Below are 115,343 nucleotides of genomic sequence, written 5' to 3' on the forward strand. Positions count from 1 at the left end.
ATGCGCCAAGAAATTGCACCAATGGCAACGCCAAGACCAACGCTCAATTGATTGGCTGTTGAAAACAGCGTATTTGCATTGGCCATGTCACTGGTTGGGGTATCGGCAAAGGCCACCGTATTTAAGGCGGTAAATTGAATTGATCTGGTGACACCGCCAGCAAATAGAATAAAAGCGCTGATGATAAATGGCGTATGTTGATCGATAAAAATACAAAGAAAAAGCGACAGCGCATTTAAAAGACCATTTACAATCAAAACAGGGCGAAAGCCAAAGCGCTTTAAAATTGGCGTGGTAAGTGGTTTAATAATGAGATTGCCAGCAAAAACAATCATCAACATCATGCCCGCATAAAAGGAGTCATAGCCAAAGCCAATTTGAAACATCAGTGGCACCAAAAATGGTACGGCGCTTACCCCAATGCGAAACAGTGATCCGCCATAAATAGCAACGGCAAAAGTTTTATTTTTTAAGGTGGCAAGATTTATCATTGGGTTTTTAGTGCGCTTCATATGATAAATTGCCATAAAAAGCATTATGCAACCAAATAAGACAATGCCACCAATAAATGATAGGTTGGCGTCTTCATATCCGACAAATTCCGTACCATAAAGTAAGCAAAATAAAGCTGTGCCAGAGTATAAAAAGCCAAGCCAATCAAAACGCGGAATATGGCTGGTTTTGCCAGCAGGAATAAGCCATAAAGCCATAACAAAAGCTATTAAGCCAAGGGGAATATTTATATAAAAAATCCAACGCCAATCGACATGTTCGGCAATGAAACCGCCAATAGGCGGCCCTAATACTGGGGCCACCAATGCTGGCCATGTTAATATGGCAATGGTTTGAATAAGCTTTTCTTTAGGTGTAAAGCGCAAAACAACAAAGCGTCCAACCGGAACCATCATCGCGCCGCCGATACCTTGTAATATGCGGAATATAACAAATTGCGGCAAATTTTGTGCAAAACCACATAAAAGCGAAGCAAAGGTAAAAAGTGCAATGGCAAAAGCAAAAATGCGTCTTGCACCAAAACGCTCGGCAATCCAGCCACTTGCCGGAATAAAAATACCCAAGGTTAGCATATAGGCGCTAACACCAATATTAAGATTAATCGATCTTGTGCCAAAACTAATGGCCATATCAGGTATGGTTGGTGTGATGATGGTCGCATCAAGGTTTTCCATAAAAAATGTTCCCGCCACCAATAAGGCAATGGCGGTAAGGCGAGCAGCACTTGGAGACTCGTTATTTTGTACAGACATTTGCTACACCTAAATCTAATACGTTTCGAAGATCAGATTAAATCTTTAGCGGTTTATTGAATTATTATGAACCCAATAAAAACGTATATTAAAAAAATGCAAGGATAAACCTGCCTTTTGCCTGTTTTTCCTTTGCATAACCGCAAATAGTGCGACACGTTTCAAATTGGATGCAAATATATCGCCGCAATGGTTGTCATGTCTTGCGCATTGGTATTTAGAGCGCATTTCGATCTGATTGAATCAGATCGGCGCTCTAATGCATTGTTTACACCCCGTTTTTTGTCCGAAAACCGCTTCACACTTTTCGGAAAACGCTCTAAAAGGTGAAGTAAAGCTGCAAAAAAACAATACGCGCCTTTTCTATAAATTTATAATTTAATATATTGTTTTTACGACATTTTTTTAGATTTATTTTAATTATTAATAGGCTTATAATTGGCAGAAAATTCAATTTTTAAAACTTGACAATTAAAGAATAGTATTTAGCATGATGACAAAATTCAAATGTCGTTTATAGCTTTTATCTTATTTTTGATCTGTAAATTTCATTTGAAGACAATTAGCGCTGAAGAGTAAAATTCTCGCGATTATAATAGAATGCCTACATAACTTACTGTTTTTTCCTATAATCTTATTATCAGTCTGGGCGCTTATTGCGCGCCCGATTAAAACCCACTTGGAGGATTGAATGTCGGTTTCTGAAAATAAAACACTTGCACAGGTTTTGGAAGTAGTTCGTAAGCGCAATGCTGGTGAGCCAGAATTTCATCAAGCGGTTGATGAGGTTTTAGGCAGCTTGGAACGCGTGGTAGCCAAACATCCAGAATATGCCGATAATGCATTGATTGAGCGCATTTGCGAGCCAGAGCGCCAAATTATTTTCCGAGTGCCGTGGATTGATGATGCCGGTGATGTACAAATTAATCGCGGTTTTCGCGTGCAATTTAACTCCGCTCTTGGGCCCTATAAGGGCGGTTTGCGTTTCCATCCATCAGTCAATGTTGGTATTATCAAGTTTTTAGGCTTTGAACAAACATTTAAAAATGCTTTGACGGGTTTGCCGATTGGTGGTGGCAAGGGTGGATCAGACTTTAATCCGCGTGGCCGTAGCGACCGTGAAATTATGCGCTTTTGCCAATCTTTCATGACCGAATTACACCGCCATATTGGCGAATATGTTGATGTGCCGGCCGGCGATATTGGTGTTGGCGGCCGCGAAATTGGCTATATGTTTGGCCAATATAAGCGCCTTACCAATCGCTATGAAGCAGGTGTCATCACCGGTAAGGGGCTTATTTATGGTGGGTCGCAAGCACGCACAGAAGCAACCGGCTATGGTGCGGTGTATTTTGTTGAACGTATGCTTGCTACCAAGGGCATGAGTTTTGAAGGCCGCAAGGCCGTTGTTTCAGGCTCTGGCAATGTTGCTATTTATACTATGGAAAAGTTGATTGAGCTTGGCGGTAAGGTTGTGGCTTGCTCTGATTCCAATGGTTATATTTATGACGAAGAAGGCATTGATCTTGATATTGTTAAGGAAATTAAGGAAAAGCGCCGCGCCCGCATTTCGCTTTATCCTGAATTAAAGGGCGGCAATGCGCGTTATGTCGAGGGTGGCAATATTTGGGACGTAACCTGTGAAATTGCTATGCCATCAGCTACCCAAAATGAGCTTAATGGCGAAAGCGCCCGCACTTTGGTTAAAAATGGCGTTATTGCCGTTGGTGAAGGTGCTAATATGCCGTCAACTGCCGAGGCGGTGCATATTTTCCTTGAGGCAGGCACTTTATTTGCACCTGGTAAAGCTTGTAATGCCGGCGGTGTTGCAACCTCTGCCCTTGAAATGCAGCAAAACGCTTCACGTGATAGCTGGACTTTTGAGGAAACTGAAAGTCGTTTAGCTGAAATTATGCATAATATTCATGATCTATGCGCATCAACCGCTGAAGAATATGGCGTTGCCGGTGACTATGTTGCCGGTGCCAATATTGCCGGCTTTGTGCGGGTTGCTGAAGCGATGAAAGCAATGGGCGTTATTTGATAACAGCTTTGAAATTTAGCCGGTTGCTAATTTGTTAAATGATCTATCGGCTGATATTTAAGTGATACTATTTTTGAATGTGAAACGAGAGCACTTACACTTGATATCGGGGTGCAAATGCTTTCATTTTGTTAAGTGCTTTCATTTTGTGTTTTATACATCAGTTATGAACACTTTTTCTTTTATCCCAAAAATAAACCCGCTTAATTGCTTAAGCGGGTTTTATTTTTATTTATCCTTAGGGTCAACACCCGGATCATCAACATTTAGCCGGTTGAAGCTTGGATGGCTTTTATCTTCAAATTTCTTGTCATCCATTGGCTCGGCATCAATGATTATTGCTGCAGGTGGCGCGGTATCAACTTTCGGCTTTTCTTCCGCCATTGGTTTTCCAGCATTGGTTGTACTTGTCTTGCCTGTACTCGGCTTAGCCGTTTTAACCACTATTGTTTCAGGTTTACTCTTTTCAGCTTTGTTGGCAGGCGGCTGAGCTTGGTCGGCACTAGCAATATCAGCAACGTCTTTGCTTATGTCGTCTTTATCGGCGTTCAACTTGGTTTCCGTCTTTGGCTCGCTTGTTTGTGCCACCGCTTCAAGTTGCAAAATAGTGCTATCATTTGATAGGTCTAGATCAAGTGCATTTTGATGGGTATTTTTGGTTGGTTGCGTCCAAACACAAGTGCCGATTTGACCGCTTATCGGTGAAATGGCAACCCATTGCGGCACCATCATGCCATCAACAATCCATACTGGATCAGGCTCTGCATGCAGGGCCATTTGCAACCATTCACGCATTTTACCTTCATTGCCGCTTTGCGCGGCTTCAATGTCCGCAAGCAAGAGATAAGTGCTTTCTGTTGGTGCTTCTTTGGCAATGATTAAAGCATTTTTACGGGCCAATTCAAACTCGCCGGCTTCTAAAGCCGTGCGTGCCACAATCATTAACGAGGCATGATTTTTTGGGTTGAAACGGGCAAGATTTTGCGCCCGCTTAAAGCGATCCAAGGCACTTGCACCCAAGTAAGCATTAACATAAGTCAAGGCAAGATCTGGGTGGGGCGTTGATGACCATAATTTTTCAATCATCTTGCTGCCTTTGCGCACTTCATCTAGTTTAAACAAAATGGTCGTGGCAATATTAACCGCTGGCACAAAATTCGGCTCAAGTTTAACTGCCTTTAAGGCATTGCGCTTGGCTTCATCAGGATAGGTTTCAAAGCCTTCTTGGGCTTGACCTGCCATCATCACAACCCGCATATGTTGCAAGTCTTGATCATTGGCGGCTGTTTTATTTTTCTTGGCGGCTTTTTCATAAGTGTTAAATAGGCTAAGCGCTTCTTTCCAGTCCCCTTCAAGGCTCAATTGCTCAACGGTAGCGCGGTTTGCCCATTTTAGCGAGGCATTTAACTGGGCAGCTTCTGCCGCATATTGGTGGGCTGCATCAAAGGCTTTGCTTTTAAGTGCTTCAGCATAAAGACCTTTAAGGCCAAGCAAGCGCATATTGGGATTTTCGCGCATTTTGGCGTAAACTTCAATTGCGCCCTTATTGTCGCCTTCAAGTTGTTTGGTTTGTGCATCAAGCAAAAGAATAAGCGGCTCTTTATTCTCGTCAATTAGCTTATTGCCTTGCTTTAGCATTTTGCGTGCATTGGCAACATCACCAGACATAACCGCAATTAAGCCTTGTGAAAGGGCTTGGTAGCCACGGTCACGCTTGCGGTTTTTTAAATGGCGTTTAAAGGCAAAAGGCGCGGTTATGATTGTTTTGATAATCCACCAAATGAACAATAAAATAATAAGCGCGGCAATTAATGCGCATGTTGCATGAAATATGCTCATTACAATGCGTTGGCCAGCAATGATCATCACCACATCACCGTGATAATTGGCAAACCATGCAAGACCTGCGCCGGCCGCTACCAGAACTAAAAAATAGACTAAAGCGCGGATCATGGTTGTGTCTCCCCATGGTTCGGGGCAGTTTCATGCGGCGTAGCCGCAGGTATTGGCTGCGCAGGTGCTTGCGGTGTGATTTTTGCATTAGGATTAATGGTTAAACTGACCAATTGTGCAAGCAGTTGATCAATATCATTGCGCACTTTTAACTTGCTGATAAAATTTGCTGAAACATCCTTGGCTGACTGTGGCAGTTTTTGCCATTCACTTAAAGCGCGATTATAATCAGCTTCCTTAATTGCAACTTCCATCCTTGCGGCAATAGCACCGGCATTATCGCCCTCAACATTGCCAACAGGGCGAATAGCGACAAATCCTTTGGCATAGCTCCACGCTTTTTGACCCAAATTTGCGTCACTGCCAACTTGGTTTTCAGTGGCAGCAATGGCATCGGCAACGCTGCTAAACTCTTCGCTTAACGCGGCATTGCTAGCAATGCCGGTGGTGGAATATTTTTTCAATTCATCAAGGGCAATACCCTCAGGCGCAAGGCTTTCAAAGGTTGCCAATTCACTGACATAAGAACCACCGCGATCCACCGCAGATTTTAGCGCATTGGCGGCAATAAGGGTGGTCATGCTTTTGGCGCGCTCTGCCAAGGGATCAGGAATTTTCTTAACTTCAACGGCAAGGCTATCGAGGGTTGCGTTGCTTTTGGCAATATTCGCGGTATTTTGGCTAACTGCGCTTTCAAGCTGCTTTGCCTTATCAAGGTCACGTTGAATGCCGTTAAACCGTTGTTCAGTCGCATTTTTGAAGCTTGCAAGGCTTTCATCCAGCGCATTTAATTTGCCTTCAAGCGAGCGGATTTGCGGGTCATCAGCACTGATGGTTGCTTGTGTATTTTGGGCTAAATTTTCTTTTAATGATGCGATTTCAGCTTTTAGACCATCAAATTGCGCTGCAAATGCGCTTGTGCTTTGACGAATGTCACTTAAGGATTGCTGCGCTTGATCAGCAGTAGCGCGCGCATCATCTGCAGTTTTTGTTGCCTTTTCAATAAGGTTTTTATCAACAGCGCTGATAGCATTGCTAAGTTGTTGTTGGCCTTGTTCCTGCAGTTTGGAAAGTTCAGCTTTTAATGCTGACAATTCTTTTTGCACGCTATCAGAAAGCGCGGTTGCAACATTATTGCCAGTTGACACCGCTTGACCATGATTGGAAAGCGGTGGAATAACACCGCTAAATTGTAATGCACCGGCCAATGCAATTGCGATAACACCGCCCGCAACGCCGGCTAAAAGCCCACTACCGGTTTTTTTGCCGCTATCTGGTGTTGAAGTCATATTGGATGTAGAATTTTGTTTTGAAGTCATATCATCTTTATCAGTTGAATTATCTTTGCCACCAATTGCCGCAATTTTTTCATTTGCAGGGGCAGCTTTATTGCCACTATCTTGCACAGGTTGTTTTTGCGGTGCATCTTGTGTGGGATTATTTTGCGCTTTTGGCGCTGCCAATTGTGCCATGGCGACTGGCTCGGCATCTGGTACATTTTGTAAGCCTTTGGGCAAAGGCTCATGATCTATTGCGGCGGGTTTACGGGTTGTGCCTGAATGACGTTTTTTATCTGCTCTGGCCATAATTCCTCACATTTTCGCGGCTATAGACTGCTATTGGTTCATGTAACACAAATTAAAATATATCGTAGTCATTTTAAAATATATCTAACTTATTGCGTTATTTTCACACAAGATCAAGAAAATTACATCAAGTCACATGCTTTCACCAAGCTTTTACCAAACTATGGTTGATTAAACATTCTTAATTTTTGTACCATAACATTTATTCGAGCAAAATGAAAAAAGAGTTTAAATCCTTTGAGCATTTTTTGATTAAAGCGCATTTTGATTTGATTGGATCAGATATGCGCTCTAATCCATTGTTTACACGCCGTTTTTTGCCCGAAAACCGCTTCACACTTTTTGGAAAAACTCTCTATTGGCTTAAAATTATAGCGGCTTTTATAAAAGCGTTAATAGGTTTTCCTCGGTTGGCTCACTGGCAATAATTGCTTGTGGTTGATATTTTTGTGGCAGGCTTTGTGCAATGCGCTTTGATAAGCATAAAAATTTTGTTGCATGATTAAAATGACTATCAATGACTTCAAGGCCATTTAATCCAAGGGTTGAATAAAGCAAAACCGCATCAAATTGCATTGATTTTGCGATTTTTTCTTTATTTGGTGTCATTGCAAAGGCTTCATAGGTTAAAATCGTGGTAACAAGCCGGCCTTGCGCGGTTAAGCCATCTTCCAAAACAGGGCGGCGTTGTTTGCCGGCAAGATATAAAAAATGCTGATAATTGCTAGATTTTAGCAATGAAACAAGCTGATCTGCATCTTGGGCAATAGCAGTTATATGGCGAAAACCAGCATTTTGTGCAGCTTTTGCCGTTTTGCTGCCAACGCAAAAAAGGGGTAGTTCTTTTAAAATTTCAAGTTTTGGATCATTTTGATGGCTTGGAGCTAAAAATGCCGCTGCGCTTGATGCGCATAGGCCATCAAATTGTGATAAATCATCGGGCAGTATAAAATTACAAGGCTCAAGCCGAGATAAAGGCGCAATAATCGTGTTAAAGCCTTTTGCTAAAATATATTCTTGCGTTTTTTGGCTGTTTTCGATGGGGCGCGTTACTAGAATAGTCTTGCTAGCCTTATCACCACCTTGCACCATATTTTGCTATCCCATTCCTACCAGCTACTAAAAAACTTTTCGCCAGCATTTTTTTTAAGTTCCATTGCGGCTTCCTCGCCAATTAATCTGCCATCTTGGGGACTGCCGGCAATTTTAACTTCAAAAAACTCTTTGCCATCGGGCGTTGCCACCATGCCATGAAAGTGCAAAACGCCATCTTTAACCCGAGCAAGGCCACCAAGTGGTGTGCGGCATGAACCATCAAGACTTTTTAAGAATTGCCGTTCTGTCGCAAGTTCTAAATGGGTGGTTTCATCACGTAGCGGCGCAACAAGTTGATCGGTTTTTATGTCACCCTTGCGGCTTTCAATAACAATGGCACCTTGGCCGGGCGCAGGCACAAAATAACGCTCATCAACAATTTCATTAATCACATGGGAAAGCCCCAAACGGTTAAGGCCAGCAACCGCTAAAAAGGTAGCGTCGGCAACGCCATCTTGTAATTTTTTAAGCCGTGTTTGCACATTGCCGCGAAACATCACCACTTCAAGATCTGGGCGCAAGCGACGAATCATTGCTTGGCGGCGCAGCGAAGATGAGCCAACAATTGCGCCTTGCGCTAGATCCATAAAATTTTTAACCTTATGGCTGATAAAGGCATCGCGCGGATCTTCACGCTTTAAATAGGCGGAAAGATAAAGACCATCAGGCAAAATGGTTGGCATGTCCTTGGTGGAATGCACCGCAAGGTCAATCTCTTTATTGGTTAGGGCGGTTTCAATTTCCTCAGTAAAAAGCCCTTTGCCACCAATTTCCGATAAAGCGCGGTTTTGCACGCGGTCGCCCTTGGTGGACATGGGCACTATTTCAATTGCTTGTTGGTTAAGATTATGGGCAAGCACTAAACGATCGCGCACCTCATGGGCTTGAGCCAGTGCTAATTCGCTTGCTCTTGTGCCTATTTTTAGAAGAGGTGTTTGCATCTTATTTTATCCGTGGTATAGCATATTTTAGCAGAACTAATAATTAGTTTTACATAAAAATGCATAAAATTAAACAGTTAGCGCATTTTATCAAGCGGTCAAATATTGATAAATTAAATATTTAGCAAATATTTTTGATCGCTCATTGGCTATTTTAAACTTATTGCATAAATAACAAGAAATCTGTAGCCATTTTTTTATTTTTGAAAGGTTAATCCTTAAATGCGAGTGCTTGGTATTGAAACCAGTTGTGATGAAACTGCTGCTGCGGTTGTTTTAAGAAATGAAGATGGCAGTGGTGAAATTCTTTCAAACATCGTTTTCAGCCAGATTGAGGAACATGCCCCCTATGGTGGTGTGGTGCCTGAAATAGCAGCGCGCGCCCATGTGGAGGTTTTGGATGGTTTAGTCAAAAAGGCGCTTGATGAAGCAGGCCTTCGTTTTGATGATATTGACGCGGTGGCAGCAACATCTGGGCCGGGTTTGATTGGTGGTTTGATTGTGGGGTTAATGACTGCAAAAGCCATTGCCCTAGCCGCCAATAAACCATTTATCGCGGTTAACCACCTTGAGGGGCATGCCTTGACCGCACGTCTTACCAATAATTTAAGCTTTCCTTACTTATTGCTGCTTGTTTCTGGTGGCCATACCCAAATGATTTTGGTCAAGGGCCTTGGCGATTATGAGCGCCTTGGCACCACGATTGATGATGCACTTGGCGAAGCTTTTGATAAAACCGCAAAATTATTGGGTCTTGATTACCCCGGTGGGCCTGCCGTTGAAAAGGCCGCTTTTAGCGGTGATAGCGCGCGTTTAAGCCTGCCGCGGCCGTTAAAAGGTGAAAAGCGGCTTGATTTTTCTTTTTCCGGCTTAAAAACGGCGGTGCGAAAAGCGGCAACGCAAATGGCACCGTTAAGTGATAAGGATGTTGCTGATATTTGCGCAGCATTCCAGCTTGCTGTTACCGATACTTTAGCAGACCGTGTTGGCCGCGCTCTTGATCGTTTTTTGGAAACTTATCCAGAGTTAGAGAAGCCAAAATTGGTGGTTGCCGGCGGTGTTGCAGCCAATAAGGCTATCCGCACCATGCTAGAAAAAACTTGCGCTGCCAAGGGCTTTGAATTTATTGCGCCGCCAATTAGTCTTTGCACCGATAATGCTGCAATGATAGCATGGGCAGGGGCAGAGCGTGCCGCAGAAAAGCTGTTTGATCCGTTAGAGACTGCACCGCGCTCACGTTGGCCGCTTGACCAAAAGGCCGAGCCATTGATTGGTGCTGGTAGGCGCGGTGCAAAGGCATAAGGTGCAAAAGCATAAGGGGCATGAATATGGATGTTAAATCGCAAGCAAAAAGTGATTTAAGCAATAAGGCGGCGCATAAAAAAATTACTGTTTTGGGTGGTGGTGCATGGGGCACAGCCTTGGCCACTATGGCGGCAAATCAAGGCCATGATGTGCGCCTTTATGCGCGCTCAACAGCAATGGTTGATGATATTAATCTTAACCAACAAAATAGTGAATATTTGCCCGATATAAAATTACCAAAGACAATTATCGCCACAACCGATGTTAAAGCAGCAGTTGCCCATGGCGAAATTATATTAGGGGTTATACCAGCGCAAGCCTTTGGTGCATTTTTAAGCGATATTGCGAGCGATATTAAAGAAAATATACCCGTGGTGCTTTGCGCCAAGGGCATCGAGCGGGCAACAGGGCGCTTCATGTCCGATGTTGCAAGTGATATTTTGGGCAAAAATCATCCAATTGCTGCCTTATCTGGCCCAAGTTTTGCCGCCGATGTTGCCAAAGGCCTACCAACCGCTGTTACTATTGCCGCCACCAATGCTGATCTTGCTAAAAATTTAGTGCATGTTTTTTCTGGTGCGCGTTTTCGTTGTTACGCATCGCATGATTTAATTGGTGTTGAAATTGGTGGTGCGTTAAAAAATGTGCTCGCTTTGGGGGCAGGGGTTACCACTGGGCGTGGTCTTGGCGCAAGTGCGCAAGCTGCGTTGGTAACGCGCGGCTTTGCCGAAATGCGGCGCATTGCAACAAAATTAGGCGGCAAGGCTGAAACCATGATGGGTCTATCGGTACTTGGCGATTTAATGCTGACCGCATCAAGCCCACAATCGCGCAATTATTCTTATGGGCTTGCGATGGGGCAGGGATTAAGCCTTGATCATTTACCTTTAGCCGAAGGGGTTGCCACCGCGCCAATTGCTGCTAAGCTATGCAAGGACAATGATATTGACGCGCCAATTATTGATGCAATAGCTGCCTTAATTGATAAGCGTATTAGTATTGATGAAGCAATGGATGGTTTAATTTCACGGCCACTTAAATTTGAGGATTAATAAAATGCTTTTTGCAATTATTGCGAATGATAAGCCTGACCATGTTGAAAAGCGTCAAGAGGTTCGCCCAAAACATCTTGAATATCTGACAAGCCTTGGTGACGCACTAAAATTTGCAGGCCCCTTTTTAGATCATGAAGGCAATGGCGTTGGTAGCCTTGTGGTTGTTGAAGCTGCTGATATAGCTGAGGCTGAAAAAATCATGAAAAATGATCCTTATGCATTAGCCAATCTTTTTGCGGATGCACAGGTTCGTCCTTGGCGCTGGGCAATTAACAATCCTGAAAATAGTTAAGGCAGACCCCTAAACCTATTTTGTTAAAATAAGCCGGCAATTATTGGCAACAAAGACTGCCGGCTTTTATTTTCCACTATTTATTTTTCTAAAGGCAGGCATATGGCATATTGGCTTTTTAAATCAGAACCATTCAAATGGTCATGGGAGATGCAAAAGGCAAAAGGCGAAGAAGGCGAGCAATGGGACGGCGTGCGCAATTATCTTGCCCGCAATAATATGCGCGCCATGCAACTTGGCGATAAGGCGTTTTTCTACCATTCTAATGAAGGGTTAGAAGTTGTTGGTATTGTTGAAATATGCGCGCTTGCCCATCATGATACAACAAGCGATGATCCGCGTTGGGAATGTGTTGATATTAAAGCTGTTTGCGATATGCCAAAGCCGGTGACGCTAAAAGCGGTTAAGGCTAATCCCAAGCTTGAAAATATGGCACTGGTTACGTCTATGCGCCTATCGGTACAACCGGTGCGTGAGGATGAGTGGCTTGAGGTTTGCCGCATGGGCGGTCTTGAACCTGCCCCACAATAGGTTGATGTTTAAATGAGTGCACCGCGCGTTCCAATGATAGCATCAAAAATGCCCGCGTCAAAGATATCTCCAATAAAAATGCAAAGAATGCGCGGTAAAGCTTCGCTTGTCATTGGAAAAAGCTGCATAGATGCTGCAAGGAACGCGAATGGTGAGCAAAGTGAGCTCAAAAATCTTTATCAAAGTGGCAATGCAAAATTGCGATTTCCAGAACGGGATGGCCCCTTTTTTGAAGCGGTAATGATCAATTCAGCCGGTGGTTCAACCGGCGGTGACCTACTTGAATGGCAGGTGCATCTTGAAGCACAGACAAAAGCCATAATAACCACGCAAGCGTGTGAAAAAATCTATGCCGCTTTAGATGGTGAGACAGCAGATATTCATGTAGATTTACAGCTTGATAATGGGTCGCAATTATGGTGGCTTCCGCAAGAAACTATTTTATTTAATCAATCTGCCCTTAACCGAAAAATTAGTGTTAAAATGACAGATCATTGTCAGCTATTAATGGTTGAAAGTGTTATTTTTGGTCGTCAATTAATGGGTGAAGTCGTTGCAAGCGGTTCATTGCATGATCAATGGCAAATTTATGCAAATGATCGGCTTATTCATATGGAGGCCTTGCATCTTGATGGCAATATTGCACAAAAACTAGCATTCCCTGTTTTTATGAACGACAATTTAGCCATGGCAAATCTCGTTTTTATCGATGATGATTTAAAGATGCCATCAGGTGAGAATGAAGAACGTTTTAATGCTTTGAAAAATATTATTGAGCCTTTGGGTGGGATTTCTTGCTGGAATGGCAAGCTTCTTGCAAGGTTAATAGATAAGAATAGCTATTTCTTGCGCAAGCGTCTTATAAAAGTAATTAATCTGCTTACAAATGAGGCAGGTGTTCCTAAAGTTTGGGCAATTTGATTTAACTGCTAAATCAAATTTTCCAAATGATTTTTTAAATCGCTTTTTTAAAATACTTGCTCTTTAGCTATAATGGATTACCATTGCGGTCATTGGTTGATTTAAAGGTGCTTTATGAATTTAACACCACGAGAAAAAGATAAGTTATTAGTGGCGATGGCAGCGATTGTTGCGCGTAAACGATTAGAGCGTGGGGTTAAGCTTAATCACCCTGAAGCTATTGCACTTATTACCGATTTTATTGTTGAAGGGGCAAGAGATGGCCGTAGCGTTGCTGACTTGATGGAGGCAGGCGCCCATATCTTAACTCGCGACCAAGTCATGGATGGCATTGCCGAAATGATCTATGATATTCAGGTTGAAGCAACTTTTCCCGATGGTACAAAATTGGTAACGGTGCATCATCCTATTCGTTAGATGCCGCTTATTTCATTCTTGTCATTCCATTTATCAAAACTTATTTTCTTGGTTAGGATAAGCTCATTATGGTTTCATTTAAACAAAAATCTATTATTTTAACTACTATGTTAAGCGCAACATTATTGCAATCGCAATTGGCCTTTGCCCATATCACCAGCGCTCCCCATGATCATAATTCTTTTTTTAGTGGATTTTTGCATCCTTTAAGTGGGCTTGATCATATACTTGTCATGGTAGCAGTTGGTTTATGGGCTGCGCAGCTTGGTGGTAAAGCTTTATGGGCCGTTCCATCTGCTTTTGTTCTAGCAATGGCGCTAGGTTATGGTTTGGCTTTATCGCATGTTGATCTACCGTTTGTGGAGCCTGCTATTTTAGCGTCCACCGTTGCTATTGGTCTTTTAGCCGCTATTGCATTACGCGTTCCAACCGCTATTGCTGTTGTCATTGTTGGTGCATTTGCTGTTTTCCATGGCGCGGCCCATGGCGCTGAAATTGGCACTGCTACCGCTGCCGCCTATGGGCTTGGCTTTGCCCTTGCAACGGCCTTATTGCATATGGCAGGTTTAGCTATTGGTCTTGGTGCAGGGCTATTTTTTGGTGAATATAGTTCAAAAACTGCTACGCGTATTGGTGGTGCATTAACCGCACTTGCCGGCTTATACTTAAGCTTCATGGCGTAAACCAATCAAATCATGCATGCTAAGGAGATATGAATAATGGATACTCCAATGACTGGCAAAGGTAAAAATCCAAGTAAGAATCCAAGTAAGAACCCAAGTAAATTCATTGTTGGTGAAACCATCGTTGCCGATGGCGATATTGAAATGAATAAGGGGAAGGATTTTATTGTCCTTAAAGTGGGCAATAGTGGTGACCGTCCCATTCAGGTTGGGTCGCATTATCATTTTTATGAAGTCAATGCCGCTTTGATTTTTGACCGCGATGCCGCAAGGGGTATGCGCCTTGATATAGCTCCTGGTACTGCTATTCGTTTTGAGCCGGGACAAGAGCGAGATGTGCATTTAATTCCTTTTGGGGGTAATCGCAAAATATTTGGCTTTCGTGGTCAAGTCATGGGGGATTTATAATGGCTCACACATTAAGCCGTAAAGCCTATGCACAAATGTTCGGCCCCACCACCGGCGACCGCGTCCGCTTAGCTGATACGGAATTATTTATTGAAGTAGAGCGCGATTTAACCACTTATGGTGAAGAGGTTAAGTTTGGCGGCGGCAAGGTTATCCGTGATGGCATGGGGCAAAGCCAATTATCCAACGCCCAAGGCGCAATGGATAGTGTCATTACCAATGCGTTGATTATCGATTATAGCGGAATTTATAAGGCCGATATTGGCTTGAAAAATGGCCTTATCGCTGCAATTGGCAAAGCTGGTAATCCCGATGTGCAGGATAATGTGACAATTATCATTGGCCCTGGGACAGAAATTATAGCAGGTGAGGGACGCATCATTACCGCTGGCGGTGTTGACACCCATATCCATTATATTTGCCCCCAGCAAATTGAAGAAGCCCTATGTTCAGGCGTTACCACGATGTTTGGTGGAGGTACAGGGCCCGCCCATGGTACCCTTGCCACCACCTGTACACCGGGGCCTTGGCATATGGCGCGCATGATAGAAGCGGTTGATAATTTGCCCATGAATATTGGCTTTGCTGGCAAGGGTAATGCATCGCGCCCTAATGCTTTGATTGAAATGGTCGAAGCAGGTGCTTGCTCGTTAAAGCTGCACGAAGATTGGGGATCTACCCCTGCCGCAATTGATAATTGCCTAAGCGTTGCTGATGATTATGATGTACAGGTGATGATCCACACCGATACGTTAAATGAATCGGGTTTTGTGGAAGATACAGTCAATGCCTTTAAGGGGCGCACCATTCACGCTTTTCACACTGAGGGGGCGGGCGGCGGTCATGCGCCTGATATTATTAAGGTCTGCGGCTTTAATAATGTTATTCCTGCGTCCACCAATCCAACGCGCCCTTATACGGAAAATACCATTGCTGAGCATCTTGATATGCTCATGGTATGTCATCATTTATCCCCTAAAATTCCAGAGGATATTGCTTTTGCAGAAAGTCGTATTCGCAAAGAAACCATTGCTGCTGAAGATATTTTGCATGATATAGGTGCTTTTTCAGTTATTTCATCGGATAGTCAGGCAATGGGGCGCGTCGGCGAAGTAATTATCCGCACATGGCAAACTGCTGATAAAATGAAAAAACAGCGTGGTAGCTTGGGTGATGATAAATTAAATAGCGATAATTTTAGGGTGCGCCGTTACATTGCTAAATATACGATCAATCCAGCGCTCGCCCAAGGCGTTGGGCATATTCTTGGTTCAATAGAAATTGGCAAGCGTGCTGATCTTGTTTTATGGTCGCCGGCTTTCTTTGGTGTCAAGCCTGATATGGTGTTGCTTGGTGGCATGATTGCAATGGCGCAAATGGGCGATCCTAATGGCTCTATCCCGACGCCGCAGCCAGTCCATTATCGGCCAATGTTTGGCTCGCTTGGCAAGGCAGTTAGCCGCACAAGCCTTACATTCACCAGCCAAGCTGCAATTGACCATGGTTTGCAGCAAAGGCTCAACCTTGAAAAGAAGCTGACGCCTGTTTTAAACACCCGTACAGTGTCCAAAGCATCGATGAAGCTTAACGATCATCTACCCCATATTGAGGTTAATCCTGAAACTTATGAGGTGCGTGCTGATGGTGAATTGCTTATTTGTGAGCCAGCGGATTTTCTTCCCATGGCACAACGCTATTTTCTATTTTAAAGGTGTTTTATGGCTTATAAAACCTATCGCTCGACCAAGATTGCCCAACAAGGTGATGTGGATAGTCTCAATATCTCTGGCGAATTAAACCTTGACCATGAGGAGCGGCATTTACGCCGTAAGCTCTTGCATTTTGATAATGGCGATATGATTATGGTTGATTTAAAGGAAAGCGTGCAGCTTCATGATGGCAGTCTTTTGCAGGCGGAAAGTGGTGAATTTTTCCGTATTTGCGCTAAGAGTGAACCACTTTATGAAGCACGGGCAAAAAATCCGCTACATTTGTTGCAATTGGCTTGGCATCTTGGCAACCGCCATTTATCCGTCGAGATATTTAAAGATCGCATCACTTTGCTGCGCGATCATGTTATTCGCGCTATGTTGGAGGGGCTTGGAGCAACGGTGCGTGAAATTGAAGCGCCGTTTCAACCATTGCATGGTGCCTATCATGAGCATAGTGGCGGGCATGGAAGTAGACATCATCATTAATAATCCATATGATTAAACATCAATGACTATGCATATTGTTGATAGCCCATCTTATTTACGTCTTTTAACTTTATTGTCGCCAACCTTTCCAATTGGCGGCTTTGCCTATAGTCATGGGCTTGAGCAAGCGGTGCATGATGGCTATGTTAGCGATAGTCTTACACTTGTTCATTGGCTAAAAAACCTGTTAGAATTTGGCTCAATATATAATGATGCCGTTCTTTTGCATGTCACTTATGGCTTGGTAAAGAGTAATCAACCGCTTGAACCTGTTATTGACATTGCTTTTGCACTTTCTACCTGCCGAGAGCGGCAGCTGGAAACCGAGTTACAAGGCAAGGCTTTTTTAGATCATGCCCAATATCTTGGCTTTACCAATCCGCAAGGTGTAAAATCTGCGGCGTATCCCATTGCTGTTGCTATTGTTGCGGCCTTTTTTGATATTCCCGTTAACTCTACCATGGCTGCTTTTTTGCATGGCTTTATTTCAAATTTAGTGCAAGTTTCTATACGTCTTGGTGTCATTGGACAAATTGACGGTGTTAAAACCATGCAGCAATTACAAAACACAATTGCCTCTATCTGTGATAATTGCCAAGATTTAAAGCTTGAGCAACTTGGCTCAGGCACTATTCTTGCTGATATTTGCGCAATGCGACATGAAAATCTAGTATCAAGGATCTTTCGCTCATGACTTCTGCTTTTTCTGAAAATGGCCCTTTGCGTATTGGTATTGGTGGGCCAGTTGGTTCAGGCAAAACCACTTTAACCGAAATGCTATGTAAGGCCTTACGCGATCGTTATTCGATTGGTGTTGTCACCAATGATATTTACACCAAGGAAGATGCGCTGATTTTAAACCGCTTGCAAGCTTTGCCAGAAGATCGCATCATTGGTGTTGAAACGGGCGGATGTCCCCATACCGCTATTCGTGAAGATGCCAGCATTAATTTGCAAGCCATTGCCGATTTACGCGAGCGCCATAGCGATCTTGATATGGTGTTTATTGAATCGGGCGGTGATAATCTTGCCGCAACCTTCTCACCTGATCTTGCTGATTTAACCCTTTATGTTATTTCTGTCTGTCAGGGGGAAAAAATTCCGCGTAAAGGTGGGCCGGCTATCACGCGCTCGGATTTGTTGATCGTTAATAAGAAAGATCTAGCCCCTTATGTTGGTGCTGATCTTGATGTCATGCAGGAAGATACCAAACAACAGCGCGGCATGAAGCCATTTGTCTTTACCGACATGCTGCGCCGTGATGGGCTTGATGAGGTCATTGCTTTTATTGAAAAAGCCGGTGGATTTATCCGCAGCTTCGGCTGATGTCTTTAAATTGAAGCCACCTAAATCAGCAGTGCATCATGCAGTTGTGCCTGTTACAAAATGCTCTATCAACCCATCTTGTTTAATTTTCGTTAATAGGCTCTTTTTCATGCTTATACCAACAAACTTTCTCATTTATCTAGTACAGCCCCTTAACTTTTTTAAAAATTAATCTTCTTGATGGATAGAACGGGTTAATAGGGCTGCGGCTGCCGCCCTATTTTCGACCCCTAATTTGGAAAAAATAGATTCCAAATGCTTATTAACTGTGCGTGGTGATAGTCCCAATATGTCGGCAATATCCTTATTGGATTTTCCATGGCCTAGCCACTCGCAAATCTCGGTTTCTCGCGCAGTTAATTCAAAGCGTTGTTGCAGGCGTTTTGCTGCACTTTCATCAACACTATTAAGGCGAAAAAGATATTCATCATTACCGCTTTGTGCCATATAGGTAAGTTTTAAATGTTGATCCTCATGGGCAATATCAAGCGAGCTACCAAGGGGTGATTTATTTTGCAAAAACGGTACTAATTGGTTTTGTTGCCAGTTTTGGGATAAAGTGTCTTTTTCCATATTTACTAATAATTGCGAAGCTTGCGGCGTTGACCAAAGTATTTTGCCAAGCATATTGCAAGCAAAAAGAAAACGACCGCTAAAATCAAGCGCAGTGCGGGCAGATTGGGTAGCACGGGCATTTTTAAGATGCACATGAAGGCGCGCCAACATTTCATCAATTTTTATCGGCTTGGTAATATAGTCAACTGCACCTGCCTCAAGCCCTTTAATCATGTTGTCACTATCATCAAGTCCGGTCATAAAAATAATCGGCACATGGGCAAGGGATGGATCAGATTTCAATTTCAGCGTGGTGGCAAAACCATCCATATGGGGCATAATCGCATCCATAAAAATAAGATCTGGGGTTACACGCTTAACAATTTCTAACGCATCTTTGCCATTTAGTGCGGCAAGCACCATGGCTTTACTTGGCGCAAGCGCGTCTTGCATCAGGTTTTGCATTTCTGCACTATCATCAATAACAAGGATAATAACACGTTCCAAGGTTTTATTATTCATGATCGATTTGTTCCAATAGCTGATGATAGGTGTGAAAATTATAGTTTGATGCGGCTTTGTGCAAAGCTTGTAACCATTGTTGCGTGGCTATATCATCATAGGTTGCAAGCATCTGGTCAACATGGTTGATGATGCCTGTTTGATACCCAATTGCCGCCAATTGCTTTAACTGGTCTATATCTTCATTAGCAATATGTACCTTTTGTCTCTCTCTTTTTACTTCCTTTACATCATCATAAAGCCAGTTAATGGGTAAAAATTTAACGATGAGATCGGTTAAATCTTGATGAATAAATGGTTTTGCAAGCTTTGCATTATGCGGCCTATCTTCACCATCTAAGCGAGCAATCTCGCCAATATTGGCTGATAGCATGATGATTGGGCTTTTATAACCTTGCTGCCTTATTAATTTTGCAAGTTCCCAACCAGAAAGATGCGGCATTTCAATATCAAGAATAAAAAGATCAATCGTAATATTTATTAAAATGTCTTTGGCTAGATTGCCATTTTCCGCCAAATATATTTGAAAGCCAAGTGGCTCAAGCAAATCACGGATAAGATCACGTTGCGTTTCATCATCATCCACCAGCAAAATGCTTTGCCGCTTGCCACTATAGCCGGTTATTTTAAGCGCGTTATGTGGCTTTGTTACTTGATTGGCTTGGATAGATGAAAGCATGAGGGTCACACAAAATTCGCTACCCTTGCCATAGTCACTGTTAACGCTAATATCGCCGCCCATCATATTGGTGAGAAGACGGGTTATGGTAAGTCCAAGACCAAGGCCTTTTATGTGGGCAGTATTGTCCTCAATACGCTCAAAAGGTTCAAAAATGCGCTCTAAGTATTCTTGTCTAATACCTTGGCCACTATCTTCTACATGAAAGTGGGCAATGCCGTTGCGCCAAAAAATGTTAAATTTTATATAGCCCTTATCGGTATATTTAACCCCATTGGATAAAAGATTGATTAATACTTGCCGCAATCTTTTTTCATCACCTTTGACAAAGGCGGGTAAATGATCGGGCTTGTTATAAATAAAATCCAATCCCTTTTCTTCAGCTTGTAATTTAAAAATATCAACAATCTGGTCAAGAAATTGCTCAAAATCTATTTGCCCTATTTGCAATTGCATGCGCCCAGTTTCAATGCGCGAAATGTCGAGCAAACCATCAATCAGGCTGGAAAGATGCTCACCGCTACGGCGAATAATATGAATAGGCTTTTGGTCGATATCAGCCTTTTGTTCAAGCAATTGTGCATAGCCTAAAATTGCATTAAGCGGCGTACGCAATTCATGCGACATACCAATAATATAGCGACTTTTGGCGTGATTGGCATTTTCAGCCTTGTCTTTGGCTTTTTGTAATTCAAAATTGGTATTTTGTAATTCCAATAAGGTGTCACGCTGCTTGCGCTGTAAACGCCAAATAATTGTAGTGCTAATTGCAATGATTGCCGCAATCACCATTAGGCTGATTGCTATTAAAATAGTAAATTGCATGTCATTGCCAGTTAGCATTCCAACTCCCCCACATAAAGCTATGTTATAGGATGAAAGACACCTACGTCAATTGACGTATGGGCAGGAGTTTATTTTTATGGTCACATCATCTTTAGAAAATCTCTTAAAATTTTCATAGAATAAGGGCGTTTGCCGCTCGATAATTAGGGAACCTCAAGATGATCAAATTACAAAAGACCCTCGCTTTGTTTGGCTTAATACATGCGGCGATTTTTATGACGCCATTGGCGGCCTATGCACAAGAAGAGGAGGTTATCAAGGTTGGCGTGCTTCATTCGCTTTCTGGCACTATGGCAATTTCTGAAACCACCTTAAAAGATACCGTTTTGATGCTCATTGACGAGCAGAATAAAAAAGGCGGTTTGCTGGGAAAAAAATTGGTCGCCGTAGTGCAAGATCCCGCATCTGATTGGCCGCTTTATGCTGAAAAAGCTCGCCAACTTATCACCCAAGATAAGGTTGATGTAATATTTGGTGGCTGGACTTCATCATCGCGCAAGGCGGTTTTGCCAGTAGTTAAGGAATTAAATGGCTTGTTTTTCTATCCTGTCCAATATGAGGGGGAAGAATCTGAGCGCAATATTTTTTATACTGGCGCGGCTCCCAACCAGCAAGCAATACCAGCCGTTGATTATTTAATGAATGAAGAAGGCGTTGAACGTTGGGTTTTAGCAGGAACGGATTATGTTTATCCGCAAACCACCAATAAAATCCTTAAAGCCTATTTGAATAGCAAAGGTGTTAAGGATGAAGATATTTTAGTTAATTATACGCCCTTTGGTCATTCTGATTGGCAAACCATTGTTACCAACATCAAAAATTTCGGCAGCACAGGTAAAAAGACGGCGGTGATCAGCACGATTAATGGCGATGCTAATGTTCCCTTTTATAAGGAACTTGCTAATCAAGGCGTAAAGGCTGAAGATATTCCGGTTATTGCCTTTTCTGTCGGTGAGGAGGAATTAGCTGGACTTGATACTTCCCCACTTGTTGGCCATCTTGCCGCATGGAATTATTTCCAATCAGTTGATACGCCGATAAATTCTGAATTTATTGATACTTGGCATGGTTTCATCAAGGATGATAAGCGCGTTACCAATGACCCGATGGAAGCGCATTATATCGGCTTTAACATGTGGGTTAAGGCTGTAGAGGCGGCTGGTACCACCAAACCCGATGCAGTGATTGATGCCATGATTGGAGTATCTGTCCCCAATCTTTCTGGTAGCTTTGCCACTATGATGCCCAACCACCATATAATGAAACCCGTTTTAATTGGCGAAATTCAAGAAGATGGTCAATTTGCCATTGTCCATGCAAGTAATGGGCTCATTCTTGGTGATGAATGGTCAGATTATCTCGAAGGCTCAAAAGATCTTATTTCTGATTGGCGTAAACCGATGAATTGCGGCAATTTCAATGTAAAAACCGGTAAATGCGGCGGCTCTGCCCAATAGATCAATCAAGAAATTTTTGAGTATTTTATAGCTTTTTGAAAATGCAATAAATGCTCGCCTTTCATCAAGTCCTTTATCATTAACCATAGGATAGGGCTTGATGCTTTTTAAGGACAAGCAAAATGTTTAGTCTATTTCGCTCTTTATTGGGAGTTTTGCGGCTGTGTCTTGGCTTTTTAGCAGTTTTTCTAATGCCTATTTTTATCACAAATGGCTTTGCGCAAAATAGTGATGCACAAGTTGCAATGGATCTACGTCGCCTTGTCAATGCCTTAGGCGAAGGTTCGTTTAATGAAAAATCAAAAGCGATTAGTGATCTTGCAAGTCTAAATGATCCACAAATTGATCTTGTTCTAAATGCTATGAATGAGGGACGTTTGGCGGTGCAAAATAGCAATAAATCGGTTGTTATTCTGGATAGTCGCGATGGTAAAATACATGCAATAGATGCTTTAACCAATGCTGACTTTGGTGTGCAGGCAACAGCATCCTACAAAAAAATAGCGCTAAATAATCGTTTGCGCCGTGATCTTGGCGCTGCCATCGGCCAACGCACCTTGATGAGTGATGTGCTGTCAAAGCGCCAAGAGGCAGCGGCAAATATGCTGCGAAATCGCGATATCGCCAATTTACCTCTATTGGATAAAGCCATTGCTCAAGAAACGGACTTACAGGCTTTAACCCTAATGCAGCAGGCAAGAGCAGCAACAATAATCAATACCGATATAGCAATTGAGCAAAAAATTGCCGCGATTGAGGTGATTGAAAGCCTGCCTGCACGTGATGCCATTGCATTTTTAACGCCGCTTGCAACAGACCAAAATTTGGTGGGGAAAAAAGCCCGCACAGCATTATCGGCGATGGAGCAAAAGTTACAATTTCAAGCTGCAGGTCAAAATGTCATTTATGGTTTATCACTTGGCTCGGTTTTGCTCTTGGCGGCGATTGGCCTTGCCATTACCTTTGGCGTAATGGGCGTTATTAATATGGCGCATGGCGAAATGGTGATGATTGGCGCTTATTCCACTTATCTTGTTCAAAGCTTGATTAAACAGCATATGACAGTGCTTAATGAGTGGTCTATTCTGATCGCCTTGCCAATTGCCTTTTTAATCACTGGCGCAATTGGTGTTTTATTGGAGCGCAGTGTTATTCGCTGGCTCTATGGTCGCACGCTTGAAACCTTGCTGGCAACTTGGGGTGTTTCTCTTATCTTGCAGCAGGCTATACGCTCGATGTTTGGTGCGTCTAACCGAGAGGTTGCAAGCCCGTCATGGTTGTCGGGCAATTATGAAATTTGGGGCATGAGCATTACCGCATCAAGGCTTTGGATTATTGCTTTTGCTTTAATCGTCTTTTTTAGCCTGCTTTTATTAATGAAACGCTCGTTTTTTGGTTTGCAAATGCGTGCTGTTACCCAAAACCGCGCTATGGCTAATGTCATGGGTATCCGTACCCCGTGGGTCGATGCTTTAACCTTTGGTCTTGGTTCGGGCATTGCTGGGCTTGCCGGCGTTGCTTTAACCCAGATTGATAATGTTAGCCCCAATCTTGGCCAAGGCTATATTATTGATAGTTTCATGGTGGTGGTGTTTGGCGGTGTGGGTAATTTATGGGGCACATTGGTAAGTGCTTTTACTCTTGGTATTGCCAATAAATTGCTTGAGCCATGGGTGGGTGCAGTGCTTGGTAAAATCCTGCTGCTCGTCTTTATTATCTTATTCATTCAAAAACGTCCGCGTGGTCTCTTTGCACAAAAAGGAAGGGCGGTTGAGGCATGATATCGTCATTATTTCACAAAACAAAAGGTAATTTCGCGCAGATAGCGGTAAGCTTTATAATGATATTTACCCTATTGGTGATTGCTGGTAACCTCTTAATACCAGCAACATCTTCCCTTCATATTCCAACTTATTTCATGTCATCACTATTTGGCAAATATTTTTGCTATGCACTATTGGCCGTTGCCCTTAATATGGTGTGGGGTTATTGCGGCATATTATCGCTCGGTCATGCGGCATTTTTTGCACTAGGTGGCTATGTTATGGGCATGTATCTAACCCGCCAAATCGGCCCGCGCGGCGTTTATGGCGATCCGGTCTTGCCCGACTTTATGGTGTTTTTAAACTGGAAAGAATTGCCATGGTTCTGGTTCGGCCTCGATAATTTTTGGTTCTGTGCCTTGTTAATCATGCTAGTGCCGGGTGTTTTAGCCTATGTATTTGGTTGGCTTGCCTTTCGCAGTCGTGTGAGTGGTGTTTATTTTTCAATTATTACCCAAGCACTTACCTATGCTTTAATGCTCGCGTTTTTTCGCAATGATATGGGCTTTGGCGGCAATAATGGCCTTAATGACTTTAAGGATATTTTAGGCTTTTCTATTCAGGCCGATAGCACCCGCGCCGCTTTATTTTTTGCAAGCGCCGTATTTTTAAGCCTTGGTATTCTTTCTTCAGCCTATCTGATTAAATCACGCGCTGGTAAAGTTTTAATTGCGCTGCGTGATGGTGAAAGCCGCACGCGTTTTTTAGGCTATAGGGTGGAAAACTATAAGCTCGCAGTGTGGACATTCTCCGCTATTTTAGCTGGTATTGCTGGCGCACTTTATGTGCCACAAATTGGCATTATTAACCCGTCAGAATTTGCCCCTGCTAATTCAATTGAAGTGGTGATCTGGGTGGCAGTTGGTGGACGCGGCACCTTGCTAGGGCCAGTGATTGGTGCCATCTTGGTCAATTTTGGCAAAACATGGTTTACATCCGTGCTTCCTGAATTTTGGCTGTTTGCCCTTGGCGCTTTGTTTGTTGTGGTTACGTTGTTTCTACCAAAAGGGCTTATCGGACTTATAGATAAGTTTAAAGCCCACTTTGGAGGCGATTCATTAAAGCCAGAAGATGACGCTAATAGTTTGGATATTGTTGAGGCAAAGGTGGGCAAATAATGAAACAGGATATCAACCATGCGACAACCAATGCCCTGCTTTATCTTGATGGCGTGCATCGAAGTTTTGACGGCTTTAAAGCAATTAACGGTCTTTCCTTGATTATCGAAGCGGGGGAAATGCGAGCCATTATTGGCCCCAACGGCGCTGGAAAAACCACGATGATGGATATTATCACGGGCAAAACCAAACCCGATCGCGGCGAGGTGTTTTTCCAATATGGCAATATTGATCTCACCCAATATGATGAGGCAGCCATTGCCATGATGGGGATTGGCCGCAAATTCCAAAAACCAACGGTGTTTGAACATCATACCATCGCGGATAATCTCGAGCTTGCCTTGCATAATGATCGGCGTGTTTTTAAAACCTTGTTTGGCTCACTTAATCATAGCCAAAGGCGGCGTATTGATGAAATTTTGGGTATCATTCGCCTTGGCGATAGACGCCATTTGCTTGCTGGCTCTTTAAGTCATGGTCAAAAGCAATGGTTGGAAATTGGTATGCTTTTGGCGCAAGACCCAAAACTATTGTTAATTGATGAGCCTGCTGCTGGCATGACCGATGATGAAACAATGGAAACCGCAAGCCTGTTAAAATCCATCGCTGGCGCCCATTCGGTCGTGGTAGTTGAACATGATATGGTTTTTGTGCGTGAGCTTGGTGTCAAAGTTACCTGCCTTCACGAAGGGGCAGTGCTTGCTGAAGGTTCAATTGATGCGGTGAGTTCAAATCCGCAAGTGGTGGAGGTTTATCTTGGTCGCTAGTCAATTATCATCCGTTGATGATCGGCAAAATCATGTCGGCGAAAATAGTCTTGATGTTGCAGGTATTAATCTATTTTATGGTGCGGCACAGGCCTTAAAAAATATTTCAATTAAGGCAGAGGCTGGCAAGGTTACTTGTATTCTCGGTCGCAATGGTGTGGGTAAAACCTCTATCATGCGGGCAATTTGCGGATTATCAGCGATAAAATCTGGAGAAATTGTTTTTAATGGCGAAAATATTGCCAATCTTGCAGCTTATGAGCGCACCCGTAAAGGCATTGCCAGCGTGCCGCAGGGGCGCGAAATTTTCCCACTTTTAACGGTTGAAGAAAATTTAAAAACTGGCTTTGCTCCTCTAACGCGTGGCAACCGCACTATTCCAGAAGTGGTATTTGATCTTTTCCCTGTGCTTGCCAGCATGTTGCATCGGCGCGGCGGCGATTTATCGGGAGGTCAACAACAGCAATTGGCAATTGGCCGTGCATTGGTAACAAGGCCAAAATTATTACTGCTTGATGAACCAACCGAAGGTATTCAGCCATCAGTTATCAAGGATATTGGCCGCGCCATTGCCTTTTTGCGTGATCAAGGCGATATGGCGATTGTTCTGGTAGAGCAATATTTTGACTTTGCCCAAGAATTGGCAGATAATTTTTATATGCTTGATCGTGGTGAAATTGTCATGGAGGGCAATAAAAAAGATATTATCGCGCAAGAAAATGAGGTGCGTGCATGGATGACCGTTTAGCTATTTAACCAATACAAAATAACAAGGCGCGAATGGAATGTATCTAATCTAACTTTAAAAGGTGTCTAACCTTGATTTTTTAGATTTCAGCCGGTTCAAATTGTCACTTAATTTCAATGATTTATTTTGGCTGGGGAACCTGGATTCGAACCAAGACTAGCGGAGTCAGAGTCCGCTGTTCTACCCTTAAACTATTCCCCAAGACAGATTGGCGGCAAATATATTAATGCCGAATCTTCCAGTGCGGTGACTTCTAGCATATTTTGCAAGGCAATCAAGACTAAAAAGCGCAAAATATGCAATCTTTTGATGTTGATTCGACTTTTTTACCGCCATGTTGCATCAACAAATCAAGCATGTTGTAAATTTAATTGATAGTTGCCGTTTAAACGCCGTAATTTTTGGTGATGAAAACTGCAAGCCTTGATGATGTTTTTTGTCTTTTTTACAGAAAAATGCGTCAAAAAGTGATAAAAATTTCATGTTTATTGTTTATTAACCATAGTTATTGAATTGCCTTTAATGAACTTAGGCTAAAGACAAATTATCAACAGACCAACTAAGGGAGTGCCGGCACATGCGCCGTTTCCAGACAATTATACGCCATCCCGTTACGGTAGCACTTTTTCTTTCGCTTACCCTTGCTGGTTGCGCTAAGAAAAACACCGGTTTAGATGCCAATGGCCAATATGGCGCCAATGGTCAATATGGTGCCAATGGCCAATATGGCTCAGGTAGTGCAAGACCAGGAACATCGCAAGATTTCACCGTAAATGTTGGTGATCGCGTGTTCTTTGAGCTTGATTCATCTTCTATTCGTGGCGATGGCCAGCAAACTTTGATGCGCCAAGCGCAATGGTTGAAGCGTTATCCTAACTATACCATCACCGTTGAAGGCCATGCCGATGAACGCGGTACCCGTGAATATAATATCGCTCTTGGTCAGCGCCGTGCAGTTGCTGCCCGCGATTTCTTGATTTCACAAGGCATTTCACCTAACCGTATGCGCACCATTTCTTATGGTAAAGAGCGTCCGGTTGCTGTTTGTGACGATATTTCTTGCTGGTCACAAAACCGCCGTGCTGTTACCGTGCTCAACAATGCGCCAAATAGCTAAATCTTGGCTTTATTGCGGGCTTTAGAGCGCATTTCGATCTGATTGGACCAGATCAGCGCCTTAATCCCTTGTTTACACCGCGTTTTTTGTCCGAAAACCGCTTTACACTTTTCGGAAAACGCTCTAAGATTTAAATATTTATAAAAAAATAAAGGCTTATCCATTATTATGTGGGTAAGCCTTTTTGCTAATCGCAGCTTAAATGGAAAGACCATGAAGAGTGATGAACTAAATGATATAGAGCTATTACCTGCTAAAGCTGATGTATTATTGGCCCGCAAAAATTGGCTTGAAAATCTTTTAAATACGCGGCGCTTATCAAACCTAACCATTGAAGCTTATGAGCGTGATACGCGGCAGTTTTTGCATTTTTTTGCCCAATATAATGGTCACGCAGTATCTTTTGGCGATATAACTGCTTTAAAAGTGAGCGATTTACGCAGCTTTTTAGCAGCAAGGCGGCGCGATGATATAAGTGCACGCAGTTTGGGACGTGGTCTTGCGGGTATTCGTTCATTTTTTGATTATCTTGGCCGCCAAGACCTTGCCCATGTTCCCGCCGCTAAAGTTATTCGTAGCCCCAAACCAGATAAGCGTTTACCAAAACCGCTTGCACCCCAAAGCGCGCGCGATGTGGTTTCAATCGCCGCGCAAGACAACGAAGAGCCGTGGGTTTGCGCCCGTAATGCTGCCGTCTTAACACTGCTTTATGGTTGCGGTTTGCGTATTTCAGAAGCCTTGTCGCTGCAAGCTAAAGAGCTTGAAAATGCCGCGCAAACCAGTCTCTATATCACTGGTAAGGGCGGTAAAACCCGTCTTGTGCCAATTTTACCCGCAGTTTTTACTGCTGTGGATCATTATCGAAAACTTTGCCCTTTTGCTTTGGAGCGTGAAGAGCCGCTATTTCGAGGGGTAAGAGGCGGTGCTTTGCAACCAGCTATTATTCAGCGTGCTGTTCAGTATATGCGCGGCAGCCTTGGTCTGCCGGATAGTGCAACGCCGCATGCATTGCGCCATTCTTTTGCAACCCATTTATTAACCGCAGGTGGGGATTTGCGTTCTATTCAAGAATTGCTTGGCCATGCCAGTCTTTCAACAACGCAGATTTATACTCAAGTGGATACAGAGCGTTTATTAGCAGTTTATCAAAATGCCCATCCGCGCGCTGATAGATAATCATATACACAAAAAAGCCTGCTGCAAAGTTTGGAGAATTGCAGCAGGCTTATTGTTGGTTATGTCTTAAAGATTAATCTTTCTTTTTAAAAGATACATCATAACCAAAATATTGATTAGATAATTTGCTGACAGTGCCATCATCAGTTAACTCAGTAATCGCTTTATCAACGCGAGCTTTTAATGCGCTATTGCCTTTTTTCATAGCAACGCCAATGCCTTGGCCAAATTCAGGATAATCAGCACCGGTAAGGATTGGGCCAAAGCGTTCAATCTTGTGGTCGTCCTTCAATAAGCCTTCCCAAACAGTAATTTCAAGAAGAGCAGTATCAAGACGGCCAGCTAGAATATCATCAACGATTTGTTCATTGCGTTCATAAATACGCACATCCGCATCTTTAAAATGAGCTTTCACTACAAATTCATGAGTGGTGCCACTTTGTACGCCAATAACCTTATTTTCTAAAGCCTTTTCAAGTTCTGCAGTGGTTTTAACGTCTTTTAGCGGGCTATCAGCTAGCGCTGCGAATTGATAAGGTGATTCACCATAAGGAATGGAAAAATCCACGTTTTTTGCCCGTTCTTCGGTGATAGAAATGCCAGAAAGCAACATGTCAAATTTGCCAATTTGCAAGCTTGGCAATAAGCCATCATAGGCTTGGTTGGTCCATGTGCAGGTGGCATCAATCTTTTGGCAAATAGCATCACCCAAATCGCGCTCAAAGCCAGTAATTTCGCCAGTTGGTGTGGTGAAACCCCATGGTGGAAAATCAGCGCTTATACCAAGGCGCAGATTTTCAGCATTGGCATTACTGACAAAAAGCGCCACTGCCATGGTGGCAATTGCAAATAATTTCATACTCGTTCCTTTTAACCCAATATTCAAACTTAATCCTAGCATATGCCATAAACCGCGTTTGTTAAACCTATTTTTGTAAATTTGATGTGGTTTAATTTTAGTGTTTTATCTTGCTAAATTTTGAAAAGCATCACAATTGGCTTTAAAAATCAGGTCCTGACCCTAATCAGCTGGAAGATATTGCCGATAACCTAAAATTTAAAGCAAATGCTTTCAATCAATACTTGTTTGATTTGCCTTTTCAATGTTAAAGGCAATAGATATAAATTTATCAATTAACTCATGTATATACATGTATATATGGGTTTTAATGACTGTGAACGAAAAGACAAAGGCGAAAGCAAATGGCTAAAGACAAAGAAAAAACCAAGGCAAGACTACCGCGTGGATTTGTTGACCGCCATCCTGCCGAATTGCGCGCCGCCGAAGAAATGATGTCAACCATTCGCGGTGTTTATGAGCTTTATGGTTTTGAACCCGTTGAAACTCCGATTTTTGAATATACTGATGCATTGGGCAAGTTTTTGCCTGATCAAGATCGCCCTAATGAAGGGGTATTTTCGCTACAAGATGATGATGAGCAATGGTTGTCGCTGCGTTATGATTTAACTGCGCCACTGGCGCGTTTTGTTGCTGAAAATTTTGAAACCTTGCCAAAGCCCTATCGCAGCTATCGCGCTGGTTGGGTGTTCCGTAATGAAAAGGCAGGCCCTGGCCGCTTCCGTCAATTCATGCAATTTGATGCCGATACGGTCGGCGCTGAAAATGTAACAGCAGATGCTGAAATTTGCATGATGGCTGCCGACACATTAGAAAAGCTTGGCATTGCGCGCGGTGATTATGCAATCCGCGTTAATAACCGCAAAGTGCTTGATGGTGTTTTGGAATTGATTGGCCTTGGTGAGGCGCAAAACAGTGCAAAGCGCCTGACGGTTTTACGCTCGATTGATAAGCTTGATAAATTTGGCGAAGAGGGCGTGCGCGCATTGCTAGGTAAAGGCCGCGCGGACGAAAGTGGCGATTTTACCAAAGGCGCAGAGCTTAGCGAAGACGCCATTGAAAAAGTTATTGCTTTTACAGCTGCTGGCGGAAAAACTGGCAGTGAAACAATTGCCAATTTGACGAAAGTGGTTGAAGGCAGTGAGCGCGGCCTTGAAGGCGTGCGCGAATTGCAAGAAATGAATGTGCTATTTGATGCAGCAGGCTATCAAGGACGGGTTAAGATTGATCCTTCCGTGGTGCGCGGCCTTGAATATTATACAGGCCCGGTTTTTGAGGCCGAATTACTATTTGACGTGGTCAATGAAGATGGCCAAAAGGTTGTCTTTGGCTCGGTAGGCGGCGGCGGTCGTTATGATGGTTTGGTGTCGCGCTTTCGTGGCCAGCCTGTGCCAGCAACGGGCTTTTCCATTGGTGTATCACGCCTTATGACTGCGCTTAAAAATCTAGGCAAGTTAGATCTTTCGACTAGCGTTGGCCCTGTTGTAGTATTGGTTATGGACCGCGACAGTGAAGCGCTGGTGCGTTATCAAAAAATGGTGACTGATTTGCGCCTTGCGGGTATTCGCTCAGAGCTTTATGTCGGTGACACCGGCATGCGCTCGCAAATGAAATATGCTGATCGCCGTAATGCGCCTTGCGTTGTCATTCAAGGCTCTAATGAGCGTGAGGCAGGCACAGTTGAAATTAAGGATCTATTGGAGGGGCTACGCCTATCGGCTGAGATTGCTGATAATGAAACTTGGCGTCAAAGCCGCCCTGCGCAAGTAACTGTTAGTGAAGCCGAACTTGTGCAAGAGGTGCAAAAAATCCTTGCCGCACAAGAAGAAGATAGAAAAGCGGCAAAGCCGCAATAAAAGCGTAATAAGAATAGATCAATATTATTCTTTAACCTATGAAGGCGGATTATTGGCTTTCATAGGTTACGTTACTAAGTATAAAGACAGGCTACATTATGACAGCAGAAAGACCAACAAACGCGGCACGCGTCACCGCAGTTTTTAGCCAAATGGGGTTAGAACCTGTAAATGTGCCGATTTTACAACCTGCCGATCCTTTCCTTGATATTGTTGGTGAAGATTTGCGCCGCCGCATTTTCATGACTGAAAATGAAAATGGTGACAGTCTTTGCTTGCGTCCTGAATTTACCATTCCTGTTTGTTTAAACCATATTGCTGAAAATCATGATACGCCGCGCCGCTATGCTTATATTGGCGAAGTGTTCCGCCAAAGACGGGTTGGCACTGGTAGCTTTGTGCAAGCAGGCATTGAAGATTTGGGCGAAGCGAATGAAGCCGAGGCTGATGCGCGCTCGCTGCATGATGCGTTTACACTGGTTGATGACGTTTCATCGCTAACGATTGATAAGATTTTAATTGGCGATCAGGCACTTTTTGCCGCTGTTTTAAATGCGCTGGGTCTACCTCATGGCTGGCAAAAAAAGCTCATGCGCTGTTTTGGTAATGACCAGCTTTTGCAAGCACTGCTTGCGGATTTTGCAAAACCCCGCGAGCGGCTACAATTGCCCGATCATATAGCACAAAAAATCGCAAATCATGATAAGGATGGTTTGCAAGACTTGCTTGAAGCGGAAATGGTTAATGCCAATATTTCGCCAGCATTTTCGCGCAGCCCTAAAGAAATTGCCCAGCGATTAATTGAAAAGGCAGAGCTTGCAGAAGTGCAATTAGATCCAAAATCCATGGCGGCTTTGCAAGAATTTTTGAAGTTTGATGTCGCGCTTGATAAAGCGGTTGATATTTTAAATGGCTTTGCCAAAGCCAACCATTTGCAGCTTGATGATGTAATTGAGCGTTTTTCTGCCCGCAGCAAAGCGATTGTAAAAGCAGGATTTGATCTTGATAAATTACATTATGATGCCGCTTTTGGCCGCCCGCTTGATTATTATACCAGCCTTGTTTATGAAATCCGCTCGCAAAATGGCGAGGTGATGATTGGCGGTGGCCGTTATGATAGTCTTTTAACTATGCTTGGTGCAAAAAAGCCCATACCTGCCGTTGGTTTTTCCATGTGGCTTGATCGGGTAGGGGGAGATTTATAAAATGGCAATTACTTTAGCACTTCCCTCCAAGGGCAGATTAAAAGAAAAGTCGTTGGAATTATTAAAAAAGGCAGGTTATGAGGTGGTCTTGCCTGAAGATGACCGCAGCTACCGCGCCCATATTGCCAATGCACCTGAAATAGATTTGCAATTCTTGTCAGCCTCTGAAATTGCCCGCGAGCTTGGCTATGGCCGAGTTGATCTTGGTGTTACTGGTGAAGATTTAATCCGTGAATCCCTTGCCCATGCTGACGAGCGGGTTAAGGTGGAATTGCCCTTGGGCTTTGGCCATGCGGATGTGGTGGTGGCTGTGCCGCAGGTTTGGCATGATGTATCAACCATGGCTGATCTTGATGATGTGGCGGCAGATTTTCGTCAGCGTCATGGCCGCCGTTTGCGCATTGCCACCAAATATTGGCGTTTGACACAAAAATTCTTTTCGCAAATGCATGGCATTCAAGTCTATCGCATTGTTGAAAGCTTGGGAGCGACAGAGGGCGCACCAGCCGCCGGCTCTGCCGATATGATTGTTGACATTACCTCAACGGGTGCAACTTTAACCGCCAATCAGTTAAAAGTGCTTGATGACGGGGTGATTTTGAAATCAGAGGCTTGCCTTATTGCATCAAAGCAAACCAAAGAAAAAGCTCTAAGTGATGAGGTTATAAGCCGCATGAAGGCTATTATTTAATTTAACTATGGCAAGATTATCGCGTGTTTTTATAAAATATTAAGGGCTTTATTTCACTTTGAATAAAGCCCTTAATAGTTGGCTATTGTTTTACCAAATTGCTATTATAAAGTTGTGGCCAATCCTCTTGCTGAACGAGCGCGCAAAAAGGCATGGCACGAGCAGTGCTTAACTGCCAAACCTTGCCATTATAGACAAAGCCAAAATCGCGGCCACAATCATTATTGGAACTAAAACGAATGGTTGAACGCAATTCAAGTCCAGCATTATTTGCGGCTAAATTATATAGCCAATTTTCTTGAGATAAATTCGCTTTGCCATCAAATTGAGCCGTTATCATACCTTGTGGGTTTTGTTTTTGTAAGCGATAATTATCTGTATATCTATTTGTATAATCATCACAAACTGCAATGAAGTGTTCACCATTGTTTAGCCTAATATTTAAGTCTATTGGTTTATCACTTTGGCAATTTGAACTATCTTCACCATTTAGCGCAATTGGCGTATTAAGGGTAAAAGCGAGAGCCGAAATTTTCGGCAAAGGCGCAATTTTATTGCCAAAAAGCGCATTAGCATTATCTTTTTGAGTGTTATAAAAATCTGCAAATTCTTTAAGGGAAATATTAGCGCGAGGTAGGTCTTCAACATCAACACCAAAGGTTAATTCTTTTTCGGATAAAAGTGCTTTTATAAAATTCGCGCTGTCTTTATCGCCAATATGAGCTGCAAAAATAACGGGTTGATGCGCGCTATCATTAATAAGCTTAAATTTAAGATTTGGGTTAGAAAAATGATAGATAAATTCACCGCTTGTAATATGTTGATCATTGCTTGCCACAATGAAGCGTATAAGAGGTGGTTTCGTGCTGTTATATTGCCAATGGATTGCGATATATTGGCCTTTATCATATATATTATCAATATTAGGGTAGCCAATTGCGGTGCAGCTAAAACCTTGGTCGCAACCAAAAAGCCAATCACCCTTTTGCGATATTTTACCAATATTGGCAAAATCTGATAATTTGCTTATCGGATCTGAAACCTCACCTGATGTTAACTGCTGAATACGGTGATCAATAATTGCAGTTTGGCAGCTTTGATATTGAAAATTATTATTGACGTCATTGTCAACGTAATGGGTGAAAAGACAGGCTTTATTTAAAAAATTTTCAAACCGCTTTTGATCGCGTGAGGCATCTTTAACAAAGTTGATACCATAAGATTTTTCTGTGTCAGCAATTTCTGCCTCACTATCGCCTTGGTTAGCAAACATTTGTTTTAGATACAACGTTTCGAAATAGCTAAGCACAAGTTTTGCCGCTTTAACATCAACGAAATAAGGCTCTAATTGCTGGTCAAATCCACATTTTTCTTGATAACAATAATGATTGCGTAGTTCGTCAATACGGTTAGCAAGTAAGCTATTATTACAGTTGGGGGCACTGAGCACTTGTCCCTCGCGGCCCCAATAACCGCTTTCATAAACAGCACAAACATCTTCGCGGTAGTTTAACCATGCCCGTTGCTCTGCAACTAAGCTTTTGCGAATGTCTTTAGCTTTGGGGTGGCGGTCATAACTTGCTAAAACAATTTTCCAAACCGCATTTAATTGGTTATCAAGCCGCTTCCAGTTTTTACCTCCGCATGCAGCCCAATCTGAATTAGTACCATATGGATTTTCTGCCATACATTGATCATAAAGTGGATCAGCTTTGATTGTTGGGATTATTGTGAAGTAAAATAATAATATAAAAATAATGGAAAAAAATAACCGCATATTATTCATGGCCCCACACCTTGCCGAAAATTCATTGGCAACTATAATATTTTTAAAGCATTATTTAAAGTAATTAGCTACGTAAAAGTAATTTATTTATTGGTTATTATAAATATAATTGTTAAAATATCTTAGCTAGCGCTTTAAAAGAATGTTTGACGTTTTAGTGGTAAGTTTGATAATCGCTACCTATATAGCTATTTTTAAAGTGCACAAAAAATAACCTTAGGCTTAAAAAATACTTTTTTTTTATTTGGATTATGGTTTAAAACAGCGTAAGGTCGATTATATCTTATTGTGATAGTGTAAAAATTAAAAATTGGGTTTTAAGGCAGGAGACTGGCGACAACAATGGATTTAGATATTGTATTGGTGGTGTTTTTCATATTGGCAGTTGTCATTTTTTTGCAATTGCGCAGTGCGCTTGGTAAGCGTACCGGTAATGAAAGACCTCCTTTTGATCCGATGAAGCGAACGCAGGCAAATAGTTCTGCGCGCCGTGATGATAATGTGGTGCCGCTACCAAACAGACAAACGCAGCGTGCTGATGACTTTTCAGATATTGATGCAGTTGCTCCGCAGTCAAGCCGGCTGAATGAAGGGCTGCGTGCCATCCGTACCGCAGATAGCTCTTTTACACCGCAAAGCTTTAGCGATGGTTCACGCATGGCTTATGAAATGGTGATGACCGCTTTTGCTAATGGTGATACCAACACCTTGAAAAACCTTTTGGCTAGAGACGTCTTTGATGGCTTTAATGCCGCAATTAGCGAGCGTGATGCTAAGGGTGAAACGGTCAAATTTTCGTTTGTTGGTATTGATAAGGCGGATATTGTTGCGGCGGATGTAAATAATGGCGTTGCTGAAATTACGGTGCGTATTGCCAGCGAAGTTATTTCTGCTACCTACGACAAAGATGAAAAATTGGTTGAAGGTGATCCGCAAGAAGTAACTCAATTGCATGATTTGTGGACTTTTGCCCGTGATACGCGATCACGCGATCCTAACTGGCAAGTGATTGCCACCGATGAAGATGCATAAGAGGATTGTTCCTTAAATTTTAAAAGCCGCTTTAAGCGGCTTTTTTATTTAAAAATAAAGCATGATTTTATAAAATGATAAAAACCAATCAAAAGCATGAAGTTTAAAAAAATTGATCTATTCGCTCTATGGGTGATTATGCTATAGAGCACGAATTAGAAATTTTGGTTTTAAAATGCAAAGTGATTTTGGCAAAAAACAACAGAAAAACACAAGTGGCAAAAACCGCTTTAACGCTTTGCGTCCTGAAGATAAAGCTTTGTGGGATGCGGTTGCAAAATCCATCCGCCCCTTACGCATGAGCACAGTTATTGCTCAAGCAGATAGCGATCCTGCTGAATTTAAAACCATGCTCGCAACTAGCGGTGATAGTGCAGCTTTGGATAAAAATAAAGCCAAACGGGCGCAAGCGGATAATTATCAGTCAAAAGCCAGCAATACAAAAAATGATAATGCATCGATAAACCCGATTGACCGTAAAACCCATCGTAAAATCGCTAAAGGCAGGCTTGATATTGATGGCCGCATTGATTTGCATGGTCTTACACAAAGTGAAGCCCACACACTGCTGTTACGGTTTTTACAATCGGCACAATTTCGTGGTTTCCGCCACGTTTTAATTATCACTGGCAAGGGTAAGTCGTTACAAAGCGATGGTATTTTGCGTCAACTTGTTCCCCATTGGTTGTCAACACCAGCTTTTCGTATCTATATTAGTGCTATTAATGATGCGGCGCGCCATCATGGTGGCGATGGCGCAATTTATCTTAAATTGCGTAAATTATCAGCATAATCAATAGGCAGTAATCAATGACCCCTTTTGGTTTGAAAATGCAAAGCTTACGGCGTAAAAAAGGCGTAAGCCAAAAGGAAATGGCAAAGGCGCTTGATGTTTCCGCTGCCTATCTGTCTGCCCTTGAGCATGGGCGCAAGGGTGCGCCACCTTTTGTTTTTGTGCAGCGGATCATTGCTTATTTTAATATTATTTGGGATGAAGCGGATGAGGTGTTAAATCTTGCTGATTTTTCACATCCGCGTATTGTAATTGATACCAAGGGATTATCGGCTGAAGCTACGCATTTTGCTAATCGCCTTGCTAAGGATTTGGCAAAAATTGATAATTTCGAAAAACTACAAATAATGCAAAAATGTCTCGATGATTTATTAGCTAATATCTCTTAAAATAGTGAGGCATTGGTTAAACGCCTCACTATTTTAAATTTTTTAAAGACCGCTGGCTAACTCTTTGACCAAGCGGCTTGTTGCTGCGACAATATCAGTTTTAACCGCACCATTATCATCAAGGCTTTGCGCTACCACATTAACAATAGCTGAGCCAACCACAACGCCATCGGCAATCTTAGCGATATTAGCAGCTTGATCAGCGGTTTTAATACCAAAGCCAACCACGACTGGTAAATCGGTATGCTTCTTAATGCGTGCAACCGCATCGCCTATTTGCTCAATTTGCGGTAAGGCTTGGCCGGTAATGCCCGTCATTGACACATAATAGACAAAACCAGAGGTATTTTGTAAAACCTTAGGCAAGCGCTTGTCATCGGTTGTTGGGGTTGCAAGACGAATGAAATTAATGCCAGCTTTTAAGGCAGGCAAACAAAGCTCATTATCCATTTCAGGGGGGAGATCCACCACCAATAGGCCATCAAGTCCTGCTTCTTTGGCATCTTTCAAAAAGCGATCGACACCATAAATATAGATTGGATTATAATATCCCATCATTAAAATTGGCGTAACATTATCATGAACGCGAAAATCTCTAATCAATTGCAAGGTTTTCGCAAGAGTTTGTCCATTTTTTAGTGCCCTTTGGCCAGCAAGCTGAATGGTTGGTCCGTCGGCCATTGGGTCTGAAAAAGGCATGCCAAGTTCAATAATATTGGCGCCAGATTTTGGCAAATCCAACATAATTTTCAAGGATTCATCATAATTGGGGTCGCCAGCCATAATATAGGTGGCAAGAGCACTGCGACCTTCAGCTTTTAAGGCCGCAAATTTATCATCAATACGCGTCATAGTTAAAATCCTTAAAAAGCGTTACATTGCCATGCCAAGCAAATTGCCGACTGTATGCACATCCTTATCACCACGACCCGAAAGATTGACGATCATAATTTGATCTTTGCTCATTTTAGGCGCGCGTTTTACTGCTTCTGCCAAGGCGTGCGAGGATTCAAGGGCAGGAATAATACCTTCAGTACGGGTTAATAGTTGAAATGCCTCCAAGGCTTCATTGTCAAGAATAGGCACATAACTAACCCGCTTAGTGTCTTTAAGCCATGAATGCTCAGGGCCAACACCTGGATAATCAAGACCTGCAGAAACTGAATGGCCTTCAAGAATTTGCCCATCACCGTCTTGCAAAAGATAGGTGCGGTTACCATGAAGGACGCCAGGACTTCCAGCGCTCATTGATGCGCAATGCTCATCAGTATCAAGGCCGTGACCACCTGCTTCAACGCCAATAATTTCAACACTTTTATCATCAAGGAAGGAATGGAAAAGCCCAATAGCGTTAGAGCCACCACCAACGGCGGCAATAATCATATCGGGCAAGCGGCCTTCGCGTTCTAAAATTTGTGCGCGCGCTTCATCACCGATAGTGGTTTGGAAATCGCGGACCATTTCAGGGTAGGGGTGCGGACCAGCGGCAGTACCAATGAGATAATAAGTATCATCAACATTGCTAACCCAATCGCGCAAGGCTTCATTCATCGCATCTTTTAAAGTGCCATTACCAGCCGATACCGGCTTTACTTCGGCGCCAAGTAGGTTCATGCGAAAGACATTGGGCTTTTGCCGCTCAACATCAGTTGCACCCATATAAACAACACAAGGAAAGCCAAAACGCGCGGCAACAGTTGCAGTAGCAACACCGTGCTGACCGGCACCTGTTTCAGCAATAATGCGTTTTTTACCCATGCGCTTTGCTAAAAGCACTTGGCCCAAACAATTATTAATTTTATGGCTGCCAGTATGGTTAAGATCTTCACGCTTTAGATAAATCTTAGCGCCGCCAAGATGCTCAGAAAGGCGATCGGCATAATATAGCTTTGATGGACGGCCAGCATAATGATTTAAAAGATTGGACAGTTCTGCTTTGAAAGCTGGATCATTTTTTGCTTCATCATAAGCATCTTGAAGTTCCAAAATAAGTGGCATCAAAGTTTCTGCAACAAATCGACCGCCAAAAATACCAAACATGCCATCCTCATTGGGGCCTGTTCGATACGAGTTTAAGTCAATTGCGCGGTCATCTTGCGCCCCATCAACCAGCTTCGTCACATCATTCTCCATTTTTTGCAATCTTCTATTAAATATCAAATTTAATTAAACACTATTTATAAGCATAGAAATCGGATTAGGCAAAACAAATTAAATTGGTGAGCGCATGCAGATGTTTTGCATAATTAATATTGCAGATGTTTTGCATAATCACTTTTTAAAAAATTTGCTTTAACGCGCGTTTAAGCACTATTTTTGCTGGGCAGTTAATGCGCTTTGTACCGCACTAAAGAAACCATTCATCAGATTAATATCCTTAACACCTGGCTCACTTTCAACCCCAGATGAAACATCAATGCCACTGGGGCGAATAGTGGTTAATGCATCATGGATATTTTCAATGCGCAAACCACCCGAAAGCATATAATTTAAGTCGCTATCAAAATTATTTAGTAACTGCCAATCAAAAGACACGCCGTTTCCTCCCGGAAGATTAGAACCTTGTGGGGCTTTGGCATCAAATAAAATGCGGTCGCTAACTTCTTTATAAGGAATAGCATTTTGTAAATCTGGCGCGGTGTGAACTGAAATGGCTTTCATTACTGGCAGATTATAGCGCTTTTTAATTTCGGCAACCCGGCGTGGTGTTTCATGGCCATGCAATTGTAGCATGTCGGGCTTTACAATATGGACAAGATCATCAAGGAAAAGATTATCCGCATCGACGGTCACAGCAACGGTTTTTGCGCGCTTTGCTACTGTTTCGCAAAGCGCGGCTGCTTGCAAAAATGAAATATTACGCGGGCTTTTAGGGAAAAAGATAAAGCCTATATGGCTCGCACCATTCGCAATTGCTGCTTCTACCGCCTCAATTGTCTTTAATCCACAAATCTTTATATCAAGTGCCATTTTGGTTTTCCCATTCTGGTTTTCCCAGTGAACTCTTTGTTGTTCTAAAAGCCGATTATGTCAGATATTGACGCTTATCTTGGCCTAGAATCGTATTGTTTTATTTGTTTTGTTTCCCTTTTACTGCCAGAAAGTGATTTGTGCAAATAGGTCATCATTGCTGCTGCAAAAAGTGGCGTCAATAAATTGAGTATGGGAATGGATAAAAATAAAGCGATAATTAGACCTGCGCAAAAAACAGTCCCTCGATTTTGAACATAAAAATCATGTCCGCCTTTTTCAGCGCGAAAACGGCTGGCTGCAAATTCGAAATATTCTCGGCCCAAAAGATAACCATTTATGACAAAAAAGCCTATGAGATTAACGCCGGGTACCAGTAATAATAAAAGAGCAATAATATTGCCGATGATGGAAAGGCAAAGGAAACGCGCCGCGATAATCATCGAGCGACCAAGCGGCATTGCCTTGCCAGGCTCTTCTTGTGAGTAATCTTGCTTTTCAACAATTTCTGCTACATCATCGATAAATAGTCCGCCGATAAGCGCAGTAATTGGCCCTACCAATAAGGCAAGGATAGCCGCAAGGCCGAAGCTAAAAGTAATGATCCAGACAATACCAAGCCAACCGAGCCAATCGGGCATTCCGGAAAAATAGGGGGCAAGCCAAGGAAAAACCCATTGAATGAATATTTGCCGCAAGAAAAACCATAAAAAAACCAAAAGACCAATAGTATAGCCAAGAGATTTCCAGAAAATTGTCCGAAACTGCGGCGACCATAAACGTTGTAAAGCCCAAAAGGCTGCGTTAAAAATCATATTCATCCTGACTTGAAATCAAATAGAGACAAAATTGGGTGTCATTTTTATACTGGTATTTATTTTTATAAAGCATTAATAATCATATATCGTAAATCCTTGCCAATTTAAAAAGAGGATTGTTCCATATTTGGGGTTCTAATATGCTTTTTAAAAATTTCATGTGCATTGGCGATCAATGTCTGTTTTAACCAAATCATATGGATAAATCTATTTATCCTTTATATAAATCTAACTGTTCAAAAATTTAAGTCTTTTATCCATTAAAATGTATAATTATGTTCTTGTTTTGAACTTATGGAGCTTTTTAATCCATGCCGAAATTCGATGTTTTAACCATTGGCAACGCTATTGTTGATGTTATTGCCCGTTGTTCTGATGATTTTCTTATTCAAAACGGCATTGTAAAAAATGCGATGAATTTGATTGATAGTGGCCGCGCTGAGCTTTTATATAGCCGTATGGGACAAGCCATAGAATCTTCAGGTGGTAGTGCTGCCAATACAGCGGCAAGTGTTGCCAGCCTTGGTGGTAAGGCTGCCTTTATGGGTAAGGTTTCAAGTGATCATTTGGGGCAAGTTTTTGCCCATGATATGCGTGGCCAAGGTGTTTCCTATGATACCCGTCCATTGGAAAATGGCGCGCCAACAGCAAGATGTATGATTTTTAATACGCCCGATGGCGAGCGGTCGATGAATACTTATCTTGGCGCATGCATTGAGTTTGGCCCTGAAGATATTGAAATTTCCAAGGTTGCTGAAGCCAAAGTTACTTATTTTGAGGGCTATTTGTGGGATCCGCCACGCGCCAAGGAAGCAATGCGCCTTGCTGCACGTATTGCCCATGAAAATATGAATGAAGTTGCTATTACTCTGTCAGATTCATTTTGTGTTGAGCGCTATCGTGATGAATTTTTAGAAATGATCCGCTCTGGCATGGTTGATATTGTTTTTGCCAATGAAGCAGAAATTCTAGCGCTTTATGATACAACTTCGTTTGATACAGCTATTCGCGCTATCCGCACCGATTGCAAGCATATTGCATGTGTAACGCGCGGTGATAAAGGTTCCGTTATTGTTCAGCGTGATGAAACCTTTACTATTTCACCTATTTCAGTTGAAAAGGTTGTTGATACAACTGGTGCTGGTGATCTTTATGCGGCGGGTTTCCTTTATGGTTATACCAATGGGTTAAGCCTTGAAGATTCTGCGCGTCTTGGTTCGCTTGCGGCTGGCCTAGTTATCCAGCAGGTTGGCGCTCGTGTACAATATTCTTTACGCGATGCTGCAGTACAAGAAGGCTTAATTGAAAAGCGCTAAATATTTTTGAAAAATTGATAATACTATATAATCAAGGCACCTTTTCATTTTTGGGGTGCCTTTATCATTTTGATAATATTACCAGCAAAATTCATCACAACTATTTCCATAGATTTGTTGTTGTTTCTTTGCTAGAAATTTTATCAATGTGATTAGAGCGTTTTCCGAAAAGTGTGAAGCGGTTTTCGGACAAAAAACGCGGTGTAAACAATGCATTAGAGCGCCAATCTGAACCAATCAGATCGAAATACGCTCCAAAAAGGTGTAGCAAATATGATGACATTTTTGCCAGAATGGTCAATTTTTTTAAAATTTGCGCTTTATTCCATTATCTTGACACTTGTTCCCGGCCCTGATCTTACATTGCTTATTTCACGCTCTATCCTTGATGGGGCAAAAGCCGGTTTTGCTTGCTTGCTTGGCGCGTATAGTGGCATTTTTATCCATGTCATTGCCGTGTCTATTGGGCTTTCTGCGCTCATTATTGCCTCGCCAACCGCATTTTTTATTTTAAAATGGGCAGGGGCTGCTTACCTTGTTTGGTTGGCTATTCAATTGTTTCGCAATCGATCAACTTTTAAGCTTGATGTTGATAAGACCAAAACATTTTCTTTCAAAAAGAATTATTTGGCTGGCTTGATGTCCAATTTGTTAAATCCTAAAGTTATTTTATTTAATATGACCTTTTTGCCGCAATTTGTGTCGGTGACAGATCCTCATGCTGCTGGTAAATTGGTTTTTTTGGGGCTATCTTTCATTCCCGTTTCCGTGCCTTTTGTTGCCGCAATCATTATTGCCGCTGACCGCGTTGCCAAGCTATTAAAGGAAAACCCGCAATTTATTCGTGGTTTGAATTGGGTGATGGGGGCGATGTTCATGGGCTTTGCAGTAAAACTATTGGCCATTCAAGCAAAATAAAGCATGTCGATAAAATAAATGGGAGGATTTATGAACAAGGTTATTGCATTTGTTTCTCGTTATAATGGTGAGGAAACACAAAATTGGTTGGACGCATTAAATAAGGCATTTAATGGTCAAAAAATTATGGCAATATCAGCAATGAGCGATATGCAAAAGCATGATTGCTCGGTGGCAATTGTTGCTAATCCTGACCCTAATGAGCTTGCTTTGCTGCCTAATTTACAACTTATCCATAGTTTATGGGCCGGGGTTGAAAGATTGGTTAGTGAGCTTCCACTAAATTGCGCGCCAATTATCCGCCTTATTGATCCTGAATTAACCCGCACCATGGCTGAAGCTGTGCTTGCTTGGAGCTATTATATTCAACGTGATATGCCAGCCTATCGGATCAGCCAAATGGCAAAACAATGGCAACCGCGTGAATATCGCCCACCTCATAATATGACTGTTGGCATTGTTGGCTTGGGGCTGCTTGGGCAAGCGTCAGCAAAATTTTTACAGCATGCCGGTTTTAATGTCATTGGTTGGAGCCGTACTCCAAAAATTATTGATAATCTTGAAAGCTTAACGGGAGATGACGGCTTAGCGACATTGTTGCAAACAAGTGATATTGTTGTTTTGCTTGTACCCTTAACTAATGAAACCACCGGCTTGATGAATGAAAAGCGATTTTCTCAAATGAAAAAAGGTGCAGCTTTAATTAACTTTGCCCGTGGGCCAGTTGTTGAAGCGCAAGCTATGCTAAACTCTATTGAGCAAGGGCAACTTGGGCATGCTATTCTTGATGTCTTTAATGTTGAGCCATTGCCGCCAACTTGCCCCTATTGGCATAATCCAGCAATTACCATATTACCCCATATAGCCGCGCAAACGTCTAAGGAAACTGCAGCAAAAATTGTTGCACACAATATTGCCACTTGGCAAAAAAACGGTGACTTATCGCATTGTGTCAATCGCAAATTGGGCTATTAATGCTGATTAAAAATTTTATCTAAGCTTTAGATAGCGCATTATACTCACAAAATTTATTAATTATAGGAAAATTATTAGTCGGCTAATTATTTAGTTGTGTTAAAAGAGTCACTAAAATAAGCAAATACGAATTTACATATATAAATTGAAGCTTATCAATTGAAATGCTAACAAGTCAATGTTATTTAAGGGAAAATTTTTAAGCAAGTTTAGCGGGATTCCCTATAATGTATAGACATAAACTTTTTTCTTGGAAAAAATTTATTTTTTGCAGCACTTTTTTATGTTGTTTAAACACAAGTTTTTCTTATTCACAAATGGTCAATGACACCATTATTAGTTCACCAGATACAGCATTAACACTTGATAATAATTATAACGGTTTAACCTTTGAAAATACAATAACCGGTCAGGTTTTGGGGGTAAACCGTGGAATACTTGTTAATGCAAACAATACAGTTAGCATTACCAATGCTGGAATGATTTCTGCCATACAAAATGCAGATCGTTTTTGGGAAGATGCAGGTATTCAAAACAGGGGTGTTATTACGAGTTTTGTCAATTCAGGCACGCTAAAATCGTCTTTGGGCTTGGGGCTGTTTAATCAAGGCACGATTGGTTCAATACATAACACGCAAAGCGGCGTTATTTCATCAGATAACACGACAGCTATTTTGTCTACTGGTGCGATTGATAGTATAACCAATGATGGCGTTATATCAGGTGTTGACGCGGCTATTATTACCACGGCAAAAATCGGCACTTTGACTAATTCTGGCGTTATTTCTGGCTATAATGCAGGTATTCAGTTGGATGGTCCAGCAGCGATTGATAAGATAATAAACAATAATATTATCGAAGCGCGCGGCGATCATACAACTTGGTACAATGCCGCTATCTTTACCAATGGTGGTACTGGCTATATCGGTTCCATTGATAATCATGGTCAGCTTAAATCAAGTCAATATGGTATTTTAACCTATAATGATATTGGTCAAATTAATAATTATGGCACCATTGAAACAGGCCAAAGTGCCATTATTCAAAACAGGGGTACGATTGGAGTAATTAATAATTATGGGACTATTGGTAGTCAGGATGTAGAAAACTCCCAAGCCATCATTATTAATAATATTAATCCAATTGCCCAAAGCAATGTCATCAATAATTATGGTACTATATATGCGCGCCAAGCCTTAGGTATTATGGTCAATAATACAAATGGCAATCAAAATACTGTAAGTATCAATAATTATAAAGACATAAGCGGTGTTGTTGGTATAGAGCTTACTGGCAATACGGGTAGTGTTGTTATCGAAAATAGCGGCAATATTAATGGTGTTAATGTCGGTGTCGAATCCTCTTTCCAAAATGCTATTATTAAGAATTTTGAAGGTGGCGTCATCCAAGGTGGTGGCGCGTCTATTTCTATTTCGGCAAATGGTCAAGTCTTAAATTATGGTTCTCTTTTAGGTGAAGTGAATTTAAGCTCTGCATCTCTTTACGCTCTTGGTGACAAAAGCATTATCAAGGGTAATGTAATTGGTGATGAAGATGCATTATTTTCTGTTGGAAAGGGTACACAAACCGCCAATTATGATGCGCAGGATTTAACTGTAGTTAGTGTTGGAAAAATTGCCGTTGAAGCCAATTCATCTTTAAAACTGTATGACAAGACAAGTTGGGAAACATTGTCTAGCGAACAGGATGCGTTTAAAAATCTAGGCACTTTATACATTAATGGTAATGTCAGTTTAAAGTCTAATATCACGAATGATGGCATAATTTCATTCTCTTATGATAATACTTATAAGACTCTAAAAATTGATGGTAATTATGCTGCCAATAATGGGCAAATTTTTATTAATACCGTATTGGGTGGTAGCAATTCTTCAACCGATCAATTGCATATTTTAGGTGATGCAACGGGTAGTACTTGGGTTAATATCCTTAATCGCAATGGTATTGGCGCACTAACAACTGGAAATGGTATAAATATCATTAAAGTTGATGGTACATCTTCTGCCGATGCATTTACTTTAAAATCTGATTATTCGTTTGAGGGACGCTCAGCAATTATTGCAGGTGCTTATGCCTATTCACTTTACGCAAGCGATGCTGCGGGTAATTTTGATGGCAATTGGTATTTGCGTTCGCTTAGTACAAAAGATGATGATGATACTGAAGACAAACCAGTAAAACCAGTAAAGCCCGTAAAGCCAGTTTATTCAGCTACTGCGCCCCTATATGAAGCCTATCCGCAAATTCTTCAGCAATTGAATAAGGTTGGAACGCTAGAACAGCGCGTTGGTAACCGTACTTGGCTTAACACTGCAAAAGATGCGCAAGCCAACACAATTGATCAAGCTGATGGTCGTGGCTTTTGGATGAAGGTTGATGGTGGTACAGGCCACATTAAGTCTGATATTAGTAAAACCAATTCTTCATATGATATCGATTTGGTAAAAACATTATTAGGTTTGGATTTTATTGCCCAAGAAACTGCTCATGGTAAATTTATTGGCGGTGTTTATTTCCAATATGGTCATGCAAAAGCTGACATTGACTCACGCTATGGTAATGGTGAAATAACTACAGATGGTTATGGCTTTGGTGGTACTTTAACTTGGTATGGCGCCAATGGGCTATATGTTGATGGTGTAGGGCAGGTGATGTTCTATGATAGCGATATCCGTTCCAATTGGCTAGAAAATGGATTTGGTAAGCGTGTTGTTGATGGCAATCGCGGTCGTGGTTATGCTGTTAGTATTGAAGCAGGTAAGAAAATTGCTCTTAATCAAGAATGGGCAATGACCCCACAAGTTCAGTTAAGCTATAATGATGTCGATTTTAATAGTTTCAATGATAATTATGGCGGCCATGTTAATGCAAAAGATGGTAATGCTTTAACTGGTCGTTTGGGCATGCAATTTGATCGTGAAGTAAGCTGGAAAACATCAGAAGGTGATTTACGCCGTTTAAAGGCTTATGGTATTGGCAATCTTTATTATGATTTCTTAAATGGTACCAATATTAATTTGACCGGTGTTAATTTCCGTAACCGTACAGATCGTTTCTGGGGTGGTCTTGGCACAGGTATTTCTTATAATTGGAAAGATGATGCCTTTACCATCTATAGTGAAATTGATGCGCGTACCAGTTTTACAAATTTTAGCGATAGTTATAGTTTTAATGGTACAGTTGGTTTTAAAGCCCGCTTTTAAATAGCTAAATCTCTTAATAAAAAGGCAGCCAATTGGCTGCCTTTTTATTTTAAAACACTATTTATGGTTTGTATATGAAAGCCTGACCCTAGATCATTTGTGCAATAGTGAAACAAGATTATTGATGATGCGTTTTGAGGCGGGCAATTTCCTTGTAACCAATATCCTGGCGGCAAAAACCTTGGGGCCAATTGATCTTATCAATGGCGGCATAGGCTTTATGTTGGGCTTCTAACACTGTTGCACCCTTGGCGGTAACATTTAAAACTCGTCCACCATTAGCAATTAATTTTCCATCTTTTAACGCGGTTCCAGCATGGAAGATGACAACATCTTTTTCTTTAGCTGCTTCTTCAACGCCTTCAATAATCGTGCCTTTAAGTGGATGATCGGGATAGCCTTCGGCAGCTAAAACAATGGTGAGTGCCGCCTCATTTGCCCATTTTGGTGTAACGCCTGCTAGATTGCCGGTTGCTGCCTTCTCAAGCAGTGGGATAAGATCATCTTGCAACAGCATCATTAATACCTGACATTCAGGATCACCAAAGCGTGCATTATATTCAATCAGTTTTGGACCATGGTCGGTTAGCATTAAGCCTGCATATAAAATACCAGTAAATGGCGCACCAATGGCAATCATGCCGCGCATGGTTGGTTCAATAATTTCGCGCATAGTTTGGGCAATAAGTTCATCACTCATGATTGATGCTGGCGAATAGGCCCCCATGCCACCTGTATTAGGCCCAGTATCACCATTGCCTACGCGCTTATGGTCTTGGGCCGTGCCAAAGGGAATAGCGTTTTTGCCATCGCAAAGGCAAAAAAAGCTTGCTTCTTCGCCTTGTAAAAATTCTTCTACCACAACTTCAGCACCGGCATCGCCAAAAGCACCATCAAAGCAAGCATCAATGGCATTTAATGCGTCTTCCAAGGTCATGGCAACAAATACGCCTTTGCCGGCGGCTAAGCCATCGGCTTTGACCACGATTGGGGCACCTTGTTGGCGAATATAGGCCTTGGCGCTATCTGCATCGCTAAAGCGGCCATAGCTAGCGGTTGGAATATCAAAGCGGCTACAAATATCTTTGGTGAAGCCTTTTGAACCCTCAAGCTGTGCGGCTTGCTTGGTTGGGCCAACAACTTTAATATTAGCGGCGATCAAATCATCGCAAATGCCAGCGACAAGCGGTGCTTCAGGGCCAACCATAACAAGGTCAACACCATTATCTTTACAAAAAGCAATAACCGCTTGGTGATCGCTAATATCTAGGCTGATATTTTCAGCAATCTTTGCAGTTCCAGGATTGCCGGGCGCGCACCATAATTTTTCTAATAAGGGGGAACTCGTCATTTTCCACGCCAAAGCGTGTTCGCGTCCACCAGAACCAATAAGAAGAATTTTCATGCCACAGCCCCAATCCCTGTTGGAAATAATAATCTAGATTAATCTTTAAAACATCTACGAGGGGGGCGGCAAGTAAATAACAAGCTAAAATTGGCTTTTAAACATAAAGCTTAAAATTTAAAATCATGAAGAGTAAACCGACATCGGTAAAATTTGAAAATCAAGCATGAATTTCACATTATTAATGCAATATTGGATTATAATTGTTATCAGTCCATTTAATGTTTTAAAAATGTTGTGATAGTTGGTTATGCGTGTGTTGTTGCGTTATAATTTGGTCATGACGTTTTGGTTAATTAAATCGTTATTTTAAGAAACTAGGTTTATTGGGGCCATAAGGGACAAGATGAGATGAACGAAATTGATAAGAATATGCCGCAATTTTTCAATGTTGATGGGATTGATATCGCGTTGCGCCAAAAAACAGGTGATAACGCCCCTGGGCTTGTTTGGATTGGCGGCTATCGCTCGGATATGCTTGGAACAAAGGCCGTATTTTTAGAAGAATTGGCGGATAAAGAAAACCATAGTTTTTTACGCTTTGATTATTCAGGCCATGGTGAATCAAAAGGCGATTTTTATGATGGTTCAATTTCTCTTTGGCTTGCTCAAAGCCTTGCTGTTTTTGAGCGGTTTAGTGAGGGCCCACAGGTTTTGATCGGCTCATCAATGGGCGGCTGGATTACTTTGCGAATGGTTGAAGAACTAAAGAAAAAAGGCATTACTCCAGCAGCAATTGTTTTATTGGCGCCGGCGCCTGATTTTACCAAAACCCTTGTCGAGCCAAGTCTTACCGACCAAAATCGCCAAGATTTGGATCGACAAGGCTATTTTAATATTGAAACAGAATATGGCTCCACCCCTTATACAAAAAAGCTGCTTGATGATGGCGCAAATAATCTCGTTTTAAAAGGCATTATTGATACAGGCTGTCCAGTGCATATTATCCAAGGCATGAAAGATGATGTGGTGCCTTATCAATCAACCATGAAACTCATGGAACATTTGCCGCTTAATGATGTGACTCTAACCCTTGTGCATGATGGCGATCATCGCTTATCACGTCCTCAAGATCTTGCTTTATTAGAACGCATCGTTAAATCGCTGATTTAAGTATCAACATTAGAGTGCATTTCGATCTAATTGGATCAGATCGGCGCTCTAATGCATTGTTTACATCGCGTTTTTTATCCGAAAACCGCTTCATACTTTTCAAAAAACGCTCTAAAAAGTCCTTATCAGTCAGAAAATGATAAGGACTTATATTTTAAAATGGTTGGCTAAGTATTTCTAGCAAAAAAGCCTGTTTCCTTGCTGTCAATTTCACGCAATTGGCGAATGACTGTAATGCGGCTGGTAAACATGGTTAAAAATGCCACAAAGAAAATAAGTAAAAATGTTTCAACAATATTTACCCAGCCGATGGAATAGGTTCCAAACAGCATGGTCATTTCCATAGCTTGCGGTGATTGATTATTATAAGATGACCACAGCGAAAACATAAAAAATAGTGCCAAAGCCGCCAAAGCGCCAATAGTGGCTCCCTTTAAACCAGTTTTGAAAAAATACCAATCAAATTGTCTGGCCACAAATCCAGCTTCTGCTCCAATAAAGTGCAAGACTTCAATAATATGATTATTGTTGGAAAGCGTGCTGCGTGTCGCAAAAACAATGGTTAAAATTAATGCGACAAGCACCAGCATAAAGACACCAAGGCCAACTGCCACAAAGCTATTGGCAACGCTAGACAACTGATCGACCCACATGCGATGATCGTCAAAATTGGCATTAGGCACATTTTGTTTTATGAGCTCACGCAAACTAAAAGTATCGGGAGCCGAACCTTGATCAAAGGTGACAATAATCAAGCGTGGAATGGGTAATTCACTGACATTAATACCACTACCAAGCCAGGGTTCAAGCAGGCTTTGCGTTTCCTCACGGTCAAGAATGCGCGCTTCTTTCACTCCTGGAAATTCAGTAACAAGTCGCACGGAATTTTTAAGCGCTTCTTCCATGTTAATATTATCACCCGGCATGATTTGAATTGTCGCTTCACGCGATATATCTGATTGCCAATTCTTTGCATAAGTGTTGATAAGATTAACTCCGCCGAGGGAAAGGCTTGCTAAAAATGTCATAATTGTTAGCACAACAGCCAAAGCAAAACCACGAATGTCGCCTTCAGGAACAATTGGGGTAAGACCATTAGACTTTTTACCCAAAAGTCGCCCAATCGGACGCTTAGCTGATTTTTGCTCCATGCTATCAGTCATAAATTTTCAACTTTCCCTCTTCCAAAATCATCCGGCGTGCATCAACTTGATCCATCAGTGGTAAATCATGGGTGGCAATCACAACCGCAGTGCCAAGCCGGTTCAACTCAATAAATAAGCGCAATAAACGTCTTGCCATCGGCGGATCAACATTACCGGTCGGTTCATCGGCTAAAAGCACTTCAGGCTGATCGATCAAGGCACGGGCAATTGCTGCACGCTGTTTTTCACCGCCAGACAATACAGGGGGCAAAACATTCATGCGCTCGCCAAGGCCAACCCAATGCAATAATTCTTCTACCTCGGCGCGGTAGGTATGCTCTTCACGTCCCCGCACGCGCAAGGGCAGCGACACATTTTCATAAGTGGTTAAATGATCAAGAAGCCTAAAATCTTGAAAAACAATGCCAATGCGTTTGCGCAATTGCGGCATTTCATTGCGCGCGAGCAAGGATGTATCCTTATCAAAAACTGTGATAAGCCCACGCGTTGGTTTTAGTGCCAAAAACATCAAACGCAAAAGCGTAGTTTTGCCAGCACCTGATGCACCAGTTAAAAATTGAAATGAGCCTGATGGTATATTGAAGCTGACATCTTTTAAGATTTCAGCCCCCATACCATAGCGCAAACCTACATTATCAAAGCGAATCACGTGATACTTACCCTGTTTTTTCTGCTTGCAGCTTTTAAAAGCCTTTTACCCATGAGTAAAATTAATTATTTCAATAAGATTGATATTCATGAACTTAAAAAGCCAATTTAATTTATCTCATAAGCATAATGTAAACCAACAATAATTTGCATAAATAGCTGCAGACACGAATAACTGTAAACCATGCATGGTTTTACCATTGTTGCAAAGCTGCAAATGAACATGTTGGTTTTTTTAAATTACCTAAGATTGCAACAAATCCTATAGCGGTTGAGATAAATTAATCATTATATAAATATGAATAATATTCATCTTGATAATTTAGCATATCTTCAACTACATTATCCAATGGAACTAAGGCCACATTACTATTGTCAGGTACCATAAAAATACATAGGCCGTAATTGTCTTTTTTAAGATTTGGCGCTAATTCATTTAAAAAATGCTTTAATGGTATAGAGGAGACTTTATAATCCGCCCAGGCACCAACTAAATTGAGTTCAGCATATGCTCGTGCTGGCCATAAGGCCACATAAAAGTTTCCTTGACCATCTCCTGCACAAATAGGAAAATCATCGTCTTCAATAATCCATATAGTCTGCCAATCAACCACTTTTTTAATAAAATATTGATACCTAATATTGATATCCCTTTTTAACATTACTTGAATTTCTTTATCTGATGGCATGAATATGTCATTCATTTGAGACAATCTCCAAGAGTTTTATTGCCAAGCCTATCGTTTGTTTTAACCTTGTCAAAAATAATATTAGTAAGTTTTAACGTAAAATATATAAAACTATGGCTGATGATTTTCGCCTTAACCCAATAATAAAAACTTCATAAGGCAATTTTGAGGTGAGCAGTCTGCTTTAAAAAATTCGTGTATAAATAGCAGTGCTAAAAGTAGTTTTTATTATGTAAACAGTTTCCAAACGGACTTAAAATGACGGTAAAAAACGGCTGCAAGCTTGGGAAAAAGTTTTTTTTAACGATTTCCTTTGCGCCAATCATCAATAGCTTATAAATAGAGCGCATTCCCCATTGATTCTTAATTCCTAGCAAAAAGAAAAAGTTAATGCCCCAAATAGACGGTCGACAAATTGATGTTCTTTTTTCAGAAGAACAAATCGCAGAGCGCAATAATCTTATTGCCGCCGAAATTGCAGCTTCAAATCCTAGCCGTCTTTTGGTTTTGCCCATTTTAAAAGGTTCTTTTGTTTTTGCAGCCGATTTGATCCGCGCCTTGCATAAAACTGGCATCGTTTCATCTGTCGAATTTATCACTGTATCAAGCTATGGCGAAAGCAAAACACCGGGTAATATCCGCCTTGTCCATGATATTGATAGCGATATTGCTGGCCGCGATGTTTTGCTGATTGATGATATTCTTGAATCAGGCAACACTTTGCAATTTGTGCAAAATCTAGTGAGTGAACGGGGTGCAAAATCAAGCCGTATCGCCGTTCTTCTTGACAAGCATACACGCCGCCAAGCGGATATTTCTGCCGATTATGTTGGTTTTGAATGCCCTGATGAATTTGTGGTTGGTTACGGCATGGACGTTGCCCATTCATATCGCCAATTGCCATTTGTTGGCGTTGTTAAAGAATAAATATTGATTGGTAAAAGAATAGAAATTAAAAAGCGCTTTAGCTGCCTAACATCTGCTAAAGCGCTTTTTCATATTTTGTATATTCTTTGCCCAAGCTAAAAGCCGACATAAGCCAAGGGCAAAAATACAAATTGCTGTAAGGCTTAGGAAAAGCCAACAAAACCCACCAATCAAATCCGCCGTATCATTACGACTTTCAACCATCATCATATTTATCGTGCAAATATTTTGATTGTGCATAACAACATGGTTAAAAATCGCGTGCACAAATGCAGTTCCAGCTTGCGCTTTTTCCTCGAATCCTGTTTTGTTCTTTTTATGAAGTTTTCACCTGAACAAGAAAAAGCATTGGATGAAGTGGCTCGCTGGTTAAAAGCGGGGCGGTCTCCTATTTTTAGGCTTTTTGGTTATGCTGGTACGGGTAAAACCACCCTTGCTCGCTATTTTGCTGAAACAATTGATGGCACGGTGCAATTTGCCGCGTTTACTGGCAAAGCCGCGCAAGTTTTGCGCTCGAAAGGTGCAAGCAATGCTCGCACGCTGCATTCCCTCATCTATCGGCCACGCGGCGAAGAAGCGGTTGAAGACGAAATTACTGGTAAAACCTCTATTGCGCCAATGTTTTCGGTTAATCGTCAAAGTCCCGTTACTCAAGCCGCTTTAATCGTTGTTGATGAATGCTCGATGGTAGACGAGCAATTGGGCCGCGATTTGATGAGTTTTGGCACACCTATTTTGGTGCTAGGTGACCCCGGGCAATTGCCACCTATTTCCGGTGGCGGCTTTTTTACCGAGGCAGAGCCTGATTTTTTATTAACTGAAATTCACCGTCAAGCCAAAGACAATCCAATTATTCGCCTTGCGCTTGATGTGCGCGAGGGGCGCGATATTGCTTATGGTGATTATGGCAAAGCACGGATCATCACCCGTAACGACGTTAATCAAGAACTGGTTTTGGCAGCAGATCAAGTATTGGTTGGCACCAATCGGACAAGAAAGCGCTATAATCAACGTTTGCGGGAGTTAAAAGGCTTTGACGCTGTTTATCCGCAAGCTGGCGATAAACTCGTATGCTTGCGCAATGACCCTGTAAAAGGCTTGCTTAATGGCTCGCTTTGGAAAGTGTTTCAATCCTCTAAAGAAACGGTAAAGCCGGGTATTAATCTTTTGATAAACCCAGAAGATGATGATCGCGGCATGGCAAAAATCAAATTATTAAAAGCACAATTTGAAGATCCCGATGCAGAAATTGCTTGGAATTTGAAAAAACGCTATGATGATTTTGACTATGGTTACGCCTTAACCACCCATAAAGCGCAAGGCTCACAATGGGATAAGGTGGTATTGTTTGATGAAAGCTACGCTTTTCGTGAAACAAGAGAGCGTTGGCTTTATACTGCAATAACCCGCGCCGCCGAAGAATTGGTGATTGTCCGTTAAATTTCAACTTGTGTGCGATTGATATTTTTTTAGTTCGAAAAATATTGTTTAATTAACTGGTTATTGATTTCAGATAATAGAGATAAAGTTGACCATTCGGGCTAATAATATTCAATCTTGATGAATCAAAAAGTAAAAATGATTAATTGAGATAAAAGCTTTAGTGATTCTTTATTGTTTTGAGCTTTTATAAGTTGGTCTTGAAATCTTGCTGCATTTCTGGTATAGAGCCGCTAACTGTTGCTTGTTAATGCTGGTTTCATTGAATTTGAAGCAGATAAATGTGCCTTTCATATAAAATTTATGTGGTGGGCATGCTTTAATATTCACAAGGTGACAATTATCATATAGGTTTCGCGCCAAGGTGGCGATAGCTGGCCCATGAATGGGTTTAATATTTTTTTATTCAATAGAATAGGGTTTCAATGGCTAAAGAAGAAGTTTTGGAGTTCTCAGGTATTGTGACTGAGCTTCTACCAAATGCAATGTTTCGGGTAAAACTAGATAATGAGCACGAAATTATTGCCCATACAGCCGGAAGAATGCGTAAAAACCGTATCCGCGTGCTTGCAGGCGATAAGGTCATGGTTGAAATGACACCTTATGATCTGTCTAAGGGTCGTATTACATATCGTTATAAATAATCCATTTATTAATTATCATTGCAGTTTTTAAACTCATGCTATGGTATAAGATAAATTTTTTAGATTGATATGGCATAAAAGATGAAGAATAGAGGTCTATTTATAGATCTCTTATTTTTATGTATTTCATAAAAGTCCGTGTTTATTTTGACTTTGCTTATTTCAAGTAAGCATTTGGTATGTTTTATAGCCTTAAATAATTTTCCGATTTTAAAATTTGGTTTTACTTGATGTTAAAATAGTTGGTCTATTTTGCAATTTAGCTGCTATTAAAGCAGCAGAAAAATTGTTTATTGACTATATGGCGGACAAAATGCAGCATGATGAAGTGATTGAAAATAAAATGCCTTTAGTATTGGCGTCGGCATCACCACGCCGTATGGCTTTATTGAAACAAATTGGTATTGAACCAGATCATTTACATGCAGCTGATATTGATGAGACGCCAAAGCGTGGTGAACACCCATTTTATTTGGCAAGGCGCCTTGCATTAGAAAAAGCTCAGAAGGCGGCACAAGTAATACGGTCAATACCACAATATGAAAAAGCGCCAATTATTAGCGCCGATACGGTTGTAGCAGTTGGGCGAACCATTTTGCCAAAGCCAGATAGCGAGGATGAAGCGCGCGAATGCTTGCGCCTTTTATCAGGACGCAGCCATAAGGTTTTTACCGCAGTTTGTGTATTATGTGCCAAGGGTCATCTGCATCACCGTGTTGTCGAAACGCGGGTGCGTTTCAATCGCTTGCCAAAATCAGTGATCGAGGCTTATGTATTATCAGGTGATTGGCGTGGTAAAGCTGGTGGCTATGCTATTCAGGGGCTAGCTGGTAGTTTTGTATTACGCATTGTTGGGTCTTATAGTGCGGTGGTTGGCTTGCCGCTAGCTGAGACGTTAGAACTGCTGCGATCCGTTGGCTATCCTGTTTATGAAAATTGGCGAATGATTTCCTAGCAGAAAGACCTATGCTGGAGCATTTGGTGCAAATAGATTTTAACGGTTGAAAAAAGCCGGCTTAGAATTATCCAAGCCGGCTTTTTTAAAAGAGAATTTCTAATATTTAAAATTAAAATGAGCGTTGTAAGCGAAGCATGCCTTGGAATGCATTTTCGCCTTTCATGCTATTGCGAACGCCAGAGCTTAACAATGAACCAGCATCGCTGTAAATTGCCTTATAACCGTAATTGCTATCCCATTTTGTGTAAGCAATTTCAGGGGTAATTGTTAAGCCAGGGACAATTTGGTGTGAAATATTAGCAGCGGCTGAAAAAGTGCGCTCATCATCATAGCCAGCTTGGAAATTGAAGCTTGTGTTTTTGGTAAATTTGTAGCTTCCGCCACCCCAAACAACCCAATCACCACCCCAGTCACCGATGTTTGAGTTATAAATACGCACTACACTGATATAGTCTTTTTTGAACGCTTTGACAGATGTATCAACTTTGTAGTAATCGTCCATGGATTTATAGCCACCCATAACCCAAACTGAGAACTGATCTGTTACATTAAGATCAAGGCGAAGCTTACCTGCCCATTCCTCATTGCGAGCATCATAGGCCGCAACGGCAGAGACTGCACCCCAACCCTGTTTAAACTTCAAACCACCCAAGACATGCGGTGCGTAATCATCAATTTGCTGGCTCACTACTTTATAGCTTGGATCAGCGATGTATTGGTTAGCAACACTGTCATAATAGCGATGATAGCGAGTACCATTAATATCACTTCCAGAACCTTGCTCAACACCAATAATTGCAGAAAAGCCGTTACCAGAATTATAAGTATAGCTAATCATATTTGTACGGGTAGAACCTTTAGGTGACAATACGTCATCGTTCATGACTTTCCCTAGGTAGCCAGTCCAATGTGCAAAGATCGACTCGTCCATACCAACGCGAAGACCGCCCAGTTCAATATATGCAAAACGCAATGATGTCTTATCGCCTGCTGTACCCCAGTTAGCGCCACCTTGCCACTCTGAACGTAGGTCAATATAAGTGCGTAGTGTTCCAAGTTCAGTTTCAGCTGCCGTATGGAAGCGAAGTGTCGCACGCGAACGCCATGCATAAGTATCGCGTTCAATGCCATCACGCGAGGTTGCATACACATCATCCCCACCCTTTATTTCAGCGCGAACATAGCCTGAAATACGCATGCAGGTTTCAGTCCCTGGAATATAATAATAGCCAGCACCATATGCGTCGCAAACGCGGACATATTCAACCGGTTCAGGTTCAACAGGAACGACAACAGCATCTGCTGCATTTGCTGCGCTATATCCAGCAAATAACGCTAGCGGCACTAGCGGTAAGGTTTTAAGAATTGACATTTATCTCTCCACTGCCAAAATTATTGCAGGGCAAGAATTAGAAAAACAATATTACAGTGCCGTGTAATGAGTGTTACAATAGTATGAAACCATTGGATCTATGGTTCTGTATAAGTGATGCATTGCTTTATGTGTTATTATTGCAACATATTTTTGTTAGAAAATACTAAATATTAAGCGGGAAAATGATAGGCATAGAATCACATACCCAATATTGCCGCGATTAGGACAAATATTCCAAACCTTAGTAAATTTGAAATAAAATGGCATGTACAAATGATTACCCATGTGTAAATCATTATGGTTATTATAAAGGTATCGGGCAAATATAAACTATGCAGCAGCTATTATCGGGAACAAATAATGCCAATCTTTGTATAAAAGACAAAACCGCAAAAGGCTTTTAACCCGTTGCGGTTGTGAAAAACTACTAGTTGATTGATAGCCAGTTTGGAATTTTTAAAATGATCTATCAATATGCTGTATAATTAAAGCATGCTACCTTCTTGTTGCATTTTTGTATGCCATGAAAAGGCTTCTTCAAGTAAATGCGGTGTTTGGCCGCCGCGTTTTACCGCACGATCAAAATAATCCTGCATTTTATCGCGATAGCTTGGGGCAATACAATTTTTGATAATAGTAGCGGCGCGCTCGCGTGGTGCAAGTCCACGTAGGTCGGCAAGCCCTTGATCGGTAACAAGAATATCAACATCATGTTCGGTATGGTCGACATGGGTAACCATTGGCACCACTGATGAAATTTTTCCGCCCTTTGCCAAAGATTTAGTGACAAAGATAGAAAGCGAGGCATTGCGGGCAAAATCACCAGAGCCGCCAATACCATTCATCATATGCGTGCCATTGACATGGGTTGAATTAACATTGCCATAAATATCAAATTCCAAGGCGGTATTAATAGCGATAAGACCAAGGCGTCGAATGACGCCAGGCATATTGCTGATTTCTTGTGGACGCAATATTAGGCGGTCTTTATATTTTTCAATATTATCAAAAACGCGCTGACCGCAGGCTTGGCTTAAGGTAATTGATGAGGCAGATGCAAAAACCAGTTTGCCAGAATCCATCAAGTCAAAGGTCGAGTCTTGCAAGACTTCGCTATACATTTTTAGGTCTTCAAATGGGCTTTGCAAAAAGCCGCTTAAAACAGCATTTGCAATAGTGCCAATGCCCGCCTGTAAAGGCCGCAGTGATTGTGTATAGCGTCCCTTTTTCATCTCATGAATAAAAAATTCAATCAAGTGGTTTGCAATTGCAGCGGTTTCGGTATCGGCTGGCAAAACATTGGATGGACTATCAGGCAAATTACTAATGACAATCGCAGCAATTTTTGCTGGATCAACCTTAATATAATTGGTGCCAATGCGGTCTTCTGGCTTGACGATAGGGATTTGTGTGCGTCCAGGAATTAATTGAGGAATATATATATCATGCAAACCTTCCAAGGCAGGATTGCAGGTCATATTAATTTCAACGATAACTTTTTTAGCTTGCTCCACAAAGCTTGCTGAATTGCCAACCGATGTGGTTGGAATGATACCCCCATCTTCGCGAATAGCTACGGCTTCAACAATGGCAATATCAACAGGTGCTAATTGGCCGGCACGCAATTGCTCAACCGTTTCGGAAAGGTGCTGGTCAATAAACATAACTTCGCCGCGATTAATCGCATGGCGCAGGGTTGAATCTACCTGAAAGGGCATGCGGCGTGCAGTAATCCCTGCATTGCAAAGCAGCCCATCAATATCATGACCAAGGGAAGCACCGGTTAAAAGCGTTATTTTGAATGGATCTTGTTCAGCACGCTTTACCATAGCAAGCGGCACACATTTTGCGTCGCCCGCTCTTGTAAAACCGCTCATGCCAATTGTCATGCCATTTTGAATAAGGTTTGCCGCTTCTTCACTTGACACAATTTTCTGTCTTAAAGCTGCATTACGTATACGTTGGTCATACATGATATTATCTCTAAAATAAGCACGAGGCATTACAAGGACACTGCTTTTATTTATAAAGCAGTGGGCGAAAATTCCTCCCATTTGTATTATTATAACTCTTGCGAGTTAGACAGAAGCCTTTTCCATCTCCTCAAGGATAGACTGTGTCACCAAAACCGGATCTTCGGCTTTGATAATAGGACGCGCTACCACCAAATGGCTTGCACCGGCACGAATAGCATCAAAAGGTGTCATAACCCGCTTTTGGTCGCCATGGTCTGTGCCACTTGGGCGAATGCCCGGAGTAACGAGTGCCATAGTATTACCGATTACTTGGCGCAAAGCCATAGCCTCATTGGCTGATGCGACAATACCACCCATACCAATATCACGTGCTTGTTTTGCCCGTTTTAATACAAGATCTTGCGGTGTATCATTATATCCTGCATCTTTTAAGTCTTGTGCATCCATCGAAGTTAAGACGGTAACGCCAAGCAGGCATAAATCACTTCCCTTTGCCGCTTCAACCGCAGCTTGCATAGCTTTTGGGTAAGCATGAAGGGTTAGCATTGAAACGCCAAGGTTTAAAATACTTGAAACGCCACCAGCGATGGTATTATCGATATCAAGCAATTTCATATCAAGAAAAATTTTCTTGCCATCTTGAATGAGTTCTTTAGCAAATTCCAAACCGCCGGTAAAAGCAAGCTGATGGCCGATTTTATAGAAGGTGGCATTATCGCCAAGGGTCTTGATAATAGCATTGGCTTCACTTACGGTTGCAACATCAAGGCCGACAATAAGGCGATCGCGCATATCCTGCGTCATTATTAACTCCTCTTCATGAGTTTGTTTTTGCATATTTTTTAAACTATTAAAAGCAAAAAATGCACGAATTTCTATAAGCTATGATCACTGTTTTTTGTGACAAAAATTCAGAAAAAAGTGCTCTTTTAGGTTATTATTTATGCCCTTTTAGTTATTAGTTTGATTCTAACAACGCATAGCTATTTAAGGTTTATGTGCGGTATTTTTGACAAAATACTAGCATTACATTGTTTAAGTACGTTTTATATGGGCAAAAGGTGGTTAAGCCTTTGTTGGTCGCATATCAGCCAGAAAGTCTTTTATACGCTGATGACGCGGTGCATTAAAAAACTGCTGCGGCTCTGAGTCTTCCAAAATAGCACCCTTATCCATAAAGATTATGCGGTCGGCAATATTGCGGGCAAATTCCATCTCATGGGTAACCACAATCATTGTAAGCCCTTCCTTGGATAGCCCTGTCATTACATCAAGCACTTCTTTCACCATTTCAGGATCAAGAGCGGAGGTCGGTTCATCAAAAAGCATGACTTTAGGTTTCATGCATAAAGCGCGGGCAATGGCAACCCGCTGTTGCTGGCCACCGCTTAATTGCCTTGGATAAGCATTGGCCTTATCTTCAAGCTGCATGCGGCTTAAAAGTGAGCGTGCATAGCTTTCTGCGTCAGCCTTAGAGGTTTTACGCACACGGCGCATAGCAAGGGTTAAATTATGCAATACGCTCATATGGGGAAATAGGTTAAACTGTTGGAACACCATACCTACATCGCCGCCAAGCTCTAAAACATTTTTGCAGTCTGGTGAAAGGTGGTGACCGGCGATTTCAACCGTGCCGCTTTGACGTTGTTCAAGGCCATTAAGGCAGCGCAATAATGTTGATTTACCAGAGCCTGATGGCCCGCATAAAACAATACGCTCGCCGGATTTTACCGTTAGGCTTATATCATGCAAAATTTGCGTTTTGCCGAAAAATTTAACTAGGTTTTCAACCTTAATCATTTAGAAACCTTCATTTCTTTGCTGATTATTTTGTCAGTCTTGTTCTTGTTTTACTTTTAATTACCACTTAAACGGCCTGATTTTTATTTGGTTCTATGCCCCGTTATTGATGCTGGTAAAAAATAATATTCCAATAATTTAAATATCATCGCGATGATAAAACCAAGGCAGAGGTAAAGAATTGCCGCAGCAAAAAAAGCGTCAAAAGCAGCTGCGCCATTTGACATAAAACTCTTTGCCCTGCTAAATACGTCCATAATGGTTATAACGCTCGCAAGTGAGCTACCTTTTAAAACGATAATCATTTCGTTGCCAATAGTGGGCAAAATATTGCGGTAAACTTGCGGCAATAAAATATCAAAAAGGCGAAAGTGGCTATTTAATCCGAGCGATGTAGCAGCCTCATTCTGGCCTTGTGGTATTTGTCTTAATGCGCCAAGTAATATCACCGCCATGTAAGAGGCTGAATTTAGTCCGATGACAAATATAGCACAATATTTTGCATCATTGAGAATAAACCAAAAAATAGTGTTTTTTTGAATGGCGAGAGCGGAGCTCCATTTACCAAAGAGATTATAAAAAATAAATAATTGGATTAATAATGGGCTGCCACGTGTCATAAAAGTGTAAATGGCGACAGGCCAATAAAAAATGGGCGATTTATAATAAAGTGCTAAAGCAAAAGGCAGTGCCAATAGTTGCCCCAAAAAAAAGGCCGCAACAGTAATGAGTACCGTAAGCTGTAAGCCTGGTAAAATTGAGGTTAAAGTATTGTAAAATGAGTCAAATGACATTGTGGCTACCTCCCTTGTACCATATATTTGTTAATGGATTGAAATAGCAGTGTCGAAAGGACGGTAACGGCAATGTATATTAAAGCTGCAACGATATAAAATTCAGTAAGTAAACCCGAAGAGCCGCCGCCCACAGTTGCTTTTCGCATTAAGTCTTCATAGCTTACAATCGATATAAGTGCGCTATCTTTTAAAATGATAAGCCATTGATTGCCTATAGCGGGCCAAGCCAACATAAATATTTGTGGCATTATTATTTGAAAAAAAGTCGTCATACGGCTAAGGCCAAGGCTCGTTGCTGCTTCTTTTTGGCCCGCCGGAATGGAAATTAATGCACCGCGCAATATTTCAACAAAATAGGCCGATGAAACAGCCCCAAGAGCGCATATTCCGGCAACAAGTCCATTAATCTCTATATAGCTTGTAGAAAATTTATTTAATAGTTGTGTTCCACCAAAAAAGAATAAACAGATAACTAAAACTTCGGGTATGCCACGAATAAACGCAATGTAACTTGCAATTAAAAAACGAATAGGCGCAGGTGAAATATTCCAAATAAAAGTAATAAAAATTGCTATAAGAAATCCAAGAAAAAAACCACCTATTGAGATTTGCAGGGTTACAATAAGCCCCTGCATTAATTGGGGAAAATAGGCTATAATAGCAGACATATGAAAATACCAGAATTTGCACTTTATAAAAAATCTTGCGCAGTCTTATATGGTTTAAAAAGAATATGGAACCATAAAGGGTAATAATTATTGCAGATGGGTGAAAAAACAAGCTTTTCCACCAAAGTGGTACTTCAAAACCGTTTTTGAAATAGGCATATTTGCGCTTTGGCTGTTGTTTGACGTAACAGGTGCTTATGATGTGCATTTAATTTAATGATAGGTGGGACAGTATGACAAAATTCAAGCAAGTTGATGTTTTTACAACAAAGTCATTTAAAGGAAATCCCGTTGCTATTGTAATGGATGGACAGTCATTGCAAACACAGCAGATGCAGGAAATAGCCAATTGGACAAATTTATCTGAAACAACTTTTGTGTTACCCCCAAAAAATCCAAAGGCGGATTATGCATTGCGTATCTTTACGCCGGTGCAAGAATTACCCTTTGCTGGGCACCCTACAATTGGTACAGCTTATGCTTTGCTTGAAGAAGGTCTTATAAAACCGAAAAATGGTGGTTTAATCCAAGAATGTGCAGCTGGGTTAATTGCGCTAACTGTTCATGAGACAGATGATGCGCCAATTATTTTTTTTCAATTACCAAAACCAAAACTGACAGCACTTGATAGCGATGAGATCGATCAGTTGGAAATCATGCTAAATTGCGCAATTAATCGCGAATTACCACCAATACTAGTTGATGTTGGTGCGCGTTGGATTGTGATGAATACCTACAATGTGCGAAATGTTTTAGCTGCGCAACCAGATTTTTCGCGATTAGCAATTCATAACAAGGCCATGCAGGTTACTGGCATATGTATTTATAGTGAGTGGGGGCAAAATCACATAGAAGTGCGCTCTTTTGCGCCCGCATGTGGAGCTAATGAAGATCCCGTTTGCGGCAGTGGTAATGGTAGTGTGGCCGCTTTTATTCGTCATTATGGTAAATCATCAAAATTTGAAAGAACTATAAAATCTTCACAAGGAAGAGTTCTTGAGCGCGATGGTATAGTCTATTTGAGGATAACTGATGAAGAGATTTTGGTGGGGGGCAGTGCTGTAACATGTATAGAAGGCGAGATAAATTTGCCAAAATCTAAAAAGTGATTGGTTGATTGATGACCGTCTATATTTTTATAAAATACATTGAACTATTTTATTCATCACGTGCCTATTGGAGTAAAACCCTTATAACAATGATACTTTAATGAAAAAATATGTTTCCATATGCAAAAAATGTTTACGAATTAAGATATTTTTTTAAAAATATTTCTTTTTAAGCAAATTATTCTATATAGTCTTTAATAATAGCAAAGCGCGTTCTTTGAAAATTTTGCAATTGCCGCCACAAATAGGCTCTGGTTTAAAGTGAGGGTAATTATGCGCAAGATTCTAACATTAGCTACTGTTATAACTGCATTATGGGCAACACCGCTCAAAGCAGAAGATCAAAAAATTCTCAATGCTTCTTATGATATTTCTCGCGAACTTTATAGCAAAGTCAATGAGGCTTTTGTTCCACTTTATAAAAAAGAAACCGGCATTGATCTCACTATCGATCAATCCCATGCTGGATCGTCAAAGCAGGCAAGATCAATTTTGGAAGGTTTGGAAGCCGATGTTGTTACCTTTAATCAGGTAACTGATATTGATATTTTGGCAAAGGGTGGTTTTGTTGATAAGGACTGGCAAAATAAATTTCCCAATAATGCGTCGCCCTATTATTCTTTTCCCTCTTTCTTAGTGCGTGCAGGTAACCCAAAGAACATCAAAAATTGGGATGATTTGGTGCGCGATGATGTAAAAGTTGTATTCCCAAATCCAAAAACATCCGGCAATGCGCGCTATACCTATCTTGCCGCCTATGCATTTGCCAAAGAAAAATTTGGTGATGATGAAAAAGCTAAAGAATTTGTAAAAAAATTATTTGCCAATGTGCCTGTTTTTGATACCGGTGGACGCGCAGCAACTACCACTTTTATTGAACGTGATATTGGTGACGTACTGATTACCTTTGAAGCAGAAACACTAAATATTGCTCGTGAATTTGGCACAGATAAAGCTGACGTTGTAACGCCGGAAGTAAGTCTTTTGGCAGAATTTCCTGTCGCGGTCGTTGATCGTGTTGCTGATAAGCGTGGTACCCGCAAAACGGCAGAAGCCTATTTGAACTTTTTATATTCTGCACAAGGGCAAAAAATTCTTGCAGAAAACGGAAACCGCGTCAATGACCCAAAGGTTCAAGCAGAGTTTAAGGATACATTTCCTAAAATTCGTCTTTTAACCGTGAGTGAAGTGTTTGGCTCTTGGGATAAAATTCAAAAAGAGCATTTTGCTTCAGGGCAAATTCTCGATCAGCTTTATGAGCAACGCTAAGTTTGATCTATCCTATAATTAACTTGTAAACCATGTGCTTTAACCGCATGGTTTTCTGTTTAACCAAAAGGCGGATAAATAGCCTTTTTGCGTAAGCTTTTTCTAAAAAATACAATAAAGGACTGAAACGTGAAAAAGCAGGTTCTACCCGGTTTAAAACTCTCGCTTGGTATTACGCTCATTTATGTTGCACTCATTATTGCGTTGCCTTTGCTTGCTTTGATTATGAAGGCCGCAGGTTTAGGTTTGGCGGATTATTGGGCTATTATTTCAGCACCGCGTGCGGTTGCAAGCTATATGGTAACGGCGCTTTGCGCGCTAGCGGCAACAATTTTTAATGTGTTTTTTGGTTTGGCTCTGGCTTGGGTCTTGGTGCGCTACGAATTTCCGGGCCGCCGCTTGCTTGATGCAATTGTTGATTTGCCTTTCGCTTTGCCAACCGCAGTTGCTGGTATTGCCATCACTACTTTTTTAACCAAGGGCTGGTTTTATGAGGGGCTTTTAAAACCGCTAAATTGGCAGATTGCTTATACGCAATTAGGTATTATCATTGCTATGGCTTTCACTAGCCTGCCTTTTATTGTGCGTACCGTGCAGCCAGTACTCGAAGAACTTGATCCAGCCTTGGAAGAGGCTGGCCAATCCTTAAGCGGAAGTGATTTTGAGGTGTTTTTTCGCGTTTTGTTGCCGCAGCTTTACCCCGCCTTATTGACCGGTATGGCACTTTCTTTTGCGCGTGGCCTTGGTGAATATGGTGCTATTATCTTCATTTCAAGCAAAAAGCCGTTTGAAAGCGAAATTACAGCTTTGCTTATCACTATTCGTCTTGATGAATATGAATATGGTGCGGCGGCCGCCATTGCCTCTGTTTTGCTTATCACCGCTTTAGTCATGTTGGTTATTACCAATATATTGCAAAGCCGCGCTTCGCGTTATTTGGCAAGGAGTTGAGTATGGCACAATCTAAACATAAGCATCATGCGCGCATTGGCGAAGTGCCGCTTATTCGTTATAGTTTACTCACTATAGTGCTTATTATCACAGTTATTTTTCTTATAGCGCCGCTTTTTGTTATTTTGCAGCAGGCCTTTTCAGCTGGCTTTAGTGCTTATCTTGCGGCTTTAACCAGTGCTGATACTTTGCATGCTATTTTTCTCACCATGATAACTGCAATAATTGTTGTGCCTATTAATATGGTCTTTGGTGTAATGGCAGCGTGGGCCTTAACCAAATTCACCTTTCCCGGGCGGCGCGCACTTATTGTGTTGATCGAAGTACCGTTTTCTATTTCACCCATTGTTGCAGGTACCGCTTATCTTTTTGTCTATGGGTTGCAAGGCTTTTTTGGTGAATGGTTACAAGCTCATGATTTGAAAATCATGTTTGCCTTGCCCGGTATTGTGCTTGCTTCAATGTTTGTGACTGCACCCTTTGTTGCGCGTGAGCTTATTCCATTGATGCAAGTACAGGGTAGAGATCTAGAAGAGGCAGCAACATCGCTCGGTGCTGGTGGTTTACGAACCTTTTTTAGCGTGACATTGCCTAATATTAAATGGGCGCTGCTTTATGGTGTTATTTTATGTAATGCCCGTGTCATGGGTGAGTTTGGTGCAGTGTCAATTGTATCGGGTAATATTCGCGGACAAACCAATACATTACCGCTACAGGTTGAGCTTTTATACAATCAATATGAAACAGTTGGAGCTTTCGCAGCTGCATCCATTTTGACATTGCTTGCAGTCATTACCATCATTGCCAAAATTATGGTCGAGCGTCTTGGTGCAGGGCGACAACATCTTAACCAACAAAAAAATATCACATCACAAAAAGTCAAAGCGGCACATTGAGGTTGAAATGAAAATTACCCTAAAAAATATAGAAAAGAAATTTGATAATTTTCATGCAGTGCATAATCTTTCATTAGATATTAAAAGTGGCGAGTTGATTGCCCTGCTTGGGCCGTCAGGTTCGGGTAAAACCACTTTATTACGGATGGTTGCTGGTTTAGAATTTGCAGATAATGGCCATATTTATTTTGGCGAACACGATGCCACCAATATTCCTGTGCGTGATCGCGGTGTTGGTTTTGTTTTCCAACATTATGCGCTTTTTCCTCACATGACAATTTTGGAAAATATTGCCTTTGGTATGAAAACCAAACGCGCGAAAAAGCGTAGTCACTTTGAAATCGAAAGGCGAGCCAAGGAATTATTGCAGCTTATCCAATTGGAGGGCTTAGCGGACCGTTTTCCAGCACAATTATCGGGCGGGCAAAAGCAGCGTGTGGCTCTTGCACGTGCTTTAGCGGTTGACCCTAAAGTTTTATTGCTTGATGAGCCTTTTGGGGCATTAGATGCCAATGTGCGTAAAGATTTGCGTCGCTGGCTGCGTGAAATCCATGATGAACTTGGTATAACTACATTATTTGTAACCCATGATCAGGAGGAAGCGTTGGACCTTGCTGACCGTGTGGTTATTTTGAAACAAGGCAATATAGAACAGCTTGGCACGCCTTATGATGTTTGTAATAATCCACAATCAGCCTTTGTGATGAAGTTCTTAGGTGATACCCATATTTTACCGGTTAAAATACAGAATGGTTATGCAAAGCTTGATAATCTAAATCTTGATGCAAGTGGCTTGCCAAATGGTGACGCACAATTATTCCTTCGCCCTGATGATCTTAGTTGGGGTGGTGAAGTAGGGCAGGGGGATAATGCTTTGTCGGTTACGGTCACGAAAATTATGGATAGGCCGGGCCGTCGACGTTTGGTGGTTAAAACCAATGATGAGCACGTTTTAGAACTGGATGTACCGGCCGAAACAATCATAAATGAAAAGCAGCAGGGCTTAGTCATCATTAAGCGTACACAGTTTTTTGTAGCCTGATTTGAATATTAATAGTTTTGTTCATTATATTAAAAAATAGCGCAGAATTGTGCCAGAGTTGCGTTTATACTAGTTGGTAATTGATTAAGCGATAAAAAGGAAGATTATTGCAAGCTATAGATTATATTAAATTTGCCGAGATAGTTCGCAGATGAGGCTTTGTTTGTAGAGTTTTGCAACAGCTAATTGTTTAAATTAGCGTAGTTTTTCGCTGGATGTAAGTGATCTTGCAGACTACAGGCAATAAATTATGTATTTTATGACAATAAGCTAATCAAAATCATAATTATATAAATTACTGTAATTTGCAAAAAAAACTAAGATCTTTAGGTTATAAGTTGCGCATTCTTTTTTATAATTGTTTTATAAGAATGTATTACAAATTTAGCGAGTTTCATGTTGAAGTGTATATTATCTTAAAGTCTTTTACCTCACTTATTAGCGGTGAAACAGCTTAATTAGCGATTGAAAAACAATTATATAGTTTTTTATGTTTTTCGCCCTTGGGCAAGTTATTGTAAAAAAGGGGTTGTTTAAATTATAAAATCTGGTTTTCTATCACTCACAGGGAGTTTTGATTATTACAATCAGAGGGAGTGAGTCATGGGCATTAAATCAAATTCTATATCATTGGAAAGCTACTGGATGCCATTTACGGCTAATCGGCAGTTTAAAGACAGCCCAAGAATGTTGGCATCTGCCAAAGGCATGTATTATGATGATATTGATGGCAATAAGGTTGTTGATGGAACATCGGGGCTATGGTGTGTAAATGCTGGGCATGGTCGAGTTGAAATAGCAAGCGCGGTTGAGCAACAATTATTGACGCTTGATTATGCACCAGGTTTCCAAATGTCGCATCCAATTGTGCATGATTTAGCAAATCGCTTGGTAGATATTGCACCAGGTGGCAAGCAATCTGGCTTAAATCACGTGTTCTTCACCAATTCTGGATCTGAATCAGTTGAGACCGCATTAAAAATTGCTATCGCCTATCAACGCTCGATTGGGCAAGCTACGCGAACGCATGTCATCGGCCGCGAAAAAGGCTATCATGGGGTTGGCTTTGGCGGAATTTCGGTTGGTGGCTTAGTTAATAATCGCCGCGTATTTCCAAAAATTCCGGCAAGCCATATGCGCCATACCTTAAATATTGAAAAGAATGCCTTTTCGCGAGGGCTTCCCAAATATGGTTTGGAATTGGCAGAGGATCTTACTCGTATAATTGAGCTTAACGGCCCCGAAACAATTGCAGCTGTAATTGTTGAGCCAATGTCGGGGTCTGCTGGTGTTATTTTACCACCAAAAGGCTATTTAGAGCGCTTGCGTGAGATCACTCAAAAACACGGCATCTTATTAATTTTCGACGAGGTTATCACTGGATTTGGGCGGCTTGGTACACCATTTGCTGTTGATTATTTTGGCGTTGTGCCAGATATAGTCACTTGCGCCAAGGGGTTAACCAATGGTGTCGTACCAATGGGTGCTGTTTTCGTACAGCAAAAAATATATGATGGCATGATGATAGGCCCTGAAAGCCAGATAGAATTATTTCATGGTTATACCTATTCTGGCCATCCTGTTGCTTGCGCCGCTGCTCTTGCGACGTTAGATATTTATGCAAAAGAAGATTTGTTCGCGCGTGCCGCTGGCCTTGCACAATATTGGCAAGATAGTGTTTTCTCGCTGCAAGATTTACCTAATGTCATTGATATTCGCACCATTGGTCTTGTGGCTGGAATTGAACTTTCTAGTCGTGAAGGTGCACCATCACAGCGTGGTTATGAAGTTTTTGTTGATTGTTTCAATCATGGTGCATTGGTGCGGCAAACCGGTGATATTATTGCACTTTCACCACCGCTAATTGCTGAAAAAAGCGAAATTGATGAGATTATCGCTAAATTGGCCGATGCCATTAAACGGGTAAAATAGCCAAGCTCCTATTATAATCTGAGGCAGCAGATTATAATAGAGCACATTTTTATTGCTAAGACGATAATGTGCACATTTATTTTGAGTCAGACTCTTAATAGAAAAAATTAGTTGTAAGCAATAAAAATGGAAAGCAAAATTGGGGCAGCTTACCCAGTTTTAGCTTTCCCTTTTTTATGTTTTCACTATTGCCAAGTCACTCATTTAAAGTCATTTCATTTAAATGAATAGGTTGTGCCTTTAAGGCAATAGTGATGATATGAGTTTTTAAACTGCTATGGTTACAAATTTCATATCAAGATAGGCATTGATAGCCTCTGAGCCACCCTCAGTGCCATAACCGGAATCGCGTATGCCGCCAAAAGGTACTTCTTGCAAAGCAAGACCATTATGGTTGATGCTGGTCATGCCAGCATTAACGAGGCTGCTTAAAGCATGGACGCGGGCAGCTGATTTGGTAAAGGCATAAGATGCAAGTCCATAGCGTAGGCGATTAGCCTCGTTAAACATCTCATCGTCCTTTTGATAGCGATTGATAATTGCAATTGGCCCAAAGGGTTCTTCATTCATAATGTCAGCAGAAGTTGGCACATCGGTGATAATCGTTGGCTCGAAAAAGTAGCCCTTATTACCAATCCGTTTACCACCCAACAGCACCTTGCCCCCTTTTGCAATTGCATCTTGTAGCATGTTTTGCATGGCTGGTATGCGTCGTTCATTAGCGAGAGGTCCCATATCGACACCTTGCTCCAAGCCATTGCCAACATTAACCATTTTTGCGGCTAAGGTAAATTTTTCGACATATTCATCAAAGACATTATCTTGCACAATGAAACGCGTTGGTGATGCGCATACTTGGCCTGCATTACGAAATTTCGACGCGGCCATTGTACTGACAGCGGCATCAATATCTGCATCATCAAAAACAAGCACTGGTGCATGGCCACCAAGCTCCATAGTTGCTTTTTTCATATGCTGGCCAGCAAGGCTTGCCAAATGTTTGCCAACCGCTGTTGAACCAGTGAAAGAGATTTTTTCAATAATCGGATGGGCAATAAAAAACTCTGATATTTCCGCTGGCACGCCAAAAACCAGTGCAATAACACCAGCAGGTACGCCTGCATCAATAAAACAATTTATCATTGCAGCAGGCGAAGCGGGCGTTTCTTCTGGTGCCTTGATAACAATACTGCAACCAGCAGCTAATGCTGCTGATAATTTGCGCACAACTTGATTAATTGGAAAATTCCAAGGCGTAAAAGCTGCAACTGGCCCAACTGGGCGTTTAATTACCATTTGGGTTACATTAAGGCTGCGTGCTGGGATAATTTGCCCATAGGTACGACGCGCTTCTTCGGCAAACCAATCAATAGTATCAGCAGCGCCCATGACTTCCATCTTGGCTTGGGCTGTGGGCTTGCCTTGTTCGCGGGTCATAAACCAAGAGATTAATTGGCTACGCTCGCGCAATAATTGCGCTGCCTTGCGCATTATTTTAGCGCGATCCAAAGGCGATATATTTTTCCAAATCTCAAAGCCCTTGGCGACCGATTGTGCTGCAATTTCAAGGTCATTTTTTGAAGCAACACTGACATGGCCGATAATCTCTTCCGTTGCCGGATCAATAACCGGCATTTTTTTATTCCCTTCACTTTCGCACCACTTATTATCAATTAACAAAAGTGTATCGGGATATGGGCCTTGCATTCGTTTCCTCCGCTATGAAAACCTATTTTCATTTGCCATAATTTGTCACGGAAAAATCCAACAAAGTCAATATTTGAAAATATCAATTTTGGGTTCTGCAATAAATGTATTGGTTAAACAGTCCTAATCCTTGAATAAAATAAAGGCATTTTTGATAAACAGCTATGCTCTCTATCAAAAATGCCCAACCTAATCTTACTTTACCTAATTTACTTCAATTGACTATCTTTACTGCCGCGGCGATTATAGGTGCTTTGAATTTTATTTGTTTTTTCATGTTCTGCCTGACATGCAATACAAAACTTTACACCTTTTAAAGCCAGCCTACGTTTTTCTGGAATCGGCTCATCACATTCAACACAAAAATACTCACTTTCACCATGTGGCAAATTCTGCCTTGCTAGCTGTAAAGCATCATCAAGGCTTGCATCAACCTGCTCTTGAACTGCACCGTCCGAGGTCCATCCACCAGCCATTCAACACTCCTTTTAGATAATTATTCGTTTAAAAATATATAATTATTGCAAGGGCCTAATTCAAGTTAGCAAGGGGAGGGAAGGTCAATCCAATCTATAAAAAATTCAATAAAAAGTGATGGGTGGTTTAGCTTGGTTTGATGGGTTAACTCCAATGAGCAAAAGGATCATCTAGTTTTTGCCATTCAGAAAAATTAAAATTATCGTCCGCAATGAGGCAATCATCAAGGCAGATTCGCAACATTTTTTCATCCATTGGATCACAACCAATAAAAACAATTTCTTGCCGCCTATCTCCCCATATTGGATCCATTTTTTCTGTCATCATTTCACGCCATTGAGGATTTTCTGGCCATTTGTTTTTTGGTACCGAAGACCACCAACGTCCATATCTTTGGGTGCGCATTTGCGCGCCGGCTTGGCTGATTTCTCCAACAAAATCCGGCCGTGTTGCCAACCAAAAAAAACCTTTGGCACGCACAACGCCCGGCCAAGAACTATTTAGAAAATTTTGCAGTTTTTGCGGATGGAATGGTCGGCGCGCACGATAGACAAATGAGCGAATACCATATTCCTCGGTTTCTGGAATATGGTCTTTAAAGCCATAAAGTTCTTTGGCCCAAAGTGGGTGATCTGCTACCTTATCAAAATCAAATAGTCCTGTATTTAATAGCTTATCGGGTGCAATTTCACCAAAATTGGTTTCAATTATTTTTGCATCAGCATTTAACGAGCGGATAATGGTTTTAGCAAGCTGGAGATTTTCTTGGGCGGCGCTAGCAATTTTGTTCAACACAATAATATTTGCAAATTCAATTTGATCGACCAAAAGGTCAATTAATGTTCGTTCATCATTGTCGCCAGCAGTTTCACCCAAATCCGAAAGACGCTGACTGTTAGAATAATAATGTAATAAATTAGCCGTATCGACGACGGTCACCATAGTATCTAAGCGTACAAGGTCGGAAAGGCTTTTGCCATCTTCATCTCGCCAGTCAAAAGTTGCTGCAACTGGCATTGGTTCTGATATGCCGGTTGATTCAATGAGCAAATAATCAAAGCGGTTTTGCTTGGCCAAACGCTCGACTTCAACCAGTAAATCTTCACGCAAGGTGCAGCAAATACAACCATTGGTAAGCTCCACCAACTGGGCATCAAGGCGTGAAAGACTACTTGCTTCATCACCGCTTAAATCTGCTCGGATAAGCTCGGCATCAATATTTATCTCGCTCATATCATTGACGATAATGGCAACCTTTAAATCCTTGCAATTATTTAAAATATGGTTGAGCAAGGTGGTCTTGCCAGCACCCAAAAAACCCGACAAAACCGTAACAGGTAAACGGCGATCTTGGCTCATTATATACTCCAATTCAAAACGATGTGAAAACCGAAATTAATAAAAAAAAGTGTAAAAGCATCTGTTGCCAACCATCAAAGATGGTGGCTTAAAATTATTTGTCCCTTTTGATATTTTCAGTTATGCAATTTAATAGGATATGTAATGTAATAACATTACATTGTCCAGTAGTTTTTTATAGTTCTAAACTGCTTTGTAAGTTTATAAATTATCTTTAAACTTATGCGGTGATGAATCGATTCAAAAACTGAGGCTAAATTTAAGCTCAGCTTATGACAAATTTTTGCAATAGTTTTTTCGAAACTCCTCGAAAATATTCATATTTTTCAGCGATTCTTCTCACATCTAATCTTTAGGTTTTCACCAAAATTTCCCTATACCATTTTGTTCAAAATAAGTGATCCTGACCCAAATCTTGAAAGAATCTCATCATATAATGAGCAGGTTTTATAGAGCCGCCATAATTAAATCATAATCCAATTATATCTGTTAAAGTACTTTGTGATACAAAGTTCATTTTAATAGAAAGTTAGAATGGCTTATGAGTTGCTAACATCGGTTTTTTAAAAACAGCCGTAGCAATAAGGCATAGCAAACTTAGTATAATAGTATTTGACGGGGTAATCATGGGAGATCTTGATAAAGCACTTGCCGATATTTCCTTTATTCGCCAACAAATGGCAACGGCAAAGGAATTTCGTGGACTTGGCCCAATGACAATGGCGCTCACTGCTATTCTTGCATTTATTACCGGCGGTTTACAATTTATGTTTCCTCAGCTTGCCGCCACGCCCTTTGCCTTTTTTAGCAGTTGGATCACCACGGCAATCATAGCAACGCTTTTAGTCGGCGGCGAAATGATTGCGCGTTCAAGGCGTCACCATCAAGGCATGGCTGATGAAATGGTGCTTGCTGCCATGAGTCATTTATTACCTGCTGGTATTATCGGTGCCTTACTTTTAACTGCCTTTGCCTTTTATGCACCTGATCTATATTGGTTATTGCCACCTTTATGGTTGATACTGGTTGGTTGTTGCCTTTTTGCAGCTTTACGAATTTTACCGTCATCGCTTGCCCTTGGTGCTGCCACTTATGTGATTTTGGGCTTTGTTACTTTTATTTTTACTGCGTCATCGCGTGATTTATCACCACTTTCCATGGCTTTGACCTTTGGTGGCGGCCAAAGTCTTATGGCTTTATTGCTTTATTCCGCAAAGGGGAAAAACAATGCCTAACTCATCATCGGCTCCCTTTTCTTATGACAATCTTGACAAAATTATCCATGAGCGCGCGCGCCTTGCCATTTTAACCTCGCTAAGTGCCCATGATAGTTCGATGAAATTTGCTGATCTTAAAACATCTTGCGGTCTTAGTGATGGCAATCTAAGCCGCCATTTACAGGTATTGCAAGACGCAGGCCTTGTTGAAATAGATAAATATTTTGACAAATTACGCCCCGTTACCACCTGTAAAATGACGAAAGAGGGGCAGCAACGCTTTTTGGATTACATTAATATTCTTGAACAAATTATTCGTGATGCCGCCCTTGCGCGTCAACACATCCCAAAAGGCTTAAAACCCGCAACGCCCTAAATCTTTGTTCCTTTTTCAAAGCTTATTTAACTTCTTATCTCTTGGTGCTTACGCCGAGCAGGTTCCCCGTATTCTTTTTCTAGAAATATATCATTAACCACCCATTTTTAGGTAATTATCATGCATCATGACTTCATTGATTTCAAAAATAAAAAGCCCCTCCATGTTGCGATTATTATGGATGGCAATGGCCGCTTTGCAACACGGCAAGGCTTACCACGTTCTTATGGCCATTACCAAGGCGCAGAAGCCGTTCGTAAAGCATTTATTCATGCAAAAAATCTTAATATCAAAACATTAACGCTATTTGGTATGTCAACGGATAATTTTAAACGTCCAGCCCAAGAAGTTGAAACCATGATGGATATTTTCACTCTGTTTCTGTTGGCTGAGACAGAAAATCTTATAAACCACGATGTGAAGCTTACCGTCATTGGCATGAGGGAGCGGTTACCAGAAAAACTGCTTTTGGCAATTGACCATGCTGAAAGCCAAACAGCTCATTGCGGGGGCGTTCATATGCGTATAGCCATTGATTACTCATCACGTGACCAGATTTTAAAGGCGATAAAAACTCTTGATAATAAGCAAGATCTTAATCGCGACCTTTTTCACCAAGCATTGACTGGTAGCCAAGAAATTGGCGATGTTGATCTTGTTATACGCACTAGCGGCGAACAAAGATTATCTGATTTTTTACTGTGGGAAAGTGCCTATGCAGAATTATGGTTCACTCAAAAGATGTGGCCGGAGTTTGAACCAGAAGATTTGGTTGAAGCTGTAAGCTTTTTTCACAATCGTGAGCGCCGCTTCGGACTTGTTGGACAAGATTCGTTAAAAATAGTTTCCAGCTACCAACAATTAAACACATAAGTTGAGTTATATCTTTGAGGGAAACGTTAATAATTCACCGAATAATAATCGAAAAATTGGTAGCGGAGGAGGGATTCGAACCCCCGACACAAGGATTATGATTCCTCTGCTCTAACCTACTGAGCTACTCCGCCAAATCAACATCGTTGTCAATTTCGCTGTCGGTGGCGTGGATATAAAGGGCAAAAATTAATCTGTCAAGCATTGTTTATCGCTTTATCTCTTGTCATATGACGATAAGGCGGATATTGAAACAATATTGTTAAAGGAATGGATTGAAATGTCGCCACGCGTAGCAGTTTTAGGATGCGGTTATTGGGGGAGTAACCATATTCGCACTTTAAAGGGCCTTGGTGCATTGGCCGCGGTCTCTGATGCTAATACCGACCGCGCTGAGGGCTTTGCAGCAGAACATGATGTCGAGGCAATTGCCATTGATGATTTGTTCACTCGCCCCGATATTGATGCGATTGTTATGGCATTGCCGCCGCAATTCCATGCACAAAATGCGATTCGCGCTGTTGAAAATGGCAAAGATGTGCTTGTGGAAAAGCCCATCGCCCTTAATGTGGAAGATGCTGAGCGTGAAGTTAGAATCGCCGAAGAGAATAAACGCATTTTCATGGTTGGCCATGTTTTGCGTTTTCATCCAGCCTTTGAAAAACTCATGGAACTCGTCAATTCGGGCGAATTGGGTGAAATAAAGTATATTCACAGCCACCGTATGGGGCTTGGTAAATTCCACACGGAAAGCGATGCTTTATGGGATCTTGCGCCCCATGATCTTTCAATGATTCTTGCTTTAACTGGCTGTGAGCCATCAGAGATTCGTGGCGAAGGTGCAGCGATTATTGACCAATTATCAGATTTTGCTCATGTGCATATGGTATTCCCCAATGGATTACGCAGCCATTTGGTAGCATCACGCCTTAATCCTTATCGGGAACGGCGCTTGACTGTTGTTGGTACCAAAGCTATGGCCGTGTTTGATGATGTTGAACCATGGGAGCGTAAACTTGGTATTTATCGCTTTGCAGTTTGGCAAGATAATGGCCAATGGGCATTTACTGCAAATGAGCCTGAATATCTTGCGGTCAATGAGGGCATGCCCTTAACCCGCGAATTGCAGCATTTCTTGCATTGCATAGAAACGCGCAGCGAGCCGCGGACCAATGGCCATGAAGCAATTGCAGTGCTAAAAATTCTAACCGCTGGTAGCGTTAATCATAGTGGCGCTAAAACTATGCGTGATTTGCTTTAGGTCGTTTTTGGCTTCATTATAAATTATTCGTTCAACAGCTGTTACAGTTGTTATCAATCTTGTGAACGCTCACCTGTAGCCATTAACATCAATCAGGATTAAAACAGATTATGTTTTGATTCGGTGGCTATAAGCCATCATTTTTAAGAAGCGGAGCCGCCCTTATGCAATTTATCGATCTTGGCGCCCAGCGCGCGCGCATTGAAGATAAAATCAATACTGCAGTTTTAAAAGTTATTGCTGATGGACGCTATATTTTAGGCCCTGAAGTAGCGCAATTTGAACAAGAACTTGCGGATTATGTTGGCGTAAAGCACGTTATCGCCTGTGCTAACGGAACCGATGCTTTGGTTATGCCATTAATGGCCAAAGGAATCGGCCCTGGAGACGCTGTTTTTTGCCCTAGCTTTACCTTTGCTGCTACTGCCGAAGTTATTGCCCTTGTGGGAGCCGAACCGGTATTTATTGATGTTTTACCTGACAGCTATAATATGGATACGGCGCAGCTTAAGCAAGCAATCCAAATGATTAAAAAAGAAGGTCGTCTTACCCCAAAGGCGATCATCCCAGTTGATATTTTTGGTCTACCGGCGGATTATAAGGCGATTAATGCTATAGCTGCCGAAGAAGGTTTATTTGTCATTGAAGACGCCGCGCAATCCATTGGCGGTAAAAGCGGTAACACCATGTGCGGTGCCTATGGTGATGTAGCTGCAACCAGCTTTTATCCAGCCAAGCCTTTGGGCTGCTATGGTGATGGCGGTGCAATGTTTACCGATAGTGATGAACTTGCAGATATTCTGCGCTCTATCCTTTTCCATGGTAAGGGTGAAACGCAATATGACAATGTTCGCATTGGTTTAAACTCGCGTCTTGATACAATTCAAGCCGCTATTTTGATTGAAAAATTAGCCATTCTCGAAGACGAAATGCAACAACGCGAAATTATTGGTAAGCGTTATAGGGACGGTTTAAAAGACGTGGTTAAAACACCTTTTATACCTGAAAATACACGTTCTGCTTATGCTCAATATACGATTGAAGCTGAAAATCGCGATGGTTTGCGTGCACATCTACAGGAAAAAGGCATTCCGTCAGTTATTTATTATGTAAAGCCATTGCATTTACAAACAGCCTACAAGGATTATCCACGCGCAAGCGAGCAGTTGGTTATATCTGAAGGTCTTGCAGAAAGAGTTTTAAGCCTTCCAATGCATCCTTATTTAAGCGAAAGCGATCAGGATAAGATTATTGAAGAAATCAGAGCTTTTTATAAAAAATAAGCCAAAATTTTGATTTTAGAAAATAAAGCCCTTGATGATTTAATACATCAAGGGCTTTTTTATTTTTCTGCCATATTTAAAATGATACTTGATTTGCATTGGGGGGAACCTAATAATCGGGCCATTTCCAACCCGCACGGTTGATAAGATTATTATCTTTAAATGTTGTTTCACTAAATTCTTTATAAAGATTCAATATGGTGCCATGGCCTTGTTTCTTCAATAAATCAACCAATGGCTGTGCATGCGAAACAACAATGAGCTGCATGTTTTTGGAAGCGGCACAGATAAGCTTAGCCAAGGCAGGCAATAAATCTGGATGTAAACTTGTTTCAGGTTCATTCAATACCATCAAGCTTGGTGGGCGAGGGGTTAATAAAGCGGCGAGCAGCATAATATAGCGCATGGTACCATCAGATAGTTCAGCAGATTTTAATGGGCGTAGTAACCCCTTTTGGTGCATTTGTAGCCCAAACCAACCTTCATGGTGGGTAATATCAATTACAGCGCTGGGAAAAGCAAGATCTATCATCTCAGCTAAGAGATTATCATCGCCAATTTGCAAAATAGTTTGAAGGGCCGCAGCAACATCACTGCCGTCATTGGCCATTATCGGCGTATAAGTGCCAATTTGGAGTTTTCTTGATGGTGCATCACTATCGGTACGCAGATGATCATAAAACCGCCATGTAAGCAGCCTTTCCCGCAGTTCCAACAATTGTGGCGAAGCCTATGGATCGCCAGCAATTAGGCACATGCTCTCATAATCAGATAGTTCAAAACGCGAATTTGTAAGTTCGCCATCTAAGTCACGCAAGGATAATAATGCACTTTTACGCAGGGCATGAATGCTTGATGGGCGTAAAGCACCACTCCATAAAGTTTCGCGTTTAAAAAGTGGGTCATATCGAAAAGGCCCCATATTATCGCCAATATTTTCATCCCCGCTGGTTGGAAAACCAAGTTCCAACGCATAACTCATATCACGGCTAGAAAACCTCAGCTTCAAACGCTTTCTCTGATTTGATACAGTACCTTGAAAGGCACTATGCCCTGAACGCATATCTCTGGAAATTTTTTCAGGCCCAGCCCAAAAGACCGATTGGATTCCGCCTTCTTTGGCTAAATTACCAACAAGCTCACCATTTGCCGCTGATGCCAAAAGGCGTAATGAGCGATAAAGATTGGATTTACCGGCACCATTGGCACCAGTAATAATGGTTAATTTATCAAGTGGGACAATGAGATCGCGGATTGAGCGATAGCCAGATATTGCTAATGTATCAATCATTATTTAACCTTAAAACGAAACGTCCTGATAACCTTTACTTGTAAACTTTGTAGATAGATTATCACAGCGAAAATTTACATAAAGTCAGATAACTCATAAATATATGAATTTTAATATTTTTTTTATTATATCAGTATTTCGTGTGTCATGTGGGTAAGTTTATGGTTAATCGCTCTGTACACATCTTGTTAATAAAATTGGTTTTATGCTTTTACCTCAATTAGAGGTATTAACATGTCGCGCATTTTGTTTTTTTTAACGCTAGTGGCGTTATTAGCTGGGTGTGCAAGCGCTCCCACTCGTACGACCAATGCTTGTGCTGTTCTTGACCAAAAGAACGGCTTTTTCACCAATTGGGAACGCTCTGTAAAAAAAGCCGAGCGCGAATATGGTATTCCAACACCTGTAATTTTGGCAACCATGTATGCAGAATCAAATTTCAAGCACAATGCGCGCCCACCACGAACTAAATTACTTGGCTTTATCCCTTGGAAACGCCAATCAAGCGCATATGGTTATGCACAAGCACTTGATGGGACTTGGGATCGCTATCGCCGCGAAACGGGGCGCACGGGGGCAAAGCGCAATAATTTTGAAGATGCTGCCCGTTTTATCGCTTGGTACCACCGCCAAAGTGTACAAAAAAATGGTGTCGCTCCCCATGATGCCTATAATCTTTATCTTAATTATTATCTTGGTCACACAGGTTATGCGCGCGGTAATGGGCGTGGAGGTATTGCCGCACGTGGCGCACAGCGTGCGCAAACAATGAGCCGTCAATATGATATGCAATTACGCCAATGTGGACGACGGTAATTTTCAATAAATATATGATAAAATCATTAGGCTTCTTTAAAAAATACGCATAAAATAACAAAAATATTATTTAGGTTAGCTATGAAGAAAATACGCATTATTAAGACGATTGATGGTATTGAAAAAGAAAACTATACTATTCCTTTGTTCTTTGCAAATTTGCTAAATAAGATTTTGCCAATAAGTGGAATTGAAGGCATGCAACAAAAAGGGTTAGATATTCCTGCGTTAATCGAAGCTGCAAAAAATCAGCAAGAATATAAAACAAAGCTGGTTGTTGTTGAAGGCAAAGACAAAACAACTATTGATGTCAGCTTGGAAGCTTAAAATATAGTGATGCAAGTGCATGTTGCCTTGCGCAATTTGCCTAAAAGGAAAACCTATGGGCCTGTTGACCAGAATGCGTTCTTTCATTGCCGTTGTTGAAGCTGAAGGGTTTTCAGCCGCAGGACGCAAAAGCGGTCGCTCCAAGGCGTTATTGTCAAAGCAAGTACGCGAGCTTGAAGATATGCTTGGCGTTTTATTGCTTAACCGTACGACAAGGCAATTATCCTTAACTGAAGCGGGACAATTATATTACCTTCGCGCCCATGATATTGTTCGCGAAATAGAAGATCTTGGCAATAGCGTTGCTGAAGCCACAGCAATCGTGCAAGGTAAGATCAAATTATCGGCGCCACATCCTTTTGCCGCATCACCGATAGGGCGATCATTAATTGATTTTTGCGAAGCAAACCCTAAAATAAATCTTGATATTCACGTTGAAGATCGTTTCATTGATTTGATTGATGAAGGTTTTGATGTTGCCATCCGCATAACGCGTCTTGATGATTCCTCGTTAGTTGCGCGTAAATTAATGGATGTTTCGTCGATTGTATGTGCTTCACCTGCCTTATTAGAACGGCACGGCATACCAGAAACGCCAGAAGAGCTGACCAATTTTCCCTGTCTTGTGGATAGAAATAATCGTGGATTTAACAATTGGTTCTTTACTGACCTTAATGGCCATGAATATTCAATCCCCATTCATGGGCCAATAGAGGTTAATAGCCCGTTTTTAACCCGAACAGCAGCTGTTACTGGACTTGGTCTTGCTCGCATGCCAGATTTTGTCGCGGAGGAAGAGATTAAGCGTGGTAATTTGCAAGAGGTGCTTGCTGATTATCGTTTGAGTGGTATCGGCATTTATATAGTTTATCCCGATAGGCGTTATTTACCCACACGCGTGCGGTTATTTTTGGACTTTATGGCGAAATGGTTTCGTGATTATAAAAACGCTAAGGATGACGAAATTATCGAAAGCTAGATGATGAAAAAAGGGGGCGGTTATGTCAAAAATTATTTATGGCTTATTGCTTTTACTGTTTGGCTTCACCGTGTTTTCAAGCTCTAAAAGTGCCCATGCTGATGCACTTTATGACAAATGTCTAGATGATAAGGCAGATGGAACCAATTTTGATTGGCGAAATTGCGGTGTTGAATATTTCGAACGCATAGATATCGATCTGAATATTACATGGCGTGAAGTAATCGATAGCTACCAAAGCCACCCAAATGGTGAAAAAATCAAAAAGCAGCTTAAAGATCAGCAACGCTTGTGGATTACGTTTAAAGAGCAGTCCTGCCAGCCTTTTTTTGACGGTTTTCGCGGTCGTGAAGGACAGGTAATGCATTTTTTTGGTTGCCGCGGCGCTATTGTTGAGGATCGCATAGCTCAATTAAAGCAGTTTTATTGTAATGACGATGCTACTTGTCATTTTTCTGACTATGAAATTGATGACCTTCTATCCGACATTGAAATATCCGATTGGGAGCTTAATAAGGCCTATCAATATATTAGAAAACGGCTAGACGACATTTTTTCAGACACCGAAAATGATGAGGAGTTTAAGCAATTTAATCCGCCTGCCATATCATTGCTTAATGAGCAGCGTGCTTGGGTAAAATTTAAAGATAAAGCCTGCCTTTTCATGAATGATCTTAACCCTGATGTAGCAAGCCCAAAGCCAATTTTTCGTATTAACCGGTGTAAAGATTTAATAACCCGCCATCGCCAAGAGGAGCTGAGTTTTTATTGTGATATGGCCGATTGTTTTCTGCCTAATAAGCCAGTCCCCAATAAGACAGGCATTGACCATAACCAGTGGGAAATTGGTTGCGACCAAAGTTATAGCTGCACCGCAGTTGGGTATAAATCTACCAGTCAAGCATTTGCCGATTATATTGTGATAAAATGGCAATTTAATAGTAATAAACCAGCTAAAATACGTATAATTTTTAATATATACAACTCTAGCCAAGGTGAAAAAGACAAAAATTACCAAGCCTTTGTGCAGTTTAAACAATCTAAAATACAAGATATATCCTCATATTTTATCGCTCTTCCATCGGCAGCTTCAACTATAAATGACTCTGTTGAAATAATAGCAGATAACCACCGTATAAATGATATATTCAACGGTCTACTTAACCAAAAAACACTTGCTTTCGGCAACAAGAACCTAAAAGGCAATACAACTACAATTAATCTGTCAGCTTTTCAGCAGTTTTATCGAGAAATGAAAGATTATGTTGATTTTTTCTACCCAAAGCAAGTGGTAAGCCTACCCAAGATAAAAGCCTATCGTTTATTCATTGATGATGATAATGCAAAGAAGCCACAAATTTTATTGCAGCAGCGAGAAGGCGATAATTGTTTTGACGGTTTTTCAAGTGACAAAATATTTCATGCAAGCAATGGCGATCGTTTTTATGCCTTATGCTATTACAGCGCAAAAAATAATGCTTCATATGAGATTTATAGCATTGATCAAAACTATAAATCCTATCCGCGAGAAAAAATAGATAATAAATCAAATGTTAATAGTTTCGAAAATCCTTTTAGTAAGAGCAAAATAACTATGACACTTGCAGACTCTACAGTTGGGCTAGGCAATCGACATTGTGGCACAGCATCAAATTATAGCTATACGCCCGATGGATTTCGCTTGAGTGAGGTGCGCCAGATGCAACCATGTATAGGCATCCCCCTACAAGACTGGCCGATTATTTATAAGCTTAACGTTGAGGAAATAAGGCAATAGGCTTTTAAACGTCAACATTGATAGCTTAATAATTGAGTCCTTAGTTAGTTGATTGGTTTTACTATCAAGCAGCTGATATTTAATATAGTGGTTTTTTAATAAATTTTTACCCATAGATTTTATATGAGGAGTTCAGCAAAAAATTTGCGAACTCAAATTGCTGCCCCTAGTGAAATTTCAATTCATTTAAGGGAACAAAAAACATAGACTTTCCCTAATGAAAAAAGCCTATGGTTTTTATTTATGTCAACTATTTAACTAAAACGGTTTTCTATATATTCAGACACCATTTTTTCAAAATCTGCTGCAATGTTTTCACCGCGCAAGGTCGCAACTTTTTTGCCATCTACGAAAACTGGTGCAGCTGGTGTTTCACCGGTACCAGGTAGCGAAATGCCAATATCGGCGTGCTTTGATTCACCTGGGCCATTAACAATACAGCCCATAACAGCAACATTTAAAGATTCCACCCCTGGATATTGCTCGCGCCAAATTGGCATATTGCGGCGAATATCGGCTTGGATCTTTTCCGCCAATTCTTGAAAAACGGTTGAGGTTGTGCGCCCACAGCCAGGGCAAGCAGCAACAATTGGAATGAATTGGCGAAAGCCCATAACTTGCAAAAGCTCTTGGCTCACTTGCACTTCACGGGTGCGATCACCGCCCGGTTTTGGCGTTAATGAAATACGAATAGTATCACCAATGCCTTGTTGCAACAAAATTCCCATTGAGGCAGATGACGCAACTATGCCCTTCGTGTCCATGCCTGCTTCGGTTAAACCAAGGTGCAAAGCATAATCACAACGTGCTGCAAGCATCGTATAAACAGCAATCAAATCTTGCACTTGGCTTACTTTTGCCGATAAAATAATCTTGTCGCGGCTAAGTCCTACTTCTTCGGCGAGAGCACCATTTAACAGTGCCGATTGCACCACAGTTTCACGCATCACTTGCTGGGTTGAGAGTTTTCCACCTTGAGCTGCATTTTCATCCATAAGGCGGGTTAATAATTCTTGATCTAATGAACCCCAATTAACGCCAATGCGTACGGGCTTATTGTGTTTAATAGCAATTTCAACAATATCAGCAAATTGCTTATCTTTTTTATCTTTAAAACCGACATTGCCAGGATTAATACGATATTTTGCCAAGGCTTCAGCGCAAGCTGGATGATCGGTTAAAAGCTTATGGCCGATATAATGAAAATCGCCAATTAAGGGTACAAAAATATTAAGCCGTTCTAGTCGTTCGCGAATATAAGGAACTGCGGTGGCTGATTCATCACGGTCAACGGTGAGGCGCACCATTTCAGAACCAGCAAGAGCAAGCGCTGCAACTTGCGCAACAGTCTGATCAATATCAGCGGTATCAGTATTGGTCATTGATTGTACAACAACCGGCGCATCACCGCCAACTGTTACACCACCAACCCTTACAGCAACCGATTTACGGCGAAGAAAAGGCGCAGAAAAATAGCTTTGTGAGGTCATATTCCAACTATACTCTGTTAACGTCAAAACCCAAATCTATGAGTTCTATAATATTTATCAAAATCGTCTTTTCCATTTGAATTTTGTACAACCAAATGTGTTAGCCGTTTATCACTTATAATCATTCAAGACTGTTTTGTCTTGCTTTTTTATAAGCCATAATTGTGACATATGGTTGCCATTTCGTCATCAATCAAGCATTATTTTTCACTTCTAATGAGTTTTGCTTTCTTTTCCGCCAAAGCATGTCCTGCGTCATTAGGTAATGTACGGAAGATAAAGAAAGAAATTGTGCTAATTGCAGCTACAATAAAGAACGCGATATGAAAATCCGTTAACCCTAAACCACCATCATGCGTGGAAAGGCTCACCTCAAGAACGGTACCGGCAATGGCAACACCAAGCGCCACCGATGATTGTTGTGCAACAGATGCGATAGGTGCGGCTTGGCTAACCTTATCTTGAGCAATATCGGCATAGGATAGTGAATTGACCCCTGAAAAAATTAATGATCGTAAAAAACCACCGACAAGCAAAATTCCAAGCATCAACAAATATGGTGTTTGTGGTGTAAAAAGCCCGTTAATTGCTATTGTTGCGGCTGAAAATAGAGAGCCAAACATTAAGACTTTGCGAAAGCCAAAACGCCGATAGGTACTTGTTGCACCAAGTTTCATACCGAGCGCACCAATTGCGCCAACAAAGGTAATAAGACCCGATTGCAAAGGCGAAAGACCAAAGGCAATTTGTAGCATCATCGGCAATAAAAATGGCGAAGCGCCAAGCCCAATGCGGAAAAAACTGCCGCCCGTGATCGATTTACGAAAAATGGGATCTTTAAAAAGGCTCAAATCCAGCAAAGGATGCTTGGCGGTTTTTGCATGGCGTAAATAAAAATAGGACGTAATTAATCCAATAAAAATTGTCACAAAAGCCAACCACATTGGCAATGCTGGCAAACTGACCATAGAAAGACCAAAAATTATACCAGCAAGACCAATACCTGAAAGGAAAAAGCCCGGCCAATCAAGTGGACGCAATATGGGCACTTCATCGCGTGGCAAATAAAGCGTTGCAAAAAACATGCCTAAAAGTCCAATTGGCACATTGATTAAAAAGATCCAATGCCAAGAAAAATAGGTGGTAATGAAACCGCCAAGCGGCGGGCCAATTAATGGGCCAATAAGCGCTGGCATGGTAAGCCAAGCAAGCGCATTGATAAGATCAGCTTTGGGGGTGGAGCGAATAAGGAGGACGCGGCCAACCGGTGACATCATGGCGCCGCCAATGCCTTGCAAGAAACGCGCACAAACAAAACCGGTGAGGGAATTCGATATTGCACACAAGATTGAACCAAAAATAAAAACTGCCATAGCAATGCGAAAAATATGGCGCGCAGTGAAGCGGTCCGCCATCCAGCCACTCACCGGAATAAAAATAGCAAGCGACACAAGATAAGAGGTAAGCGCCAATTTTAATGCAATTGGGCTGGTATCTAAATCACGAGCAATGGCTGGCAAGGAGGTAGATATGACATTGGCGTCCATATTTTCCATGAATAAAGCGACTGCTAGCACAAGTGGCAAAATACGGATCACAATAATTTCCTTACCGAAAATAATGATGTTTTTCTGTCGATAGCTTAAATTTGCATTTTTATAAAATAAACTGTTATGAACAATCATTGTTACAAAGCCACAAACAATTCGCAGATTTTGGTCGCGCCTGTTTTAACCAGTTTTAGCAATTTAATCACCAATTCCCAAGCGCTAAAAAGTAACGTATATTTCATATCACTTTTGAAGTTGATGTGATATCAAGCGTGCAACGAAATTTTGTTTTTAAATTTTAAATATGCGTTTTATTTAATTTTACTTCATTATAGGAAGTTATCTTATGCCAACAGCCAATGCCACCAAGTCAAGAGATTTAACCCAAGGTCCGATTTTTAAAACCTTGGCTATTTTTGCCTTGCCAACATTGCTTTCTAATATATTGCAATCACTTAATGCATCTATCAATACTGTATGGGTTGGCAAATTTTTAGGTGAAACGGCCTTGGCAGCAACAGCAAATGCCAGCATCATCATGTTTTTAGTGTTTTCGGCTGTGTTTGGTTTTGGCATGGCAGCAACGGTCATGGTTGGCCAATATTTTGGTCGCCATGATATTGATGCGGCGCGGCGTATTTTTGGTTCGGCAATTGGGTTTTGTTTAATATTATCAATCTTAGTTGGCGTTTTAGGTTGGACATTTTCCGACTGGATATTAACCCATCTTAACACACCACAAGATGCTTTTACTCAGGCTCATGCCTATTTACGGGTAATTTTCATAGCTCTACCATCAACCATGATGTCAGTGATTGTTATGATGGGCATGCGTGGTTCGGGCGATTCGATGACCCCTATGTGGTTTATGGGTCTTAATGTCGTACTTGATATTATACTTAATCCCTTATTGATTTTAGGCGTTGGACCTTTTCCGCAATTAGGCATTGTTGGGTCGGCCGTTGCGACCATTATTGCTGGCTACGGTTCATTAATTGCCATGATAATTACAATGTATTGGCGTAAATTACCGCTACGCTTGGTTGGACGGGAACTCAATTATCTTATCCCACGTATTAACTTATTAAAAACAATTATTGGCAAAGGCGTGCCTATGGGGTTGCAAATGGTGGTGATGGCAACCGCTGCTCTTGTCATGATTAGCCTTGTCAACCGCGAAGGCTTGATGACAACTGCCGCCTATAGCGCCATGCAACAATTATGGACCTATGTGCAAATGCCCTCTATGGCGGTCGGCGCCGCAGTAAGCGCAATGGTTGCACAAAATATAGGTGCTGGAAAGTGGGAGCGCGTTAACAAGATTAATACAGCAGGACTTCTCTCAACGCTTTTATTAACGGGCTCAATCATTGCCATCTTATTGATTTTTGATCGCCCCGTCCTTGGGCTTTTCTTAGGAAAAGAAAGTGGCGCAATGGCAATTGCCGACCACATGCAATATCGTGCAACGTGGAGCTATATGTTATTTGGTATGGCCATGGTGATATTTGCAACCATGCGTGCAAATGGTGTTGTTATCATACCATTGTTAATTATCTTTGTTTCTCTTTATCCTGTACGCCTTGGGTTTTATTATCTTACCTATAATATGCTTGGTGCCGATGCTATTTGGATCAGCTTCCCAGTTGGTGCTTTCACCTGCCTCATCCTCGCCTTTATCTATTATAAAACTGGCTTATGGCGTAAAAATTCGATGACTCCATCATCGGAAAAAACGCAACAAAATGGGTAAATCTAACGCGAAAAAAAATCGGCTTTATTCAAAAAAAATATTTTTTGGTAATAATGTTGCGCAAAAAGCATATTTTTCTTTCCAAAAATAACAACAATGTGATAAAGCGGATTTTCATTTTGTTGCAGATAAGAATCTTATCGATGATAAATAATTAATTCATTGATTTTTAAAAGATTTTTCAAAAGCCTTAAGCCATAGCTTCATTTTGAGGGCTTAATGGTGGTCTTTTATTACCGACTTTTCTTGCTGAATTGACGCTTGTTGAGTAAATAAGGCTTGCGAAAATCTTTAGTCTGCGGCAAAACCATTATAAAATTAAGAATAGTTTTAAAGTAGCAATTGTGCTATAAATTGCTGCTTAATCGATAAATCAAAAAGAGGTTACAATGCCTGCCTATCGTTCGCGTACTTCCACCCATGGCCGTAATATGGCCGGCGCTCGCGGCCTGTGGCGTGCCACAGGTATGAAAGACAATGATTTTGGCAAACCGATTATTGCGGTTGTCAATTCTTTCACGCAATTTGTGCCAGGTCACGTGCATTTGAAAGATCTTGGGCAGCTTGTGGCGCGCGAAATTGAAAAAGCTGGCGGTGTTGCCAAGGAATTCAATACTATTGCGATTGATGATGGTATTGCAATGGGGCATGACGGAATGCTCTATTCACTGCCATCACGCGAAATCATTGCCGACTCTGTTGAATATATGGTCAATGGCCATTGCGCTGATGCGATGGTTTGCATTTCCAATTGTGACAAAATTACACCGGGCATGTTAATGGCTTCACTTCGCCTTAATATTCCAACAATTTTTGTTTCTGGCGGCCCGATGGAAGCTGGCAAGGTTGTTTTAAATGGTAAAGAAATCGCTCTTGACCTTGTTGATGCGATGGTTGCTGCTGCAGATGACAAGCATACGGACGAGGAAGTAAACGCCATCGAGCGTGCTGCCTGCCCAACTTGTGGCTCATGCTCTGGTATGTTCACAGCTAATTCAATGAATTGCTTGACTGAAGCGCTTGGCCTATCCTTACCAGGTAATGGCTCAACCCTTGCTACCCACTCTGATCGCAAACGCTTGTTTGAAGAAGCAGGTCACCGCATTGTCGAACTTGCCAAGCGCTATTACGAGGGCGAGGATGAAACGGTTTTGCCACGCTCTATCGCGACATTGCCGGCCTTTGAAAACGCCATGACGCTTGATATTGCCATGGGCGGTTCAACCAATACTGTCCTTCACCTTTTGGCCTCTGCGCAAGAAGGCGAAGTTGATTTTACTATGGCTGATATTGATCGCTTATCGCGCAAAGTACCGGTTTTATGTAAAGTGGCACCTGCTGTTGCTCATGTCCATATGGAAGATGTCCATCGCGCTGGTGGTATTATGGGCATTTTGGGTGAGCTTGACCGTGCTGGCCTTATCAATAATACAACTTATACCGTTCATTCACCTACGATGCGCGATGCACTACGAAATTATGACGTAAAGCAAACCAATGATCCGGCTGTGCATGATTTTTTCCGTGCAGCACCCGGCGGCGTGCCAACCCAGACTGCCTTTAGCCAGTCGCGCCGTTATGAAAGCGTTGATCTTGATCGTGAAAAGGGCGTCATCCGCACCAAGGAACATGCTTATTCGCAAGATGGTGGCCTTGCCGTACTTTATGGTAATTTGGCGGAAGATGGTTGTATTGTTAAAACCGCTGGTGTTGATGATTCAATCTTGGTATTTAAAGGCCCCGCCCGCATTTTTGAAAGTCAAGATACAGCTGTGCTTGGTATTTTGAACAATAAGGTTAAGGCTGGCGACATTGTGCTTATTCGTTACGAAGGCCCACGCGGTGGCCCCGGTATGCAGGAAATGCTTTATCCAACCAGTTACTTAAAATCCAAGGGGCTTGGCAAAGCATGTGCCTTGATTACCGATGGTCGTTTTTCAGGTGGTTCATCAGGTCTTTCTATTGGCCATGTTTCACCAGAAGCGGCTGAAGGCGGCACAATTGGTTTGGTGGAAGAAGGCGATATCATTGAAATTGATATTCCAAACCGCAAAATCCATTTGGCTGTTGATGATGCCGTTCTTGCCCACCGCCGTGAAAAAATGCAAGAAAAAGGCTCTGAAGCTTGGAAGCCATTGGAAATACGCAAACGGAAAATTACCAAAGCTCTTAGGGCCTATGCAGCAATGACCACATCAGCTGCTAAAGGTGCTGTGCGCGAAATTTAAATAATTTTGGGCATTGGGCAATCACATATTAAAGCCTGCGCTTTTATTAAGCGTGGGCTTTTTGCTGAAATTAAGCCACAATTTGTTTTGGTTTAATTATGTTAATCACTAAATCAAGAGTCGCAACTTTTGCAAAGTTTGGTTATAAAAGCTAGGTTTGATTGACATATGGCGATTCTTATAAGCCTTGCAGTTTTAATTGATGATATTTGTGCGCGTGTTACCGCTTTTAAACGCTGCACCTTGGGTAAAATATGTTTAATAGCATAAGGCCAAAGTTATATTATTAAGATAAGTTTCTGCGCTTTTTGGCTTTTAGAATAAACAAAGTTTAGAATTATCATCATGGATTTTCTTAAAATTTAAGAATGGCATGATACATCAAAATATATAACGCATAGAACCAAAGCGGAGTTTATAAATGGCCAATGTAGTCGTTGTCGGTGCCCAATGGGGTGATGAAGGCAAGGGTAAAATTGTTGACTGGTTATCAGAGCGTGCTGATATTGTTGTGCGCTATCAAGGTGGCCACAATGCTGGGCATACGCTGGTTATTGATGGTGTAAGCTATAAGTTGTCTCTTTTGCCGTCTGGTCTTGTACGTGGCAAGTCGTCCGTTATTGGCAATGGCGTTGTGGTTGACCCACATCACTTTGTGCAGGAAGTAAAAAAATTACGCGATCAGGGCGTTGAAATTACCCCTGAAATTTTGCGCATTGCTGAAAATGCACCGCTTATCCTTTCTTTGCACCGTGACCTTGATGCCGCGCGTGAAAACGCCACTACTGGTTTGAAAATTGGCACAACCAAGCGCGGCATTGGCCCTGCTTACGAAGACAAGGTTGGTCGTCGTTCTATTCGTCTTACCGATTTGGCTGAGCCTGAAACTTTGATGGCGAAAATCGAGCGCGTTTTAACCCACCACAATGCTTTGCGTCGTGGCATGGGTGAGCCTGAAATTCAGGCGCAAGGTTTGTTTGATGAATTGATGGAAGTTGCTGGCGAAATCCTACCCTTTATGGATCGCACATGGAAATATCTTGATGAGCAACGCCGCAGTGGTGCGCGTATTCTTTTTGAAGGCGCACAAGGTGCATTGCTTGACAATGATTTTGGTACTTATCCATTTGTTACCTCGTCTAATACCATTGCCGGTCAAGCTGCAACCGGTTCAGGCATGGGGCCAGCATCAATCGATTATGTTTTGGGCATTGCAAAAGCCTATACAACCCGTGTTGGCGAAGGCCCATTTCCAACCGAGCAAATGAATGAAGTTGGTGAATTCCTTGGCACACGCGGCCATGAATTTGGTGTAGTTACTGGTCGTAAGCGCCGTTGTGGTTGGTTTGATGCGGTATTGGTACGCCAGATGATCGCGGTTTGTGGTATTACTGGTATTGCCCTTACCAAGCTTGATGTGCTTGATGGCCTTGATGAAATCAAGGTTTGCGTTGCCTATGAATTAGATGGCGAAGTGATTGATTATTTGCCAGCTTCAATGGGTGCGCAAGCGCGCGTTAAGCCAATTTATGAAACTCTTGAAGGTTGGAAAGAAAACACCGCTGGCGCTCGCAAATGGGCAGATCTTCCAGCACAGGCAATCAAATATGTTCGCCATTTGGAAGAATTGATTGGCGCACCTGTTGCATTGCTTTCAACCAGTCCGGAGCGTGAAGACACCATTTTAGTGACTGATCCATTTGAGGATTAATCACCTTAAAACGCCAGATTGAAAATGTAAGGCTGCAGCACAAATACTGCAGCCTTTTTTATTACCTAATGTTTTTCAGTTGTAAATTGATAGCAGTGTCTAGTTTATGGTTAGTTTTTAAGTGCAATCTCGGAGGATGCCTATTGAAACCATTGCAAACTTAGAAAATTGTTAGGAATAATAAATAGCTATGCGATTACCATTTATTACCTGCACATTGATATCCATGTCATAAATTGTGTTTAAACAATCTGTTTCAATAATCTCGCTGGGCGTTCCTTTGGCAATAAGCTTGCCATCACGCATAGCGACAATAGTATCTGAATAGCAAGATGCAAAATTAATATCATGAACAACAATAACAATGGTTTTGCCAAGCTCATCAGCAGCACGGCGTAATTGCTTCATCATCGAAACAGAATGGTTCATATCAAGATTGTTAAGTGGCTCGTCCAGCAGGACATAATCAGTATCTTGACAGATAACCATGGCAACAAAGGCGCGTTGACGCTGGCCGCCCGATAATTGATCGAGAAAGCGATTTTGCAAATCTTCAAGGCCAAGATAACGGATTGCGGAATCGACAAATTGCCTATCTTCCAAGGTTGGCCGGCCCTTACTATAGGGGTAGCGACCAAAAGTCACCAATTCGCGCACGGTTAAACGTGATGTTAAAACATTTTCTTGTCGCAAAATTGAAAGCCGCTTAGCAAGCTCATCACTCGGGGTTTTTAAAATATCAAGGCCCCCAACCGAAATTTCGCCTTTATCCATTGGTGTTAAACGGCTCGCCATCGTTAGCAATGTTGACTTACCCGCACCATTAGGCCCAATAATTGAGGTAATGCCTTGCGCTGGTATTGTAAGATGGACATCATCAACCACCAAGCGGTCATTATAGGTTTTCGATACACCTTTTATTTCAATCACCGCAAAGATCCCTTCAAAAGCAAACCAATAACCGTAATACCACCGATAAAATTAATAATTACTGCAAGTGGTACGCCAAGGTTAAATATATGGATCATAATAAATTGACCACCAACTAAAAAAATAATTGCTAAAAGTGCTGCAACTGGCAAAATAATAACATGGCGATAACTACCTGCTAGCTGATAGGCAAGACTGGCAACGAGTATACCAAAAAATAGCACAGGTCCGACCAATGCGGTTGAAACGGAGACAAGAATAGTAATCAATAGCAAAATAAGGGTTACATTTTTCTTATAATTAATTCCAAGATTAACAGATATTTCACGCCCTAAAGCTAATGTATCAAGACAATTGCGCTTGGCAAAAACAAAAATACTTACCACAAGGATGATGCAAAAGGCGGGTAAAAGCGCATCAGGATTAACACTGTTGAAATTGGCAAAGAAACGTTCTTGCAAACCGACAAAAGAATCTGGATCAATTTTTCTTAGTAAAAACACATTGAGGCTACGGAAAAACACGCCAAGCACAATACCCACCAATAATACAAGAAAAAGGCTTCTATTGGCGTTTACAAAAAGCCATCTAAATAAGGAAGTCGCGAAAATAATTAAAATAAGTGTTTGGATAATAAAGCCTAAAAGACCGCTAACTAAGGTAATACCCGAAATACCGAATATATAGACCACGATAGTTTGGACTAAAAGGTATAATTGATCAAAGCCCATAATTGACGGAGTTAATATTCGGTTATTGGTGACCGTCTGAAAAAGAATAGTGGATATTGCAATGGCATAGCCGACTAGAATAAGCGATGCCAAGGCCTTGCTACGCAATGACAAGGCATAAGACACACTGCCAAGCAAGTTCCATGACATGAATAATACGCTAAATAAAATGGCAATAAAAGCCAATAAAGCAATAACACAAATGGGGCGGCTAATGGATTTAAGCAAAACGGTTTCCCTTTCGCAAAAGCAAATAAAGGAAGATACCACTGCCGAATACGCCTATAATTGCGCTGATTGGAATTTCATATGGATAGCTGATTAGACGGCTTAAAATATCACAAATCAATACAGAAGATGCTCCCAAAAGCGCAACCCAAGGTACTGCGCGGCGCATATTATCCCCAATAAACAACGCAACAATATTAGGGATGATAAGTCCTAAAAAAGGAATTTGCCCAGTTATTATAACGACAAGCGCTGTATTCATAGCAACAATCATTAGCCCCATCATCATGATGTGTTTATAATTGACCCCAAGATTGGTGGTAAAATCTTGTCCAAGACCGGCAACGGTAAAGCGGTCTGCAGCGATACATGCAATCAAGACAAGCGGAACCGCAAGCCATAAAAGTTCATATTTCCCGAGCATAACACTTGAAAAATCGCCAGACAACCAAGCTTGTAAAGATTGCATTTTATCATATTTATAGGCAAAAAATGTACTGATAGAGCCAATAACACCACTAAGCATAATACCAATTAATGGTACCAATAATGCAGAACGTAAAGGTATGCGGCGTAAAATTGCCATAAAAATAAACGTTCCGCAAAGAGCAAATCCTGCCGCTACCAACGTCTTTAAAATAACAGGTAAATCAGGCGCTAATAATAAAACAGCTAAAATACCCAATGATGCTGAATCGACAGTACCAGCGGTTGATGGCTCAACAAAACGATTGCGGGAAAGAAGTTGCATTATAGTGCCAGAAATAGTCATGGCAACACCTACAAGGATAAGCGCCACAGTTCGTGGAATTCTTCCGCCTAAAAAATTAGTCCAAGCATTATGATCAAGCGCCCAAAGCTTTGATGGAGTAACGCTACCAACACCAACAAAAATACTGCAAAGGGCGAGAATGCAGACAATCAATAATCCGCCAATAAGCTTTCCCAAGAAATTATTCCCAGCATGTTGTTATAAATAAGCAGTTTTTGCCCCAGCTGCTCATTCCCAAATGATAAAGTGAAACCTAGTTTGAATGATTAGTCATATAAAACAAGTATATTTTAATCAACTTTTTAAAATTGCCTTTTTGGGTTTTATTCGTCTTTTTAACAGGGATTTTATGGCACCATGTGATAAACACAAAAAAGAAATTCGCATGCTAAACAGTTATTAAAAGAAAAGCGGGCCTTTATGGTGCCCGCTTTAAAAAACTCAAAATTGAATATTGTAATAAGATCTATCAACAAAAACGATAAAGGATAGATTTTGCCAATAACAATTTATTTTGTATCAGCAGCTTTAAAGGCTTTCATCAATTGGTCTGCTGTTTCGTGAAGACCACTTAAACCACCGCCAACGAGATACCAGTTTTGTGGATCAAGATAAACGATATGCTTTTTTTGCGCAACTTTTGATTCATTAACAATTGGATTGTCAAGCATTTGAGCGGCGGACTGACCTTCACGGCCAATAGCAGCATCACGGTCAATAACAAAAAGCCAATCAGGATTTTTTTCTAATATAAATTCGGCTGAAATTGGCTGGCCATGGCGACCAACTGGTAGATCTGCAACAGTTGGAGAAACGCCAAAGCCTGAATAAAGTAGACCAAAGCGTGAGCCAGGGCCAAATGCACTCATTTTGCCGCCGGTGGTCAAAATAAGTAGACCATTACCCTTGCCGTCTGCTTCTTTTTTTACTTCAGCAAGAGTTGCAGCAAGCTTTTCGATTTCGGCTTTAGCTTCAGCTTCCTTGCCAAAAATTTTACCTAAAATTTCAACATTGCGATCTACATCGCCAAGATAATTATCGGTTGATACAGTTGTATCAATTGTTGGCGCAATAGCTTCCAATTCTTTAAGTTTTGGCTGTGAACGACCGCCAGCAATAATTAGGTCGGGCTTGAGTGACGCGATAAGCTCATAATTTGGCTCGAAAAGTGTGCCAACTTTGGTATATTTTTCGTCGCCGAAGCTTTCAAGATATTTAGGTAGGCCAATTTCAGGCAAAGCGATAACTGTGTCGCCTGCACCAAGGCGTTGAAGATTATCAAGACTTGCAAGATCAAAAACCACGACTTTTTTAGGTTGAAGCGGCACTTCGCTTTCACCTGATGCATGAGTAATCTTAATATTTTCTGCAAATGATGGTGTGCTAAAGCCTGCCATAGCCAACATAGTGCTAAAAACAGCACCAATAAGGAATTTACGTTTCGTTACCATTTAGTCATCCTTGCTTACATTGTTAGAAAACTACATTTATAATTAGGCATCACCCTAATCACCTAAAGCAAACTTGGCTTCTTTATTAAAATCCTATTTGCTCTAAATCTTTAATATGCGGATCTTCAATTTCCTGAACTGACTTAGATCCCCAAATTTCTTGCGTATAAAACTATATACTAGAATTTACCCTTATAATTATTTCAGCGGTTTCTTGCAATTTTACTAAAGCCCTTTTACCCAGTTTAAAACGGTCTTTAATCATTATCGCGCTTAATTTTTGCAAATTTCAAACAATCACTAACCGATGGCGCAATCATTGTGCCATGACTATCATTTTCATAAAGCTGATAATTTTCTTCTATAAAAGGATATTGTTTTAATAAATCAAATACATATTTGCCATTAGGACCGCCGCGCGTTTTTGCGAGCTTTTTTGCGTCCTCAGGCGATAATTGTGATCTTTGCGCACGTTTACCGGATGCAGAAATAAGCAGATAAGTTTTTTGATCAATATTCGTATCGGCAAATAGGGGCTCCGCTTTAAAACGCTCTAATATGCCGTGTCCGCTCCACCAAATGGAAGGATCTGCAGCGCAATAAATATTATAGCGCTGGCGACCATCTAGCATTTCATGCAAGACGAATAATCCGCCTAAGGAATGACCATATAGAATTTGTTTGTTATCATTGGTACTATATTGCTTTTTTATTATTGGGCGTATGTCATCCATAATAAAGCGGCTAAATGCTGCCCGCCCACCGGTATTTGGTAGGGGTTTTCCCTCTCTATTTGGGAAATTTTCAGGCCCTGCCTTTTCCGTGAGATCATAGTAGCGCCGCGCTACTATTTCGTCTCTATTATCTAAAGGATAGCCGATAGCAACAATAATCGCTTCTGGATTATTTTTAACCGCATAATCAAATGTCATATTGCCATCAAGTAGCCAAACAACTGGCCAGCCATCTTGCGGAGCTAACAGTTTGGGAGTAGCGACAAAAATCCGATAGTTTTCAAAATCTGCGGTCTTTTTATCGGTAGTTGAGTGCTGATCATTATTTGGTGTCATTTTTATATCAAAATGACGGATATCCATATTGGATACTGGACTAGAATTGGTCATTACATTTTCACTTTGCGCGAAACATGGCTGCATGAAGAAAGCTGTCAGCAGACAAGAACCAAACAATGTTAAAATTCTACGCAATTGAGTTTAACCTATATTTTTAATTTTTACGAAAAAAGGATTTATTGCTTTTTATGTTTCGGGTAAATCAGCAAAGCATTGCAGTAAGCTTTACTAATTTACCCGCTATTTAATTTAAAAATTAGATGTCATGGAGAACCAAAGGCGCCGGCCTTCAATTACATTGTTAAATTCGTCAACACTGACACGCTTATCAAAAAGATTATAAACTGCTGCATTTAATGAAACATAGTCACTAAATTTATAGCTGCCACCAATATCAAAGGTGAAATAATCCTTATATTCACGGGCAACCACTTGGCCATCGCGAAGGACTGCTGTTCCAGCCGCACCAATACGTAAACCAGCATTGGTTTCCTTACCGTGATAATTACCGCCAGCCCAAGCATCTAAACCGTCAACTGGTGTATGCCAATCAGCGCGTATACTACCCATGTGTTCGGGTGTACGAGCAAGTGGTAAGCCTTTATAATCACCAGTTTTTTGTTCTGAATGGGTGTAGGTATAATTACCACGTAAAGAAACAGCTTCAATTGGCGACCAAGTTCCGGTTAATTCCACACCTTGCATAACCGCATCGTCAATATTAATAAATTCCCATAAGACATAATTTGGATCTGCGGACCATTCAGCAAGATTACCATTTGCATCAACAACCTGTTGGTTGCTTATCTTATCCTTGAAATCGGTATAGAAATAAGTTGCACCAAGTTGTAAGTTTTCAAGATTGTCATATAGGGCTGCAAATTCGTAAGATGTGCTCTTTTCTGGTTGCAAACCGCTTGAACCGATAATAACACCGCAACGACCGCGGCCACTTGGAGGATTTTGCCCATAAAAACAATTGCCGCCACCTGTCGTATAAGCATAACCAGGGGCAATTTGACGTATTTCAGGAGCACGGAAACCAGTTGAGATACCGCCCTTTAAAGTAATGTTGTCAGTTGCATGCCAAACTGCATAACCACGTGGGCTCCAATGCGTGCCGTAAATTTCATGGTGATCCATACGCAAACCACCGGTTATTGAAAATGAATTGGTAATCCACCATTCATCTTCACCAAATAATGCCCATTGCGTCACATCAAATTTTTCATCTTGCGCAGTTCGTAAACCTGGGTTTTGATCGGTTAAATCATTACGAATGTACTGAGCACCGGTGACAAGTGTATGGTTACCCGCAAGGCTGAATGGTGTTGTGAATTTGCCATCAATAATAGTATTGCGAATAGTTGGCGCACGCAAATTAGCAACGAAATCTCGCGTATTATTATCCCAAGTATAACTTTCACGTTTAGCCGTTTCTTGAAGTACTGAAAACTCTGCAGTTGTCCAACCAAGGCGCCCAGTATAACCAAAAGATAAATGGTCACGCGTATTTAGATTGTAGGTATCAACAGCGGCGCGATTATTATTCACCGAGCGTTCAATATTATTACCAACTGTGCTAAAACGCTTCAGCTTTGTTGTACCGGCTTCAAAGGTTAAGTCGTGATCCTTGTTGGGGGTAACCGTGACGCGGCCAGTAATATCGATTTCTTTTTTCTTTGGTGTACCAGAGACAATTGCGTCTTCCTCGCGGCCCATGCCACGCCCCCATAATTGCAAGCCGATTACATCAGGCTGCAAGGGACCTGCAGCATAATAGCTTACCTGCGCACTATTACCATATTCACTATGCTGGTTAGCTGTACCATCAACGGTAATTGTTCCCGTCCATTTTTCTGGAACTTTACGGGTAATAATATTGATAACGCCGCCCATGGCATCCGAGCCGTAAAGCGATGACATAGGTCCACGCACCACTTCGATCCGCTCAATTGCGCCAGCTGGTGGAACAAAGCTTTGCTCAAAGCCAGAATTACCATTGGTGCGAGCATCACGAGTGCTTTGTCTTTTACCATCGACGAGAATAAGCGTATAAGCACCTGGAAGACCACGGATAAAAATATCTTGTTCAGCAGCCGACCCAGTAACGGCAACACCTTGAACATTACGCAACGCATCACCTAGATCGCGGAATGATCCTTTTTCAAGCTCTTCACGCGGAATAACTGTGATGCTGGCAGGGGCATCATTAACCGTCTGCTCAAAACCAGTTGCAGTTACAACAACGGTTTGCAAATGCGTTGAAGCATTTTCATCACTTGCTTCTTCACTTGTTGTTGCTTGTGTTGTTTCGCCCTCTGTTGCCAGCGTTGCGGCAACTTGCTGTGCATTGGTATGGCGCGTGGTACGGCTTTGTGTTGGTGCGGTTTGCGCAATTGCTGAACTTGCTAATACGATTGCTGAAGTGGAAATAGTTAGAACTGACAAAATAGACGCCAATTTACGCCGACAGCTCGTTCCGCTTAACATTGCTTTCAATTCCATAACTTTCCAATACCTCTGCCAAGATAACATGATTTAATTTATCATCTTTTACAAAAGTAAAAACACTGTCGTGTCAATAGCGTTATTTTTAACCCCTCTAAACAAGGTGAAATTTTGTCAAAATTTGTTCAAAATAAAGGAAACATTACAAATAATTTAGAAAAGACATGTGCATTACTCAACCAATATAGAATTGTTCAATACACAATTTTACTGTAATATCAAAGAATTAATTTAAGTGTTTTCGAAAATAGTGTAGGATTGTTTAATTTGAAGTATAAAGCATAAATAGGGCATGATGTTGCCTTAATTTAAAAAAGAGTTCTATAGGGAGTGGGTATGAAAAAAATTGCATTTTTAGGGCTTGGTGTTATGGGCTTTCCGATGGCCGGACATTTGGCAAAAGCTGGCTATAAGGTGACTGTTTATAATCGCACCAAAGCTAAGGCCGATCATTGGGTGGATAGCTATCAAGGCGAGAGTGCCGATACACCGGCTGAGGCTGCCAAGGGACAAGATATTGTTTTTTCCTGCGTTGGCAATGATAAGGATCTTCTTGAAATTGCTCTTGGTGACAACGGAGCTTTTAAGGCAATGGGCAAAGGAGCTATTTTTGTTGATCATACCACCGCCTCTGCAGAGGTTGCGCGCAAGCTTTATGAGGAAGCGCAAAAATGTGGGCTTAACTTTATAGATGCGCCAGTTTCTGGCGGCCAAGCTGGCGCAGAAAATGGCAAGCTTACCGTGATGTGCGGTGGTGACCAAGAGATATATGAAAAAGTTGAAAAAGCTATTGATAGTTATGCGGTTTCAGTTCGGCTTATGGGGCCCGCTGGATCGGGTCAATTGTGCAAAATGGTCAACCAAATTTGCCTCGCCGGCATCGTACAAGGACTATCGGAAGGCCTACAATTTGGCGTAAATGCTGGCCTTGACATGAAGTCGGTTATTGAAGTCTTATCAAAAGGTGCTGCTGGTTCATGGCAAATGGAAAACCGTGGCAATACCATGGTGGATAACAAATTTGATTTTGGTTTTGCAGTTGATCTTATGCGCAAAGATTTGGGTATTTGCCTTAATGAAGCAAGAAATAACGGCTCAACCTTGCCAATTACCGCTTTGATTGACCAGTTTTATGCGGATATCCAACGGGCAGGCAATAATCGTTTTGATACATCAAGCCTTATTACCCGCTTGCGTGACTAGGGTCAGGATTCTAGGATAGAAGCCGATATAGGGAGCGACTAATTTTAGCTCCCTATATTAAGACTATCCATATCTTAATTATCGATTGGTTCATCATCGAGATAATTAACCGCTAAAGGAAAAATAATTTCTGCAACTGTTCCTTTGCCAGTTTCAGAATAAAGATTGAAGCGGGCATTATTCGCATCAGCTAATGCCTTGGTTAGCGGTAAACCAAGGCCCGTACCACGATTGCCATTTTCGCTATCATCATCACTGTGAATAGGTCGTGAAATTTGATGGAAAGGCAGCATCGCTTCTTCCATTTCGTTTTCATTCATTCCAATTCCGCTATCGCGAACCCGTAATAATACGCCAGCATTTTCGTGGCGAAGGGCGGATACAATAATCTGGCCACCGGGCGGAGTAAAACGAATAGCGTTCGACAAAAGATTAAGAATTATTTGTTTGACCGAGCGCTTATCAGCAGCAATGTTTGGTAAATCATGAGCAATGTTCGACCGCATAATGATACGACCGGTATTGGCTTGCGGTGTCATGAGCCCTAACACTTCTTTTAAAATAGGTACAATCGACACGGTACCAATATTAATCGTTGTACGCCCCTCAGCAACTTTTGCGGCATCAAGCAAATCATTAATCAGCGTCATGATATGGCCGCCAGACGTCACGATGTCACGCAGATAACCACGATACCGGTCATTATTTAATGAACCGAATTTTTCTTCCAAAATAAGCTCTGAAAGCCCAATAATTGCATTAAGGGGCGTTCGAATTTCATGGCTTACTAAAGCAAGATAACGAGATTTACGCAAAGCTTCTTCTTCTGCCTGATGGCGAGCAACCACCAATTCAGATGCGGCGGAATGAATGACGCTTAAATCACGCAGCATTAAGAAATAACCTTCATCAAGCTCCATTTTACCAAAGCTTACAAACAGACTTATGCTATCTCCATCACCGCGGCGTGCTTCAACCTCATATCCTTCGCCAAAGGTAAGCTTGTCATCACTTTGTCTAACCGTATCAAAATATTGGTTAACTGTATCAACACTCTTATAACTAAAGAATTGTATGAAATTACGGCCCTTTATGTCATCGGCGTCAAGCCCAAACATGCGTTGCGCTGCTTCATTAACTGAATGGATAAGCCCAGTGTCATCAAGGATGAGCACACCATCGGAAATTAAATTCAGCAAAATCGATAATTCTACTGCTTTGCGCTGCAAAGCTTCGAAATCCTCCCGATCAATTGAATCTTGCTTTTCAAGATTGCCGAAAGAAATCATCGAGGCTTCGCGCCCATCGGCCCAAGTAACGCCGCGCATTTTAGGACGTACTGACCAAATCTCGTCATTACTACCAATAAGAATATTACGTGGTAGCCATTCACGCAAAATAACCGACAATATTCCGTGCGCTCTAAATGAATCAAGCGTTGGAAAACCTGTCAATTGCAAGAGCTCATCACTGGCAAATAATACGCGATTATCGCGATAGATGAGAATTGGTAATGGTAAATGCTGTAATAGCGTAAATTCAATACGCGGCGAGGGTATAATGGGCAAAGCTCCGTCTTGGCCAGAACGTGCCGTGTTATCAGCATGATTATCGCCATCATTGCTGAATATTTCCAACTTGTCGGCAGGGCGCAAATTCAAGCGGCCGACATTGCTTTCTGGCTCGTCCGTTTCCTCATTATCAAGTGCAACAGGCCCTCTTTCGCTTTCAGGATAGAGAAAGGGTGGGTGGTCATCGGTTGCGATGACTTCGTCGTTAGAATCTATAACAGGTAAAACAGCAGGGGCAGTCCTATTCTCATCATCCGAAAAGGTTGCTTGGCGCATTAGCTCATCAATATTGGGTGCGAGATTTTCAACTGAGGCTTGTTCTGCTAATTGATCCTCAGTCTCAACGCTATCGCTTCGTTCTTCATCCCAAAAATCAAGAACCTCCTCTTTGCGTGGTTCAACCGCTTCAATACCATTGGCTTCAAGGGAGCGACGCAGGGCGGCTAAAGCCTCCTCAATCGTTTGCGGCTCTTCTTCCTCTTCCTGCACGTCAATCGCCAAATCACTTTCAGCGTTTAATTTTTCATCATCTTTATCTAGCTTTTTACCATTTAGCGCATTGTTAGTTTCCTGATCGCGACCAGTATCTTCGCCGTTTTCGTGTAGAGGCAAATTATCTTTAAGCTCAAAACTATCAATATTATCGGCGTTGTCATCTGACATGCTTGTTAAAGCATCATTGTCTTTGTCATTTTGCAAATCCGACTTGTCTTTTAAGGGTTCACCGATCAAATCATCATCATTGGCCCATTCCTGTTCCAAAGCAGTTTCAAGATCATCATCGGGTAGCTCTGTCATTGCCAAATTATCTTCTTTTGACAGTTGAACAACCATTGGAGTAGCGATCTGTGGCGTATGAGCGGTTCTTTCTGGTAATTTAGGCAGTATATCGCTATCATCTAATTTGGCGTCTTTATTACCAGTAAGTGTGCTTTTATCATAATGATTAAGCAATGAATCAATAGCAGAATCATCTGCTTGGCTAACAAGCTCCTCATCATCATTGGAAAAAGCATATTCTTCATCCAATGTTGGTAATTGCGAAAATTTAGGAAGATTATTTGTTTCTTCTTCAACAGCTTCGGTCAAGTTTTGCGGTTGATCGCTTATGCTATCTTCTAACGTCTCTGTAGTATCATTGGTTCGGTCACTGCTATCATCAAAATCGTTCTTGGACGCTAATGTAACTTCGTCTTCTTCGCTTTGCGGTAAAGCATCAAGCGATGGAGTTTTATCAGCTAAAGGCTTTTCCTCTTGTGCAATATCCTTTTCATAATCATTTTCATGATTATTGTCCGGTTGGTCGCTATTAGGCTGATGCGATATTGATTTATTTTCTATAGTTGCGTCGCTATCAGCTTTGCTTGCCTTAGCACGGCCTATTTCAACATCACTGGCGACATTTTCAATGATCGAATTTTTACCAGAACTTAGTTTTTGATAGTCATCACTTTGAGCCAGTCGCAAGTTTCGTGGTAATTCTACAGCAAGAATATCTGCCTTTAATTTACGGGCAATTGTTGTAAATGCTTCATGTTCTTGCGCGGTTAAGCCTTTTGGCCCACGATTGCGCGCAAGATTTAGTCCCTCATCTTTTGCTGTCATTTTTGCTTCATTTATTATACCAAATCCGCGATAACCACTAAATTCGCGATTGCGCGAGTAAATTGGCAAAGCAGAAAACTCAATTTCAACCCTAGTTTCGCCGCCTTCAACCGGCCAATATATTTTGCGCTCAGACCAAGCCTTATGGCTTTTTAACAATGCACGCATGGCGCCATTGCTATCCATATTCCATTCTTTGGCAAGACTGGTAAATGATTTATCGATAATGTCACCAAAGCGTGGCCCAACGCAAATTTCCAATTCAGGCGAAACATCGGTAAAAAAACTATTTTCATCAACCTGCCACGCAAACCTTGATGGAAAGCGTGTAATATCAAAGACAAAATCTTGTTTTACCTCATCTGCGTTATCAATATTCTCATCATCTCTCTTTGCGGCAATGAGTAGAAAAATAGCCGGCTGTTTGTTCAGCTCTAATATGCCAACCGGCATATCGGAATAATTTTTTAACAAACGCTTTTTAATAATATTGCCCGATTGCGCCTCATATAACAATGTGATGAGTTCATCATCAACGACAAAATCAGACCTAAAGCCTGTGGTTGAGCTTAAAATATTACCAGAAATATCAAGAACTGCAGCTTCAGTAAATTCATCACCTAAGCCGTCGGTTAAATCGACAAAGCCGCCGTCAGAGGCTACCGCTGCGATCGATCGTAAAAAAACGACGCTGTTTAAATGGTCCATCTCAATGGCGTTAACTAAAAAAGATTGAGCATTGGGGATGCCGCCTATTTTTACACCCCGTTTAGTAGTTAAGCCATTTTCAATTTGCAAACGAGTTAAATTATCAAAGCCGCTATCGACACCGATTGAATCTGCAACGGTACGGAAACCTAAAAAACGGGCACCTGCACCATTGGCCCAAAGAATGGTTTCTAAATCATTTGATAAAATAATAGAAATACGGCCAGCAAGATATGCATCACGCACTTGCGGATTTGCTAAAATATCCAAAAAAGCATGCGGAGCTGCCATAACTATCTTTCCTGGTTCAAAAAAGTATTTACCAGTTTACAGTGTTAATCAAACTTATGCATGTTTTTTAAAAGGAAAAATTGATTTTTAGTTAACGCGCCAAGCTGGAAATAGAAAAATGTAAAATTACAATTTAAATTCAAATAGTTAAGCAAGATATAAAATGTTCATATGTCTTGCATGAGAACAACTGACAATTTTCAATATTGCGTTTTTGAAAATATTTTTACAATTTTTGCTTGTTTTAATGTGAATCAACGCCAAATAGATAGAGCCGATCTTCCAGTGTTTAAACTCAATAGCTAAACCCAGTATTTAAATATTGAGTAACATTATTGAGGAGGGCGAAGGGGTTGTTCTCAATTATTCACTTTATTCGTTGTGATCGAATTGGTATGTGGTCATCGATAAAATTTTTGCTGATGGCGGCTATTTCGCTACAAACTCAAAATTAGCCTTCTGTATACTTATTAAAATTATTCGATGAAATATCTTATTAAAAATCATTACTTATATATTTCAATTCCTTATTTTTGTCTCATACATCTTATTAATGGAATTAGAAAAAAAGCTGTTGTGGTAGAGTTAGAGTTTTTATTGCTTAATGAAGCTATTTAAAGGCTTGCTTAATAGCCAATGGCTGCCGTTTATGTCATAAAATTTTGGTGTTTTTCTCATTAACTTTGGCTATTTTTTTTAAGTAAAAACATATGATTAAAGCAAGCAAAAGCAGGCAGCTTGTAAAAATAATAACCGTTGTCCAGCCACCTTTAAACCAAAACCAGCCACCAAAGGCACCGATAAAGCTTGATCCCATATAATAGAACAAAAGATAAAGTGCTGATGCATGCCCTTTCGCGCCAACAGCTATTCGTCCAACCCAAGCACTTGCAACCGAATGGGCAGTAAAAAAGCCAATAGTTATTAATGTAATGCCGGTTATAAACCATATTAAAGATGTGCTTAAGGTACAAATAAGCCCTAAGAATAATATCAAAACTGCTGCAATAAGCAAATTACTGCGTTGATATTTCTCGGTAAGACTACCTGCGATGGGTGACACAATCATACCAGCGATAAAACTTAAAAAGACAAAACCTATCTGCGTAGGGCTAAGGTTAAATGGCGGTGCGGATAAACGAAAATTGGCATAATTTAAAATGGCAACAAAAACACCAAAAATTAAAAATATGTAGCAAAAAATCAATAATAGTCGCATTGAGCCAATATGACCAAACCAAGCATGAATATGATGGCGCACATCAAATCCCTTGTGGCGAATAAAATGGTGCGGCTTGGGTAAAAGCAGATAAAAAATTATCGCGGCAATAAGATCAACAACACCGATAATTGCAAGCGCCCCATGCCAATCAAACCATTCAATCAAAATACCCATGCCAACACGACCCATCATGCCACCAAAAGCGGTACCACCAACATATAGGCCCATAATTTTTCCAAGACCTTTGGGCGAAATTTCTTCTGCTAAATAGGCCATGGCAACGGCAGGAACGCCACCAAGCATGATGCCTTCTAAAGCGCGTGCTACAAGTAACCAATGCCAGCTTGGGGCAAAGGCAGCAGCTAGATTACAAAGCGCGGCTCCAAGCATAGAACACGCCATAAGACCACGCCGCCCTAGAGCTTCTGAAAAAGCACTGGATAGTAAAATGGAAAAAGCCAAAAATCCGGTTGACAGCGATAAAGCAAGCGAGCTTTCCGCTGGCGTTACATGAAAGTGACTAGCAAAGGATGGTAATAAAGGTTGTACACAATAAAGCAGGGAAAAGGTGACAAAGCCAGCAAAAAACATGGCAAGACTTATGCGATGAAAAGCTTTTGTCGCCGGTAATACACCATCATCGACATTGTGAATGGTGGTAGAATGATTGATATTTTCTATTTTTTGCATCTTACTCATCATCTTGTTTTGCTTTTTTGCATCAAAGACATAATTTCGACAGAAATCAAAATAACATTTTGTGATTAATAGGTTCTAACCCTAGCTATTTAAAGACATTTATATAAGAGATTAAATCTATTCAAAATCTTTGGGCGGGTAATGCGCTATTTTAGGCAAAGTCTATTTAGAAAAATACTCATGATAGTTATTGCACAACAATGTTTGATTGTGCCAAGCTTTGCTGAAAATAATACTATTGAAGCAAATGTTAATAAGCTCTTTGATGCTATTCCAAATAGCTTTAGTAGCTGCACTACCGATAAGATGGCAGCTCCTTCTAAAGTGGATTTTGAAGTTACAGAAAAATTAGCAAGTTTGGGAAAAATGGGTGATGGTGTTCTTCCCGTTCTTGTTGCAAATATTACGTCAGATAAAAACAGTAACAGATTTTTAGGCGGCAATTCATTTGCAAGCCTATGTGCGCTTAGTATAATTGCAAAGGATAGTCTCAATTTTAACAGGATTTATAAAATAATCGATGATTTCTATCCCAATAAAATCTATGCAGCCAGCTATCCTTATGAACTTAATCATAAAATCCAGTTGGATATGATAGATCAGCTTGGCAATATAAAGTGCGAATACCACAATAGGCAAACCCGTTGCTGGTTAAAATAGCAAAGGTTTAAATTAAAAATCTGTTTTTTACCTTTATCTTTTTTTTAGTGTCATAACACTGTAATCAAAGGCACTTAAACCCTCCATGTTCACATAAATGTTATTTTGAGTGGAGTGGTTTGGTTAAGCATAGCAATGTGTTTTGCTTTATCTAAGGTTTTTAGACCAGCCAACTTTATTCTCAAGAAAACGAAAAAGCAGTTCAATGGGTTTGTTTTTATGCTCCTTTGCCGGAAAGCTCTAAACACAAGCAATATTGGCTATTGTTTACTTGTCTATTAAAGTGGAGTTATTATGCAATTTTTAAAAAAGTGGTCATTGGTTTTGGCATGTTCTGTTGTTGCTATTACTAGCGCGCAATCGGAGGCTGTAAAATTTGATGCGGTGTTAAAAGAACATGCAATTTTGCCAGCTCAAACCTTTACAGTGCCACCTGTCAATGCACCGCGCGCGCTTAATGCTGCTGGGCGTTTTATTAATGGCAGCCGTAATGAAGTTCTAAACAGTGATATAGTACCAGCAAGTGGTTTAGCTGTTCCCTTTGCAGGGCAGGCGATACAAGGCTTTTCAGGTATTCGCGCATTGGGCGATAATCGTTTCTTGGTGCTAACCGATAATGGTTTTGGCACACGTGCAAATTCAAGTGACGCTATGCTTATGTTCCATTTTATCAAAATTGATTGGCAACAAGGGCGCCCAGCAGTTGAAAAAACGATCTTTTTAAAAGATCCTAATCGGGTTGTGCCATTTCCAATTACCAACGAAAATACCAGCGAGCGTTATTTGACTGGTGCTGATTTTGATCCCGAATCCATTCAATATATTGGTGATACATTCTGGATTGGTGAAGAATTTGGTCCATATCTTATCAAATTAGATAAAAATGGTGTTGTTCTCGATGTTTTTGCCACCGAAGTTGGCGGCGTTGAGCATAAATCCCCCGATAATCCATTCGTTAAAGTTGCCCCGCAAGGCGATGCTATTAAGGGTATTAATACTGGCCGCTCTGGTGGATATGAGGGCATGGCACTGAGCGTGGATAATAAGACGCTCTATCCATTGCTTGAAAAGCCATTTTATCTTGAAGAGAGTAAAGAGTTTGAACAAAAAAGCGGCCATACAGTATTACGTATGTTTGAATTTGATCCAAACTCCAGTAAATGGTCAGATAAAATTCGCTATTATCCGCTTGAAGATGCCACTCATGCGATTGGTGACTTTAATATGATCGATGAAAATCGTGGACTTATTATTGAACGTGATAGCTTTGAAGGCGATCCGCGTGATAGCCGAAACGAAAAGCCAGCTGCATTTAAGCGAGTTTATTTGGTTGATATTAATCAGCTCGATAAAGAGGGAGTGGTTAAAAAAATCGGATATATTGATTTGATGGATATTAAAGATCCGAACAAAAAAGGTCGAACTGGTGTCGTTGACGGTGTTTTAAACTTCCCATTCGTCACTATTGAAAATGTCGATATGATTGATGATAGCACTATCATTATTGCCAATGACAATAATTATCCATTTTCTACCGGCCGGCAATTTGGCAAAGCAGATGATAATGAATTTATCTTGCTGGATGTTAAGGATTTTCTCGCAGCCAAATAATCCATAAACCCAAATAATACAAAAATAATTTAAATTCTTGTGCTTTGCCAATTACGTTGGCAAAGCATTTTTTTCTGCCTTCAATAATTCTATGACGGCCTTAGTGCAACTTCACACAATCTTTAGGTTTTATTGATAATTTGTAAATCGTAACGCAAGTAAGACAAAGCGTTTTGTGTCACATCGCGATATGAAAACAGAACTGGCCAATTAATTATGAAAAATTAATGTTTTTCATGGTCTTTCTAATAATTCGTTAAGCATAATGGCGCAAAATGCAACCAAATCAGCTTGGTATAAACCAATCAACTGGCTTGGTGGCTTGGTTTTTCTTGGCTGTTTGATTTTGAAAAGCGATGAAGGCAAAAGATGACTGAAGGTTATGAGCGCCATATACCTGTAATGCTCGGGGAAGTTTGTGACAGTGTTGAGCCGCTTGATGGGGCAATTATTGTCGATGGAACCTTTGGAGCAGGCGGTTATTCGCGTGGCTTTTTGGAAAAAGGCGCTCATGTAATTGCTCTTGACCGTGATCCTAATGCCATTGCTGGTGCAAAGCCATTGCTAGATCAATATAAGGGCCGGCTCACTTTAATTGAAACAGCTTTTTCGAATATGGCGCAAGTCATTGATGAAAAGGTTGACGCAGTCGTCCTTGATATTGGTGTGTCATCTATGCAAATCGATGAAGCAGAGCGCGGATTTTCTTTTCAAAAAGATGGCCCCCTTGATATGCGTATGTCACAAAAAGGCGTGAGTGCTGCCGATGTGGTCAACCGCTTAAAAGCAGGTGATCTTGCGCGCATTTTTGGTTTTTTGGGCGAAGAGCGCCATGCAGGGCGTATTGCCCGTATGATTGAGGCGCGCCGCGAAACAACACCTTTTACCCGCACGAGTGATTTGGCTAAGGCAATTGAAGCAACTATTGGTCGTAAGCCCAATGCCATTCATCCAGCGACGCGCGTTTTTCAAGCCCTTCGCATTTATGTCAATGATGAGCTTGGCGAACTTGCAAAAGCACTTTTGGCGGCAGAACAAATCTTAAAACCCGGTGGTAAATTGGCGGTTGTTACCTTCCATTCGCTTGAAGATCGGCTGGTAAAGCGTTTTTTTGCAGATCGTTCAGGCAAGCGCACTCAATCACGGCATATGCCTGATAATTTTGATTTAATGCCAGTTTTTGAACCGTTGTTTAAAGGTGCAATGGCCGCAAGTGACGGCGAAATTGATTTAAATCCGCGGTCGCGCTCGGCCAAATTGCGCGTTGGCGTGCGCACCAATAATCCTGCCTTTGGTGATGATATGGCCATTTTTCAGCTTGCAGAGCTTGCACCACTTAAAGGACATTCACGATGACGGTTTTTCGCACAACCCATATTATAATGGTTGCCATTATGATTATGGCAGCTGCCATAACCTATAAGGTGAAATATGATGCGTTAAAGCGCTATGCAGAAGTGCGCCGTATCGAAAGGCAAATTAATGCTGAAAAAGATACTATTGCTTTGTTAAAAGCTGAATGGGCGATGATGACAACGCCAACTCGTATGATGCGCCTTGCCGAGCAATATAAAAGTGAACTTAATTTGGCGACAATTGAACCTCGGCAGATTGTGAAAGCCAATGATATTCCAGAGCGTTTACCCGATGAAATTCAAAAGCTTATTATGAATAGCGAAGAATTATTGGCAGGCGAACTTGATGGCAAACGCGATATGATCAATACAGGGAGTGTTAAACCATGAATTTAGCGAAGTTCTTGTTTCCTAAAAAACTCCCTTTAAGCAAGTTTGAAGTTTTAGAAAAACGTGCCTCTGATGTAAAACGTACCAGCAAACGCATTTTTGTCATTGTCGCATGTTTTATGGGGATTTATGCGGTTATCTGCGGTAAACTTTATCTTTATGGGCAGCAAGGCGGCGAAATTGAAGAAGCCCGTGGCCCAGCTCAGATTGACATGACCTCGCGGCCCGATATTGTTGACCGCAATGGCGTTTTGCTCGCCACCGACATGAAAACCTATTCGCTTTTTGCTGAACCGCGCCGTATCATTGACGCCAATGAAACGATTGAGCTTTTGTCAAAGGTCCTACCCAATCTTAATTGGGAGGCTACCTATAAGAAATTGCGTCGTGGTAACGGTTTTGCGTGGATTGAGCGCGGTTTAACGCCGCGCCAAAAATCTGAAATTATGGCACTTGGTATTCCAGGCGTTGGCTTTAGAACGGAGACGCGGCGTTTTTATCCATCAGGGCCTGCTGCATCACATATTTTAGGGCTGGTTAATATCGACAATCAGGGCATTGCCGGTATGGAAAAATATATCGACAATGCCGGTCTTAGTGACTTACGTGCTGCAGGTCTTGCTGATTCTTCTTCATTGGAACCAGTCAAATTGTCGATTGATATTCGCGTGCAGTCAATTGTCCGTGATGAACTCGTGCAGGCAATGGAGCGTTATAAGGCGATTGCCGCAGGTGCGGTCGTCTTAAATGTTAAGACTGGTGAAATAATTGCATTAGCTTCCATGCCTGACTTTGATCCCAATAATCCGGTAAACGCTTTGGAAAAAGACCGCCTCAACCGTATGACAGCCGGTACCTTTGAAATGGGGTCAACCATTAAGAGCTTTACCACCGCTATGGCACTTGATTCTGGTAAATTCCGGTTAAATTCAATGATTGATGCATCAAAGCCCTTGCGCTTTGGCCATCAAACTATTCGCGATTTCCATGGTAAATATCGCCCGCTTGCTTTATGGGAAGTATTTATCTACTCGTCCAATATTGGTTCTGGTCGTGAAGCCGATACCGTTGGTATTGAAGGACACCGTGCATTCTTGAAGCGTTTAGGTCTTTTAGATAGGATGACAACAGAACTGCCAGAAGTCGCGCGTCCTGTAGAGCCGCGCACATGGAAAAAAGTCCATTCAATGACCATTGCTTTTGGTCATGGCATGATGACGACACCCTTACAAACAGCAGTTGGTGCTTCGGCGTTGATGAATGGTGGCTATTTGATAGAGCCAACTTTTTTAATGCGCAACCAAGCAGAGGCGCTTGAGCATGCGACTAAAGTGGTTAGCGATGAAACAAGCCGCGATATGCGTTATCTTTATAAGCTCAATGCCGATATTGGCTCAGGCCGGCGTGCAGCTGTTAAAGGTTACCGTGTTGGGGGTAAAACCGGCACAGCTGAAAAAGTGGTGAATGGCAAATACTCCAAGAATAAGCGTTTCAATTCGTTTCTTGCAGCATTTCCAATGGATGATCCAACCTATATGGTATTAACCATCATTGATGAACCGCAACCAGAAGAAGGTAAATTTACTGCGACTGCAGGTTTAAATGCTGGACCAATGGCAGCAAATATCATTACACGGTCAGCCTCGTTCTTAGGAATTTCGCCAGATTTTATGGAGGAAAGCGCGCCAATTCTTGCTGCTGGCGATGTTTCAGGTAATCTGCCAGATTAAGTTTTTTAAGCTTTGGTAGCAGCTTTATCACAAAATGCGCTAGATTAAAGCGAGTGAATGCTGTTATATGTTTATATTGATAAATATTAACTGACAGATAAATGAAAATAAGATTACACTATTGACGCATATTTTTATAAAATTCAGCATTAAAAAGCGATTAGCTGATTAAAAGGAATGAATCGATTAGCTTATTTAGTGCAGTTTTTTTATTTTTAGGGTATCAGCACTATAGGGTAACTAAATCCTGCTTTATGCGGAAGCCATTTTTGGGAAAGGGCAAAATATGAAGCTCGCAGATTTGTTAGGCAATAGAGATATTTCTCCAACAATTAATATCACTGGCCTTACAGCTGATTCTCGCGAAGTTTTGCCAGGTTATGTGTTTTTTGCCCTAAAAGGCAATGCAGGTGACGGCCAGCAATATATTAGTGATGCTATTAAGCATGGTGCCAGTGCTGTCATCTGTGAAAAACGTAATAATGGCATTAAAATCCCCATTCCTTTTTTTGAAGTTGAAGATGTGCGCCATGCATTGGCCATGGCTGCTTCGCGTTTTTATCCACGCCAACCGGAAGTCATCACGGCTGTTACTGGTACAAGTGGGAAAACTTCGGTTGTTTCGCTGTTGCGACAAATTTGGTGGGATACAGGTTTTGCTGGCGCAAGTATTGGCACTGTTGGCGTCTTCTCTCCTAAAATTAGCCGCTATGCAGCTCTGACTACACCCGGACCAGTCGAATTGCACCGCGTTTTACAAGAACTTAATGACGAAGGTGTAACGCATCTTGCGATGGAGGCATCCTCGCACGGTATTGATCAAAGGCGTTTGGATGGCGTTCGTTTAAGTGCCGCAGCCTTTACCAATCTTGGCCGTGATCATTTGGATTATCATGCCAATTTAGAAGAATATTTTAACGCAAAAATGCGGTTGTTTAATACGTTACTCCCCATGGATGCACCAGCCATTATCTATGCCGATAATAAATATTCCGAAAAAGCTATTGAACATGTGGTTCGCGCCAAGCGCAAGGTTTTAACCGTTGGTCGCAAAGGCTCATTCATCCGCATTAAGCGGGTAGAACATGAACGCTATCGACAATATGCTGAAATTGAATATGACAATGAAATTTATGAAATTTTATTGCCATTAGCAGGTGACTTCCAAATAGCAAACGCCCTTGTTGCCGCTGGTATTGCTATTGCAACGGGTGTACCGGGGGCTGCTGTTTTTCGCGCATTGGAGCGCGTCAAAGGCGCGCCGGGTCGTCTTGATCTTGTTGGTACAACCAGCGATGGTGGCGCGGTCTATGTTGATTACGCCCATAAGCCTGATGCTATGGATAATGTTTTAAAATCGGTACGCCCTTTTACTAAGGGTAGAGTGATTGTTGTTTTCGGCTGCGGTGGCGACCGCGACAAGGGTAAAAGAGCGATCATGGGTGAAATTGCCAGTAATCTTGCTGATATTGTCATTGTTACCGATGATAATCCGCGCTCGGAGAATCCCGATGATATTCGTCGGCAAATATTGAAGGGCGCAACCAATGCTATCGAAATTGGTGATCGCCGTGCTGCAATCCGCGAGGGTGTCGCTCTTATGGCAGCAGGGGACACACTTATTATTGCCGGTAAGGGTCATGAAGAAGGGCAAATTATTGG

Annotated in this window: 97 protein-coding genes, 2 tRNA genes and 1 pseudogene (2 of these 100 running past the window's edge); 60 read left to right on the plus strand and 40 right to left on the minus strand. The window is 41.4% G+C overall.

Annotated elements, in window-relative coordinates; translation table 11 throughout:
• Positions 1-1,265 carry the 5' portion of a DHA2 family efflux MFS transporter permease subunit gene (locus tag N5852_RS03960; RefSeq protein WP_262099123.1) on the minus strand. 151 nt of this gene lie to the left of the window's left edge, so only the first 1,265 of its 1,416 coding nucleotides appear in the window; it begins with the start codon at positions 1,263-1,265; its stop codon lies off the left edge, out of view.
• A 691-nt stretch (positions 1,266-1,956) separates the two neighbouring features.
• Here N5852_RS03960 and gdhA point away from each other — a divergent pair.
• Complete coding sequence (gdhA, locus tag N5852_RS03965) at positions 1,957-3,309, plus strand: NADP-specific glutamate dehydrogenase (protein ID WP_262099124.1); 1,353 nt, start codon at positions 1,957-1,959, stop codon at positions 3,307-3,309.
• Positions 3,310-3,537: 228 nt separating this feature from the next.
• Here the strand turns inward: gdhA and N5852_RS03970 are convergent, their stop codons facing one another.
• The 4 genes from N5852_RS03970 to hemC form a co-directional block, all read right to left on the minus strand.
• The gene (locus tag N5852_RS03970) at positions 3,538-5,262 is read right to left on the minus strand and encodes a heme biosynthesis protein HemY (protein WP_262099125.1); all 1,725 of its coding nucleotides are present in this window, start codon (positions 5,260-5,262) and stop codon (positions 3,538-3,540) included.
• Complete coding sequence (locus N5852_RS03975) at positions 5,259-6,848, minus strand: hypothetical protein (RefSeq protein ID WP_262099126.1); 1,590 nt, start codon at positions 6,846-6,848, stop codon at positions 5,259-5,261. Before N5852_RS03975 ends, N5852_RS03970 begins: the two co-directional genes overlap by 4 nt.
• 381 nt (positions 6,849-7,229) lie before the next feature.
• Positions 7,230-7,940: a uroporphyrinogen-III synthase gene (locus tag N5852_RS03980; protein ID WP_262099127.1), complete on the minus strand. Its 711-nt coding sequence runs from the start codon at positions 7,938-7,940 to the stop codon at positions 7,230-7,232.
• Positions 7,941-7,957: 17 nt separating this feature from the next.
• Positions 7,958-8,884 (minus strand): hydroxymethylbilane synthase, encoded by a 927-nt coding sequence (hemC, locus tag N5852_RS03985; protein ID WP_262099128.1) that lies wholly within the window; start codon positions 8,882-8,884, stop codon positions 7,958-7,960.
• Between the two features lie 222 nt (positions 8,885-9,106).
• Here hemC and tsaD point away from each other — a divergent pair, with 222 nt between their 5' ends.
• The 12 genes from tsaD (at position 9,107) to ureG (ending at position 18,020) form a co-directional block, all read left to right on the plus strand.
• Positions 9,107-10,186: a tRNA (adenosine(37)-N6)-threonylcarbamoyltransferase complex transferase subunit TsaD gene (gene tsaD, locus N5852_RS03990; RefSeq protein ID WP_262099129.1), complete on the plus strand. Its 1,080-nt coding sequence runs from the start codon at positions 9,107-9,109 to the stop codon at positions 10,184-10,186.
• A gap of 26 nt (positions 10,187-10,212) precedes the next feature.
• On the plus strand, positions 10,213-11,241 hold the full coding sequence (locus tag N5852_RS03995; protein WP_262099130.1) for an NAD(P)H-dependent glycerol-3-phosphate dehydrogenase: 1,029 nt from the start codon (positions 10,213-10,215) through the stop codon (positions 11,239-11,241).
• A 4-nt stretch (positions 11,242-11,245) separates the two neighbouring features.
• Positions 11,246-11,536 (plus strand): YciI-like protein, encoded by a 291-nt coding sequence (locus tag N5852_RS04000; RefSeq protein ID WP_262099131.1) that lies wholly within the window; start codon positions 11,246-11,248, stop codon positions 11,534-11,536.
• 102 nt (positions 11,537-11,638) lie between these two features.
• Positions 11,639-12,067, plus strand: coding sequence for an EVE domain-containing protein (locus N5852_RS04005; protein WP_182418690.1), 429 nt, complete (start codon positions 11,639-11,641; stop codon positions 12,065-12,067).
• Between the two features lie 12 nt (positions 12,068-12,079).
• Positions 12,080-12,988 carry an urease accessory protein UreD gene (locus N5852_RS04010; RefSeq protein ID WP_262099132.1) on the plus strand — a complete coding sequence of 303 codons (909 nt, stop codon included), beginning with the start codon at positions 12,080-12,082 and terminating at the stop codon, positions 12,986-12,988.
• Between the two features lie 114 nt (positions 12,989-13,102).
• Complete coding sequence (locus N5852_RS04015) at positions 13,103-13,405, plus strand: urease subunit gamma (RefSeq protein ID WP_262099134.1); 303 nt, start codon at positions 13,103-13,105, stop codon at positions 13,403-13,405.
• A 68-nt stretch (positions 13,406-13,473) separates the two neighbouring features.
• Positions 13,474-14,088 carry a HupE/UreJ family protein gene (locus N5852_RS04020; RefSeq protein WP_262099135.1) on the plus strand — a complete coding sequence of 205 codons (615 nt, stop codon included), beginning with the start codon at positions 13,474-13,476 and terminating at the stop codon, positions 14,086-14,088.
• Between the two features lie 48 nt (positions 14,089-14,136).
• The gene (locus N5852_RS04025; protein WP_262099681.1) at positions 14,137-14,496 is read left to right on the plus strand and encodes an urease subunit beta; all 360 of its coding nucleotides are present in this window, start codon (positions 14,137-14,139) and stop codon (positions 14,494-14,496) included.
• The gene (ureC, locus tag N5852_RS04030) at positions 14,496-16,205 is read left to right on the plus strand and encodes an urease subunit alpha (protein WP_262099136.1); all 1,710 of its coding nucleotides are present in this window, start codon (positions 14,496-14,498) and stop codon (positions 16,203-16,205) included. Before N5852_RS04025 ends, ureC begins: the two co-directional genes overlap by 1 nt.
• 9 nt (positions 16,206-16,214) lie before the next feature.
• On the plus strand, positions 16,215-16,694 hold the full coding sequence (locus N5852_RS04035; RefSeq protein WP_262099137.1) for an urease accessory protein UreE: 480 nt from the start codon (positions 16,215-16,217) through the stop codon (positions 16,692-16,694).
• Positions 16,695-16,716: 22 nt separating this feature from the next.
• A complete protein-coding gene (locus tag N5852_RS04040) occupies positions 16,717-17,388 on the plus strand; it encodes an urease accessory protein UreF (protein WP_262099138.1) in 672 nt (223 codons plus the stop codon).
• Positions 17,385-18,020 carry an urease accessory protein UreG gene (gene ureG / locus N5852_RS04045; RefSeq protein WP_262099139.1) on the plus strand — a complete coding sequence of 212 codons (636 nt, stop codon included), beginning with the start codon at positions 17,385-17,387 and terminating at the stop codon, positions 18,018-18,020. The genes N5852_RS04040 and ureG overlap by 4 nt, the downstream gene beginning before the upstream one ends.
• Before the next feature lie 168 nt (positions 18,021-18,188).
• Here the strand turns inward: ureG and N5852_RS04050 are convergent, their stop codons facing one another.
• Positions 18,189-19,097: a response regulator transcription factor gene (locus N5852_RS04050; RefSeq protein ID WP_262099140.1), complete on the minus strand. Its 909-nt coding sequence runs from the start codon at positions 19,095-19,097 to the stop codon at positions 18,189-18,191.
• On the minus strand, positions 19,090-20,619 hold the full coding sequence (locus tag N5852_RS04055; protein ID WP_262099141.1) for an ATP-binding response regulator: 1,530 nt from the start codon (positions 20,617-20,619) through the stop codon (positions 19,090-19,092). Before N5852_RS04055 ends, N5852_RS04050 begins: the two co-directional genes overlap by 8 nt.
• A gap of 164 nt (positions 20,620-20,783) precedes the next feature.
• On the opposite strand from N5852_RS04055, the gene urtA reads away from it, so the two are divergent.
• From urtA to urtE, 5 genes are all read left to right on the plus strand, one after another.
• Entirely contained in the window at positions 20,784-22,079 is a 1,296-nt protein-coding gene (gene urtA, locus N5852_RS04060; protein WP_410004246.1) for an urea ABC transporter substrate-binding protein, read from the plus strand.
• A 191-nt stretch (positions 22,080-22,270) separates the two neighbouring features.
• A complete protein-coding gene (gene urtB / locus N5852_RS04065; RefSeq protein WP_410004247.1) occupies positions 22,271-23,860 on the plus strand; it encodes an urea ABC transporter permease subunit UrtB in 1,590 nt (529 codons plus the stop codon).
• A complete protein-coding gene (gene urtC / locus N5852_RS04070; protein WP_410004229.1) occupies positions 23,857-25,020 on the plus strand; it encodes an urea ABC transporter permease subunit UrtC in 1,164 nt (387 codons plus the stop codon). Before urtB ends, urtC begins: the two co-directional genes overlap by 4 nt.
• Positions 25,020-25,787 (plus strand): urea ABC transporter ATP-binding protein UrtD, encoded by a 768-nt coding sequence (gene urtD / locus N5852_RS04075; RefSeq protein ID WP_262099143.1) that lies wholly within the window; start codon positions 25,020-25,022, stop codon positions 25,785-25,787. The genes urtC and urtD overlap by 1 nt, the downstream gene beginning before the upstream one ends.
• On the plus strand, positions 25,777-26,535 hold the full coding sequence (gene urtE, locus N5852_RS04080) for an urea ABC transporter ATP-binding subunit UrtE (RefSeq protein WP_262099144.1): 759 nt from the start codon (positions 25,777-25,779) through the stop codon (positions 26,533-26,535). Before urtD ends, urtE begins: the two co-directional genes overlap by 11 nt.
• A 127-nt stretch (positions 26,536-26,662) precedes the next feature.
• Here the strand turns inward: urtE and N5852_RS04085 are convergent.
• Positions 26,663-26,736, minus strand: a tRNA-Gln gene (locus tag N5852_RS04085).
• 376 nt (positions 26,737-27,112) lie between these two features.
• Between N5852_RS04085 and pal the strand changes: the two genes are divergently transcribed.
• Both pal and N5852_RS04095 read left to right on the plus strand, forming a co-directional pair.
• The gene (gene pal / locus N5852_RS04090; RefSeq protein WP_262099145.1) at positions 27,113-27,652 is read left to right on the plus strand and encodes a peptidoglycan-associated lipoprotein Pal; all 540 of its coding nucleotides are present in this window, start codon (positions 27,113-27,115) and stop codon (positions 27,650-27,652) included.
• A gap of 213 nt (positions 27,653-27,865) precedes the next feature.
• The gene (locus N5852_RS04095) at positions 27,866-28,828 is read left to right on the plus strand and encodes a tyrosine recombinase XerC (protein WP_262099146.1); all 963 of its coding nucleotides are present in this window, start codon (positions 27,866-27,868) and stop codon (positions 28,826-28,828) included.
• A gap of 73 nt (positions 28,829-28,901) precedes the next feature.
• Here N5852_RS04095 and N5852_RS04100 read toward each other — a convergent pair whose 3' ends face one another.
• Entirely contained in the window at positions 28,902-29,687 is a 786-nt protein-coding gene (locus N5852_RS04100) for a transporter substrate-binding domain-containing protein (protein WP_262099147.1), read from the minus strand.
• Between the two features lie 344 nt (positions 29,688-30,031).
• On the opposite strand from N5852_RS04100, the gene hisS reads away from it, so the two are divergent.
• From hisS to hisG, 3 genes are all read left to right on the plus strand, one after another.
• Positions 30,032-31,543, plus strand: coding sequence for a histidine--tRNA ligase (gene hisS / locus N5852_RS04105; RefSeq protein ID WP_262099148.1), 1,512 nt, complete (start codon positions 30,032-30,034; stop codon positions 31,541-31,543).
• Between the two features lie 98 nt (positions 31,544-31,641).
• Positions 31,642-32,748 (plus strand): ATP phosphoribosyltransferase regulatory subunit, encoded by a 1,107-nt coding sequence (locus N5852_RS04110; RefSeq protein ID WP_262099149.1) that lies wholly within the window; start codon positions 31,642-31,644, stop codon positions 32,746-32,748.
• 1 nt (position 32,749) lies between these two features.
• Positions 32,750-33,439 (plus strand): ATP phosphoribosyltransferase, encoded by a 690-nt coding sequence (gene hisG / locus N5852_RS04115; protein WP_262099150.1) that lies wholly within the window; start codon positions 32,750-32,752, stop codon positions 33,437-33,439.
• Positions 33,440-33,521: 82 nt separating this feature from the next.
• Here the strand turns inward: hisG and N5852_RS04120 are convergent, their stop codons facing one another.
• Positions 33,522-35,225: a lysozyme inhibitor LprI family protein gene (locus N5852_RS04120; RefSeq protein WP_262099151.1), complete on the minus strand. Its 1,704-nt coding sequence runs from the start codon at positions 35,223-35,225 to the stop codon at positions 33,522-33,524.
• A 342-nt stretch (positions 35,226-35,567) separates the two neighbouring features.
• Between N5852_RS04120 and N5852_RS04125 the strand changes: the two genes are divergently transcribed.
• The 3 genes from N5852_RS04125 (at position 35,568) to N5852_RS04135 (ending at position 37,439) form a co-directional block, all read left to right on the plus strand.
• The gene (locus N5852_RS04125; protein ID WP_262099152.1) at positions 35,568-36,257 is read left to right on the plus strand and encodes a Tim44/TimA family putative adaptor protein; all 690 of its coding nucleotides are present in this window, start codon (positions 35,568-35,570) and stop codon (positions 36,255-36,257) included.
• Between the two features lie 175 nt (positions 36,258-36,432).
• Positions 36,433-37,050 carry a Smr/MutS family protein gene (locus N5852_RS04130; RefSeq protein WP_262099153.1) on the plus strand — a complete coding sequence of 206 codons (618 nt, stop codon included), beginning with the start codon at positions 36,433-36,435 and terminating at the stop codon, positions 37,048-37,050.
• A 17-nt stretch (positions 37,051-37,067) separates the two neighbouring features.
• Positions 37,068-37,439, plus strand: coding sequence for a helix-turn-helix domain-containing protein (locus N5852_RS04135; RefSeq protein WP_262099154.1), 372 nt, complete (start codon positions 37,068-37,070; stop codon positions 37,437-37,439).
• A 42-nt stretch (positions 37,440-37,481) separates the two neighbouring features.
• Here the strand turns inward: N5852_RS04135 and trpA are convergent, their stop codons facing one another.
• The 4 genes from trpA to N5852_RS04155 form a co-directional block, all read right to left on the minus strand.
• A complete protein-coding gene (gene trpA, locus N5852_RS04140; RefSeq protein ID WP_262099155.1) occupies positions 37,482-38,291 on the minus strand; it encodes a tryptophan synthase subunit alpha in 810 nt (269 codons plus the stop codon).
• A 21-nt stretch (positions 38,292-38,312) separates the two neighbouring features.
• The gene (gene trpB / locus N5852_RS04145) at positions 38,313-39,479 is read right to left on the minus strand and encodes a tryptophan synthase subunit beta (RefSeq protein WP_262099683.1); all 1,167 of its coding nucleotides are present in this window, start codon (positions 39,477-39,479) and stop codon (positions 38,313-38,315) included.
• A 270-nt stretch (positions 39,480-39,749) separates the two neighbouring features.
• Positions 39,750-40,409 carry a phosphoribosylanthranilate isomerase gene (locus N5852_RS04150; RefSeq protein ID WP_262099156.1) on the minus strand — a complete coding sequence of 220 codons (660 nt, stop codon included), beginning with the start codon at positions 40,407-40,409 and terminating at the stop codon, positions 39,750-39,752.
• Between the two features lie 74 nt (positions 40,410-40,483).
• Complete coding sequence (locus tag N5852_RS04155) at positions 40,484-41,224, minus strand: sulfate transporter family protein (RefSeq protein ID WP_262099157.1); 741 nt, start codon at positions 41,222-41,224, stop codon at positions 40,484-40,486.
• A gap of 314 nt (positions 41,225-41,538) precedes the next feature.
• Between N5852_RS04155 and N5852_RS04160 the strand changes: the two genes are divergently transcribed.
• From N5852_RS04160 to N5852_RS04175, 4 genes are all read left to right on the plus strand, one after another.
• Complete coding sequence (locus N5852_RS04160; protein ID WP_262099158.1) at positions 41,539-42,543, plus strand: adenosine kinase; 1,005 nt, start codon at positions 41,539-41,541, stop codon at positions 42,541-42,543.
• A gap of 276 nt (positions 42,544-42,819) precedes the next feature.
• A complete protein-coding gene (locus N5852_RS04165; protein WP_262099685.1) occupies positions 42,820-43,461 on the plus strand; it encodes a LysE family translocator in 642 nt (213 codons plus the stop codon).
• A gap of 30 nt (positions 43,462-43,491) precedes the next feature.
• Complete coding sequence (locus N5852_RS04170) at positions 43,492-44,436, plus strand: 2-hydroxyacid dehydrogenase (protein ID WP_262099159.1); 945 nt, start codon at positions 43,492-43,494, stop codon at positions 44,434-44,436.
• A 227-nt stretch (positions 44,437-44,663) separates the two neighbouring features.
• A complete protein-coding gene (locus N5852_RS04175) occupies positions 44,664-47,660 on the plus strand; it encodes an autotransporter family protein (RefSeq protein ID WP_262099160.1) in 2,997 nt (998 codons plus the stop codon).
• 118 nt (positions 47,661-47,778) lie between these two features.
• Here N5852_RS04175 and purD read toward each other — a convergent pair whose 3' ends face one another.
• Positions 47,779-49,065, minus strand: a complete 1,287-nt coding sequence (gene purD, locus N5852_RS04180; RefSeq protein ID WP_262099161.1) for a phosphoribosylamine--glycine ligase — start codon at positions 49,063-49,065, stop codon at positions 47,779-47,781.
• Between the two features lie 351 nt (positions 49,066-49,416).
• On the opposite strand from purD, the gene N5852_RS04185 reads away from it, so the two are divergent.
• Positions 49,417-50,178: an alpha/beta hydrolase gene (locus N5852_RS04185; RefSeq protein WP_262099162.1), complete on the plus strand. Its 762-nt coding sequence runs from the start codon at positions 49,417-49,419 to the stop codon at positions 50,176-50,178.
• Positions 50,179-50,345: 167 nt separating this feature from the next.
• On the opposite strand, the gene N5852_RS04190 is transcribed toward N5852_RS04185, so the two are convergent.
• The 3 genes from N5852_RS04190 to N5852_RS04200 all read right to left on the minus strand — a co-directional run bounded on the left by N5852_RS04190 (position 50,346) and on the right by N5852_RS04200 (position 52,696).
• Entirely contained in the window at positions 50,346-51,341 is a 996-nt protein-coding gene (locus tag N5852_RS04190; RefSeq protein ID WP_262099163.1) for a cell division protein FtsX, read from the minus strand.
• Entirely contained in the window at positions 51,334-51,993 is a 660-nt protein-coding gene (gene ftsE, locus N5852_RS04195; RefSeq protein WP_182418725.1) for a cell division ATP-binding protein FtsE, read from the minus strand. The genes N5852_RS04190 and ftsE overlap by 8 nt, the downstream gene beginning before the upstream one ends.
• A gap of 280 nt (positions 51,994-52,273) precedes the next feature.
• Positions 52,274-52,696 carry a DUF2750 domain-containing protein gene (locus N5852_RS04200; RefSeq protein ID WP_262099164.1) on the minus strand — a complete coding sequence of 141 codons (423 nt, stop codon included), beginning with the start codon at positions 52,694-52,696 and terminating at the stop codon, positions 52,274-52,276.
• A gap of 375 nt (positions 52,697-53,071) precedes the next feature.
• On the opposite strand from N5852_RS04200, the gene hpt reads away from it, so the two are divergent.
• From hpt to N5852_RS04220, 4 genes are all read left to right on the plus strand, one after another.
• On the plus strand, positions 53,072-53,608 hold the full coding sequence (gene hpt / locus N5852_RS04205) for a hypoxanthine phosphoribosyltransferase (protein ID WP_262099165.1): 537 nt from the start codon (positions 53,072-53,074) through the stop codon (positions 53,606-53,608).
• Positions 53,609-53,926: 318 nt separating this feature from the next.
• Positions 53,927-55,048, plus strand: a complete 1,122-nt coding sequence (locus tag N5852_RS04210; RefSeq protein ID WP_262099166.1) for an ATP-dependent DNA helicase — start codon at positions 53,927-53,929, stop codon at positions 55,046-55,048.
• A gap of 425 nt (positions 55,049-55,473) precedes the next feature.
• Positions 55,474-55,692 carry a translation initiation factor IF-1 gene (gene infA / locus N5852_RS04215; RefSeq protein ID WP_182417578.1) on the plus strand — a complete coding sequence of 73 codons (219 nt, stop codon included), beginning with the start codon at positions 55,474-55,476 and terminating at the stop codon, positions 55,690-55,692.
• Positions 55,693-56,005: 313 nt separating this feature from the next.
• Entirely contained in the window at positions 56,006-56,647 is a 642-nt protein-coding gene (locus N5852_RS04220) for a Maf family nucleotide pyrophosphatase (RefSeq protein ID WP_262099168.1), read from the plus strand.
• Between the two features lie 112 nt (positions 56,648-56,759).
• Here N5852_RS04220 and N5852_RS04225 read toward each other — a convergent pair whose 3' ends face one another.
• The 6 genes from N5852_RS04225 to N5852_RS04250 all read right to left on the minus strand — a co-directional run bounded on the left by N5852_RS04225 (position 56,760) and on the right by N5852_RS04250 (position 63,266).
• The gene (locus tag N5852_RS04225; RefSeq protein WP_262099169.1) at positions 56,760-58,022 is read right to left on the minus strand and encodes a porin; all 1,263 of its coding nucleotides are present in this window, start codon (positions 58,020-58,022) and stop codon (positions 56,760-56,762) included.
• 488 nt (positions 58,023-58,510) lie between these two features.
• Positions 58,511-59,998 carry a succinyl-CoA:acetate CoA-transferase ScpC gene (locus tag N5852_RS04230; RefSeq protein WP_262099170.1) on the minus strand — a complete coding sequence of 496 codons (1,488 nt, stop codon included), beginning with the start codon at positions 59,996-59,998 and terminating at the stop codon, positions 58,511-58,513.
• Between the two features lie 105 nt (positions 59,999-60,103).
• Positions 60,104-60,805, minus strand: coding sequence for an orotidine-5'-phosphate decarboxylase (gene pyrF, locus N5852_RS04235; RefSeq protein ID WP_262099171.1), 702 nt, complete (start codon positions 60,803-60,805; stop codon positions 60,104-60,106).
• A 261-nt stretch (positions 60,806-61,066) separates the two neighbouring features.
• The gene (locus N5852_RS04240; RefSeq protein WP_262099172.1) at positions 61,067-61,801 is read right to left on the minus strand and encodes an amino acid ABC transporter ATP-binding protein; all 735 of its coding nucleotides are present in this window, start codon (positions 61,799-61,801) and stop codon (positions 61,067-61,069) included.
• Positions 61,802-61,884: 83 nt separating this feature from the next.
• A complete protein-coding gene (locus N5852_RS04245) occupies positions 61,885-62,595 on the minus strand; it encodes an ABC transporter permease subunit (RefSeq protein ID WP_262099174.1) in 711 nt (236 codons plus the stop codon).
• 5 nt (positions 62,596-62,600) lie between these two features.
• Positions 62,601-63,266, minus strand: coding sequence for an amino acid ABC transporter permease (locus N5852_RS04250; protein ID WP_262099175.1), 666 nt, complete (start codon positions 63,264-63,266; stop codon positions 62,601-62,603).
• A gap of 233 nt (positions 63,267-63,499) precedes the next feature.
• On the opposite strand from N5852_RS04250, the gene N5852_RS04255 reads away from it, so the two are divergent.
• The 6 genes from N5852_RS04255 to N5852_RS04280 all read left to right on the plus strand — a co-directional run bounded on the left by N5852_RS04255 (position 63,500) and on the right by N5852_RS04280 (position 70,465).
• Positions 63,500-64,375, plus strand: coding sequence for a PhzF family protein (locus N5852_RS04255; protein ID WP_262099176.1), 876 nt, complete (start codon positions 63,500-63,502; stop codon positions 64,373-64,375).
• A 273-nt stretch (positions 64,376-64,648) separates the two neighbouring features.
• On the plus strand, positions 64,649-65,644 hold the full coding sequence (locus tag N5852_RS04260) for a sulfate ABC transporter substrate-binding protein (RefSeq protein ID WP_262099177.1): 996 nt from the start codon (positions 64,649-64,651) through the stop codon (positions 65,642-65,644).
• A 129-nt stretch (positions 65,645-65,773) separates the two neighbouring features.
• Positions 65,774-66,595, plus strand: a complete 822-nt coding sequence (gene cysT / locus N5852_RS04265; protein ID WP_262099178.1) for a sulfate ABC transporter permease subunit CysT — start codon at positions 65,774-65,776, stop codon at positions 66,593-66,595.
• 2 nt (positions 66,596-66,597) lie between these two features.
• Positions 66,598-67,491, plus strand: a complete 894-nt coding sequence (gene cysW, locus N5852_RS04270) for a sulfate ABC transporter permease subunit CysW (RefSeq protein WP_262099179.1) — start codon at positions 66,598-66,600, stop codon at positions 67,489-67,491.
• A 7-nt stretch (positions 67,492-67,498) separates the two neighbouring features.
• Positions 67,499-68,533 carry a sulfate/molybdate ABC transporter ATP-binding protein gene (locus tag N5852_RS04275; protein WP_262099180.1) on the plus strand — a complete coding sequence of 345 codons (1,035 nt, stop codon included), beginning with the start codon at positions 67,499-67,501 and terminating at the stop codon, positions 68,531-68,533.
• 603 nt (positions 68,534-69,136) lie between these two features.
• Complete coding sequence (locus N5852_RS04280; RefSeq protein ID WP_262099181.1) at positions 69,137-70,465, plus strand: omega-aminotransferase AptA; 1,329 nt, start codon at positions 69,137-69,139, stop codon at positions 70,463-70,465.
• A gap of 267 nt (positions 70,466-70,732) precedes the next feature.
• On the opposite strand, the gene N5852_RS04285 is transcribed toward N5852_RS04280, so the two are convergent.
• The 3 genes from N5852_RS04285 to N5852_RS04295 form a co-directional block, all read right to left on the minus strand.
• On the minus strand, positions 70,733-72,172 hold the full coding sequence (locus N5852_RS04285) for an NAD-dependent succinate-semialdehyde dehydrogenase (RefSeq protein ID WP_262099182.1): 1,440 nt from the start codon (positions 72,170-72,172) through the stop codon (positions 70,733-70,735).
• Positions 72,173-72,381: 209 nt separating this feature from the next.
• Complete coding sequence (locus N5852_RS04290) at positions 72,382-72,648, minus strand: DksA/TraR family C4-type zinc finger protein (RefSeq protein ID WP_262099183.1); 267 nt, start codon at positions 72,646-72,648, stop codon at positions 72,382-72,384.
• 145 nt (positions 72,649-72,793) lie between these two features.
• Entirely contained in the window at positions 72,794-74,008 is a 1,215-nt protein-coding gene (locus tag N5852_RS04295; protein ID WP_262099184.1) for a GTP-binding protein, read from the minus strand.
• Between the two features lie 626 nt (positions 74,009-74,634).
• Here N5852_RS04295 and N5852_RS04300 point away from each other — a divergent pair.
• From N5852_RS04300 to uppS, 3 genes are all read left to right on the plus strand, one after another.
• The gene (locus N5852_RS04300) at positions 74,635-75,243 is read left to right on the plus strand and encodes a hypothetical protein (RefSeq protein ID WP_262099186.1); all 609 of its coding nucleotides are present in this window, start codon (positions 74,635-74,637) and stop codon (positions 75,241-75,243) included.
• Complete coding sequence (locus N5852_RS04305) at positions 75,236-75,601, plus strand: winged helix-turn-helix domain-containing protein (RefSeq protein WP_262099188.1); 366 nt, start codon at positions 75,236-75,238, stop codon at positions 75,599-75,601. The genes N5852_RS04300 and N5852_RS04305 overlap by 8 nt, the downstream gene beginning before the upstream one ends.
• Before the next feature lie 120 nt (positions 75,602-75,721).
• Positions 75,722-76,474, plus strand: a complete 753-nt coding sequence (gene uppS, locus N5852_RS04310) for a polyprenyl diphosphate synthase (protein ID WP_262099189.1) — start codon at positions 75,722-75,724, stop codon at positions 76,472-76,474.
• Between the two features lie 57 nt (positions 76,475-76,531).
• Here uppS and N5852_RS04315 read toward each other — a convergent pair.
• Positions 76,532-76,608, minus strand: a tRNA-Met gene (locus N5852_RS04315).
• Positions 76,609-76,754: 146 nt separating this feature from the next.
• Here N5852_RS04315 and N5852_RS04320 point away from each other — a divergent pair.
• Both N5852_RS04320 and N5852_RS04325 read left to right on the plus strand, forming a co-directional pair.
• Positions 76,755-77,735 carry a Gfo/Idh/MocA family protein gene (locus N5852_RS04320; protein WP_262099190.1) on the plus strand — a complete coding sequence of 327 codons (981 nt, stop codon included), beginning with the start codon at positions 76,755-76,757 and terminating at the stop codon, positions 77,733-77,735.
• Positions 77,736-77,899: 164 nt separating this feature from the next.
• Positions 77,900-79,018, plus strand: a complete 1,119-nt coding sequence (locus tag N5852_RS04325) for a DegT/DnrJ/EryC1/StrS family aminotransferase (protein ID WP_262099191.1) — start codon at positions 77,900-77,902, stop codon at positions 79,016-79,018.
• 109 nt (positions 79,019-79,127) lie between these two features.
• On the opposite strand, the gene N5852_RS04330 is transcribed toward N5852_RS04325, so the two are convergent.
• Positions 79,128-79,736, minus strand: coding sequence for an AAA family ATPase (locus N5852_RS04330; RefSeq protein WP_262099193.1), 609 nt, complete (start codon positions 79,734-79,736; stop codon positions 79,128-79,130).
• Positions 79,737-79,748: 12 nt separating this feature from the next.
• Positions 79,749-80,309: an AAA family ATPase gene (locus N5852_RS04335; protein WP_262099194.1), complete on the minus strand. Its 561-nt coding sequence runs from the start codon at positions 80,307-80,309 to the stop codon at positions 79,749-79,751.
• Positions 80,310-80,543: 234 nt separating this feature from the next.
• Between N5852_RS04335 and N5852_RS04340 the strand changes: the two genes are divergently transcribed.
• The 4 genes from N5852_RS04340 to N5852_RS04355 all read left to right on the plus strand — a co-directional run bounded on the left by N5852_RS04340 (position 80,544) and on the right by N5852_RS04355 (position 84,208).
• A complete protein-coding gene (locus tag N5852_RS04340) occupies positions 80,544-81,125 on the plus strand; it encodes a transglycosylase SLT domain-containing protein (RefSeq protein WP_262099195.1) in 582 nt (193 codons plus the stop codon).
• A gap of 81 nt (positions 81,126-81,206) precedes the next feature.
• Positions 81,207-81,452, plus strand: a complete 246-nt coding sequence (locus tag N5852_RS04345) for a hypothetical protein (protein ID WP_262099196.1) — start codon at positions 81,207-81,209, stop codon at positions 81,450-81,452.
• Positions 81,453-81,507: 55 nt separating this feature from the next.
• Positions 81,508-82,431, plus strand: coding sequence for a LysR family transcriptional regulator (locus N5852_RS04350; RefSeq protein ID WP_262099197.1), 924 nt, complete (start codon positions 81,508-81,510; stop codon positions 82,429-82,431).
• A gap of 22 nt (positions 82,432-82,453) precedes the next feature.
• A complete protein-coding gene (locus N5852_RS04355; protein WP_262099198.1) occupies positions 82,454-84,208 on the plus strand; it encodes a lysozyme inhibitor LprI family protein in 1,755 nt (584 codons plus the stop codon).
• A 254-nt stretch (positions 84,209-84,462) separates the two neighbouring features.
• Here the strand turns inward: N5852_RS04355 and ispG are convergent, their stop codons facing one another.
• Together ispG and N5852_RS04365 are read right to left on the minus strand one after the other, a co-directional pair.
• A complete protein-coding gene (gene ispG / locus N5852_RS04360; protein WP_262099686.1) occupies positions 84,463-85,698 on the minus strand; it encodes a flavodoxin-dependent (E)-4-hydroxy-3-methylbut-2-enyl-diphosphate synthase in 1,236 nt (411 codons plus the stop codon).
• A 200-nt stretch (positions 85,699-85,898) separates the two neighbouring features.
• Positions 85,899-87,296: a DHA2 family efflux MFS transporter permease subunit gene (locus tag N5852_RS04365; protein ID WP_262099199.1), complete on the minus strand. Its 1,398-nt coding sequence runs from the start codon at positions 87,294-87,296 to the stop codon at positions 85,899-85,901.
• Positions 87,297-87,594: 298 nt separating this feature from the next.
• Here N5852_RS04365 and N5852_RS04370 point away from each other — a divergent pair, with 298 nt between their 5' ends.
• The 3 genes from N5852_RS04370 (at position 87,595) to N5852_RS04380 (ending at position 92,940) form a co-directional block, all read left to right on the plus strand.
• Positions 87,595-89,001: an MATE family efflux transporter gene (locus tag N5852_RS04370; RefSeq protein WP_262099200.1), complete on the plus strand. Its 1,407-nt coding sequence runs from the start codon at positions 87,595-87,597 to the stop codon at positions 88,999-89,001.
• 389 nt (positions 89,002-89,390) lie between these two features.
• Positions 89,391-91,229, plus strand: a complete 1,839-nt coding sequence (ilvD, locus tag N5852_RS04375) for a dihydroxy-acid dehydratase (RefSeq protein ID WP_262099201.1) — start codon at positions 89,391-89,393, stop codon at positions 91,227-91,229.
• A 421-nt stretch (positions 91,230-91,650) separates the two neighbouring features.
• Positions 91,651-92,940 carry an adenylosuccinate synthase gene (locus N5852_RS04380; RefSeq protein WP_262099203.1) on the plus strand — a complete coding sequence of 430 codons (1,290 nt, stop codon included), beginning with the start codon at positions 91,651-91,653 and terminating at the stop codon, positions 92,938-92,940.
• A gap of 171 nt (positions 92,941-93,111) precedes the next feature.
• Here N5852_RS04380 and N5852_RS04385 read toward each other — a convergent pair whose 3' ends face one another.
• From N5852_RS04385 to N5852_RS04410, 6 genes are all read right to left on the minus strand, one after another.
• A complete protein-coding gene (locus N5852_RS04385; protein WP_262099204.1) occupies positions 93,112-93,870 on the minus strand; it encodes an iron ABC transporter ATP-binding protein in 759 nt (252 codons plus the stop codon).
• Positions 93,867-94,829: an iron chelate uptake ABC transporter family permease subunit gene (locus N5852_RS04390; protein WP_262099205.1), complete on the minus strand. Its 963-nt coding sequence runs from the start codon at positions 94,827-94,829 to the stop codon at positions 93,867-93,869. The genes N5852_RS04385 and N5852_RS04390 overlap by 4 nt, the downstream gene beginning before the upstream one ends.
• Positions 94,822-95,778, minus strand: a complete 957-nt coding sequence (locus N5852_RS04395) for an ABC transporter permease (RefSeq protein WP_262099207.1) — start codon at positions 95,776-95,778, stop codon at positions 94,822-94,824. The genes N5852_RS04390 and N5852_RS04395 overlap by 8 nt, the downstream gene beginning before the upstream one ends.
• Positions 95,779-96,110: 332 nt before the next feature.
• A complete protein-coding gene (locus tag N5852_RS04400) occupies positions 96,111-97,052 on the minus strand; it encodes a siderophore ABC transporter substrate-binding protein (RefSeq protein ID WP_262099208.1) in 942 nt (313 codons plus the stop codon).
• A 257-nt stretch (positions 97,053-97,309) separates the two neighbouring features.
• The gene (locus N5852_RS04405) at positions 97,310-98,176 is read right to left on the minus strand and encodes an alpha/beta hydrolase (protein ID WP_262099209.1); all 867 of its coding nucleotides are present in this window, start codon (positions 98,174-98,176) and stop codon (positions 97,310-97,312) included.
• 198 nt (positions 98,177-98,374) lie between these two features.
• Positions 98,375-100,633, minus strand: a complete 2,259-nt coding sequence (locus N5852_RS04410; RefSeq protein WP_262099210.1) for a TonB-dependent receptor domain-containing protein — start codon at positions 100,631-100,633, stop codon at positions 98,375-98,377.
• 339 nt (positions 100,634-100,972) lie between these two features.
• Here N5852_RS04410 and N5852_RS04415 point away from each other — a divergent pair, with 339 nt between their 5' ends.
• Positions 100,973-101,839 carry an NAD(P)-dependent oxidoreductase gene (locus tag N5852_RS04415; RefSeq protein ID WP_262099211.1) on the plus strand — a complete coding sequence of 289 codons (867 nt, stop codon included), beginning with the start codon at positions 100,973-100,975 and terminating at the stop codon, positions 101,837-101,839.
• A 74-nt stretch (positions 101,840-101,913) separates the two neighbouring features.
• On the opposite strand, the gene N5852_RS04420 is transcribed toward N5852_RS04415, so the two are convergent.
• Positions 101,914-106,014 (minus strand): ATP-binding protein, encoded by a 4,101-nt coding sequence (locus N5852_RS04420; protein ID WP_262099212.1) that lies wholly within the window; start codon positions 106,012-106,014, stop codon positions 101,914-101,916.
• Between the two features lie 652 nt (positions 106,015-106,666).
• The gene (locus N5852_RS04425; protein ID WP_262099213.1) at positions 106,667-107,926 is read right to left on the minus strand and encodes an MFS transporter; all 1,260 of its coding nucleotides are present in this window, start codon (positions 107,924-107,926) and stop codon (positions 106,667-106,669) included.
• A gap of 189 nt (positions 107,927-108,115) precedes the next feature.
• Between N5852_RS04425 and N5852_RS04430 the strand changes: the two genes are divergently transcribed.
• The 6 genes and pseudogenes from N5852_RS04430 to N5852_RS04455 all read left to right on the plus strand — a co-directional run.
• Positions 108,116-108,595, plus strand: a complete 480-nt coding sequence (locus tag N5852_RS04430) for a hypothetical protein (RefSeq protein ID WP_262099214.1) — start codon at positions 108,116-108,118, stop codon at positions 108,593-108,595.
• A gap of 294 nt (positions 108,596-108,889) precedes the next feature.
• A complete protein-coding gene (locus N5852_RS04435; RefSeq protein WP_262099215.1) occupies positions 108,890-110,206 on the plus strand; it encodes an esterase-like activity of phytase family protein in 1,317 nt (438 codons plus the stop codon).
• 369 nt (positions 110,207-110,575) lie between these two features.
• Positions 110,576-111,562 (plus strand): 16S rRNA (cytosine(1402)-N(4))-methyltransferase RsmH, encoded by a 987-nt coding sequence (gene rsmH, locus N5852_RS04440; RefSeq protein ID WP_262099216.1) that lies wholly within the window; start codon positions 110,576-110,578, stop codon positions 111,560-111,562.
• Positions 111,559-111,951 (plus strand): cell division protein FtsL, encoded by a 393-nt coding sequence (locus tag N5852_RS04445; RefSeq protein ID WP_262099217.1) that lies wholly within the window; start codon positions 111,559-111,561, stop codon positions 111,949-111,951. The genes rsmH and N5852_RS04445 overlap by 4 nt, the downstream gene beginning before the upstream one ends.
• 107 nt (positions 111,952-112,058) lie before the next feature.
• Positions 112,059-113,681, plus strand: a pseudogene (locus N5852_RS04450) (peptidoglycan D,D-transpeptidase FtsI family protein); the annotation flags it as partial.
• A 286-nt stretch (positions 113,682-113,967) separates the two neighbouring features.
• Positions 113,968-115,343, plus strand: partial view of a UDP-N-acetylmuramoyl-L-alanyl-D-glutamate--2,6-diaminopimelate ligase gene (locus N5852_RS04455; RefSeq protein WP_262099218.1) — the 5' portion only. It continues 67 nt past the right edge of the window; 1,376 of the gene's 1,443 nt are visible here — the first part of the coding sequence; it begins with the start codon at positions 113,968-113,970; its stop codon lies beyond the right edge, outside the window.

The sequence above is a fragment of the Bartonella sp. HY328 genome (assembly GCF_025449335.1).
GTDB lineage: Bacteria > Pseudomonadota > Alphaproteobacteria > Rhizobiales > Rhizobiaceae > HY038.

Excerpts from the sequence above, each read along its gene's own strand:
- ilvD (WP_262099201.1), top strand. The coding sequence starts at position 89,391 with ATGCCTGCCTATCGTTCGCGTACTTCCACCCATGGCCGTAATATGGCC.
- N5852_RS04210 (WP_262099166.1), top strand. The coding sequence starts at position 53,927 with ATGAAGTTTTCACCTGAACAAGAAAAAGCATTGGATGAAGTGGCTCGC.
- N5852_RS04340 (WP_262099195.1), top strand. The coding sequence starts at position 80,544 with ATGTCGCGCATTTTGTTTTTTTTAACGCTAGTGGCGTTATTAGCTGGG.
- N5852_RS04175 (WP_262099160.1), top strand. The coding sequence starts at position 44,664 with ATGTATAGACATAAACTTTTTTCTTGGAAAAAATTTATTTTTTGCAGC.
- urtB (WP_410004247.1), top strand. The coding sequence starts at position 22,271 with ATGCCTATTTTTATCACAAATGGCTTTGCGCAAAATAGTGATGCACAA.
- rsmH (WP_262099216.1), top strand. The coding sequence starts at position 110,576 with ATGACTGAAGGTTATGAGCGCCATATACCTGTAATGCTCGGGGAAGTT.
- N5852_RS04430 (WP_262099214.1), top strand. The coding sequence starts at position 108,116 with ATGATAGTTATTGCACAACAATGTTTGATTGTGCCAAGCTTTGCTGAA.
- N5852_RS04355 (WP_262099198.1), top strand. The coding sequence starts at position 82,454 with ATGTCAAAAATTATTTATGGCTTATTGCTTTTACTGTTTGGCTTCACC.
- N5852_RS04345 (WP_262099196.1), top strand. The coding sequence starts at position 81,207 with ATGAAGAAAATACGCATTATTAAGACGATTGATGGTATTGAAAAAGAA.
- N5852_RS03975 (WP_262099126.1), bottom strand. The coding sequence starts at position 6,848 with ATGGCCAGAGCAGATAAAAAACGTCATTCAGGCACAACCCGTAAACCC.
- N5852_RS04160 (WP_262099158.1), top strand. The coding sequence starts at position 41,539 with ATGCCGAAATTCGATGTTTTAACCATTGGCAACGCTATTGTTGATGTT.
- N5852_RS04445 (WP_262099217.1), top strand. The coding sequence starts at position 111,559 with ATGACGGTTTTTCGCACAACCCATATTATAATGGTTGCCATTATGATT.
- urtC (WP_410004229.1), top strand. The coding sequence starts at position 23,857 with ATGATATCGTCATTATTTCACAAAACAAAAGGTAATTTCGCGCAGATA.
- N5852_RS04305 (WP_262099188.1), top strand. The coding sequence starts at position 75,236 with ATGCCTAACTCATCATCGGCTCCCTTTTCTTATGACAATCTTGACAAA.
- N5852_RS04000 (WP_262099131.1), top strand. The coding sequence starts at position 11,246 with ATGCTTTTTGCAATTATTGCGAATGATAAGCCTGACCATGTTGAAAAG.
- N5852_RS04120 (WP_262099151.1), bottom strand. The coding sequence starts at position 35,225 with ATGAATAATATGCGGTTATTTTTTTCCATTATTTTTATATTATTATTT.
- ureG (WP_262099139.1), top strand. The coding sequence starts at position 17,385 with ATGACTTCTGCTTTTTCTGAAAATGGCCCTTTGCGTATTGGTATTGGT.
- N5852_RS04325 (WP_262099191.1), top strand. The coding sequence starts at position 77,900 with ATGCAATTTATCGATCTTGGCGCCCAGCGCGCGCGCATTGAAGATAAA.
- N5852_RS04400 (WP_262099208.1), bottom strand. The coding sequence starts at position 97,052 with ATGGTAACGAAACGTAAATTCCTTATTGGTGCTGTTTTTAGCACTATG.
- N5852_RS04165 (WP_262099685.1), top strand. The coding sequence starts at position 42,820 with ATGACATTTTTGCCAGAATGGTCAATTTTTTTAAAATTTGCGCTTTAT.
- N5852_RS04230 (WP_262099170.1), bottom strand. The coding sequence starts at position 59,998 with ATGTATGACCAACGTATACGTAATGCAGCTTTAAGACAGAAAATTGTG.
- N5852_RS04425 (WP_262099213.1), bottom strand. The coding sequence starts at position 107,926 with ATGCAAAAAATAGAAAATATCAATCATTCTACCACCATTCACAATGTC.
- trpB (WP_262099683.1), bottom strand. The coding sequence starts at position 39,479 with ATGTTTGGTATTTTTGGCGGTCGATTTGTTGCAGAAACTTTGATGCCA.
- N5852_RS04260 (WP_262099177.1), top strand. The coding sequence starts at position 64,649 with ATGCGCAAGATTCTAACATTAGCTACTGTTATAACTGCATTATGGGCA.
- N5852_RS04280 (WP_262099181.1), top strand. The coding sequence starts at position 69,137 with ATGGGCATTAAATCAAATTCTATATCATTGGAAAGCTACTGGATGCCA.
- N5852_RS04370 (WP_262099200.1), top strand. The coding sequence starts at position 87,595 with ATGCCAACAGCCAATGCCACCAAGTCAAGAGATTTAACCCAAGGTCCG.
- N5852_RS04290 (WP_262099183.1), bottom strand. The coding sequence starts at position 72,648 with ATGGCTGGTGGATGGACCTCGGACGGTGCAGTTCAAGAGCAGGTTGAT.
- N5852_RS04250 (WP_262099175.1), bottom strand. The coding sequence starts at position 63,266 with ATGTCTGCTATTATAGCCTATTTTCCCCAATTAATGCAGGGGCTTATT.
- N5852_RS04435 (WP_262099215.1), top strand. The coding sequence starts at position 108,890 with ATGCAATTTTTAAAAAAGTGGTCATTGGTTTTGGCATGTTCTGTTGTT.
- pyrF (WP_262099171.1), bottom strand. The coding sequence starts at position 60,805 with ATGACGCAGGATATGCGCGATCGCCTTATTGTCGGCCTTGATGTTGCA.
- N5852_RS04335 (WP_262099194.1), bottom strand. The coding sequence starts at position 80,309 with ATGATTGATACATTAGCAATATCTGGCTATCGCTCAATCCGCGATCTC.
- N5852_RS04275 (WP_262099180.1), top strand. The coding sequence starts at position 67,499 with ATGAAAATTACCCTAAAAAATATAGAAAAGAAATTTGATAATTTTCAT.
- N5852_RS04095 (WP_262099146.1), top strand. The coding sequence starts at position 27,866 with ATGAAGAGTGATGAACTAAATGATATAGAGCTATTACCTGCTAAAGCT.
- N5852_RS04010 (WP_262099132.1), top strand. The coding sequence starts at position 12,080 with ATGAGTGCACCGCGCGTTCCAATGATAGCATCAAAAATGCCCGCGTCA.
- hisS (WP_262099148.1), top strand. The coding sequence starts at position 30,032 with ATGGCTAAAGACAAAGAAAAAACCAAGGCAAGACTACCGCGTGGATTT.
- N5852_RS04005 (WP_182418690.1), top strand. The coding sequence starts at position 11,639 with ATGGCATATTGGCTTTTTAAATCAGAACCATTCAAATGGTCATGGGAG.
- cysW (WP_262099179.1), top strand. The coding sequence starts at position 66,598 with ATGGCACAATCTAAACATAAGCATCATGCGCGCATTGGCGAAGTGCCG.
- infA (WP_182417578.1), top strand. The coding sequence starts at position 55,474 with ATGGCTAAAGAAGAAGTTTTGGAGTTCTCAGGTATTGTGACTGAGCTT.
- N5852_RS04420 (WP_262099212.1), bottom strand. The coding sequence starts at position 106,014 with ATGGCAGCTCCGCATGCTTTTTTGGATATTTTAGCAAATCCGCAAGTG.
- N5852_RS04130 (WP_262099153.1), top strand. The coding sequence starts at position 36,433 with ATGCAAAGTGATTTTGGCAAAAAACAACAGAAAAACACAAGTGGCAAA.
- uppS (WP_262099189.1), top strand. The coding sequence starts at position 75,722 with ATGCATCATGACTTCATTGATTTCAAAAATAAAAAGCCCCTCCATGTT.
- N5852_RS04220 (WP_262099168.1), top strand. The coding sequence starts at position 56,006 with ATGCAGCATGATGAAGTGATTGAAAATAAAATGCCTTTAGTATTGGCG.
- N5852_RS04350 (WP_262099197.1), top strand. The coding sequence starts at position 81,508 with ATGGGCCTGTTGACCAGAATGCGTTCTTTCATTGCCGTTGTTGAAGCT.
- N5852_RS04015 (WP_262099134.1), top strand. The coding sequence starts at position 13,103 with ATGAATTTAACACCACGAGAAAAAGATAAGTTATTAGTGGCGATGGCA.
- hisG (WP_262099150.1), top strand. The coding sequence starts at position 32,750 with ATGGCAATTACTTTAGCACTTCCCTCCAAGGGCAGATTAAAAGAAAAG.
- N5852_RS03980 (WP_262099127.1), bottom strand. The coding sequence starts at position 7,940 with ATGGTGCAAGGTGGTGATAAGGCTAGCAAGACTATTCTAGTAACGCGC.
- N5852_RS04125 (WP_262099152.1), top strand. The coding sequence starts at position 35,568 with ATGGATTTAGATATTGTATTGGTGGTGTTTTTCATATTGGCAGTTGTC.
- purD (WP_262099161.1), bottom strand. The coding sequence starts at position 49,065 with ATGAAAATTCTTCTTATTGGTTCTGGTGGACGCGAACACGCTTTGGCG.
- N5852_RS04055 (WP_262099141.1), bottom strand. The coding sequence starts at position 20,619 with ATGCTAACTGGCAATGACATGCAATTTACTATTTTAATAGCAATCAGC.
- N5852_RS04020 (WP_262099135.1), top strand. The coding sequence starts at position 13,474 with ATGGTTTCATTTAAACAAAAATCTATTATTTTAACTACTATGTTAAGC.
- hpt (WP_262099165.1), top strand. The coding sequence starts at position 53,072 with ATGCCCCAAATAGACGGTCGACAAATTGATGTTCTTTTTTCAGAAGAA.
- N5852_RS03970 (WP_262099125.1), bottom strand. The coding sequence starts at position 5,262 with ATGATCCGCGCTTTAGTCTATTTTTTAGTTCTGGTAGCGGCCGGCGCA.
- N5852_RS04380 (WP_262099203.1), top strand. The coding sequence starts at position 91,651 with ATGGCCAATGTAGTCGTTGTCGGTGCCCAATGGGGTGATGAAGGCAAG.
- N5852_RS04040 (WP_262099138.1), top strand. The coding sequence starts at position 16,717 with ATGACTATGCATATTGTTGATAGCCCATCTTATTTACGTCTTTTAACT.
- N5852_RS04285 (WP_262099182.1), bottom strand. The coding sequence starts at position 72,172 with ATGCAAGGCCCATATCCCGATACACTTTTGTTAATTGATAATAAGTGG.
- N5852_RS03995 (WP_262099130.1), top strand. The coding sequence starts at position 10,213 with ATGGATGTTAAATCGCAAGCAAAAAGTGATTTAAGCAATAAGGCGGCG.
- N5852_RS04190 (WP_262099163.1), bottom strand. The coding sequence starts at position 51,341 with ATGACTGATAGCATGGAGCAAAAATCAGCTAAGCGTCCGATTGGGCGA.
- ureC (WP_262099136.1), top strand. The coding sequence starts at position 14,496 with ATGGCTCACACATTAAGCCGTAAAGCCTATGCACAAATGTTCGGCCCC.
- N5852_RS04300 (WP_262099186.1), top strand. The coding sequence starts at position 74,635 with ATGGGAGATCTTGATAAAGCACTTGCCGATATTTCCTTTATTCGCCAA.
- urtD (WP_262099143.1), top strand. The coding sequence starts at position 25,020 with ATGAAACAGGATATCAACCATGCGACAACCAATGCCCTGCTTTATCTT.
- N5852_RS04245 (WP_262099174.1), bottom strand. The coding sequence starts at position 62,595 with ATGTCATTTGACTCATTTTACAATACTTTAACCTCAATTTTACCAGGC.
- ispG (WP_262099686.1), bottom strand. The coding sequence starts at position 85,698 with ATGACCTCACAAAGCTATTTTTCTGCGCCTTTTCTTCGCCGTAAATCG.
- N5852_RS04405 (WP_262099209.1), bottom strand. The coding sequence starts at position 98,176 with ATGACCAATTCTAGTCCAGTATCCAATATGGATATCCGTCATTTTGAT.
- tsaD (WP_262099129.1), top strand. The coding sequence starts at position 9,107 with ATGCGAGTGCTTGGTATTGAAACCAGTTGTGATGAAACTGCTGCTGCG.
- N5852_RS04150 (WP_262099156.1), bottom strand. The coding sequence starts at position 40,409 with ATGGCACTTGATATAAAGATTTGTGGATTAAAGACAATTGAGGCGGTA.
- N5852_RS04225 (WP_262099169.1), bottom strand. The coding sequence starts at position 58,022 with ATGTCAATTCTTAAAACCTTACCGCTAGTGCCGCTAGCGTTATTTGCT.
- N5852_RS04320 (WP_262099190.1), top strand. The coding sequence starts at position 76,755 with ATGTCGCCACGCGTAGCAGTTTTAGGATGCGGTTATTGGGGGAGTAAC.
- N5852_RS04025 (WP_262099681.1), top strand. The coding sequence starts at position 14,137 with ATGACTGGCAAAGGTAAAAATCCAAGTAAGAATCCAAGTAAGAACCCA.
- N5852_RS04155 (WP_262099157.1), bottom strand. The coding sequence starts at position 41,224 with ATGATTTTTAACGCAGCCTTTTGGGCTTTACAACGTTTATGGTCGCCG.
- N5852_RS04170 (WP_262099159.1), top strand. The coding sequence starts at position 43,492 with ATGAACAAGGTTATTGCATTTGTTTCTCGTTATAATGGTGAGGAAACA.
- pal (WP_262099145.1), top strand. The coding sequence starts at position 27,113 with ATGCGCCGTTTCCAGACAATTATACGCCATCCCGTTACGGTAGCACTT.
- trpA (WP_262099155.1), bottom strand. The coding sequence starts at position 38,291 with ATGACGCGTATTGATGATAAATTTGCGGCCTTAAAAGCTGAAGGTCGC.
- N5852_RS04050 (WP_262099140.1), bottom strand. The coding sequence starts at position 19,097 with ATGAATAATAAAACCTTGGAACGTGTTATTATCCTTGTTATTGATGAT.
- N5852_RS04240 (WP_262099172.1), bottom strand. The coding sequence starts at position 61,801 with ATGATTAAGGTTGAAAACCTAGTTAAATTTTTCGGCAAAACGCAAATT.
- N5852_RS04410 (WP_262099210.1), bottom strand. The coding sequence starts at position 100,633 with ATGGAATTGAAAGCAATGTTAAGCGGAACGAGCTGTCGGCGTAAATTG.
- N5852_RS04100 (WP_262099147.1), bottom strand. The coding sequence starts at position 29,687 with ATGAAATTATTTGCAATTGCCACCATGGCAGTGGCGCTTTTTGTCAGT.
- N5852_RS04110 (WP_262099149.1), top strand. The coding sequence starts at position 31,642 with ATGACAGCAGAAAGACCAACAAACGCGGCACGCGTCACCGCAGTTTTT.
- N5852_RS04415 (WP_262099211.1), top strand. The coding sequence starts at position 100,973 with ATGAAAAAAATTGCATTTTTAGGGCTTGGTGTTATGGGCTTTCCGATG.
- N5852_RS04295 (WP_262099184.1), bottom strand. The coding sequence starts at position 74,008 with ATGAGCCAAGATCGCCGTTTACCTGTTACGGTTTTGTCGGGTTTTTTG.
- N5852_RS04035 (WP_262099137.1), top strand. The coding sequence starts at position 16,215 with ATGGCTTATAAAACCTATCGCTCGACCAAGATTGCCCAACAAGGTGAT.
- N5852_RS04200 (WP_262099164.1), bottom strand. The coding sequence starts at position 52,696 with ATGAATGACATATTCATGCCATCAGATAAAGAAATTCAAGTAATGTTA.
- hemC (WP_262099128.1), bottom strand. The coding sequence starts at position 8,884 with ATGCAAACACCTCTTCTAAAAATAGGCACAAGAGCAAGCGAATTAGCA.
- N5852_RS04185 (WP_262099162.1), top strand. The coding sequence starts at position 49,417 with ATGAACGAAATTGATAAGAATATGCCGCAATTTTTCAATGTTGATGGG.
- N5852_RS04255 (WP_262099176.1), top strand. The coding sequence starts at position 63,500 with ATGACAAAATTCAAGCAAGTTGATGTTTTTACAACAAAGTCATTTAAA.
- gdhA (WP_262099124.1), top strand. The coding sequence starts at position 1,957 with ATGTCGGTTTCTGAAAATAAAACACTTGCACAGGTTTTGGAAGTAGTT.
- N5852_RS04135 (WP_262099154.1), top strand. The coding sequence starts at position 37,068 with ATGACCCCTTTTGGTTTGAAAATGCAAAGCTTACGGCGTAAAAAAGGC.